Here is a 114850-nt window from a genome sequence, read left to right as displayed (position 1 = left end):
TCGCCCGTCCCTCCAAGCGCTCCGGCGCGTGGATGAGCTCCTTCCAGTCGCAGCACAAGCTGCCCTTGAAGAACGGCACGGTCGGAGAAATCCCGATCATCTACAATGTCTGCAATTTCGCCAAACCGGCCGAAGGCAAACCGGCGCTGCTTTCGCTCGACGATGCGCGCACGCTGTTTCACGAATTCGGCCACGCGCTGCATGGCATGTTGTCGAATGTCACTTACCCTTCCGTTTCCGGAACGGGCGTCTCGCGCGATTTCGTCGAATTGCCATCGCAGCTTTACGAACATTGGCTGACGGTGCCGGAAATTCTGGAAAAATACGCCCTGCATTATGACACAGGCGCGCCGATGCCGAAGGCGCTGCTGGACAAGGTTCTGGCCGCGCAGACCTTCAATGCCGGTTTCAGCACGGTGGAATTCACCTCGTCGGCGATTGTCGACATGGCGTTCCACACGCGGGAAAACGTGAGCGATCCGATGGTCGTGCAGGGTGAGGTGCTCTCCACCCTGAATATGCCGAAGTCTATCGTCATGCGGCATGCGACCCCGCATTTCCAGCACGTTTTCTCCGGCGACGGATATTCGGCCGGCTATTATTCCTACATGTGGTCGGAAGTGCTGGATGCCGATGCCTTTTCGGCCTTCGAGGAAACCGGCAACCCCTTCGATGGCGAGATGGCGCGCAAATTGAAGGACAATATCTATTCCGTCGGCGGTTCCATCGATCCGGAAGAGGCATATCTTGCTTTTCGTGGCAAGATGCCAAGCCCGGACGCCATGCTTTTGAAGCGTGGTCTGGTATAAGGGTCCGGTATAAAAGACTGTCATATTTCTGAGCTAGAACCTGAGTGCAGGGGCCTTATGACAAGGCCCCCCCTTTCGCATTTGCAAAAAAAAGGTTATGAGCGCGCCAAACTAAATTGGCGTTTCTCATCAATATAGCGCCCAACCTCAGAGATTTTGAACAATGGCACTTCGCAACATCGCGATCATCGCGCACGTTGACCATGGAAAAACGACGCTCGTGGACGAGCTTCTGAAGCAGTCCGGCTCGTTCCGCGACAACCAGCGTGTCGCCGAGCGCGTGATGGATAGCAACGATCTCGAAAAGGAACGTGGCATCACCATTCTCGCCAAGGCGACCTCGGTGGAGTGGAAGGGTGTCCGCATCAACATCGTCGACACCCCCGGCCACGCCGACTTCGGCGGCGAAGTCGAGCGTATCCTGTCGATGGTGGACGGTGCGATCGTTCTGGTCGATAGCTCGGAAGGCCCGATGCCGCAGACCAAGTTCGTGGTCAGCAAGGCGCTGAAGGTCGGTCTTCGCCCGATCGTCGCGATCAACAAGATCGACCGTCCGGATGGCCGCCACGAAGAAGTCATCAACGAAGTCTTCGACCTCTTCGCAAACCTCGACGCCACCGATGAGCAGCTCGACTTCCCGATCCTCTACGGTTCCGGTCGTGACGGCTGGATGAACGTCAACCCGGAAGGCCCGAAGGATCAGGGTCTTGCGCCGCTGCTCGATCTGGTTCTCGAACATGTTCCGGAGCCCAAGGTTGAAGAAGGTCCGTTCCGCCTGATCGGCACCATCCTTGAAGCCAACAACTTCCTCGGCCGCATCATCACCGGCCGCATCGCTTCCGGCTCCATCAAGCCGAACCAGGCGGTGAAGGTTCTCGGCCAGGACGGCAAGGTTATTGAAAACGGCCGTATCTCCAAGATCCTCGCATTCCGCGGCATTGAGCGCACGTCGATCGAAGAAGCCCATGCGGGCGACATCGTCGCCATTGCAGGCCTCTCCAAGGGTACTGTTGCCGACACCTTCTGTGACCCCTCCGTCACCGAGGCGATGACCGCGCAGCCGATCGACCCGCCGACCGTTACCATGTCGTTCATAGTCAACGACAGCCCGCTGGCTGGTACCGAAGGCGACAAGGTCACGAGCCGCGTTATCCGTGACCGTCTGTTCAAGGAAGCCGAAGGCAACGTTGCGCTGAAGATCGAAGAAGCCGAAGGCAAGGATTCGTTCTTCGTTTCCGGCCGTGGCGAATTGCAGCTGGCGGTTCTGATCGAAACCATGCGTCGCGAAGGTTTCGAGCTTGCCGTTTCGCGTCCGCGCGTCGTCATGCACAAGGATGAGAACGGCACCCTGCTGGAGCCGATCGAAGAAGTCGTGATCGACGTTGATGAAGAACATTCCGGCGTCGTCGTTCAGAAGATGTCCGAGCGCAAGGCTGAAATGGCCGAGCTTCGTCCTTCCGGCGGCAATCGCGTTCGTCTGAAGTTCTATGCGCCGACCCGTGGCCTCATCGGCTACCAGTCGGAACTTTTGACCGACACCCGCGGCACGGCGATCATGAACCGTCTGTTCCACGACTATCAGCCCTTCAAGGGCCAGATTGCCGGCCGCGTCAACGGCGTTCTGCTGTCGAACGGTTCGGGCGAAGCTGTCGCTTATGCCATGTTCAACCTGGAAGATCGCGGCCCGATGATCATCGAGCCGGGTGAAAAGGTCTATGCCGGTATGATCATCGGTATTCACTCTCGCGATAACGATCTCGAAGTGAACGTGCTGAAGGGCAAGCAGCTGACCAACATCCGCGCTGCCGGCAAGGACGAAGCCGTGAAGCTGACGCCGCCGATCCGCATGACGCTCGATCGCGCGCTCTCCTGGATTCAGGACGATGAGCTGATGGAAGTGACGCCGAAGTCCATCCGTCTGCGCAAGATGTTCCTGGACGCCAACGATCGCAAGCGTTTTGAAAAGGCCAAGCTCGCTGTCTGATTGCGGCTTGTCGTTACGAATTTGAAAGAACCCGGCCTCGAGCCGGGTTTTTTTATGCGTTCGTTTTTATGTGTGCATGAGTCGAAAGGCGCTTTGCCAAAGGTTAAGGATGCGTTAATTTTTATCGGTCGTCCACATGAATAGGCTGTGGGTAAGCTTGCCGGCGTTAACCTTTATGACTGGTAAGTTTGCGTGGCCGGAGCCAGAATCGCGTTATGAAAACGTTATCCATCGATGTTCGCCGTGCTGAACCGCATGATGCGCGCGCCATCTCCGAGGCGCACCGTCTGTCGTGGCAACAGGCCTATGCCGGGCTTATCCCGCATCGGCCGTTGACGCAGATGCTCGAGCGTCGTGGAGAAGTCTGGTGGAAAAAGGCGACCAAAGGCTCCGCAACGATGCTGGTGGTGGAGGTGGCCGGTGTGGTCGCCGGATATGCGACGCTGGGCCTCAGCCGGGCACGCGGGCTGCCGCAGGACGGCGAGATATACGAACTTTATCTCCGGCCGGAATATCAGGGCATCGGGCTTGGCTCGCTGCTGTTTACGGAAGCGCGCAGACTGCTGACCTCGCTTGGCTGCAACGGCATCGTTGTCTGGTGCCTTGAGGACAGCGATGTCGCCAATCGCTTTTTCCGCTCTCACGGTGGTCGCGATATTGCCGAAGGCATGGAAGATTTCGACGGCAAGTCGCTTCGCAAGGTCGGTTTCGTCTGGAACTGACAAACAATGCCGGGTGATTTGGCCTTGGGTTCATTCTCGCGGCCGGCCATGCGCAAATGCGATAGCCTCAAATCCCGCATTCTGCCTTATCCGCCCAAAGCCATGTTGCAATGCGGAGACTTTCCCAGTATCGAAAACCAAATCCAACCCGTCGAATGAGGGAAGCGAATGCGTATCGATGCAATTTCCGTAGGCAAGAATCCGCCGGATGACGTGAATGTCATCGTTGAAGTGCCGGTCGGTGGACACCCGATCAAGTACGAGATGGACAAGGATGCCGGTGCGCTGATCGTCGATCGCTTCCTCTACACGCCGATGACCTATCCGGGTAACTATGGTTTCGTGCCGCACACCCTGTCCGACGATGGCGACCCGATCGACGTTCTCATCTGCAACACCCGTCCGCTGGTTCCGGGCTGCGTCATCAATGTCCGCCCCATCGGTGTGATGATCATGGAAGATGACGGCGGCAAGGACGAGAAGATCCTCGCCGTGCCGGTTCCGAAGCTGACGCGCCGTTACGACAAGGTCCACAACTACACCGACCTGCCGGAAATCACGCTGAAGCAGATCGAGCACTTCTTCGAGCACTACAAGGATCTGGAGCCCGGCAAGTGGGTGAAGATGGGCGGCTGGCAGGATGTCGACGTCGCCAAGAAGCTGATCGTCGAAGCCATCGAGCGCTACAAGGCGCAGGGCTGATCTAAAGCATATCTCCCAAAAGTGTGCAGCGGTTTTGGGACAAAGACATGCTTAAAAATAAAGATCTAAAGCGCGTCGTATGAATCAGATTAGACGCGATGCGCTTTAGTTTTCGAGCTTTTTGAATAGCTCTTCGAAATCCTCCGGGTCGGTGTCGATCCGGAGGATTTTTTTACGCGCCGTTTCGCCCGAAATGAAGCTGATGGAGGATTTCGGCAGGCCGAGTTTTTTCGCCAGCAAAACAATCAGGGCCTTGTTGGCCTTGCCGCCTTCTGGCACGGCGCTGACGCGGGCCTTCAGATGCGCGTTTCCCTCCGCATCCTTTTCCACGCCGTCGATGGCGTCCCGCCCGCCATTCGGTGTGAGGCGGACGGTCAGGCGGACATGGTCGCTATGCTTCTGCCAGCAGCCGCTCAAGCGACCATCGGGTAAAGCGTGTTCCACATGAAGGAGCGGATGAAGAAGATGATCAAGAGCACGATGATCGGCGAAATGTCGATGCCGCCGAGATTAGGTAGAATGCGGCGGATGGGGCGCAGAACCGGTTCCGTGACATTGAACAGAAAGCTGCCGATGGCGTTCACGAACTGGTTGCGGGAATTGATGACGTTGAAGGCGTAAAGCCAGGAAAAAATAGCGCTGGCGATCAGCACCCACGTATAGAGGTTCAAGGCCAGATCGATGGTCTGAAACAGGGCAAGCATCAATATCTCCGTATCTTGGTTGCAAGACATTTAGACATTGAACCTTGAACCGGCAAGTGTTGCACCGGATCGTAATGATCTTTGGTCTGATCGACCGGCGATCATCACAATCTGGTTCATGGCTTTGCAGCGGGATTTCAGACGAAAACCGCTCACACTTTTCGTCATCCCGCTGGTGAGGGCTGGCGATTCCCGTGATATCGCTCTATTGCAAAGCTCTCATATTGTCTCGCGAGCACCCAGCCGATGTCCCTCCCTTCCGCCGAAAACCGTTTCGGTGCATTCCGGCATAGTTCCTATCGCCGCTTTTTCAGTGCCCGGTTTTTTTCGGCCTTCGCCATCCAGATCGTCAGCGTCTCGGTCGGCTGGCAGATGTATGAGGTGACCGGCAACGCCTTTTATCTCGGCCTGATCGGTCTTTTCCAGTTTCTGCCGTCGCTGCTTCTGATCCTCGTCACCGGAACGGTCGCCGACCGGCACAATCGTCGGCGCATCATGGCCATATGCCTGCTGATTGCGGCGCTGTGCGCTGCCGCTCTTCTGGGTCTTACGCTGACGCACAGCTTTTCTCCCTGGCCGGTCTTCGCCATTCTTGTCGTCTTCGGCATAGAGCGCGCCTTCATGGGACCGGCGGTTCAGTCGCTGGCGCCCAATCTCGTGCCGGTAGAGGACTTGCCGAACGCCATCGCCTGGAATTCCTCTTCATGGCAGATGGCGTCCATTCTCGGTCCCGTCGCCGGCGGCCTGCTTTATGGCTTCGGTGCTTCCGTCGCCTATAGCGTGGCGCTCGTGCTCTTCATCGTATCGGCGACGCTTGCGGTGACGATCAGCAAGCCGGAACAACGCGGCCCGGCAAAAGCCATCAGCCTCGAAACCATGCTCGCCGGGTTCAAGTTCATCGCGCAGGAAAAAATCGTCCTCGGTGCGATATCGCTCGATCTTTTCGCGGTGCTGCTGGGCGGCGCTGTTGCGCTGATGCCGATTTTTGCCAAGGAAGTGCTGACGCTTGGGCCGTGGGGCCTCGGGCTTTTGCGCGCAGCACCCGGCATCGGGGCCATCACCGTTGCGGTCATTCTGGCGTTCAAGCCCATTCGTCACCACGCCGGCCTGCTGATGTTTACCGGCGTCGGCCTCTTCGGCATCTCCACTGTGGTCTTCGGGCTTTCGCAAACCGCATGGGTGTCCATCGCCGCGCTGGTGGTCATGGGCGCATCCGACATGGTGTCGGTTTATGTGCGGGAAACACTGATCGCGCTGTGGACGCCGGATGAGGTGCGCGGGCGTGTGAATGCCGTGAACATGGTGTTCGTCGGCGCATCGAACGAGCTGGGCGAATTCCGCGCCGGCACCATGGCGCATGTCGTCGGGGCCGTGCCGGCCGTTGTCATCGGCGGGGCGGGCACGCTTGCTGTGGCGGTTATCTGGGCGCTCGGTTTCTCCAAGCTGCGCAAGATCGATAATCTGGATGCGCCGCACTGATGGCGATGGGTCTTAGATCGTTTTGGCTTTTCTTCGAATCGCAAAAACGATCTAGCCTTTTGTTTTTAAGCATTTTCCGGACGTAAAACCGCTGCGCACTTTTACTGGAAATGCTCTAGCGCTGCGCCTTGCCCTCAAAAACCAGATCAAGGAAATTGCCGAGCCATGCCCTGAGCGGCGTGTCGAACAGCATGCGGCCTTCCAGATGCTGGCTGCCCACCTGCGCATTGGGCATGCCGAAGCGCTGCGCGCCGCGCACCACCCAGCTATGCATCATGGCGCGGGTCAGCTCGGCGTGAAACTGCAGGCCCCAGGCATTTTTCCCATATCTATAGGCCTGATTGGGATAGGTTTCGCCCGAGGCCAGAAGTTCGGCTCCGCGCGGCAGTTCGAACCCTTCCTTGTGGAAATGATAGACCATCTTCGGCCAATGCGGCATCAGAAGCCGCCCGTGTTCGGTGGCATGAAGCGGATACCAGCCGATCTCCACCTTGCCCTCCCTGTCGGGCTCCACCTTGCCTCCGAGATGTTTGGACAGCATCTGCGCGCCGAGACAGATGCCGAGAAAGGGTTTGTTTTCCTTCAACGGCACCTTCAGCCAGTCGATTTCGGCTTTGACGTAGTCATGAGAATCGTTGGCGCTCATCGGCCCGCCGAAAATGATGGCGCCCGCGTGTTTCTCCAGCGTTTGCGGCAGGTCATCGCCGAGCGCAGGGCGCCTTATATCCAGACGATACCCTTTTTCCACCAGCATCTGGCCGACACGGCCGGGCGTGGAACGTTCCTGATGCAGGACGATGAGCAGCGATGGTTGTTTTCTCTGTTGCCTGGAAGGGTCAAACAGCATCGTCTTCGTTTTCGCTTTCTTCAGCGGGCCCGGACCTCGTGGCGGCCTGCTGACGTTGCAGAACCCTGTCGCGCACGGATACACCAAGCAGGTCGGCGACTCGCCAGATCACATGGTCTTCCATTTCGCTTCGTTCGCCGTCAGCGTAAACAATATCCCATAATATGCCAATAAGCTCCACGCGCTGATCTTCATCGAGATGGCGGCGTATATCGGTGGTGAAGCGGTAATAATCGACGGCTTCCTTGCCGGCCTCCTGGCCGGCGGCAAGAAGTGCGTCCAGCTTTCCGGCATCGAGATGGTAATAATCCTGCAGGATTTCGCGCAGGCGGTCGCGCTCGCTTTTCGAGATGGTGCCATCCGCTTCCATGACCTGGAAACAGAGGGCGGCCACCGCCACCCTCAGATCGTCCGGGCTGAAATCATCCCCATGCGGGCCGACGAGGTTCTGAATAAACGACTGTATTTGCTGGAACATCGATATCCTGTTCGTCAGAAGAGTTTGAGCCGGGTCTTGGGTTCGGCTTCCGCGCCGGGTTTCTTGACGCCCGGATCGTCCGGCGCGCCGCCGAAAAACGGCACGGCTTCCGCCTTTTCATCCGTGCCATCGGTTTCCACTGGCGCTTCGATTGTGACCGGCTTTTTCTCCTGCGGGACCGATACGGCCGGCTTGACCTCGATCGGTGCGGCCGGGGCGGGTTTCGGTTCGGCGCGTGTCTCCGGCGCGGCTTCGACAATGATCGTTTTCGCGGCCGGTTCGGCCCGTGCGGGCGCTGCGGCAATCGCGTTTTCGATTGTCAGGTCTTCGACTGGAGCTTCAAGCTGGCCGAAAGGCGCTTTCCATTCGAAAGCATCGAGACGGCCGGTGACCGGCGAGACCGGCAGCCATTTTTCCGAAACGACGCCGTCGGCCACCCAGGCGGGGTCGCGCGGCGCGCGCAGCGCCTGCGCCATCCAGTAGCGCACACGGCCCTGATCGCCGGTTTCGGCCTCCTCGATATCGGCCATCAGCAAGAAGATGCTCTCGCGCGGTTCGATCCGGGCGGCGGCTTCGGCCTTGGCCCGCGCCTTGGCGAATTCCTTGGCGTCGAGCGCTGCCTGCGCCACGGCGAACAGGGATTCGATGTTGTTGGGCTTCAGGCTCTCAAGCCGCTCGGCTCGTTTCAGCCGGTCGATGGCGGTATCGCCGCTGCGTGCCCGGACATAAAGTTCGGCGATCTGCGGGTGCGGATCGTTCTTCCAGACAGGTTCCAGAACCGTGGCTGCCTTGCGCAGATTGTCTTCCCGGAGATAGGATTTCGCCGCGATCAGCGCTGCCGGAACGAGGCTCTTGGCAAGCTTGAGAGCGTGCTTGGCGTCCTCGCGCGCGCCGACCGGATCGCTTTCCAGCTTTTCGCCGGCCTTGGCGGTAAGAAGCACGGCTTTCAGACGTTCCGCCTCACCGCGTTCGATAACGCCGGCCGCCTTCTGCTGGTCGAGCAGGCGGATGGCATCGTCCCACTGTCCGTTGCGGCAGCGGTTTTCCAGCGTCGCCTGCGCGGCCCAGGGCAGATAGGGAGCTTTTTCCGCTGCATCCTCGGCATATTGCTGGGCTGCTTCATAGGCGCCCTGACGGCGGGCCTCGATATAAAGGCCGCGAAGGCCAAGCTCGCGGGTTTCGGGATCGCGGGCCATGGCTTCGAATTTGCGCCGCGCCTCGCCATATTTGCCTTCAATCAGGTCAGCCTGCGCATCGAGCAGATGGATCAGCGGCTCCTGATCGGCGCTGAGCAACCCTTGAGTGCGGGCCGTCATCTTGCGGGCGAGGATCGCATTGCCGGCCCCGGCAGCGATGAGCCCGGTGGAGAGCGCCTGATAACCACGGTCGCGCTTGCGGGCACGAAAATAGCGCCGGGCGGCATTGGGTGAGGTCCAGATGGCATTGACGATCCACCAGACCAGCATGACGGCGGCGACCAGCGCCGTGATGATGGAGGCGGCGACCATCAGGCTCATTTCGATCAGCTGGCCCTGCCAGACGATGGAGAGCACACCCGGCCTGTCTGCCAGCCAGGAGAAACCGAAGCCGAGAGCCAGAACGATAACGGCGAAAGTCAGAATTCTGGTCATGCCCTTACCCCTGCCTGCCGGTGCTGGTGATGGCGCGGTTCAACGTGCCGCCCACCAGATTTTCGACCTCGATGCGTGCATCCAGCGATTTCTTGTAGTCGGCGGATGCCGTCTTGGCGGCATCGGGAAGCGCGTTCCATTCAAGTGCCGCGCCCTGCAGATCGCCGTTGCGCAGTTTGTTTTCCATGCGCGCGATCTTGGCTTCGGGGGTCTCACCCTCGATATTTCCGACAGGGCGCACCTTCACCAGTGAAAAGGCGCTTTCCGTCAGGCGTTCCATAATGCCCTGATTGGGGTCTGGCTGGTTGATGGCGGAAAGCATCGCATTGGCGACGTCTGGGAATTTCTGCATCAGTTCCGAACGTGACGGCACACCGGTTGCGGCGAAGGATTGCAGCGATGCTATGGCCGGATCGTCGGGCGTTACCTTGGATAGCGTGTCGAGTTCCGTCAGGAATGGCCCACCGCGATCGATCGCGGCCTTCAGCGCGGCGGAAGCGATGGCGCGGGCGACTTCGATATCGTCGCGCGGCTCGTTGATCTTGGCTTCCGCATCCGCAAGACGGCGTGTCAGTTCCGCCGTCGCCGATGCCTGCGCGGATCGCTCCGACTGGAGGGTGGATTCCAGCGCGGCGATTTTTTCCGACAGCCCATCCACCTGCGGGGTCTCACCCTTTGCGCCTTCGAGGGTTGCGATGCGCTGTTCCAGCGCTGAGGTGTCGGCGGCTGGCGCGTTGGCAAGCTGCTGCCGCAAGCTGCCCAGATCGGTTTTCAGTGCGGCGATTTCCTCGCTTCCCGCCTTGCCTGCATTGAAGGAGGGCAGGATGCCGGCATATTGCATGCTGCCGGCGGCGGCGAGCGCCACAAGGCCGCCGACGATGCCTGCCGCGATCAGGCCGGAGGTTGCCGCCTGTTTGCGCTCCGCCTGCTGTGGTGTGGAGGGCTTTGCCGGTCCTGAGGAGGAGGTTGCCGTCGTTGGTTTTGCAGCGGTGGCGCCGCTGGATGCGTTGGAGGACGCTGTGGAGCCGAAGGCCGGCTTCGCAGCAGCTGCTGCAGCCGCAGCCGCGCTCGTGTCAGTGGTGCCAGTCGACGGTTTTGTATCGGCTTTGGGCGGAACAGGGGCCGTCGAGACGGGCTCTTTCTGCTTGTCTGCGGGCTGTTTGTCTGCGGGGCTCTCAGCCTTCGGTGCCGTGGCTACGGATTCCGTTTTGCCGACATTGGGTTCGGGCTCGATAGGGGTTTTCTTGGGCTGGTCCCAGATGGGGGCGGGGTTGCCCGTTGCGGCTGCTTCGGGCTTTGTCTCCGAAACACCCGGCTCTGCGGTGGCCGCAGGTGTTTTGTCACCGGGCTTTTCGTCCGTCTTGGCAGCGTCCACGTCGGCGGAAATTGCTTTCACGTCTTTGGCGTCCAGGTCGATGGTGACCGGTTCGGCTTTGGACTTGGAGTGGCGTGGCGGCTTTCCCGATACCATGACAACCTCATTTCTGCCTGCAGTAATCTAAACCTAGTCAGTGACGGCGGCAAAGGAAAGAGGCGAGCTCGAATTAGGTTCCAGAGTTATGGCGTAGAAGTTCAAACATCGCGGCCTCGCTCGGTTCTTCGGCGGCCTTGGCGTTTGCGCGGAAGATTTCCGGAACGAGAGAAAACACGTTGCGGCTGATGCAGATGAATCGTGTCGTTGCCAGCGCCGCCACGTATTTTTCCGTCGATACATGATGAAAAAAGGCCCGGGCCGCTTCCGATGAATAGAGCAGGACCACATCGGCAGCGCTTTCGACAAGTGCCGTCTCTAGCATCGTCTCCGAAATGTCGGAGGGCAGCATCTCGTAACAATCGACCGTTCTGAAGGGAATGCCGGCGGCGGCAAGGCCTTCCTCGAAGACGGCGCCACGGGGCCTGCCGGCGAGATAGAGCAGGGGTTCTTCTTCGGAAAATAGAGTCCGGTGCTCGGCCACCAGCGCGGTCAGACTCACGGCGTCGCCGGAGGCGGTGAAAATCCGTTCGAAGCCGGTTTTTTCCGCCGCTTCCGCCGTTGCTGCGCCGACGGCGAAAAGCGGTTTTGGCAGATAGGGAGCCAGCCCGTCCCGCGATGTTTCCAGCGCCCGCAGCGCCTCGGCGCTGGTCACCGCGATGGCCGCCAGCGGGGCGGATAGCGCCGAGACGGCGCGTTCGCGATGATGGGCGGGATAAAACAGCGGAAGAAGCACCGGCGCATGGCCAAGCGCTTCAAGCTTTACGGCCGTCCTTTCGCCCGAACGCTGCGGCCGGGTGACGACGATCCGCATCGGCTCAGCTCCAGCCTTCGAAGAAATTGCTGCCCGCCTTGGCGCGCACGTCTTCGCCTGCCTGCCGGCCGAGCTTTGCCGCATCGCGGCGGTTGCCGGAGGCTTCGATGCCGTGGCTCGTCTGGCCATCGGGGGTGAGGATCAGGCCGGAAAAATGCAATTCCTCGCCATTGCAGGTGGCGTAGCCGGCAATCGGCGTGCGACAGGAGCCATCGAGTGCTGCCAGAAACGCGCGCTCGCAGGTCACGGCATCATGAGTGGGCCTGTCGTTTATGGGAGCGAGCAGCTCGTCCATGCGCGTATCGCCGATGCGGCTTTCCACGCCGATTGCGCCCTGGGCCGGAGCAGGAGGGAATTCCTTCGGGTCGAGAATTTCCGTCGGCACATTGTCCTTACCAAGTCTCTTCAGGCCGGCAAAGGCGAGAAGCGTCGCATCCGCCTGGCCTTCCTCCAGCTTGCGCAGGCGAGTCTCGACCTGACCGCGAAAAATGATGACGCTCAGATCCGGCCGCAGGCGGCGGATCAGCGCCTGGCGGCGCAGGGATGCGGAACCGACCACGGCGCCTTGCGGCAGCTCCAGCAGCTTCGGTGCGGTACGGCCGATGAAGGCGTCGCGTATGTCTTCGCGCTGCAGGAAAGCGGACAGATAGAGGCCTTCGGGCAGAAGGGTCGGCATGTCCTTGGAGGAATGCACGGCCATATCGAGTTCGCCGGACAGAAGCTGGCTTTCCAGCTCCTCCGTAAAGAGGCCCTTGCCGCCGATTTCCGACAAAGCGCGGTCGGTTATCCGGTCGCCCTTGGTGGACAGCACGACGATTTCGAACATTTCTTCCGGCAGGCCATGCGCCGCCATCAGCCGGTTGCGCGTCTCGTAAGCCTGCGCGAGCGCCAGCGGGCTGCCGCGCGTGCCGATTCGGAAAGGTTTTGTTTGCATCCGCGTCTATCCATTGTTACCGGAGTTGTCTTAGACCAACTCAGCGCATGATCGCAATGAACGAACAGATTTGATGACCCCCTTTCTTCGTATCCTCGGCATAGAGACAAGCTGTGACGAAACCGCCGCATCCATTGTGGTTCGGCATGCGGACGGCCATGGCGAGATCGTCTCCGACGTCGTTTTGTCGCAGCTTGAGGAACACAGCGCCTATGGCGGCGTGGTGCCGGAAATTGCCGCGCGCGCCCATGTCGAGGCGCTGGATACGCTGGTGGAAGAAGCGCTGGAGCAGGCGGGCGTGACCCTTGCCGATGTCGACGCCATCGCCGCCACCTCCGGCCCCGGCCTCATTGGCGGCCTGCTGGTGGGTTTGATGACGGGCAAGGCCATCGCTAAGGCGGCCGGCAAGCCGCTTTACGCCATCAACCATCTGGAAGGCCACGCGCTGACGGCGCGCCTCACCGATGGTCTGTCTTTTCCCTATCTGATGCTGCTCGTCTCCGGCGGCCATACCCAGCTGGTGCTGGTGCGTGGCGTGGGCGATTATGAGCGTTGGGGCACCACCATCGATGACGCTTTGGGGGAGGCCTTCGACAAGACAGCGAAACTTCTGGGCCTGCCCTATCCCGGTGGACCAGCGGTCGAGAAGGCGGCGGCGAAGGGTGATCCGAACCGCTTTCCGCTTCCGCGCCCTATGGTCGGTGAAGCACGGCTCGACTTTTCCTTCTCCGGATTGAAGACGGCGGTGCGGCAGGCGGCTACCGCCATCGCGCCGCTTTCCGAGCAGGATATCGCCGATATCTGCGCCTCGTTCCAGAAAGCGGTGTCGCGCACGCTCAAGGATCGGATCGGCCGTGGCCTTGCCCGTTTCAGCCAGGAATTTCCGCATACAGAAACCGAGCCTGCTCTGGTCGTCGCCGGCGGCGTCGCCGCCAACCAGGAAATCCGCCAGACGCTGCAATCGCTTTGCGATACCCATGGCTTCCGCTTCGTCGCGCCGCCGCACCGGCTCTGTACGGATAATGCCGCGATGATCGCCTGGGCGGGGCTGGAGCGCATGGCGGACGGCCGGGATCCCGATCCGCTCGAAATCCCGCCGCGCTCGCGCTGGCCGCTGGATGGCAGTGCGGAGACATTGATCGGTTTCGGTAAAAGGGGAGCCAAGGCCTGATGCAGCGGGAGAAAATCGTCGTCATCGGCGCCGGCGCCTTCGGAACCGCGCTTGCCGTCGTCATCGCGCTGGAAAACCGGCATGACGTGACCCTGCTCGGCCGCGATCCATCGCTGATGGCCGACCTCAGGAGCGACCGCGTGCACGAGGCGGCCCTGCCGGGCGTCGATCTGCCGGATGCGCTTGAATTTTCCGCCGAGCCCGATGTGCTGGCCGGCGCCGGCATCGTCCTCTTCGCCATGCCCTCGCAGGCTCATGCCGATGCGGCCCGTCATTACGGCCCTTATCTGGCTAATGACTCAATCATTGTCACCTGCGCCAAGGGTATCGACCGCAGTTCCGGCCGGCTGCTGACGGAACTTTTGGAAGCGGAACTGCCGCATCATCCGATTGCGGTTCTGTCCGGTCCGGGCTTTGCGGCCGACATAGCGCGCGGTTTGCCGACGGCCATGGCGATCGCGGCGGAAGATGCGGCGATAGCCGAGCGGCTTGCGACCACGATTTCCGGCAAGACCTTCCGGCTTTATGCCTCGACCGACCGCATCGGCGTGCAGCTGGGCGGGGCGCTGAAGAATGTTCTTGCCATTGCCGCCGGCATCGTCGAAGGCGCGGGCCTTGGCGATTCCGCCCGTGCGGCGTTGATTTCGCGCGGCCTTGCCGAAATGTCGCGTCTCATCGTTGCGATGGGCGGGAAGGCGGACACGGTGCGCGGCCTCTCGGGCCTTGGCGATCTGGTGCTGACCGCCACCAGCCACCAGTCGCGAAACCTGCGTTTCGGTATCGCGCTTGGCCGGGGTGAGGGCAAGGATATGTCCGGCGGGCTGGTGGAGGGCGCTTTCGCGGCAGCCGTCGCTGCCCGGCTCGGGGAAAGTCACGCTGTCGACATGCCGGTTACCGAAGCGGTGGCCGCTATCATTGACGGCAATCTGGATGTGGCGAGCGCCATGCAACAATTGATGACACGGCCCATCACCACCGAATGAGGGCGGGTCTTCGCGCCAAACCGCTGACGCGTTTGGAAGACATGTTTTAACGAGGAGACGAAAATGCTGTTTGCCTTTATCTGCAAGGACAAGCCCGGTCATCTGAATGTGCGTATGGAAACACGCCCGGCGCATCTGGAGCACCTGAACAAGCTGAATGCCGAGGGCACGCTGAAGATCGCCGGCCCGTTTCTGGATGCCGAAGGCAAGCCGAATGGCAGCCTCGTGATCGTTGACGCCGCCGATATCGATGCCGCGAAGGCTCTCGCCGATGCCGATCCCTATGCCAAGGCCGGCCTGTTCGAAAGCGTTGACGTGAAGCCCTATAATTGGGTCTTCAACAATCCGGGAGCATGACCGGATATGGCGAATTACTGGCTTTACAAGTCCGAGCCGTTCAAATGGTCCTGGGAAATGCAGAAGGCCAAGGGCGAGGCGGGCGAAGAATGGACCGGCGTGCGCAATTATCAGGCGCGCAACAACATGCGCGCCATGAAGATCGGCGACAAGGGTTTCTTCTACCACTCCAATGAGGGGCTGGATGTCGTCGGCATCGTCGAAGTCTGCGCATTGTCGCATCCGGACTCGACTGCCGAAGGCGATCTGAAGTGGGATTGCGTCGATATCCGCGCCGTGTGCGACATGCCGCAGCCCGTTTCGCTGAAGGATGTGAAAGCCAATCCGAAGCTGGCGAAGATGTCGCTTGTCACTTCCATGCGGCTTTCCGTGCAGCCGGTGACGGAAGAGGAATATCTTGAGGTCTGCCGCATGGGCGGTCTCGCAAATCCACCGAAGTCACCGGAGTGATGCTTCGGTGAGGACCGATCCCGAACGCTTCATTCTCGACAATACCGCCATCATGCATCCGCCGCATGTGCCGGAGTTGCGTCTTCATCTCGCCACCGAAGCCCATGAGCTGTGGTTGAAGACGGAGGAGGAGCTGGAGGCGATCGGCCTGCCGCCGCCCTTCTGGGCCTTCGCCTGGGCCGGCGGGCAGGGGCTTGCCCGCTACGTTCTCGATCATCCCGACAGCGTCTCCGGCAGGCGCGTGCTGGATTTCGCCAGCGGCTCCGGTCTGGTCGCCATCGCTGCGGCAAAGGCGGGCGCGGGTGCTGTTCTGGCGGCCGATATCGATCCGTGGACAGAGACGGCCATTCGGCTGAATGCGGCTCTCAATGGCGTGGACATTGCTTTCACCGGGCTTGATCTGGTTGGGAAACCGGTCGAAGCGGATGTTCTGCTGGCCGGCGACGTGTTTTACGACCGCGCCTTTGCGGATCTTCTCGTACCGTGGTTTCTGGAACTGACGGAAAAAGGCGTGACCATCCTCGTCGGCGATCCCGGACGCGCTTATTTGCCCAAAGAGCGGCTTCGCCCGGAGGCGACCTATCAGGTGCCGGTGACGCGGGCTCTGGAAGACAGCGAAGTGAAGAAGACCACGGTGTGGCGTTTCATCTGATCAGCGCATCGCGCATTTGCAGTAAACCGCTTCATGCTTTTGCCGAAAATGCTTCAGGGCCGGATAATGCAGACGCCATGTTCATAGGCGCAGGCGTCGCCAGCGGTTTCAGCACGGACATTGATGATTTTCGCCTTTGGCGCAAGTTGCGCGCCCGTCGCAACCGCTGCGCCTTTCCGTGAAAGCCCGCCGCCAATTGCGAAATAATTGCCGTTGCCGCGAACGCGTAGCGCCGATATCGCACCGACGTAAGTACCGCCGGAGAGGGTGGATGGCAGCCCGTCCGTGGAGAAGCTTACCTGCGATTGACGATGTTGATAGTTGTGCTGATAATCACGGCGGCCATAAGAATTCTCTGCCGCCGCTGAAGGCACCACGGTGAAAATGACGCCTGCGACCATCATGGTCAAAGCGGCGATTCGGCGCTGTAACATGAGCCTCATTCTCCGGATTTTCTTGGTTAACCAAAGGTAAATTACACGATTCATGAATTACGTAAAGGTAAATATTTTAGGGGCGTAAATCTTGGAAACGCTCGATTTTTTATTTTGACGCAAAAAAATTCCAAAAAAAATTCGTGAACCAATCGATTAAATTGGAATCGGCCATGAAATGTGCTTGTCGTGATGCTCCCATGTGATTAAACGTCGCGGTTGGTGCAATGCACATTCTTTCGTCATGTGCTGTTGCTTGGGGGCGTCCTGTCTGATGGGCGCACGGGAAAACGCCGCGAGGTTCTGATGGCGAATGCGACTAATAACCGGCCTCTGTCGCCGCATCTTCAAGTTTACAAGCTGATTCCGACGATGGTTGCATCCATCGTGCACCGCATCACGGGCGGCGCGCTTTATTTCGGAACGCTTCTGGTTGCCTGGTGGCTGATCGCTATCGCCTCGGGTCCTGCCTATTACGACTGGGTCAACTGGGCGATGGGTACGATCATCGGCAGGCTCATCCTGATCGGATACACCTGGGCTCTGGTTCATCACATGCTTGGCGGCCTTCGCCATTTCATGTGGGATCTGGGCTACGGCTTCGAAAAGCACTTTACCACCAAGCTGGCGAAGGCCTCGTGGGTGGTGTCGATCTGTCTGACCGCGCTGATCTGGGTCATTGCCCTGATCGTGCGCTGAGGAGATTTTTCATGGATATGCGTACACCTCTCGGAAAGGTTCGCGGCCTCGGCTCCGCCAAAGAAGGCACCGACCATTTCTGGCGTCAGCGCGTGACTGCGGTCGCCAACGTTCCGTTGCTCATCTTCTTTGTCGTCTTCCTCATCAGATATGCCGGCGCGCCCTATCCGGAAGTCGTTGCGGCGCTGTCGAACCCGCTCGTTGCGGTCATCATGGCTCTGGTTTTGGTTTCCGGCCTCATCCACATGAAGCTCGGCATGCAGGTCATCATCGAAGACTACATTCACGCCGAGGTTTCGAAGCTCGTTCTTCTGATGCTCAATATGTTTTTCGCGGTTCTCATTGGCGGTCTTTGCATCTTCGCCATTCTGAAAATCGCATTCGCAGGATAATCCCGCCATGGCATCGATCAGTTCACCTTCCCAGAATGGCAAGGCTTACACCTATGTCGATCACTCCTATGACGTGATCGTGGTGGGCGCCGGCGGCGCGGGTCTGCGCGCAACGCTCGGCATGGCGGAACAGGGTTTCCGCACGGCTTGCATCACCAAGGTTTTCCCGACGCGCTCCCACACGGTTGCGGCGCAGGGCGGCATCGCCGCATCGCTCACCAATATGACGCCCGACTGTTGGCAGTGGCACCTTTACGACACCGTAAAGGGCTCCGACTGGCTGGGCGACGTCGATGCGATGCAATATCTCGCCATGGAAGCGCCGAAGGCGGTCTATGAGCTGGAACACTACGGCGTGCCTTTCTCGCGCAACGAAGAAGGCAAGATCTATCAGCGCCCGTTCGGCGGTCACATGCAGAATTACGGCGAAGGCCCGCCGGTGCAGCGCACCTGCGCCGCCGCTGACCGTACCGGTCACGCCATTCTGCACACGCTTTATGGCCAGTCGCTGCGCAACAATGCGGAATTCTTCATCGAATATTTCGCGCTCGACCTCATCATGTCTCCGGACGGCCGCTGCACCGGCGTCGTTGCCTGGAACCTCGATGACGGCACGATCCATCGCTTTGCCGCCAAGATGGTGGTTCTGGCGACCGGCGGTTACGGCCGCGCCTATTTCTCGGCGACCTCGGCCCATACCTGCACCGGCGACGGCGGCGGCATGATCGCCCGCGCTGGCCTGCCGCTTCAGGACATGGAATTCGTTCAGTTCCACCCGACCGGTATTTATGGCGCAGGCTGCCTGATCACCGAAGGTGCACGCGGCGAAGGCGGTTATCTCGTCAACTCCGAAGGCGAGCGCTTCATGGAGCGTTATGCGCCTTCCGCGAAGGACCTTGCGTCGCGCGACGTTGTCTCGCGCTGCATGACGATGGAAATCCGTGAAGGCCGCGGCGTCGGCAAGAACAAGGACCACATCTTCCTGCATCTCGATCACCTCGATCCGGCGATCCTGCATGAGCGTCTTCCGGGCATTTCCGAGAGCGCGAAGATTTTCGCCGGCGTCGACGTCACCCGCGAGCCGATCCCGGTCCTGCCGACGGTTCACTACAATATGGGCGGCATTCCGACCAACTATTGGGGTGAAGTGCTGAATGCCGATGCCAACAACCCGGAACGTATCGCGCCCGGCCTGATGGCTGTTGGCGAAGCCGGCTGCGCCTCGGTTCACGGCGCCAACCGCCTCGGTTCCAACTCGCTGATCGACCTCGTGGTCTTCGGCCGTGCAGCGGCGATCCGCGCCGCTCAGGTCATCAATCGTGACGAGGCTGTTCCCGCCCTCGATACGGCTGCCTGCGACAAGATCATGGAGCGCTTCAACGGTCTGCGTTACGCCAACGGCTCGACGCCGACGGCGGTGCTGCGCGACAAGATGCAGCGCGCCATGCAGGACGATGCGGCCGTGTTCCGCACGCAGGAATCGCTGGAAAGCGGTTGTCAGCGTCTTTCCGCCATCTGGAAGGAACTGCCTGACGTCAAGGTCACCGATCGTTCGATGGTCTGGAACTCCGATCTGGTCGAGACGCTCGAGCTGCACAACCTCATGGCCAATGCGATCACCACGGTCTATGGCGCGGAAGCGCGCAAGGAAAGCCGCGGTTCGCACGCCCGCGAGGATTTCGTCGACGGCCCGTTCGCCGGTCGCGACGACGTGAACTGGCGCAAGCACACGCTTGCCTGGGTCAGCCCGGAAGGCGACGTCAAGCTCGACTACCGCCCTGTTCACACCGACCTCATCGCCGACGGCATCGATCCGAAAAAGATCGAACCGAAGGCGCGCGTCTACTGATTTGAGGAACTGGATATGGTTGAACTCGCTCTCCCCAAGAATTCCCAGATCAGCGAAGGCAAGGTCTGGCCGAAGCCGGACGGCGCCAAGAATGTGCGCGAATACCGCATCTATCGCTGGAACCCGGATGACGGCCAGAACCCGCGCATCGATACCTATTATATCGATGTCGACGATTGCGGGCCGATGGTTCTGGATGCGCTTCTCTACATCAAGAACAATATCGACCCGACGCTGACGCTGCGCCGCTCCTGCCGCGAAGGCATCTGCGGCTCCTGCGCCATGAACATCGACGGCACCAACACGCTCGCCTGCACCAAGGGCATGGAAGAGATTAACGGCACGGTGAAGGTTTATCCGCTGCCGCACATGCCTGTCGTGAAGGACCTCGTTCCCGATCTGTCGAACTTCTACGCCCAGCATCGCTCCATCGAGCCCTGGCTGAAGACGGTTTCGCCGACGCCCGCCAAGGAGTGGAAGCAGAGCCATGAGGACCGCCTGAAGCTGGACGGTCTTTATGAGTGCATTCTCTGCGCCTGCTGCTCCACTTCCTGTCCCAGCTACTGGTGGAATGGCGACCGTTATCTCGGTCCGGCCGTTCTGCTGCAGGCCTATCGCTGGCTGATCGACAGCCGCGATGAGGCAACCGGCGAGCGTCTCGACAATCTCGAGGACCCGTTCCGCCTTTATCGCTGCCACACCATCATGAACTGCGCGCAGGCCTGCCCGAAGGGCTTGAACCCGGCCAAGGCGATTGCGGAAATCAAGAAGATGATGGTCGAGCGCCGCGTTTAAAGGCGATTCGCTGACGACAGAAAATTTAGCGGGCCGCGGTCTCGACCGTGGCCCTTTTTACAACCCGGCGTGGGAAAATTCGGTAAAAATCGACCGAAATGGTAATTATCCCGGCCATCGCTTGCGCAAGATAAGGCTTTGGTAATAATTCAGCCTTCTTGTTTGATCATGATCTTTCCGGAAGCGAGAGAATCGGGAGCTTGATATGCAATTCAGATATGTGGTGACGGGCCTTGCGGTTGTGATGACTCTCGCCGGTTGCCAACGTACCTCCTACGATTACAACAACAACGCCAGCAACAATCCCGGTTATACGCCGCCTTTGCAGGCGCAGCCGGTGCCCTCCGTCCAGTCCGGCGCGCTGCCGCCGCCCGGTGGCGCCACGGGCAGCCAGTTCCCGTCGGCACCTGCCTCGGCGGCCCCCGGTGGAACCAATGTCGCTTCTGCCGCTCCGCCGGCAGCCGCACTTGACGTTACCAAGGAATCCATGGTCGGCAATTGGCGCGTTTCCAATGGCGGCGCCAATTGCGACATGTTCCTGACGCTCACCAATCTCGGCAGCGGTTCTCGTGGCGGCACGCGTGGTTGCGCGGGCGAGCTGACGGCGATGGGGTCCTGGGAAGTGTCCGGCAAGATGGTTCTCTTCAAGAACCGTTCGGGCGATACGATTGGCCGCGTCTACAAGAGCGCCGATGCGCGCTTTGATGGCACCACCAATAGCGGCCAGCCGCTCAGCCTCAGCCGATGAGTCTTTCCGGTGCAGCCGGAACGCTCTTTTCGCTCTAAGCCTGTTCATTCGTCGCGGGTGCCTTCGTGCGCCCGCGTCCGAGGCGTTTATCCATGAAGCCCTTGCCCGATTACAATCATAGTGTCGTTGAACAGCTCAACGCATTGACGGCAGCTGGCACCTTGCAGGCCGATGCCGCCCAGCTTGGCGTGGCGGCGCATCTGGACCGTATCCTTGCCGATCTGAAGGCGCGCAAGCCCGCCAAGAAGAAGAGTGCGCTCGGCTGGATGTTTGCGCGCAAGTCCGGACCTGCGGCAGCCGTCAAGGGACTATATGTCTATGGCAGCGTCGGCCGCGGCAAGACGATGCTGATGGACATGTTCTACGAGATGGCGCCCGTTTCCTCCAAACGGCGCTGCCATTTTCATGAGTTCATGGCGGATGTGCATAATCGCGTGCATGCGCATCGGCAGAAGCTGAAGAATGGCGAAACCAAACAGGCCGATCCCATTCCGCCTGTCGCGGCCCAGCTTCTGGCGGAAGCGGAGCTCCTTTGCTTTGACGAGTTCACCGTCACGGATATTGCCGATGCGATGATCCTTGCGCGGCTGTTCAGCGAGCTGTTCGCCAATGGTTGTACATTGGTGACGACCTCCAACGTCGTGCCGGACAATCTCTACAAGGACGGTCTCAATCGCGGCCTGTTCCTGCCGTTCGTCGATCTCTTGAAAAAGCATGTGGAGGTGGTGACGCTGGACAGCCCCACCGATTACCGGATGGAGAAGCTGGAAAGCCTGCCCGTCTATGTCACGCCGCTCGACGGTTCGGCGGATCAGGCGATGGACATGGCATGGCGGCATATGATTGCCGGTCACCTCGTTGCACCGACCGAGATACCGATGAAGGGCCGTTCCATTCTGGTGCCGCGCGCCAGCGGCCGGGTTGCCCGTTTTTCCTTTTCCGATCTCTGCGAAAAGCCGCTTGGGGCTTCCGACTTCCTTGCCATCGCCAATCGTTTCGATACGGTCTTCATCGATCACATTCCGTTCTTGAACGCGGACAAGCGCAACGAGACCAAGCGTTTCATCATCCTCATCGATGCGCTTTACGACCACAGCGTCCGGCTTTTTGCCTCCGCTGCCGCCATGCCGGAAGACCTGCTCGGCAAGCGCAAGGGGACCGAAGGTTTCGAGTTCGATCGCACCGCCTCGCGCCTGTTTGAAATGCGCAGTGCGGATTATCTGGCGCTGCACCACGAAAAACGCCAGAAAGTTTGACACTTTCGTGACGTATTTTCTTACGTTTACGTAAGAAAATAATGATCTAAACGATTGAAAATATTCACCAGAAAAGAATCTGTTGCCAATTTTAGCCAATGGGGCTAATCGGAGTGCGACAATTTGGCTGCCGGTTTGGCGCGGTGAAATTGAATTGAAGCTCAAGAGGAAGCATTCGATGGCTCGCAAAAAAATTGCACTTATTGGTTCTGGCATGATCGGCGGCACGCTGGCGCATCTCGCCAGCCTGAAGGAACTGGGCGATATCGTCCTCTTCGATATTGCTGACGGCATCCCGCAGGGCAAGGGTCTGGATATTGCCCAGTCCGGCCCGGTTGAAGGCTTCAATGCAAAGCTCACCGGCGCTTCCGACTACGCCGCCATCGAAGGTGCTGACGTCTGCATCGTCACCGCTGGCGTTGCCCGCAAGCCGGGCATGAGCCGCGACGATCTTCTCGGCATCAACCTCAAGGTCATGGAACAGGTCGGCGCCGGCATCAAGAAATATGCCCCGAACGCTTTCGTCATCTGCATCACCAACCCGCTCGACGCCATGGTCTGGGCGCTGCAGAAGTTCTCCGGCCTGCCGAAGAACAAGGTCGTCGGCATGGCCGGTGTTCTCGACAGCGCCCGTTTCCGCCTGTTCCTCGCCGAAGAATTCAACGTTTCGGTTGAAGACGTCACCGCCTTCGTTCTCGGCGGCCACGGCGACACCATGGTGCCGCTCGCACGCTACTCCACGGTTGCCGGCGTTCCGCTGACCGATCTCGTCAAGATGGGCTGGCTGACGGCCGAGCGCCTCGAGCAGATCATCCAGCGCACCCGTGACGGCGGCGCGGAAATCGTCGGCCTGCTGAAGACCGGTTCGGCCTATTATGCGCCGGCCGCTTCGGCAATCGAAATGGCAGAATCCTATCTCAAGGACAAGAAGCGCGTTCTGCCCGCCGCTGCCCACCTCTCGGGCCAGTATGGCGTTGACGACATGTATGTCGGCGTGCCGACCATCATCGGCGCCGGCGGTATCGAGCGCATCATCGAGATCGAACTCAACAAGGAAGAAGAAGCCGCCTTCCAGAAATCCGTCGGCGCTGTCGCTGGTCTTTGCGAAGCCTGCGTCAACATCGCTCCGTCGCTGAAGTAATAGCCTAGCGGCTCCAAACAGGGATTATTCCATGAATATTCACGAATATCAGGCCAAGGCTCTTCTGAAGGGCTACGGCGCGCCGGTTGCTGAAGGCGTCGCCATTCTCAAGGTCGAAGAAGCCGAAGCTGCCGCCAAGCAGCTTCCCGGCCCGCTCTACGTCGTCAAGAGCCAGATCCACGCTGGCGGCCGCGGCAAGGGCAAGTTCAAGGAACTCGGCCCGGACGCCAAGGGCGGCGTTCGTCTGGCGAAGTCCATCGACGAAGTCGTTTCCCACGCCAAGGACATGCTCGGCAACACGCTGGTAACGGCGCAGACCGGTGAAGCCGGCAAGCAGGTCAACCGTCTCTACATCGAAGACGGCGCGGACATTGCCCGCGAGCTCTACTGCTCGCTGCTGGTTGACCGTTCCGTCGGCCAGGTCGCGTTCGTGGTTTCCACGGAAGGCGGCATGGACATCGAGGCTGTTGCCCACGACACGCCGGAAAAGATCCACACCATCGCCATCAACCCGGAAAAGGGTGTGAGCGACGCTGACGTTGCCGCGATCTCCAAGGCTCTCGAGCTTGACGGCGTTGCTGCCGAAGACGCCAAGGCGCTCTTCCCGATCCTCTACAAGGCCTTTAATGAGAAGGACATGGCTCTCCTCGAGGTCAACCCGCTGATCGTCATGGAAAATGGCCATCTGCGCGTTCTCGACGCCAAGATGTCCTTCGACGGCAACGCGCTGTTCCGCCACGACGACGTCAAGGCGCTGCGCGACGAGACCGAAGAAGACGCCAAGGAAATCGAAGCCTCCAAGTGGGACCTCGCTTACGTTGCTCTCGACGGCAACATCGGCTGCATGGTCAATGGTGCCGGTCTCGCCATGGCGACGATGGACATCATCAAGCTTTACGGCAAAGAGCCGGCTAACTTCTGCGACGTCGGCGGCGGCGCCGGCAAGGAGAAGGTTGCGGCAGCCTTCAAGATCATCACGGCCGACCCGAAGGTCGAGGGCATCCTCGTCAACATCTTCGGCGGTATCATGAAGTGCGACGTCATCGCCGAAGGCGTAATCGCCGCGGTGAAGGAAGTCGGTTTGCAGGTTCCGCTCGTCGTTCGCCTCGAAGGCACCAACGTCGAACTTGGCAAGAAGCTTCTCAACGAATCTGGCCTTGCGATTACGGCTGCTGACGATCTGGACGACGCAGCCAAGAAGATCGTCGCGGCGATCAACGGCTAATTGAGGGACCGGAAATAATGTCTATTCTTGTTAATAAAGACACGAAGATCCTCGTTCAGGGTCTGACCGGCAAGACCGGCACCTTCCACACCGAACAGGCGCTTGCCTATTACGGCACGCAGATGGTTGGCGGTATTCACCCGAAGAAGGGCGGCGAAACCTGGACCGGTTCCAAGGGTGAAAGCCTGCCGATCTTCGCAACTGTTGCCGAAGCCAAGGAAAAGACCGGCGCAGACGCGTCCGTGATCTACGTTCCGCCGGCAGGTGCAGCGGACGCCATCATCGAAGCCATCGATGCGGAAATTCCGTTTATCACCTGCATCACCGAAGGTATCCCGGTCATGGACATGGTTCGCGTCAAGGCTCGCCTCGACCGCTCCAAGTCGCGCCTGCTCGGCCCGAACTGCCCGGGTATCCTGACGCCGGAAGAATGCAAGATCGGCATCATGCCGGGCTCCATCTTCCGCAAGGGTTCGGTCGGTATCGTTTCGCGTTCGGGCACGCTCACCTATGAAGCCGTGTTCCAAACCTCCAACGAAGGCCTCGGCCAGACCACTGCTGTCGGCATCGGCGGCGACCCGGTCAAGGGCACCGAGTTCATCGACGTGCTGGAAATGTTCCTCGCCGACGACGCCACGCAGTCGATCATCATGATCGGCGAAATCGGCGGCTCGGCTGAAGAGGATGCGGCGCAGTTCCTGATCGACGAAGCCAAGAAGGGCCGCAAGAAGCCGATGGCCGGCTTCATCGCGGGCCGTACGGCTCCGAAGGGCCGCACCATGGGCCACGCCGGCGCTGTCGTTTCCGGCGGCAAGGGTGACGCAGAGTCCAAGATTGCGGCAATGGAAGCAGCCGGTATCAAGGTATCGCCCTCTCCGGCGCGCCTCGGCAAGACGCTGGTTGAAGTCCTCAAGGGCTGAGACCACATGACATCGGTAACGGGCGGCGCGGCTTCAATGCCACGCTGCCCGATGCCGCAAGGAACGACAGACAGAACGGCATACCGCCCCGGCGGCAGACAGCAATAATCAAAGCGGCAGGCCGGCGAACGGCCCTAACGGCATCGAGGAGGCGGACGGATAAGTCCGCAAGAACACAATGGCAAGGCAAGAAGCGAACGAGCAGTTTCAGATCACGTCGTTTCTGGACGGCGCGAATGCAGCCTATATCGAGCAGCTCTATGCCCGGTACGAAGAGGACCCCTCTTCCGTGTCGCCGGAGTGGCAGAGCTTCTTCAAGGCGTTGTCCGATAATCCGGAAGACGTGAAGAAGGCGGCCAAGGGCGCCTCCTGGAAGCGTGCCAACTGGCCGATCCCGGCGAATGGCGAACTGGTATCCGCACTCGACGGCAACTGGGCCACGGTCGAAAAGGCCATCGAGAAGAAAGTTCAGGCGAAAGCCGAGGCCAAGAGCGCCGATACCGGCAAGCCGGTCAGCCAGGCGGAAGTTCTGCAGGCGACCCGTGACAGCGTTCGCGCCATCATGATGATCCGCGCCTATCGCATGCGCGGCCACCTGCATGCCAAGCTCGATCCGCTCGGCATCGCGGTCGCGGTTGAGGATTACAACGAGCTGTCGCCGAAGTCCTACGGCTTCGAGGAAAGCGACTACGACCGCAAGATTTTCATCGATAACGTGCTCGGCCTCGAATATGCGACCGTGCGTGAGATGATCGATATTCTGGAGCGCACTTACTGCTCCACCATCGGCGTCGAATTCATGCACATGTCCAGCCCGGAAGAAAAAGGCTGGATTCAGGAGCGCATCGAAGGTCCGGACAAGGGCGTTGCCTTCACGGCTGAAGGCAAGAAGGCCATTCTGTCCAAGCTGGTCGAGGCCGAAGGCTACGAGCAGTTCCTCGACGTGCGCTTCAAGGGCACCAAGCGTTTCGGCCTCGATGGCGGTGAATCGCTGATCCCGGCGCTGGAGCAGATCATCAAGCGCGGCGGCCAGGAAGGTCTGGAAGAAGTCGTTCTCGGCATGGCCCACCGCGGTCGCCTGAACGTTCTGACCAACGTGATGGGCAAGCCGCATCGCGCCGTGTTCCATGAGTTCAAGGGCGGTTCGTTCAAGCCTGACGATGTCGAGGGTTCGGGCGATGTGAAGTACCACCTCGGTGCGTCCTCCGACCGCGAATTCGACGGCAACAAGGTTCACCTGTCGCTGACGGCCAATCCGTCGCACCTTGAAATCGTCAACCCCGTTGTCATGGGCAAGGCCCGCGCCAAGCAGGACCAGCTGGCCAAGGTATGGGACGGCGACATCATTCCGCTGTCGGAACGCGCCAAGGTGCTGCCGCTCCTGCTGCACGGCGATGCCGCTTTTGCGGGTCAGGGCGTGGTTGCGGAAATTCTCGGCCTTTCCGGTCTGCGCGGTCACCGCGTTGCCGGCACCATGCACTTCATCATCAACAACCAGATCGGCTTCACGACGAACCCGGCCTTCTCGCGTTCGTCGCCCTATCCGTCCGACGTTGCCAAGATGATCGAAGCGCCGATCTTCCACGTCAACGGCGACGATCCGGAAGCGGTTACCTATGCGGCCAAGGTTGCGACCGAATACCGTATGAAGTTCCACAAGCCTGTCGTCATCGACATGTTCTGCTACCGCCGCTTCGGCCATAACGAAGGCGATGAGCCGGCGTTTACGCAGCCGAAGATGTACAAGGTTATCCGTGGCCACAAGACAGTCGCGCGCATCTATGCCGACCGCCTGATCGCGGAAGGCCTGATGAACGAAGGCGAATTCGAGAAGATGAAGGCCGACTGGCGCGCTCATCTCGAGCAGGAATTCGAGGCAGGCCAGTCCTACAAGCCGAACAAGGCCGACTGGCTGGACGGTCAGTGGTCGGGTCTGCGCGCCGCCGACAATGCCGATGAGCAGCGTCGCGGCAAGACCGGCGTACCGATGAAGCAGCTCAAGGAAATCGGCAAGAAGCTGTCGACCATTCCGGAAGGCTTCAGCGCCCACCGCACGATCCAGCGCTTCATGGAAAACCGCTCGCAGATGGTCGAGACGGGTGAAGGCATCGACTGGGCAATGGCGGAAGCGCTTGCGTTCGGTTCGCTCGTTGCCGACGGCCACAAGATTCGTCTTTCCGGTCAGGATTGCGAACGCGGCACCTTCTCGCAGCGTCACTCGGTCCTTTACGATCAGGAGACCGAAGAGCGTTATATTCCGCTCGCCAATCTTTCGCCGACGCAGGCCCGTTACGAAGTCATCAACTCGATGCTTTCGGAAGAAGCCGTTCTCGGTTTCGAATACGGCTACTCGCTGGCCCGTCCGAACGCGCTGACCCTTTGGGAAGCCCAGTTCGGCGACTTCGCCAACGGCGCGCAGGTGGTGTTCGACCAGTTCATCTCTTCGGGTGAACGCAAGTGGCTGCGCATGTCCGGTCTCGTCTGCCTTCTGCCGCATGGTTACGAAGGTCAGGGCCCGGAACACTCGTCCGCCCGTCTGGAGCGCTGGCTGCAGATGTGCGCCGAAGACAATATGCAGGTTGCCAACTGCACGACGCCGGCCAACTACTTCCACATCCTGCGCCGCCAGGTGAAGCGCGACTTCCGCAAGCCGCTGATCCTGATGACGCCGAAGTCGCTGCTGCGTCACAAGCGCGCCACCTCTTCGCTGGCCGAGCTTGCAGGCGAGTCCTCCTTCCACCGTCTCCTGTGGGACGATGCGGAGGTCATCAAGGACGGTCCGATCAAGCTGCAGAAGGATTCGAAGATCCGCCGCGTCGTCATGTGCACGGGCAAGGTCTATTACGATCTGCTCGAGGAACGCGAAAAGCGCGGTATCGACGATATCTACCTGCTGCGTATCGAACAGCTTTACCCGTTCCCGGCCAAGGCGCTCATCAACGAGCTGTCGCGCTTCCGCAATGCGGAGATGGTCTGGTGCCAGGAAGAGCCAAAGAACATGGGTGCGTGGTCGTTCATCGATCCTTACCTGGAATGGGTTCTGGCGCATATCGACGCCAAGTACCAGAAGGTCCGTTACACGGGCCGTCCGGCTGCCGCCTCTCCGGCGACCGGCCTGATGTCCAAGCACCTGGCGCAGCTTGCTGCGTTCCTGGAAGACGCGCTGGGAGAGTGAAAACTCTCCCGCATCGCCCCGCAAAAAAGACACCTGAATAACGGAACTAGATCATGGCCACTGAAATCCGCGTACCAACCCTCGGCGAATCCGTCAGCGAAGCGACCGTCGGCACCTGGTTCAAGAAGGTCGGCGATACCGTCAAGGCCGACGAACCGCTCGTTGAACTGGAAACCGACAAGGTTACCGTCGAAGTCCCGGCGCCTGCGTCCGGCGTTCTCACCGAAATCGTTGCGCAGAACGGCGAGACCGTCGGTCTCGACGCGCTTCTCGGCCAGATCGCCGAAGGTGCTGCCGGCGCTGCGACCTCTGCACCCGCTGCCGAACCGGCAAAGCCTGCCGCAGCTGCCGCACCGGCACCTGCCGCCGTTGCCGCACCGGCAACCGGCTCCATGCCGCCCGCACCTGCCGCCGGCAAGCTGCTTGCTGAAAACAACCTGTCCGCCGATCAGGTCGACGGTTCGGGCAAGCGTGGCCAGGTTCTGAAGGGTGACGTTCTCGCCGCTGTCGCCAAGGGCGTTTCGGCACCGGCCGCCGTTCCGGCTCCGGCTGCTGCCCCCCGCCCGGTTTCCGCGGAGCAGGATGCCGTTCGCGAAGAGCGCGTGAAGATGACCCGCCTGCGCCAGACCATTGCCCGCCGCCTGAAGGACGCGCAGAACACCGCCGCCATGCTGACCACCTATAACGAGGTGGACATGAGCGCCGTCATGGACCTGCGCAACCGCTACAAGGACGTGTTCGAGAAGAAGCATGGCGTCAAGCTCGGCTTCATGGGCTTCTTCACCAAGGCCGTGACCCACGCGCTGAAGGAACTGCCCGCCGTCAACGCTGAAATCGACGGCACGGACATCATCTACAAGAACTATTGTCACGTCGGCATGGCTGTCGGCACCGACAAGGGCCTCGTCGTTCCGGTTATCCGCGATGCCGACCAGCTCTCCATCGCCGGTGTCGAAAAGGAACTCGGCCGCCTCGCCAAGGCAGCGCGTGACGGTTCGCTCGGCATGGCCGACATGCAGGGCGGTACCTTCACCATCACCAATGGCGGTGTCTACGGTTCGCTGATGTCTTCGCCGATCCTCAATGCACCGCAGTCGGGCATCCTCGGTATGCACAAGATCCAGGAGCGTCCGGTCGCCATCGGCGGTCAGGTCGTCATCCGTCCGATGATGTATCTTGCGCTCTCCTACGATCACCGTATCGTTGACGGCAAGGAAGCCGTGACCTTCCTCGTCCGCGTCAAGGAAAGCCTGGAAGATCCGGAACGTCTGGTTCTCGATCTCTAAGACTGAAACAGGGGAGAAGAGGGATGGAAAACCTGGCCGGCGGGAATGGACCTTTCGTGTTCCTGCTGGCGCTCAGCGTCATTCTTCTTCTCCTGCATATCTGCCTTCAGGCCATGTCCGCGACGCGGGAACTCGGCCTTGCCTGGAATGCGGGCGCGCGCGATACCCGGCAGGACCTCAAAGGGGTGTTTGCAGGGCGTGCGCAGCGCGCCTCGGATAATTTTCGCGAGACCTATCCGGCTTTCGTCGGTCTCACTCTCGCTCTTGCGATCGCCGGTGACGCTTCCGGCTGGGGGCTGACGGGCGGCTGGATATGGACCATGGCGCGCATCGTCTACATCCCGCTTTATCTGGCAGGCGTGCCCTATGTACGATCGATCGCCTGGGTCGTGTCCCTTGGCGGTCTGGTCCTCATGCTTGTCGCGCTGATCTGAGGTCGAGCCTATGCATCAATATCTCATCGAACTTGCATCCCTTATGGCGATCTTCTCCTTTGCGATCGTCTCGCCCGGCGCCGATCTCGCTATGGTGATGCGCCAGGCCATGGTACATGGTCGCAAGCAGGCCATCATCACTAGCTTCGGGGTGGGGACGTCTCTGATGTTCCACGTCACCTATACGATCCTCGGACTTGGCCTCATCATCTCCCAGTCGATCTATCTCTTCAACATCGTCAAATGGCTGGGCGTCGCCTATCTGATCTATATCGGCGTCAAGGCGCTGCGCGCCGGCAAGACCGAATTGCCCGCCGCTGAAGGTGAAGGCGTTCAGGCGAAAAGCAGCCAGACGGCGCTTAAGGCTTTCACGCTCGGTTTCGCGGCGAACGCGCTCAATCCCAAGCCGGTGTTTTTCTTCCTGTCGATCTTTTCGACGGTCGTTCACGCTCACACGCCGGTCGCCATCAAGTTCGGATACGGCCTCGTCATGGCGAGCTGCCTTATCCTGTGGTTCGTCGGTGTCAGCCTGTTCATGACGACGCCGCGCATGCGGGCCGCATTTCAGCGCGCCAGCCAATGGATCGACCGCACCAGCGGTGTGGTCTTCATCGCTCTCGGTATAAAACTCGCAACGGAAAAAGCGGCCTGAGTTTCAGGTCAAACGCAAGCAGGGCAATGATCCGGCATCTTGCCCGACATCAATCAGGAAAACGAACATGGCATATGATGTAGTTGTAATCGGCACGGGCCCCGGCGGTTATGTTTGCGCGGTCAAGGCGGCACAGCTCGGCCTGAAGGTCGCTGTCATCGAAAAGCGCGCGACCTATGGCGGCACCTGCCTCAATGTCGGCTGCATCCCGTCCAAGGCGCTGCTGCACGCGTCCGAAACCTTCGCGCATGTCGCCCATGGTGTCGATACGCTCGGCATCGAAGTCGCCGCGCCGAAGCTGAACCTCGAAAAGATGATGGGCCATAAGGACGGCGTGGTGAAGGCCAATGTCGACGGCGTCGCCTTCCTGTTCAAGAAGAACAAGATCGATGCGTTCCAGGGCACCGGCAAGGTGGTTTCCGCCGGCAAGGTTTCCGTCACCAACGACAAGGGTGAGAGCCAAGAAATCGAAGCGAAAAACATCGTCATCGCCACGGGTTCGGATGTTGCCGGCATTCCGGGCGTTCAGGTCGATATCGATGAAAGCGTCATCGTGTCCTCCACCGGCGCGATCGCTCTTTCCAAGGTTCCGGAAAAGCTCATCGTTGTCGGCGGCGGCGTCATCGGCCTCGAGCTCGGTTCGGTCTGGTCGCGTCTCGGCGCCAAGGTCACTGTCGTTGAATATCTCGACAATATTCTCGGCGGCATGGATGGTGAAGTTTCCAAGCAGGCCCAGCGCCTGCTCGCCAAACAGGGTCTCGATTTCAAGCTCGGCGCGAAGGTGACGGCCGTTGAAAAGACCGCTGCCGGTGCAAAGGTGGTGTTCGAGCCGGTCAAGGGCGGCGCTGCCGAAACGCTGGAAGCAAACGTCGTGCTGATCTCCACCGGCCGCAAGCCCTATACCGAAGGTCTCGGCCTTGCGGAAGCCGGCGTTGTGCTGGACAGCCGCGGCCGCGTCGAAATCGACGGTCACTACAAGACCAATGTCGATGGCATCTATGCGATCGGCGACGTGGTGAAGGGTCCGATGCTGGCGCACAAGGCGGAAGACGAGGGCGTTGCTCTCGCGGAAATCCTCGCCGGCCAGCGCGGCCACGTAAACTACGACGTCATTCCGGCAGTCGTTTATACGCAGCCTGAAATCGCTTCCGTCGGCAAGACCGAAGAAGAACTGAAGGCCGCAGGCATCGCCTACAAGGTCGGCAAGTTCCCCTTCACCGCCAATGGCCGCGCCCGCGCCATGCAGGTGACGGATGGTTTCGTCAAAATCCTCGCCGACAAGGAAACCGACCGGGTTCTTGGCGGCCACATCGTCGGCTTCGGCGCTGGCGAAATGATCCACGAAATCACCGTGCTGATGGAATTCGGCGGTTCTTCGGAAGATCTGGGCCGCACCTGCCATGCGCACCCGACCATGTCGGAAGCCGTGAAGGAAGCGGCGCTGGCGACCTTCTTCAAGCCGATCCACATGTGATCGGTGTTGGAGCCATCTGCTCCAACATTAAATTTCAGTCATCTGCCAAACCCCGGCTTGCCATGCAGGCCGGGGTTTTCCATACTCGCGCCACAGCCTGTCTAACCTTTTGATAAAAGGCAATAAAATGGCGTTTCCAAGTCAAGTTTCCTTCACCGTTCCGCAGCGCATCATTCATTGGGCGATGGCGCTTCTGATCTTCTTCAACCTGTTGTTTCCAGATGGGATGGAACATGCCTACCGGCTGATGCGGCGGGGCGAAACACTGACGCCGGAACAGGTATCTTCGGCCAATATTCACGCCTATGTCGGCTTCACCATTCTGTTGCTTGCGGTGCTGCGCCTCTGTCTACGCTTCTTCCAGGGCGTGCCGCCGCATCCGGCCGAAGAACCGAGGCCGTTTCAGATTGCGGCGAAGGTGGCGCATTTCACCTTTTATGCCCTGTTCCTCGTCCTGCCCCTGTCCGGTATTGCCGCTTATTATTTCGGCGCTCAGCCGGCCGGGCAGCTGCATTCCGGTCCCTTCAAGGCGCTGATGTGGGTGTTGATCGCCGGCCACGTCGTCGCCGTTCTGGTTCACCAGTTCTACTGGCGCACCAATGTCCTGAAGCGCATGACGCACGGCTAAGCGGCGGTTTGTCGCGTTTCCGGTTCCTCGGAAAAAGAGGAAGGTGACCCTTGCCGCATGGCGCGGCCGGGGTTCGGGAATGCAGGATATCGAAGACATATTGCCGGGCGCAGACTGGCAGGATCGCTATCAGGGAGAGATGGTGACGCCGGAGCCGTCCTCACTCGATGTGAGCAGGCTCCTTCTCGATCATCCTCCGGCGTGGATCCGCAGCCTTATGGCGCTTCGAAACCGCGTGGTGGCGCTTTTCGGTTTAAGAACGGTCGAAATGGCGGCTGGGACGTCGGCAGGCGGTTTTCCCGTCCTGTCCTCCACGCCACAGCGGACTGTGCTCGGCTTCGACGACCGCCATCTCGATTTCCGGATCGTCGTCGATCTCGAAGAGAAGGAAAACCGCCAGCTGGTGTGTGTCACCACCATCGTCAGGCGCAAGAACCTGTTCGGGCGGCTTTATCTTCTTGTCGTCGGACCGTTTCACCGCCGCATCGTGCCGGCGACGATGCGGCCGTTCTGCGCCAATGTCCGGCCCGTCAGCATCGGGAATGAGCCGGTCAATCGACCCGCGTGAGGGTGAAGCCTTCCGCGCGCAGCAATTCGACAAGGCCTTCCTCGCCCGGCAAATGCAGTGCGCCCACGGCCATGAAAACATTGCCCCTGGCAAGCTCGGGGGCCGCCCGTTCCGCCATGACGTGGTTGCGATCGGTGATGATGCGCTGCTCGAAGGCGGCGTAGCCCTGTTCGCTTTCAGCCGCAGCCTTCTTGGGGTCCAGGCTTTTCAGCATGGGCATGGTCATGCCGATATCGCCGGCGACGTAAAGATCGGTCATGGTTGTCATGATGTCATCCATGCGGTCGCCCAGTTCGAGCGTTTCGATCAGCGCCTGAAGATGAAATTCCATCGGCAGCTCGGACATGGCCGTCAGCTGTTCCACCATGGTCTCCAGCCCGACAAGGTGTTTTCCGTCAGCAATGGCATCTTCGGCCAGCTTCTTGTCCAGAAAGGAGAGACCGGTGGCCTTGCGGGCGAATTCACAGGCGGGAAGGGCGACGAAGCTCGAAAGCATCCACGGCTTCATGCGCGATACGGCGTTCAGCGGGATGCCGCGCTCCTTGAGACCCTTTTCCAGACGGGCGACATTTTCCGGCGACAGGATGTCGGTGATCGATTTGCCATCCAGAAACATGGTGAGTTCGGGCTTGCTCAGCAGCGAGGCCGCGACCTTCTTGTCATCGACGATTTCGTCCGATTCCACGATCACCGTCGCGGCTTTTTCGAAGGCGGGGCTGGCGGCGGCAGGCATTTCCAGAACACGCGGATCGGTGACATGCATGGTGCCGAGAAGATAGGAGGTGGGCGTTCCCGCCTTTTCGATGCGCCAGAAATTGCCCTTGCCGTTGGGGATCGCGGCCGCTTCCTGCTCGATCTTTGCGAAGGTCTGCGGATCGGTCTTGCGCATTTCCACGAGAATGTCGCTGCCTGTGCAGGTGATCTGCTGCTGCGCGGCTTCCGCTTGCCCCAGCGAAAGCAAGGTCATGAGCAGGATTGCGACGGCGGTGACATGCAGGGCGGCAAGCAGCCACAGCAGGGCGTCGCCGGTCTTGCCCATCAGGGTGGCGGTGAGGTTTTGCGGTTTTATCAGGCTGTGCATCGGTCCAATCCGGTTGTCGTTCGCTTATAGAACGGCGGCTTGGATGTCTGGTTAATGATTATGGTTAACCATTTCCTGCTTCATGCGCGAGGATGGGCGTTGTCGTAGATTTCCAGCAGTCTCGCAGTGTCGACGCCGGTATAGATCTGTGTGGTGGAGAGGCTCGCATGGCCGAGCAGTTCCTGAATGGTGCGCAGGTCGCCGCCGCCGGCGAGAAGGTGCGTGGCGAAGGAGTGGCGCAGCGCATGCGGTGTGGCGTTTTCCGGCAGGCCGAAAGCGCCGCGCAGTTTCTGCATTTCCCTCTGGATGATGGCGGGCTGCAGCTTGCCGCCGCGTGCGCCGAGGAACATGGGCTCATCCGCCGACAGGGCATAGGGGCAAAGCTTCCTGTAGGTATCGACAGCTTCCGTCACCACCGCCAGCAGGGGCACAATCCGCGTCTTGTTGCCTTTGCCGGTAATGCGCAGGCTGCGGGCGCCGGGCGGGAAATCGGCCGGGGTCAGACCGAGCGCCTCGGAAATGCGAAGGCCACAGCCATAAAGCAGTGAAAGAACCGCGGCATTGCGGGCGGCGATCCATGGTTCGTCGTTCAGTTGCGCTTCACTCGTGGTGATTTTCAGCGCCTGCCGGTCGGTCAGCGGTTTCGGTAGCGATTTCGGCTGTTTTGGCGCGCGCATGGCGGTGGCGCCTGCGGCATTCACCAGGCCTTTTTTCTGCAGGTGATGAAGCAGGGAGCGCAGGCCTGCCAGATGCCTGCCCAGCGAACGTGCGCCGGCGCCTTCCTTGCGCCGGTTTGCCAGAAAGGCGCGAAGATCCACCGGGCGCAGATCGGCAATATCGGCGATGGAGGCCGGTTTGCCGATGTAACCAGTCAGGAATGTCAGAAATTGCCTGGTATCGCGCTCATAAGCCTCGACGGTATTGTCCGAAAGCCGGCGTTCGCCGGCGAGGGCGGCGAGCCAGGACTGGCGCTCGGCAAGAAGATCGGCTTGGGCAAATGTCAGGATTTCAGTCATGGGGCGCTCCATTCCGTGCTTCGAAACTATGCGCTTATGGTCAGCATTTGGTTAAGAGGTGGACTTTGCAAGGCGGGCCCACTACATCCGGGCGGTTTCCTTTTTCCTGTCGCCGGGGCATGGTCGCCACATCATGGCAAAAGATTCGTCCGATCTGTTTGGGGCTCTGTTCGACCCGCCGTCGCCCACGCGCACGGTGCCCGTTCTCGTGCCCATGCCGGCGCCGGGGCCCTACAGCTATTCGGTGCCCGAAGATATGGTGGTGGAGACCGGTTCGGTTGTGCAGGTGCCGCTCGGCCCCCGGCAGGTCTTCGGCGTGGTGTGGGACGATGCCGGAGAAAAGAGCGTCGATCCGAAGAAGCTGCGGCCCATCACCAAAAGTTTCGAGTGCCCGCCGCTGAAGGCGGAAATGCGCCGCTTCGTCGACTGGGTCGCCGCCTATACGCTTTCTCCGCCCGGCCTCGTGGCCCGCATGGCCCTCAGAGCGCCCGCGGCCTTCGATCCCGAGCCGATGATCGAGGGGCTGCGGCTGACCGAAGGCCGACCGGAGCGCCTTACCCCCGCCCGCGAGCGGGTGATGGAACTGGCGGCTGAAGGGCATGGCTGGACGAAGAGCGGGCTTGCCCATGCCGCCGGCGTTTCGACCAGCGTGATCGACGGTCTCGTCAAGCAGGGCGTGTTCGAGACGGTGTTTCTGCCGGCGCCGCCTGTCGTGGCCGAGCCCGATCCTGATTATGTCGAGCCGCGTCTGGAAGGCCCGCAGAAACAGGCCGCTTCGGAGATACTCGAGGATGTGCGCAAGGGCGGGTTTCATGTTTCGCTGATCGACGGCGTCACGGGTTCTGGCAAAACCGAGGTCTATTTCGAGGCGGTGGCCGAGACACTCCGTCAGGGCAGGCAGGTTCTCATCCTGTTGCCCGAAATTGCGCTGACAGCGGCCTTTCTTGAACGTTTTCAGGACCGTTTCGGTGCAAAACCGGCGGAATGGCATTCGGACCTGTCACCGCGCATGCGGGAAAAAGTCTGGCGGCAGGCGGTGACGGGCGAAGTGAAGGTGGTGGCCGGCGCGCGCTCGGCACTTTTCCTGCCCTTCGACAATCTCGGTCTGATCATCGTCGATGAGGAGCACGACCCGGCCTACAAGCAGGAAGACCGCGTCTATTATAATGCCCGCGACATGGCGGTGGTGAGAGCGCGGATCGCGGAATTCCCTGTTGTGCTGGTGTCGGCCACGCCATCGGTGGAAAGTCAGGTCAACGGTAGTTCGGGGCGTTATAACACCATTCACCTGCACACGCGGTTTGGCGATGCAGCGATGCCCGATCTGCACCTTGTCGATATGCGCCGTCATCCGCCGGAACGGGGAGGGTTTCTGTCGCCCGTCCTGCTGCGCGGCATCGGCAAGACCATCGAGAAGGGCGAGCAGGCGCTTCTTTTCCTCAATCGTCGCGGTTATGCGCCGCTGACGCTCTGCCGGGTCTGCGGCCACCGTTTCCAATGCCCGCAATGTTCCAGCTGGCTGGTGGAGCACCGGTTCCGCAATCAATTGCAGTGCCACCAGTGCGGCCACAGCGAGCCGACGCCCGATCATTGCCCGGAATGCGGAACCTTCGATCATCTGGTGGCCTGCGGGCCGGGTGTGGAGCGCATCGCCGAGGAGGTGGAGAAACATTTCCCCGAGGCCCGCACCATCGTGCTCTCCTCCGATCTCATGGGCGTCAAGCGCCTGCGGCTGGAACTGGAGGCGATCGTCAAGGGCGAGGCCGATATCGTTATCGGCACGCAGCTCGTCGCCAAGGGACATAATTTTCCGCTGATGACACTTGTGGGCATCGTCGATGCCGATCTGGGCCTTGCCAATGGCGATCCGCGCGCGGCGGAGCGAACGTTTCAGCTGCTGTCGCAGGTGACGGGACGTGCCGGGCGCACGGGGTTGAAGAGCCATGGCCTGTTGCAGACCTATCAGCCGCAGCATCCCGTCATGCAGGCCATCGTTTCGGGCGATGCATCGGCCTTCTACGAAAGGGAAATCGTGGAACGGGAAAAAGCCGTTCTGCCGCCCTTCGGACGACTTGCCTCGATCATCGTTTCCGCCGATACGCGCGGGGAAGCGGAAACCCATGCCCGGGGTTTAAGGGCCGCAGCCCCGCAGGTTGCCGGCATCATGCTGCTCGGCCCGGCGGAAGCGCCGCTCGCGCTCATCCGTGGCCGCCACCGTTTCCGCCTCCTGGTGCACGGGCGGCGCAATTCCGACATGCAGTCTTTTCTCCGCACGCTTCTGGCCAATGGCCCGAAAGAGCGCGGCAGCGTGCATGTGCAGCTCGATATCGACCCGCAAAGTTTCCTTTGAACTTTGCCGCCGGGGCGTTTTCCCGCTGTCATGACCGTGTCATAACGCAGCAGGCAGTCAAAATGATTTGGGGAACGAGATGGAGTTTTATTTTCCCGCCGAGTTCGGCGAGCAGCTGGCCTTCGGAGCGGCGGTGGTTTCGGCCATGATGGGCCTTTTTTTCATGTTTGCGCCGGGTATTACGCTGCGTGCCTTCGGTCTGCAGCCGGCGGGTGAGCGCAGGGATGGTTATGCGCTCGTGCGTTCGTCCCTTGCCGGGTTTTATCTCGGTCTCGGCGCCGCCGCCCTGCTTCTCGCACAGCCCATGGTCTATCTCGCCTTTGGTGCGGCTTTCGGCCTCAGTGTCTTTGGCGGCATTCTCTCCATACTCTCCGATGGTGGCGCAACCATGCGGAATTTCTTACTTCTGGTTGTACACTTTCTGCTCGCTGCACTGTCGTTGAGCTACGTGTTCGGGCTGGTCTGAAGCGGGCTTTTTGCCTTTTGTGACGCACAGATGCCGCATCCTGGGCGAAATCGGAAAATTTAAACGCATTCCCCCTTGCCCAAACGGCGCTTTCCGCTATTACGCGTGTTGCGAGTCCCGGCGTCCTATGCTAGACGGACCGCGAAATTGGGAAAAGGCAGGGGGGAATTCCGGTCTTTTTCGGGGAAATTGAAACGATTTCAAGAATTTGATGCGGTGGAGCCCCATCGCTGATGGTCTTGGACGATTAGCAGGGAAAAAGTGCCCGTGGCAGACACCTCCCATGGAACATCCGGTGTAGCGGAAAGGTATGCGTCGTCGCTTTTCGAGCTTGCTTTGGAAGCGGGTGCGGTCGAAGCGGTTCAGGCCGATCTGGATAAGTTCGGCGCACTTCTCGACGAAAGCGACGATTTGAAGCGTCTGGTTGCGAGCCCGGTGTTTTCCGCCGAGGATCAGTTCAAGGCAATCACCGCGATTTGCGAAAAGGCCGGCATTGCCGGTCTCGCTCTCAATTTCCTCAAGGTCGTTGCGAATAATCGCCGTCTCTTTGCCGTTCCCGGCATGATCCGCGCCTACCGCACCATTGCCGCCGCCCACCGCGGCGAAATCACCGCCGAGGTCACCTCGGCACATGCGCTCGACGAGGCGCAGGAAACTGAACTGAAGGCGGCGCTGAAGAGCGTTACCGGCAAGGATGTGGCGGTTTCCGTTACCGTCGATCCGTCGATCCTCGGTGGCCTGATCGTCAAGGTCGGCTCTCGCCAGATCGATACGTCTCTTCGCACCAAACTTTCCACCCTTAAGCTTGCACTGAAAGAGGTTGGCTGATGGATATCCGCGCCGCGGAAATTTCCGCAATTCTGAAAGATCAAATCAAAAATTTCGGCAACGAGGCGGAAGTCTCGGAAGTCGGTCAGGTGCTTTCCGTCGGTGACGGTATCGCCCGCGTCTATGGCCTCGACAATGTTCAGGCCGGCGAAATGGTCGAGTTTCCCGGCGGCATTCGCGGCATGGCGCTCAACCTCGAAGCCGACAACGTCGGTGTGGTTATCTTCGGTTCGGACCGTGACATCAAGGAAGGCGACACCGTAAAGCGGACTGGCGCTATCGTTGACGTTCCAGTCGGTCCGGAACTGCTTGGCCGCGTCGTTGACGCGCTCGGCAACCCGATCGACGGCAAGGGCCCGATCAATGCCGCCAAGCGTTCGCGCGTTGACGTCAAGGCTCCCGGCATCATTCCGCGCAAGTCGGTTCATGAGCCCATGTCGACCGGCCTCAAGGCCATCGATGCGCTCATCCCGGTTGGCCGCGGCCAGCGCGAGCTCGTCATCGGCGACCGCCAGACCGGCAAGACCGCCATCATCCTCGACACGATCCTGAACCAGAAGGCCATTCACGACAATGGCCCTGACGGCGACAAGCTTTATTGCGTTTACGTCGCTATCGGTCAGAAGCGTTCGACCGTTGCCCAGTTCGTGAAGGTTCTGGAAGAGCGCGGCGCGCTGCAGTATTCGATCATCGTTGCCGCCACCGCTTCCGACCCGGCTCCGATGCAGTACCTCGCTCCGTTTGCCGGTTGCGCCATGGGTGAGTACTTCCGTGACAACGGCAAGCACGCTCTCATCGGCTACGACGACCTTTCCAAGCAGGCCGTTGCCTATCGTCAGATGTCGCTTCTGCTGCGCCGCCCGCCGGGCCGCGAAGCTTATCCGGGCGACGTTTTCTACCTTCACTCCCGTCTTCTCGAGCGCGCTGCAAAGCTCTCCGACGAAATGGGCGCTGGTTCGCTGACGGCTCTGCCTGTCATCGAAACCCAGGGTAACGACGTTTCGGCCTTTATTCCGACCAACGTGATCTCGATCACCGACGGCCAGATCTTCCTTGAAACCGACCTGTTCTACCAGGGCATTCGTCCGGCCGTTAACGTCGGTCTGTCGGTTTCGCGCGTTGGCTCCGCCGCCCAGATCAAGGCGATGAAGCAGGTTGCCGGCTCGATCAAGGGTGAACTCGCCCAGTATCGCGAAATGGCCGCTTTTGCCCAGTTCGGCTCGGACCTTGATGCTTCCACGCAGCGCCTGCTCAACCGCGGCGCCCGCCTGACCGAGCTTCTGAAGCAGCCGCAGTTCTCTCCGCTCAAGACGGAAGAGCAGGTCGCGGTGATCTTCGCCGGTGTCAACGGTTACCTCGACAAGGTTCCGGTCGCACAGGTCGGCAAGTTCGAGCAGGGTCTGCTTTCCTACCTCCGCTCGGAAGGCAAGGCGATCCTCGACACCATCCGCACGGAAAAGGCTATCAGCGACGATACCAAGGGCAAGCTCAAGGGCGCTCTTGATAGCTTCGCCAAGTCTTTCTCGTAATCAGGGCTCTTTTACTCGGACGGATAACGGATGCCTTCACTAAAGGATCTGAAAAACCGCATTGCCTCCGTAAAGGCGACGCAGAAGATTACCAAGGCGATGAAAATGGTCGCCGCGGCGAAGCTTCGGCGCGCCCAGGAAGCTGCGGAGGCCGCCCGGCCTTATTCTCAGCGCATGAGCGCCGTTCTCGCCAACATCGCCAAGGCGGTCGAGGCGGACGTTGCTCCGGCGCTGATGACCGGCACCGGCAAGGACGACGTGCACCTGCTCGTCGTCTGCACGGCTGAACGTGGCCTTTGCGGCGGTTTCAACTCGCAGATTTCCCGTTTTGCCCGCGATCACGCCCGCAAGCTGATTTCGGAAGGCAAGACGGTCAAGATCATCACGGTTGGCAAGAAGGGTTACGACAGCCTTCGCCGCGAATTTGCAGCCAACATCATCGAACGCATTGAACTGCGCGACGTGAAGAAGGTCGGTTTCGAAAATGCCGACCAGATCGCCAAGAAGGTGATCTCGCTCTTCAACGCGGGTGAGTTCGATGTCTGCACGCTGATCTATTCGGAATTCAAGTCCGTCATCAGCCAGATCCCGACCGGCCTGCAGGTCATTCCGGCCGCAACGCCTGTTGTGGAAGAGGATGCCGCGACGCAGAACGCCGTCTACGAATATGAGCCGGATGCGGCTTCTATTCTGGAAGACCTTATTCCGCGCAACATTTCGGTTCAGGTTTTCCGGGCTCTGCTCGAAAACGTCGCCGGTGAAATGGGCGCCAAGATGAGCGCGATGGACAATGCAACGCGCAATGCCGGTGAGATGATCAACAAGCTGACGCTGTCCTACAACCGTCAGCGTCAGGCTCAGATCACCAAGGAACTCATTGAAATCATTTCGGGCGCGGAAGCGCTCTGAGGTAAGGAAAGAGGGTAAGGATAATGGCTAAGGCAGCTACCCCCAAGAAAACCGCAGCGGTGAACGGCGCGGGCAAGGTTACCCAGGTTATCGGCGCTGTTGTCGACGTGGCGTTCGAAGGCGAACTGCCTCCGATCCTGAACGCGCTCGAAACCGAGAACAATGGCAACCGCCTCGTTCTGGAAGTCGCGCAGCATCTCGGCGAAAACGTCGTTCGCACGATCGCCATGGACTCGACCGAAGGTCTGGTTCGCGGTCAGGGCGTCGTCAACACGGGTGCGCCGATCGAAGTTCCGGTCGGTCCCGAAACGCTCGGCCGCATCATGAACGTCATCGGCGAGCCGGTTGACGAAGCCGGTCCGATCACCACGGCCAAGAAGCGCGCCATCCACCAGGACGCGCCGTCTTACGTCGAGCAGTCGACGGAAGCACAGATCCTCGTCACCGGCATCAAGGTCGTCGACCTTCTGGCTCCTTACGCCAAGGGCGGTAAGATCGGCCTGTTCGGCGGCGCCGGCGTTGGCAAGACGGTTCTCATCATGGAACTCATCAACAACGTCGCCAAGGCGCACGGCGGTTACTCGGTATTCGCCGGTGTTGGTGAGCGTACCCGCGAAGGTAACGACCTCTATCACGAAATGATCGAGTCGAACGTCAACAAGCTCGGCGGCGGCGAAGGTTCCAAGGCAGCACTCGTTTACGGCCAGATGAACGAACCGCCGGGCGCCCGCGCCCGCGTCGCTCTGACCGGTCTGACGATCGCTGAAAACTTCCGTGACGAAGGCCAGGACGTTCTGTTCTTCGTGGACAACATCTTCCGCTTCACGCAGGCTGGTTCGGAAGTGTCGGCTCTGCTCGGCCGTATTCCTTCGGCCGTGGGCTACCAGCCGACGCTCGCAACGGACATGGGCCAGATGCAGGAACGCATCACCACCACGACCAAGGGTTCGATCACCTCGGTTCAGGCCATTTACGTTCCCGCCGACGACTTGACCGACCCGGCTCCTGCCACCTCGTTCGCGCATCTTGACGCAACGACGGTTCTGTCGCGTTCGATCGCTGAAAAGGGTATCTACCCGGCTGTTGACCCGCTCGACTCCACCTCGCGTATGCTTGACCCGATGATCGTCGGCGAAGAGCACTATGAAGTGGCTCGTAAGGTTCAGTCGACCCTGCAGCGCTACAAGGCTCTCCAGGACATCATCGCCATCCTCGGCATGGACGAACTGTCGGAAGAAGACAAGCTGACGGTTGCTCGCGCCCGCAAGATCGAGCGCTTCCTGTCGCAGCCGTTCTTCGTTGCTGAAGTCTTCACCGGTTCGCCGGGCAAGCTGGTCGCTCTCGAAGACACGATCAAGGGCTTCAAGGGCCTGGTCAACGGCGAGTATGACAACCTGCCGGAAGCTGCTTTCTACATGGTCGGTTCGATGGAAGAAGCCATCGAAAAGGCAAAGAAGCTGGCTGCCGAGGCTGCCTGATCATGAATTGGCGGGCGCGTGGCTCCAGCCGCGCGCCCTGCCGACAATGGTGGCGAGACCGGAGCGGCTTTCGCCTGCGTTGTAAAAGACAAGTCCGTGACGCCCGCGTAATTGAAAAGAAGTGAATAGCCATGGCTGACAGTTTCAAATTCGATCTCGTTTCCCCGGAGCGTCTGCTCGTTTCCGAAACGGTTACGGAAGTCGTCATCCCGGCTACGCTGGGTGAGATGACCGTTCTGGCCAATCATGCGCCGACGATGACCACGATCAAGCCGGGCTTGGTAACGGTGAAGTTCGCTTCCGGCGAGACGCATAAATATGTCGTCTTCGGCGGTTTTGCCGATATTCTGCCGACTGGCTGCACGCTTCTCGCCGAATCCGCCGTTTCGGCCGATGACATGTCCCCCGACACGCTGCAGAAGCGTATCGATGCGGCCAAGGCCGAAATCGAAGAGGGCAATCATCATCACGAACATCTGACCAAGCTTGAAAAGCACCTTTACGAACTGACGAACCTGCATGAGGTTCTCGTCGCTGCTTGAAAGCACCGGGCGGGTTCGAAAGAATGACTGCCCACAAAAAACCTAAAGCAGAAAGCGGCCGCTTCGGTCGCTTTTTTGTTTTGGGCTGTTGCCTTCCCATATCAGGGCGAAGCATTGCTGCTTTCGCATAGAAACCCGTCACTTGGCCCGATCTGAGATTCCGAATGGCGTTGGCGGGATGGCATCAGTGATGGACGTACGGAAAATGGGTAGGGCAAGGAGCCCCTTCAATGGGCGCACCCGGGAAACCGATTCCGATTTTCAGGGCTTTCGGTTAGATGTGATACCGGGAAGAAATACTGCTTTGAGATCGTGAGAGAGACGAAGCGGATTTTCGTCATGGAGGAGTGATCGGCGTGTCGGCAAAGGCAAGTTACCGAAGGGTCGCAAGAACCGCTTTGCGCGAAGGGGCGATAGTGGAGGGCGAGAGGGCGGTGCCGGAGGAGGTGCCGGTTGCCTTTTCCTATGGCGGCAGCACCCATGCCGTGATGATGGCCAGCCCCGCTGATCTTGTCGATTTCGCGGTCGGTTTCAGTCTTACGGAAGGCATCATATCCACAAGGGTGGAAATCCGTTCCATCGAAGTGATCGAGGCCGGGCAGGGCTTCGATGTTCAGGTGGATTTGCAGGATGCCAACGCGGATGCGCTGAGGGCAAGACGGCGGCATATGGCAGGCCCCGTCGGCTGCGGTCTTTGTGGCATCGAATCCATAGAACAGGCGGTTCGTGTGGTACCGGAATTGAGCGACGTGGAAATCGCCGTTGTCGGTGATGACATCGTCGCCGCGGTGAAAGCGCTGAATGAAGCGCAAAGCCTCAATCGCGAAACGAGGGCAGTTCACGGCGCGGGTTTCTACAATCCTCAAAAAGGGCTGCTTGCTGTCCGCGAAGATGTCGGCCGCCACAATGCGCTCGACAAGCTCGCAGGTGCGGTCGTCAATGCGGACCTATCGCCCGATAAGGGTATTGTGGTGGTCACCAGCCGACTGTCGGTGGAAATGGTCCAGAAGACGGCCATTCTTGGCAGCCCCATTCTGGCGGCGATCTCCGCGCCCACTGCGCTCGCCATCGAAACGGCCGAAAGTTCGGGTGTCACACTTGTGGCGCTGGTGCGGGGTGAAGATTTTGAAATCTTCACCCGGGCGGATCGTATCATTCTATAAACATTGAGGCCGCCGTTTCCCGGCGGCCCTCGGCTTCAGAGCGGGCCTAGAACTCCGCCCATTCGGCCGCTGCGTTTCCATGAGGTCTTGGCGCGGCGGCATATCGCGGTTGCGGTGTCGGGAGCCGGGTGACGACGGCTGGCTTTTTGTCGACCGGGCGGGTGGGCGATGCCTCGTGGGATATTCTGAACTGCCGCAGCAATTCGTGCAGATTTTCCGCCTCCGTGGCGAGGCCGTGGCTGGCGGCGGTGGTTTCCTCCACCATGGCGGCGTTTTTCTGAGTGGCCTGATCCATGACGTTGACGGCCTGATTGATTTCGCTGAGACCATTCGCCTGTTCGCGCGAGGCTTCGACGATCGCCGAGACATTGGTGTCGATCTCGCTCATCTGCGACTGGATATCCCGGAGCGCGCCGCCGGTTCTGCCCACCAGATCCACACCGTTGGCGACCTGCTCGCGGGAGGTGTTGATGAGGGATTTGATTTCCTTGGCCGCAACGGCGGACCGTTGTGCGAGTTCGCGGACCTCCTGCGCCACGACGGCGAAGCCTTTGCCAGCGTCGCCAGCCCGGGCGGCTTCGACACCCGCATTCAGGGCCAGAAGATTGGTCTGGAAGGCGATGTCGTCAATGACGCCGATGATATTGGTGATTTCACCCGAGGACCGGGAAATCGCGTCCATGGCGGAAATTGCCTGCTGGACGATATCGCCGGAATGTTCGGCATGTTCTCTCGTTCGCAATACCAGCTTTCCGGCCTCGCCGGCGCGCTGGCTGGCATCGGTAACGGTGGTGGTGATTTCCTCCAGTGCGGCTGCGGTCTCTTCCAGTGAGGCGGCCTGCTGTTCGGTGCGCTGCGAAAGCTGATCGGCGGCGATGCGGATTTCGCCGGAGCCAGAGGCGATTGTCGAGGCATTGTGGGCGATGGTCTGCATGGTGGCCTGCAGCTTGGCGACGACTTCGTTGAAATCCGCGCGCAGCTTTTCCATGCTGGGCACGAAGCTGTTGTCGAGGCGCTGCACAAGATCACCCTCGGCGAGCGCCCGCAGGGCATCGGCAAGCACACTGATGGCGCTCATGCGCGGTGTGACATCGGTGGCGAATTTCACCACTTTGACCACCTTGCCCGCCTCGTCCAGCACCGGATTATAGGCTGCCTGGATCCATATTTCCTTGCCGTTCTTTCCGTATCGGACAAATTCATCCGAGATGAATTCCCCTGCCGCCAGTCGCGGCCAGAAATTGCCATAGGCGGGCGAGGCGGCATAGGCTGGGTCGCAGAACATGCGGTGATGCCTGCCCTCGATTTCCTTGAGGTCGTAATTCACCGTGGCGCAGAAATTCGGGTTGGCGGTAATGATGGTGCCGTCCGGGAAAAATTCGATTGTGGCCTGCGAACGGGAGAGCGCCTCCAGCTTGCCCGCATCGTCCACGGCCCTGATTTTCTTGGCGGTGATGTCGGTGGCGATCTTCACGACCTTATAGGGTTTGCCGGAACGGAAGACCGGGTTGTAAGAGGCCTCGATCCAGATAACCGAGCCGTCCTTGCGGATACGGCGATATTCCTTGGCCTGGAACTCGCCACGGGCGAGAGACTCCCAGAATTCCTGATAGGCCCGCGACCCGGCAAGTTCGCTATCGCAGAAGATGCGATGGTGTTTGCCGACGATCTCGGTGAGATCATAACCCAGCGCCGTGCAGAAATTTTTATTCGCGGTGAGGATATTACCCTTGAGATCGAATTCTATGACCGCCTGCGATCTCGATATCGCATCGAGCATATTTCTGTTGTCTGCGCTTTTCCCTAACCCCAGCATTATACGTCCCCCAAAAACGGCCCACGGCGCGGCGAGCCGCACAGGATATGCGGTCCACGCCGTATCATGTTGAACAACGAACAGGTTTGCCGCCGAAGGCAGCAATGCAGGCACTTCCGTCTCTCCGCCTCGGTCAGGTATCGGGCCAGCCTGATATTCGTGCCGGCGCGATACTGTTCCACGGCCTTTAATATTAGATATCCATAATATTAAAATGTTCTTATTTAATAAGACGAGGTAAAGAGGAAAAACAAAACCGCCGGGCAAGGTGCGCCGGCGGTCTGGATTGATCGATAGTCTTCGTGTGGCGTGGCCAGCCGAAAAGGCCTGATTAGGCCGCGAGATCTTCCGCTTCGGTTCCCTTGAACATTTTCGCAAGGTTCAGGAAGCAGATCATGCCGTGTTCGTTGGCGATAATGCCTTCCGAATAGGACTTGTCGAAGGAGGCCGAGATTTCCGGAACCGGCTGAACCTGATTTGCCGGGATCGTTAGAATGTCGGAAACGCGGTCGACGAGCATGCCGATGACCATGTTGTGCACTTCCGCTACCACAATCGCGCTTCTCTCATTGGCGACAGTGCTCTTCATGCCGAGCTTGTGAGCCAGATCGATGATCGGAATAACAGAGCCGCGCAGGTTCATGACGCCGATGACGTCTTTCGGCGCGTGGGGAATGGGCGTCGAAGGCGCCCAGCCGTGAATTTCGCGGATGGTCGTCGTCTTCACGCAGAATTCCTGATCATGCAGGCGGAACGCGATGATTTCGAGCGTCTCACCGCCAAAATTGGTAGAGTTAATCATTGCCATCAGAATTCTTCCCAATGCTCGCTGTGGAGGCCGGCGCAAGTGCACCGACACTTGCATATGCGGATTTGGCGTTCTGCCTGGTGCCTGAACAGCCGGAAACAATATTTCCGTCTTCAATGAATGATTTGTATCATCAGATGGTTTCGCAAACCTAAATGCGAAGCGGCGCTGGAATGTTTTCGCTTTTCTTCGAAACGCGAAAATACTCTCTTTGATTTTACGCATTGTCCGGACGTAAAAACCGCCACGCACTTTTACTGGAAATGCTAATATTCTTTCTCGTAAAATATGCCGGCTGCGCCTTCGCCATCGCCGCCTGCCTCCCCGCGTAGCTTCACACCCCGTCCGACATCGAGGTTGATGATGGCTTTTGCGCCGGATTCGCCGCTTTGCTGCAGCTCGAGATAGGTTCTTTCGTTCAGATATTTACCGGCGGAAACGCGAGCCTGCCCTTCGGAATCGGTCGAAATATCGAGGTCGTCGACGCCGAGATTGCTTCTGAGCTTGTCGAACAGCGAGGTGGAACGCCCGCCGGCCAACTGGGCGGCGGCATCGGCCAGCCTTGCGATTTGCAGAGCCGAGAGTTTCGACATGGACTGGCCGAAGATCAGCTGCGCCATAACTTCATCCTGCGGCAGGGCGGGTGCCGAGGAGAAGGCAAAGGTCGGATCGTTGGCGTTGCCGGAAACGGCCACGGTGATAGTCGTCGAACCGACCGTCGAGTCGGCCTTCATATCGAGGACCGGAACGAGGCCGCCGCCGAAACTGATATTGCCGGTGGTGAAATCGAGGCGGCGAGTGAGGATTTCGAGCCGGCCACGGCGCATTTCGAAGCCGCCGGAAATGACGGGAACGGCTGCCGTGCCACGGATCGTCAGATTGCCCGTGAGTTCCGCATCGATGCCGCGTCCGCGCACGAAGATGCCGCTCGGTGCGTTCACCTGCAAATCGAGATTGATGGTGGACGAGCTGCCGCTGCCGCCCTGATCAGCCCCGAGCGCCTTGGCCTGCGCGCGCACCTTCGGCGGGGCGTTCTTGTGCTTGACATCGATTTCCGTCAGCGAGGCCGGAAGCTTTTCCGGAATGGTGATGGCGCTTCTGTCCAGCGTCAGGTTGCCGCCCAGCACGGGGGAATTCAGCAGCGGGCCCTTCAACGTCAGCGTACCGCTTACCACCGTCGTCACCAGTGTGCCGTCATTATAACCGGCGCGATTGAGCGTGATCGATATATCGGCGGGGAAACCAGAACCACCGGCTATGCCGACGCTGCCGGTTCCCGAGATCGTTCCGCCGCCCGCCAGCTTGCCCGTCAGTCGCGAAATGACGGAACGGTCACGGTCGAAGGTGATGGTGGCGCCCAGATCGTTGATGGTCAGGTTTCGGCGCACGTCGGTCAGGCGCGTACCATCGGTGGTGATGCTGCCGGTCACGACAGGCGCGGAAGCGCTGCCGGAAATCTTCACATCGATGGCGGCGGTGCCGTCCACATCGAGGCCCTGCGCCGCGGTTTGCGCCGCGACGGCGGAGAAGGGCAGCCTGCCGGAAAACGCCATGGAAAGCGGACGATTGCCGAGCGAGCCGCCGCCGGAAAGCGACATGCCGCCCTGGCCGGATACATTAGTGTCGATCTGCAAGGTGCCGCCGGCAAAGCGGCCGTTCGCCTTGATGCCGAGCGCGGCGAGGCCCGCCGCACGTGTCTGCGCGACCTCGGCATTGGTCCAGTTCAGATTGTAGTCGACCGCGGGGTTCGATGCCGCACCCTTGGCGCTCACCGTGCCGGAGATGCTGCCTGCCGCATCCAGCCCGGCGGCGAAGGCATTTGCGAGACTAGCGGGCAGCGAACGGATATCGGCATTGATATCGAGCGTCGACCCGGCGCTGCCGTTGACCTCAACGCGTCCTTCACCCGTGATGATGGTCAGATCGGAGATGCGGGCCGTGCCGTTCTGGATGGCGATGGTGCTCGGTTTTTCAAGGCGAACCGCAATGCCCTTGGGGGCGGCGGAAAAGGCGTCGACGCGCACCGTCATCGGCGATCCGCCGGTCTCAGCACTGCCTTTTACCACCAGCGGCGCATTGTCGTAACGGCCATTGACGTCGAACTGGGTCGTCGTGCCGGAATGGCCGATGGTGGCATTCAGGCCTGATATCGCGGCGGCGCCGGCATTGACGCTATCGGCGCTGACCTTGCCGTTGATGGCGAGAGCCTGAAGATCATCGATGGAAATATCGGCGGCGAGTTTGGAGATCGTTGTTGTGCCCTGGCGGATGCTGCCGCCATTGGCCTTGATCGTCGCGGCGATCCGGCCATTGGCGTTGCTCAGGGCGATGTCGCCGGCAATATCGCCATCCGCCTGCTGCGCGGCGAGGGCGGCGAGCAGGGCAAGGTCGGGGAAATTGAAGGAGAGATTGCCCGATGGCAGGAATTGCTGCGAGAATTGCAGCTGCCCGTTCAAGATATTCCGGCCTACGGCCACGTGCAGCTCGGGGATGGCCGTGCCGTTTTCGGTCTGCACTACATCGGCATTGGCGTCGATCTTCTGCCGGTCAAGGCTGCCGCTTGCGGTGAGCTTTGCCTGAGGCGCGGCGGGATCGGCCTTGCCCGTTGCATTGACCTTCAGCGATTCGAGTGTTCGTCCGGCAAGGATTGCGCTTTCGGAACTCAGGGTGATGTTGAAATCCGGTGCTGTTAGCGCGCCGCTGGCCTCGATTGCAAAATCGGCGACGCCCTTCGCCTGTGGCGTCAGTTTTTCAAGAGCGGGAAATTTACCCGTCAGGCTGGCGCTCAGTGCATCGTTTTCGAGGCTGACATTGCCGGTTGCTTCGATGGTTCCCGACTTGACGACGAGGTTTTCAAGGCTGGTGCGTCCGCCGATGGTCACGTCGATATCGCCCTGGAGGGCGATGGTGGTGTCGAACTTTTCCGCGAGGGCCGGTGGAAGGGTGGCGGGCAGCGTGAAGAGCTGCACGCTGGAGGTCAGGCGATTGCCGCTGAGATCGAAACTGCCGTTCAAGGTCCCACCGACACTGGCGCTTTCGAGCGTCGCGCCGTCGAAGCCGATGGCGGAAGAGGTGAGGCTGAGCGGCGCCTTGACGGTGAGGGGCGCCCGCACCAGCCGGTCGATATCGGGACTGACGAAGGAGGATTGCGCTACGGACAGGACCGTCGCGATGGTGCCGCTGCGGTTGGCGATGTTGAGATCGGCGCTCTCGGCCGTCAGCTTGACGTCATCGAGCCTGCCTTGCGGCAGGGAAAGGCTGCGCAACGATACCGTCGTGTTGAGATGCGCGGCGTCTGCACCACCCTTGAGGGAAAGATCGAGGCCGTTGATGAGGGCCTGAACCTCGCCATTCTCCAGTGGCCAGCGAAAATCCACGGGGCCGGCGGTGCCGATGAGATTGGCGGCGAGATCGTTCTGACCGTTCGGATCGACCGTGCCTGACGCCGTCAACAGCAGGGTGCCGGTCTCCAGCGTGCTGCTGCCGATTTCGATGCGGCCCTGCGGCGAAAGGGTTGCATTTGCGTCGAGCTTTGTCTCGCCAGCAAAAAGCTGTCGGAAGGCCGGAGGCAGAAGCAGATCGGGCTGACCACCGCCTGCAATTTCGATACGGCGGGTGCCATCATCTGCAAGAAGGTGGCGGCCGGTAACGTTGACGACAGGGTTGCCGGCGACATTGCCGCGCAGCGTGCCCGTCCAGTTGGAAAGCGGGCCTTCGCCGTTGAGGTCTATCGCCACCGCAGGTGTTCCCGGAAGCGAAAGCAGCGTGGCGAGAAGACCGCCTTCGGGCTCCTTCATCTCCGCTTTCAGCTTCAGGACATTCTCATTCGGAAGGAAGGCGATGTCGGCATTAACCTCCGCATCCGGCGCATTGAGCCGATGGGCGGTGAGCGATAGCCGCATATCGTCCTGGGCAGCCGTCAGGTTGCCTTCCGCGTTCAGGTCGAAGGGACGGCCGAGAAGCGATTGGCCAAGGCTGATATCGGGAAAGCTGAACTTGTCGACGGCGATTTCGATCGGCAGCGAGGAATTGCCGGAGCTCTTGGTCGATGTCTGCTCCGGGGCAAGCGGTTTGCGCTCGACATCGATCGATCCGGCCGAGACCCGGTCGGCATGGAAGGTGCCGGCAAGCAGCGAGAGCGGCGACCAGTCGACGGCGATCTGGTTCACGCGGGCATAGGGTCCCTGCCGGTCTGAAAGGGTGACATTGTCGAGCCGCAGGCGGCCGGTCAAAAGGCCGCTCGGGGGAGAAATCTCGATTACCTGATCGGGCGTGGAAACGAGCGATGAAATCTGCTTTGCGGCAATTCTTGCGCCCATCGGGGTAAAACCGACGAACAGAACCGCAAGCAACACCAGCACCACGCCGTACAAAGCAGCGTAGCCCAGCCATTTCAGCAATCGAATCAACGTTTTCATAAAGGGTAATCTACACTCTGTTGCAAGGGTGTTCGACTGCGGCGTTTAAAAAGACTGACCGATGCCAGCATAAATGCCGAAACTGTTGCCGCCATCGTATTTGTCGAGCGGCATGGCGACATCGAGACGCAGAGGCCCGAAGGGCGTCGCGTAACGCAGGCCGATACCGGCGCCAGCCCGGATATCGGAAAAATCGGGTGTCACGTCTTCCGAAACCACACCCGCATCGATGAAGGGGACGATGCCGATCGTATCGGTGACCTTGATGCGGGCCTCAACGGAGCCGACGACATAGGAGCGGCCGCCCGTCGCATCGCCGGCGGCATTATAGGGCGATATTTCCTGATAGCTGTAGCCGCGTACCGATCCGCCGCCGCCGGCATAAAATCGCCTGGTGGTGGGTATGTCCTGCAGATCGCTGCCACCGACCAGCACGCCGCCGGAAAGCTTTCCGGCCATGATCAGCCGGTCCTCGGCGCCAAGCCCCTTGTAGCCCGAAATGGAGCCTTCGAAGGAGGAAAAGAAGGTGCCGTTCAGTGCTTCATAGCTCGGCTTGGCGGCCACAGAGGCGCGAAAGCCTTCGGTCGGGTTGAGCTTGTCGTCGCGTGTATCACGAACGAATTCCAGCGGGATGGAGGTGGTGAGATATTCGTTCTTGCCGAACGCGTCTTCCGTATCGGCCCATTGCACCTCGAGGCCGGCTGCGGCTGTATCGGTATCGTTCAGCTCGTAAGCGAAACCGGCCGTGCCCGTCACGGTCTTGGCGTCGTATGTATCTGGGTGTTCGGTCTTGGCAATCAGGCTGGTCTTGAAGGTGGTGCGCGGATTGAACATGCCGGGCTTGGTGAAAGTGATACCTGCCGAATAATCCATGCCTTCGACGCTCGAAGCTTCGGCGATGCGCGAAACCGAACCTTCGATACGCAGCGATTCGGCCTGTCCGAACAGGTTTCTGTGGCCCCAATAACCCTGGAGGCCGATGCCTTCCGTGGTGGAATATTGCGCGCCAACGCCGAAATAGCGGTGCTTGCCTTCCGAAACCTCGATGGTAAGCGGAATGGTGCCGTCGCGCGAAAGCGTTCCCGCTTCCTTGATGGTCAGGCTGGAAAAGACGCCGAGCTGCCGCAGCCGGTCGGCGGCCTTGCGCAGTTTTTCCGGCGAATAGGGCTCGCCGCCATTGAGGCGCGAATAACGGCGAATGAAATCGCCGTCTACCGTTTTTTCACCCGTGACGGTCACCGTGCCGAGGGGCGCCACGGGACCGCCTTCGGCCGCCATGGTAATGTCCACCGTGTTTGTCGCGTGGTTGGCGACCGCCTCGCGTTTTGTCAGCTTCGCAAGCGGACGGCCTTCGGCCTTCAGATCATCGATCAGCTTGTTGCCGGCGCGGATGATGGCGAGAGAACCGGCGTCGCCGCCGGTCGTCAGGCCATATTCCTCAAGGTTGCGGCCGGTGACATCGCCTTCAAGCCTGACATTTCCAAGTTTGAAGACCGGGCCGGGCGTAACCGTGATGACCACGGGCACCGGAGCGGAATGATCGAACACCGGATTGGGCGGCAGGCTATCCACATCCTTGCCGGCGACGGTGACCTTGACGATGCCGCCATAACGGGCGTTTTCATAAAGCGCCGCGATCAGCCTGTCCCGGTCGTCTCTTGCCTTTATCAGAAGGCCAAGATCGCCGGAGGCCGGCTTGTCCTTGTCGGCAAGAAGAAGCGAACTGTTTTCCAGGCTGTCTTTCAGGGATTTATCGGCGTCCGTGGCATCGAGCGTGACGGCGTATTTAACGGGGTTGATAACCTCGACCTCCGGTTCTTCCGAACCCCAGAGGCGCATGCCGAACAGTTTGAAGGCAAAGGCGTCACGGGTAAACGCCGGATACAGGGCGAACGTCACAGCAACCGCAAGCGCGGTGCCAGCTTTCCGATACGCAATACCTGTCTTCGGGTTAGTTCGTGTTCTTCGCATAAGCTGCTTTATGGTTGAGCCTTTATTGTCGCCCTAACCCGTTTCCTGTCCGTTAACATTGCAATTTAATCATAAATAAACGGCTTTGAGGACCCTTCGGCTGGTGTTTTGCCGCCCAAAACGCAAAAAGCCCCGGGTGACCGGGGCTTCTGTGCAACGGTATTTCGCGAAGCGATTAGCGGCAACGCGCCGTGTAACGCTGACCGTACTGGTCGCGATAATAGCAATAGCCCGGCTCGGAAGCATTGCCGATGAGGGCACCGCCGACGCCGCCGATTGCCGCACCCACTGCCGCGCCACGAACGTTGCCCGTGATAGCTCCACCAATAACAGCACCGGAAACGGCGCCGATGGAAGCTCCCTTTTCAGTCTGCGTGCAGCTTGCAAGCGACAGGCCGACGAGCGCAAATATGATTGCCTTTTTCATGAAACTCTCTCCAACGTTACAATGAGCTCTTCGGCTCGGTAGGCGTCCCATATTTATCTGCGGCGACTGCTACCTCCGACCGCCACAGATAACTAACAATTCGATGTCGTTTAGGGAAGCCTCCTCTTCAGGCATTCCGCCGAGCGTAAATCGATTGCGTCCCAAACAACGGCGCGGCGCAAAAAAGGTTCCAAAATTCCGGGTTTTTTGATGTGAATCAATTTTGTACTTTTCATTGGGTTCTATAAACGGTTTATTGGAATGGTTCAAAACAACGGCGAATTGACGCAGACGCGGTTAAAGTGGCCCAAAAGGGTTGACGGTCCCCATGTCGGGGGAGAAAACGATCTGGTCAATTCTGGAGCATGGCATGGACTTCGAGGCATTTTTCACGACGGAACTGCAAAGCCTGCATTCTGAGGGACGCTATCGCGTTTTTGCGGATATCGAGCGCCAGCAGGGCAATTTCCCCCGTGCGACACGGTATAACGCCAATGGCGAGCGCAAGGATGTGACCGTCTGGTGCTCCAACGACTACCTCGGCATGGGTCAGAACCCGAAAGTCATCGAAGCCATGAAGGCCGCCATCGATCACTGTGGCGCGGGTGCGGGAGGCACCCGGAATATTTCTGGCACCAACCACTATCACGTCCTGCTCGAGCGCGAACTTGCCGATCTCCACGGCAAGGAATCGGCGCTGATTTTCACCTCGGGTTATGTCTCCAACTGGGCCACCCTCGGCACGCTCGGTCAGAAAATTCCGGGCTTGATCATTTTCTCGGATGCGCTCAACCATGCATCGATGATCGAAGGCATCCGTTACGGCCGCTGCGAGCGGGTGATCTGGAAGCACAACGATCTCGAAGACCTCGAAGCCAAGCTCAAGGCGGCGGATCCGAATGCGCCGAAGCTGATCGCGTTCGAATCCGTCTATTCGATGGATGGCGATATCGCGCCGATCAAGGAAATCTGCGATCTGGCCGACCGTTATGGCGCCATGACCTATCTCGACGAAGTTCATGCCGTTGGCATGTACGGACCGCGCGGCGGCGGCATTGCCGAGCGCGAAGGCCTGATGGATCGCCTGACGATCATCGAGGGAACGCTCGGCAAGGCCTTCGGCGTCATGGGCGGCTATATTACCGGCTCTACGGCGGTTTGCGACTTCATCCGCTCCTTCGCTTCCGGTTTCATCTTCACGACGGCCCTGCCGCCGTCGCTCGCCGCCGGCGCGATTGCGTCGATCCAGCATCTGAAGGCAAGTCCCTTCGAGCGCGCGCGTCATCAGGACCGGGTGCGCAAGCTGCGCGGCCTTCTCGATGCGCGCGGTATTCCGCACATGGATAACCCAAGCCACATCGTGCCTGTCATGGTGGGCGATGCCGCCAAGTGCAAATGGATTTCGGATATCCTGCTCGACAATCACGGTGTCTATGTGCAGCCGATCAACTATCCGACCGTGCCGCGCAAGACCGAGCGCCTGCGTATTACGCCGACGCCGCTGCACAGCGATGCCGATATCGAGCATCTGGTCGGCGCGCTGCACCAGCTCTGGTCGCATTGTGCGCTGGCGCGCGCGGTGGCGTGAGACCGCAGTTTAGATAAGAGAAGACCGGGCCGCGTTTACGCGGCCTTTTCTTTGGTGGCGATCAATTCGCGGGCGTGACGACGGGCCTCCTCATCCGCTGCGAACACATCTTCAATCGTGGCGGCGGATCGGCCGTCATTCAAACGGTCCATGACTGTTTCGACGATCTCGGCCATATCGAGAAAACCGATATTGCCCGCAACGAAAGCGTGAAAGGCGGTCTCTTCGGCGGCGTTCAGGGCGGCGCCCTGCAGACCGCCGCGCTCCAGCGCGGTGCGGGCCAGACGGATCGCCGGGAAACGGGCTTCATCCGGCGCTTCGAAATCGAGCCGCGCCAGCTTTGCGAAATCCAGCCGCTCGACACTCAGATTGCCGCGTTGCGGATAGGTGAGGGCATAAGAAATAGCGGTGCGCATGTCGGGAGAGCCGAGCTGGGCGATATAGGAGCCGTCGGTGTAACCCACCATCGAATGGATGATTGACTGCGGGTGGACGATCACCTCCACCTGATCGGGCCTGAGATCGAAGAGATATTTCGCCTCGATCATTTCCAGCCCCTTGTTGAACATGGAGGCGCTGCCGATGGAGACCTTCAGCCCCATCGACCAGTTGGGATGGGCGCGGGCGATATCCGCCGTGACATTGGCCATCTCCTCGCGCGACCAGGTGCGGAATGGGCCGCCGGATGCGGTCAGCACGATGCGTTCCACGGCCTGCTTATGTTCGCCCGTCAGGCATTGGAAGATTGCGCTGTGCTCGCTGTCGACCGGGATCAGCCTGCCGCCGCCCTGTTTGACCGTGCGCAGAAAAACATCGCCAGCCGAAACCAGGCATTCCTTGTTGGCGAGCGCTATGTCTGCGCCACGTCGCGCGGCTGTAAGAGTAGGTGCAAGGCCGGGGGTTCCGGCAATCGCCGCCATCACCCAGCCGGCATCCGTCGAAGCGGCTTCTTCGAGGCCGGATTTGCCTGCCGCAACCGCGATGCCGGTGCCGGCAAGGGCCGATTTCAGCGCTTCGTATTTGTCGTCCTCGGCGGTAACCGCCAGCCGCGCGCCGAATTCCCGCGCCTGTTCCGCCAGAAGCGCGATGTTGCCCGCGCCGGTCAAAGCCGTGATCTCGAACGCGTCGCGGCCACCCAGCTGGCGGACGACATCCAGCGTATTGGTGCCGATCGAACCGGTCGAACCCAATATTGTCAGCTTGCGTGGCATTTCACTGGCATTCGTCATTTTCAGTCCGTCGGTCGTTTCCGGTTCGCACCCCTTGGTGCACGTCGTTTTCCCGAAACCGCCATGCATTTTCGGGCAACATTCCTTAGCCTCTACCCGCGAAAACCAGCCATAACAAGGACAAAGCCTAGGCTATTGTTTTTGCGGAAGGCAAAGCCATATGCAAGAAAAACAATGAGAGGATATCGATGCGACGTTTTCTGGTTTCCAGCGGGTGGATTTTTGCGGCAAGCCTTGTGCTGGTCCTTGTCTTCATTCCTTTTGATCCGCGGCTTTCCGAAAGCGCGCAGGCGCTGCCAGGGGGCGTGGTTTCCTTCAATCGCGCCATTACCGATTTCGGAACCTTCCGCTGGATGCTCTATTCCACCGGCCTTCTGGCGATATTGGCCTATGTCGCCGCACGGGTTTTAAAGGCGCAGACCTATAATGGTCGGCTGAGGACGGCATGGCGGCTTCTTACCTATTTCTTCCTGACGATCGGAACGGCGAGCATTCTCGTCCATACGCTGAAATTCCTGATAGGACGGGCACGGCCGGAGCTTCTGCTGGAAATGGGCGCCTACAGCCTCACCCCATTTACCGGCGACAATCTCTATGAAAGTTTCCCCTCAGGCCATTCGACCGCCGCCGGGGCGTTTTTCGGCGCTTTCGCCATGTTGATGCCGCGTTTCCGCTGGGCGTTTCTCCTGCTTGCCCTTGTCATCGGTGTTTCGCGTGTCATCGTCGGCGCACATTATCCAAGCGATGTCGCCGCCGGGCTTTTGCTCGGCATGTGGACGGCCATGGCCTTCGCCTTTATCTTTGCCCGGTCCGAAATGCTGTTCCGGTTCGATGCGCAGGGCTGGCCGCAGCCGAAGAATGTAAACCTCCCGGCGGCGGATACACGGTAAGGACCTCAAGCGGGATGTAGGGGGAAGGTGATGGAAGAAGCGACAATCGCTCCGGAAAATGACGGCAGGGCCGTTCAGCACATCCGCACGTCCGTCGCCGTGGCCGGTGGCGGGCCGGCAGGCATGATGCTTGGCCTGTTGCTCGCGCGCAGCGGTATCGATGTCGTCGTCGTTGAGAAACACGGGGATTTTCTCCGCGATTTTCGCGGCGACACCATCCACCCTTCAACGCTTGAATTGATGGAGCAACTCGGTTTCATCGATGAGTTCCTGAGCCTGCCGCATACGCGTGCGCCAAGGCTGAATGCGGTTATCGGCGGCGAGCGTATCACGATAGCGGATTTTTCCCGCCTGCCGGTCCGCCACCGCTTCATCGCCTTTATGCCGCAATGGGATTTTCTCAATTTCATCGTCGGCAAGGCGGGGCAATATGAAAATTTCCGATTGCTGATGAATGCGCCGGTGACCGGACTGATCGAGCGCGGCGGGCATGTCGGGGGTTTCACTGTCAGCACACCGGAAGGCATCATCGAGATCGAAGCCGATCTGGTGGTGGGGGCGGATGGGCGCAACTCCACCGTCCGCGAGGCGGCGGGGCTGGAAGTGCAGCGCTTCGGCATTCCGACCGAAGTGCTGTGGATGCGCCTTTCGAGACAGCCCGACGATCCGACGGAAACCATGGGGCATGCCGGCTCGCGGCAGGGTTTCGTCATGATCAACCGGGGCGATTACTGGCAATGCGGTTATGTGGTGCGAAAGGGATTTTTCGCCGACATAAAGCTGCAGGGAATTGAAGCCTTCAGGGACAGGGTTGCGGAAATCTGCCCTTTCCCACGCGAAAGGCTCGATGAGCTCAAGAGTTGGGACGATGTGCATCTCCTCACCGTCCGTATCGACCGGCTGAAGCGCTGGTGGAAACCCGGCCTGATCTGCATCGGTGATGCGGCCCACGCCATGTCCCCCGTCGGCGGCGTTGGCATTAATCTGGCCATTCAGGATGCGGTTGCGGCGGCCAATATATTGGTGCCGGTGCTCGTGTCCGGCCGGGCCATTGCCGATGACGATCTCGCCGCGATTGAAAAGCGGCGATCCTTCCCGACCAAGGCCACGCAATTTCTGCAGCGGATGATGCGTATCGGCGGCAAGAAGGGCCGGGCCGATGCGGAAAAACCGAAAGGACCGCCAGCCTTTGTGCTGGCCATCATGCGGTTTCCGCTTCTTTCCCATTTGACCGGCAGGCTGGTGGGGCTGGGTTTCCGCCGGGAAAAGATCGAGACGATGTGATGCCGCTCAGGCAGTGCCGGCGGCTTCTTTCTCATATTTCAGCCCGATAACGGCGGATCCGATCAACCCTGGCTCGATGCGGCAGATGGCGGGCACGACCAGGGGGCGGTCGAAGCGCCTCAGAATGCGGCTCCTTACCACCTCGTCCAAAGCGGCGAGAAGCGCCTTCGAATTCGAAAGTCCGCCACCGACCGGCACGATGGTTGCGCCGGTAACGTTGATCACCATTGCCAGAGGCGAGGCGAGAATATCGATAAGGACATCGATGGTTCTTGCGGCCTTCGGATCGCCTGCCTGCCAGGCTGCAATAATATCCTCGCTGGTCATCGCCTGCTGGTGAAGATGCGAATGCAGTTTTTCCATGCCGCGGGCGCTGCCTATTGCATCGACACAGCCGGTAAGCCCGCAACCGCATTCGAAACGCGGCAGCGAAACCGGCGGATTTCCGGCCAATGTCGCGGCCACCGGCCCATGTCCCCATTCGCCGGCGAAACCGCCGTCGCTGTTGATGAGCTTGCCGTCGATCACCAGCCCGCCGCCGACACCCGTACCGAGGATGACGCCGAAGACCACGCGATGACCCCGTCCGGAACCGATTTCCGATTCGGCGATCACGAAGCAATCCGCGTCGTTCGATACGATGACGGGAAGGTTCAGCGCCTTTTCCAGCTCGTCCTTCAAGACCCTGCCATGGATGCTCTGAATATTGGCGACAGTGGCCTTGCCGGTGTCGGGATCGATGACGCCGGCAATCGACAGCGACACGCAGGCGGGTGTGCCGCCGCTATTGTCGATGACGGATTTCAGGCCGGCGGCGAAGTCTTCGAAACTGGTCTTGGGCGTCGGGATGCGCGGCACGGGCCGAATATCGTCGGGAGCGTAGGCAATCGCGCCCTTGATGGTCGTTCCGCCTATATCGAAACAAACGATCATGATTCAGGCTCCGGAACGGGTGGCATCGTGGATTTTTTCTGCGCCGATCCATGTCGAATGCATCTGAAGGTCGGGTGTCAGCATGACGAAATCCGCATCGAAGCCGGGCAGGAGCTTACCTTTTCCGGAAGCGCCGACCGCCTCGGCGGGATAGGCGGACGCCATTCTCAAGGCCTCTTCCAGCGGTGTGTCCAGCTTTTCATGCATGAAGCGGATGCAGGAGAGCATATCGATATCCGCTCCCGCCAGCGTGCCGTCGGCCAGCGTCAGCCTGCCGCCGTTGCGATAGACGCGCCTGCCGTTCAGTTCGAAACCGTCATCATTCGTGCCGATGGTGGACATGGCGTCGGTGACAAGGAAAATGCGGCCGGGATTATTCTTGGCGCGAAGTGCAATGCCGATCGCTGCAGGATCGACATGGAAACCGTCGGCGATCAGCCCGCAATCCAGCTTGCCGTTCGAAAGTGCCGCCCCCACCAGTCCCGGTTCGCGGTGGCCGAGCGGGCTCATGGCGTTGAAGAGATGTGTCACCATGGATGCGCCGGCCTCTGCATAGGCCGTCGCGACGCCAAGGCCCACATCGGTATGGCCAAGGCTGACGACGATGCCGGCTTTGTGCAGCGCTGTGACCTGCGCCTCGGTTACGTTTTCCGGGGCGATGGTTGTCAGCACGAAGGGAAGCTTCGCCTTGCAGCCCGTCAGAACCGCAAGATCGGCTGTTTCCATCTTTCGGATCAGCGCCGGATCATGGGTGCCCTTGCGTGCGACGGAAAGATGCGGCCCTTCGAAATGCAGGCCGAGAAAGCCGGGCACCCCTGCTTCGTACGCGGCGATGCCTGCTTCGGCGGCTTTGGCGGTGATATCCGGCCGGTCGGTGATGAGTGTGACCATCAGCGCCGTGGTGCCGAATTGCGCATGGGCCGAACAGATGCGGGCAATGCCTTCCACATCCGGCTCGTTGTTGAACATCACGCCGCCGCCGCCATTGACCTGAAGGTCGATGAAGCCCGGCGCAATGAACAGTCCTTCCGCATTGATGATTTCGGCGTCTGCGGGCACGGACATGCGGTCGACGATGTTGGCAACACGCCCATCACCGGTCACGAGCGCTTTGCCATCGTGCCACGCGGCGCCATCGAAAATGCGGGCGCCGACAAATGCCTTGCTGCTGCTCATTGGGTTTCCGTCACCTTCTTCAATGCCACGGGCGCATCCGGGTTGAAGCCGCGGGCGCGCGACAATTGCTCGATGAAGCCGTAAAACGGCGCGATCAGCAACAGGGCGTCGGTCAGCGGGTGATTGGTTTCCACAAACGGCAGGGGCTTGGCCGGGCTGCCTTTTGCGGAGGTGACGAAAACACTTGCGCCCTTGCCGGCGAGACCGGCTGCGATATCCGTCACGGAGGTTTCGGCGCGGTCACGCGCGGCAAAAGCGATGACGGGAAATTTCGGTGCGACCAGCGAAACGGGGCCGTGCATCACTTCCGCCGATGAATAGGCCTCCGCGTGGAGTTCGCAGGTTTCCTTGCATTTCAGCGCGGCTTCCGCGGCAATGGCCAGCGCCGGACCGCGGCCCAGCATATAGAGCGATTCCTCACCCTTGACCGCTTCGCCGATCTGGCTCCAGTCGAGAGCGATGGCCCTGGCGAAATTCTGCGGCAGGGCGCTGACGGCTTTGGCGAGCAGGCTGTCTTCCGTCCATTCGGCAAGGATTGCGAGGCCGGCGACGATGGAGTTGACGAAAGATTTGGTGGCGGCCACCGCTTTTTCAGGGCCTGCCTGGATATTGATGGCGTGATTGGCCGCATCGCCGAGCGGGGAGGGCAGGGTATTGACCAGCGAGAAGGTGAGCGCGCCGCCCTTGCGGGCGCTTTCCGCCAGAGCGACGATGTCAGGGCTTTTGCCGGATTGCGAGACGGCGAAGGCCGCGGCCCGGTCCAGCCGCAGTTTCGTCTGGTAGATCGAGGCGAGCGAGGGGCCGAGCGAAGCGACCGGAAGCCCGGTCTGCAATTCGATCGCATATTTCAGGAAATGCGCGGCGTGGTCGGAGGAGCCGCGTGCAATGGTGACGATAACGGCCGGGTCACGGGCCTTCAGATGAGCGCCGGCTTCGTGGAAGTCGGCATTGGCATTGTCCAGCAGGCGGGCGACTGCATCGGGAATCTCATCGATTTCCTGGCGCATCAGGGTTGTCATCGTTTCGTGTCCTTGATCAAGAGATTGTCACTCAGGCCCCATCGTCAGTTCGGCGACGAGGTCATAGGCGTCGCTGCGGTACAGCGCGCGGGATATTTCCATGAGGCGCCCGCTTTCCAGATAAGCCATTCGCTGAACGGAAAGCGCTGCCGAGCCCGGCGGAACCCCAAGCAGCAATGTTTCCTCATCGGTGAGGTTACGGGCGGAGATGCGCTGAATGGCGCGCACCGGGCGAATGCCGTTTTTCTCAAGCTCCAGATAAAGCGAATTTTCCACCAGTTGCGGGTCAGGCAGGATATCGCCCGGCAGGCTGGTAACTTCGAGTGCGATAGGCTGGTCATTGGCAAGACGCAGACGCGTGAGCCGCGCCACCATGGCGGATTGGGAAAGGCCGAGCGCCATCATCTCGTCGCCGGTCGGGTGGAACAGGCCTCTGTCCAGCCAGCGGGTGCTCGCCGTTATCCCGCGTCGGCGCATGTCCTCGGTAAACGAGGTGAGTTTGGTCAGGGGCTGCTGCATGCGGGTGATGGGCTTGACGACGAAAGTACCCGAACCGTGCCGGCGAATGAGAAGGCCGTCGCGGACGAGATCGTCCACCGCCTTGCGCACCGTGACGCGGCTGACGCAGGCGCTTTCGGCGATATCCCGCTCCGGCGGCAAGGCGTCGCCGTGCTTCAGGCGGCCGCCATTGATGGCGTCTTCAATCGTCTGGCGCAGTTTCAGGTAAAGCGGGCCGCCGCCTGATTGCAGGTCGTCCAGATTAAGCGCTGCCCCGTTCATCCATAACCTCTGTCACGATCCATGTGGTCGGCGATATGGCCGGCTCTGGCTATATCATATGCCACGCAATCGGCAATACCAAAATAGAACCATTGCTAGATTTGTACGATTAATCGGTGGTTTTTTCGATATTTTGCCGAATAATAAGGCTGAATGCTTGATATTTTCGCATTAACCAAAAAAATTTTCTCGATAACGGAATTGCTCTGGACGATTGGCATTTTTTTGGTATTTTTTTTGCGTCGGTGGTCGGCGGCGATCCGTTTCGCATCCGTCGCGCAGGGAAAATCGGTTTCCGACTCGCGGCAGCGTTTGCGAAATCGAATTTAGCTTGACCGTTGTGAAAATTAATTTCATCGTGGCAGGAAATTATCGCAGATAACTGGATGACCAGCACAGAAATGGTCGCTTCTGCGAAAATGAATTACGAATGAACAGGGAACAAAGTTCATGAAGGTGGGAATTATCGGACTCGGATTCCGTCTCGGTTATCTGGGCTACGTTTTTCATGAGATCGACAAGGATTTCGAGATCGTCGGTTATGTCGATCCCGCGCCGGCGGGCCTGCCGGGCCTGCAGGAAAAGGGCATTTCGGCCGGCAAGGCTTACGATAGTCCCGAGGCGCTGATCGCAAACGAAAAATTCGATCTCTTGATGATCGGCTCACCGAACCACATGCATCTGGAGCATATCCGTATCGGGCTTGAGGCCGGCTGCACCATCTTCTCGGAAAAACCCATCGTCGTCAGCATCGATGAAAGCCTCGAGCTTGCCCGGCTGCTCAACAAGCACGGTCACGAGCGGCTGCTCGTTGGTCTGGTTTTGCGTTATTCCCCGCTCTACCGCGATCTGCGCGCCGCGCAGGCGGAAGGCAAGCTGGGCGATGTCGTTTCCATCGAGGCCTCGGAGCATATCCCGCCCTATCACGGCGCATTCTTCATGCGCGACTGGCGGCGTTACGAGAATTATTCCGGCTCTTTCATGCTGGAAAAATGCTGCCACGACCTCGATCTCTATAATGGCGTGGTCGGTGCGCGGCCGCGTTTCGTCTCGAGCTTCGGCGGGCGCAAGAGCTTCACGCCGGCAAACGCGCCGCAGCATGACGGCATCAACGACATGGAGGTGTACCATCGCAAGCCGAGCGGCTGGATGGGTTCCGACAAGGTCTTCGACAGTGACGGCGACATCATCGATTACCAGACGGCGATCGTCGAATATGAGAACGGCGCATCGCTTGCCTTCCATACCAATCTCAACGTTCCCGACGATTTCCGCCGTTTCTGCGTCATCGGCGCCAAGGGCATGGCCGAGGGCGATTTCGTGCGCGGCTTCCTGAACGTGCACAATGCCCGGACCAATGAAAAGACCGTGGCCAAGACCTATTCGGCGGCGACCGCGCTCTCGCAGCATTACGGGGCGGACGAGCAGATGGCCGAGGACGTCATCGCCCATATCGTCAAGGGTGCGGCCCTTCCGGTTTCCGCGCTCGATGCGATCGAGGCCGGTATTCTGGCGCTTGCCATGGACGAAGCGCGCCATGGCCGTAAAGTGATCGATCTCAAGCCGGTGTGGGAGGAATACGATCTGGCGCTGCACGGGCAGCCGAAATCCCCCGCTGTGAAATCGGCTTGAGGGGGCGGCGCGATGGATGCGAAACGCAGCGCGGTCGTCTTTGCCTGGCTTCTTCTTCTGCCGGCGCTTTTATACATCACGGTTATCGTTGCTTATCCGCTCGTCGATACCTTCATCCTGTCCTTTACCGATGCGTCGCTTAGAAAAACGACGAATTGGGTCGGCTTCATCAACTACGAGAAGATTTTCAACGCGACTTTTGCCGATGTCATCACGCGGACCTTTATCTGGACGTTCTTTTCCGTCTCGATAAAGATGATCATCGGCACATTCGGTGCAGTTCTGCTGAATTCGGCCGTGCCCGGCCGGGCGCTGTTCCGTATCCTGACCATGCCGCCATGGATCGTGCCGATGGCTATCGGCATCTTCATGTGGGGCTGGATGTATAACGGCCAGTTCGGCATGATTTCCGGGGTGCTCCAGAACCTCGGCCTGGTGGATGGTCCGGTTGCGTTCCTCGCCTATGGCAGGACGGCCTTCTGGGCAACGATCGTCACCGACGTCTGGATCGGCGTGCCGATGGTGACGCTCTATCTGCTGGCGGCCATCCAGGCCATTCCGCAGGATCTCTACGAGGCCGCGTGGACAGATGGGGCAAGCCGCTTCTACCGCTTCCGCCGTATCACGCTGCCGCTGATGCTGCCGGCCATGATTACCATGTCGATGATCTCGCTGATTTCGACCTTCAATTCCTTCGATATCATCTGGATCCTGACACAGGGCGGTCCGACCGGCCAGACGACGACCATGATCATCGACACGTACAAGACGGCGATCGGCTCCTACAAATACGGTGAAGGTGCGGCCCGCGCCGTGCTGATCTGCATCTTCCTGTCGATCTTCACCTATTTCTACTTCCGCATCACCAGCCGCATCTCGCAGGAGGCCAGCCGATGAGCGACAAGAATGCGATGATCAACCGCTACAGGTGGTATGAAATCGTCGGGATCTATTGCGGCATCGCCGTGTTCCTGACCTTCGTGCTGGCGCCCTTCGTGGAAGGATTTCTGGTTTCGCTGAAACCGCTCAGCCTGCTTTTCTCCTCGCCCTACAAGTTCTGGCCGGAAAACGGTTCCTTCGAGGCCTACAGGACCATGTGGGTCAGCGTTCCGGGCTTTGCCCGCTACGTTTTCAACTCCTTCTTCATCTCCACCATTTCGACCATCATCGTCCTCATACTGGTGGTGCCGGCCTCCTATGCTTTCGCCCGTTTCGAGTTTCGTGGGCGTGGGCAGTTGCTTGGTGCGTTTCTGGCGATCAACATGTTTTCGGGCGCGGTGCTTCTGATCCCGCTTTACCGGCTGATGCGCAACATGGGTGTGCTGAACACCTATCTGGCGATGATCATTCCCGGCGCGGCCTTCCTGATCCCCACCGCCATCTGGCTGTTGCGCACCTATATGCTGCGTATCCCGCGGGAACTGGAAGAGGCGGCCTATGTGGACGGTGCGAGCTACTTCTACACCTTCCGCCGGGTGATCCTGCCGCTGGCGATGCCGGGCATCGCCGTCGTCTCCATCACCACTTTCATCGGCGCCTATGCCCAGCAGTTCATCTTCGCGCTCACCTTCAATTCCAAGACCGAATATATGCCGCTGCCCATCGGCCTCTTCGCCTATTTCGGTCGCCAGGAAGTCATCTGGAATGAGTTGATGGCGGCCAGCTTCGTCGGCATTGCGCCGGCCATGGTCGTGATCTTCTTCATGCAACGATATCTCGTCAGCGGCCTTACCGCCGGCGCGGTGAAATAATCAACAACCGGAACGACCACCAAAACGGGAGACTACCTATGGCACTGAAACATTACGGATTGGCGCTCTGCGCTTTCGCATTTGCCGGTTCCACTGCCCTTACGACGGTGACGGCGCACGCTGCCGACAAGGAGATCAGCTGGATCTATTGCGGCGACAAGATGGACCCCATCCATGAGAAATACATCAAGGAATGGGAAGGCAAGAACGAGGGCTGGAAGGTCGTGCCCGAGGTCGTCGGCTGGGCCCAGTGCCAGGACAAGGCGACCACGCTCGCCGCTGCCGGCACCCCGGTCGCCATGGCCTATGTCGGTTCGCGCACGCTGAAGCAGTTCGCGCAGAACGATCTCATCGTTCCGGTGCCGATGACCGAAGACGAAAAGAAGAGCTATTACCCCAACATCGTCGACACCGTGACCTTCGAGGACACGCAGTGGGGCGTGCCGGTCGCCTTCTCGACCAAGGCGCTCTACTGGAACAAGGACCTGTTCAAGCAGGCGGGTCTCGATCCGGAAACGCCGCCGAAGACCTGGGCCGAAGAGATCGCTTTCGCCAAGCAGATCAAGGAAAAGACGGGCATCGCCGGTTACGGTCTGCCCGCCAAGACCTTCGACAACACCATGCACCAGTTCATGCACTGGGTTTACACCAACAACGGCAAGGTGATCGACGGCGACAAGATCACCGTCGACAGCCCGCAGGTTGTTGCAGCGCTGAAGGCTTACAAGGACATCACGCCCTATTCCGTCGAAGGCCCGACGGCCTATGAGCAGAACGAAATCCGCGCCATTTTCCTCGATGGCAAGGTCGGCATGATCCAGGCCGGTTCGGGCGCCGCCACGCGCCTGCAGGAAACCAAGATCAACTGGGGTATCGCGACCCTGCCGCTCGGCCCTGAAGCAAAGGGTCCCGGCACGCTGCTTATCACCGACAGCCTTGCGATCTTCAAGGGAACCGGGGTGGAAGAAAAGGCGACCGAATTCGCCAAATTCATCACCTCGCCCGGTCCGCAGGGCGAATACGAGTTGCAGGGCGGCGCGGGCCTCACCCCGCTGCGTCCGTCGCCGAAGGTCGATGAATTCATCGCCAAAGATCCCTTCTGGAAGCCGCTGATCGACGGTATCGCCTATGGCGGTCCCGAGCCGCTCTTCACGGACTACAAGGGTTTCCAGGACACGATGATCGAGATGGTGCAGTCTGTCGTCACTGGCAAGGCAACCCCGGAAGATGCCGCGAAGAAAGCGGCTTCGGCGCTCGAGCAGTATAAATAATCTTTCATAAGCACGGATGCGGGCGCTGGCCGTCCGCATCCGGCAAGTTTCGCCGTGGGAATGCCTTGCGTCTTCCGGGATGCTCTTTCCCCTGTTTTCAACGGTTCCGATCCGGTGTGGTTTTGCGCCTGTTTCGGAACATCTCTGAACGTGGCCAGATGTCGGCCGCTGACGGGAGAGGCAAGTCTTGGGTCAGCTTTATCTCAACAACGTCCGCAAGAACTATGGACATTTCGAAGTCATCAAGGGCGTTCAGCTCGACATCAGGGATGGCGAGTTCGTCGTTTTTGTCGGTCCCTCGGGATGCGGCAAATCCACATTGCTGCGCATGATCGCCGGCCTTGAGGATATTTCCGCTGGCGACGTCGTCATTAACGGCGTGAAGGTCAATGACTTGCCGCCGGTCAAACGCGGCATCGCCATGGTTTTCCAGTCCTATGCGCTCTACCCGCACATGACGGTTTTTGAAAACATCGCTTTTCCGCTGCGCGTCGAGAAGATGGAGGAGGACAAGATCAAGCAGAAGGTCGAGGGTGTCGCCAAGATTCTCCAGCTCGATCAGCGTCTGCAGCAGCGCCCCGGCATGTTGTCTGGCGGTCAGCGCCAGCGCGTGGCGATCGGCCGCGCCATCGTTCGCGAGCCGAAGATATTCCTGTTCGACGAGCCGCTCTCAAACCTCGATGCAGCACTTCGCGCCGATATGCGCATCGAACTCACCAATCTTCACCGGACGCTGAAGGCGACGATGATCTATGTCACCCACGATCAGGTGGAAGCCATGACCATGGCCGACCGCATCGTGGTGCTGAATGCAGGCGAAATCGCTCAGGTCGGTGCGCCGCTCGAGCTTTATCACAAGCCGGCTAACCTGTTCGTGGCAGGATTCATCGGCAACCCGAAAATGAATTTCCTGAAGGTCACCTGCAAATCCGTCAGCGCCGAGGGTGTGACGGTGGAATATGAGGGCCAGACGATCACCGTGCCCGTGGAGCCCCGCGCCGGTCTTGAAGGCGCGCAGCTGACGCTCGGCATCCGCCCGGAACATACCGGCCTCGAAACGGCCGACCTCAATGTCACGGTCGCACCTAGCGTGATCGAGCGGCTTGGGGTCAATACCATCGCCTATGGCGTCGCCCCGACGGGTGAGAATTATTGCGCGCTGCTTTCCGGCTCCGCTCCTGTGGTTGTGGATGAGCCCATCGTCACCGGTATCAAGGCATCGGATTGCCATCTGTTTGACGAAAGCGGCATTGCGCTGGAGCGGCGCGTTGATCTTTCAGTCCTCAAGCTGATCCAATAAGGCGCAGGAGCCGGGCCATGTTATCTGTTTTTCCATGCCCGGCTGTTCCTGATGCGATCCGTCTTTGGCAGCATTTTTCCGCCCCTTCCAGACGAAAAAACAACGCCGGGCTTTCGGCCCGGCGTGCGAAGCTTTTCCAGATGTCTTCTGGATCACGGCATGGGGTTGGGCATGTAGCCGGTGAAACCGCTGATCTTCCAGCGTCCCTGATGCAGCCGGCAATAATAGAGCGTCTGCCATTTCATGACGTCGACGCTGCCATCGGCCTTGCGAAGCCCACCGTCGAACTTCTTGCGCACCAGCGCGGTCTCACCTTCCACTTCGATTTCTTCCAGCGTGGTGGTCGCAAAGATCGCATCGCGCGGGTTCTCTGCGAATTGCTGGGTTTGAAAATCCTGCGCCTGCCGCAGCCACTCGTCGCGATAGGCGCTGAGCGAAGGGAAGGACAGGCGCCAATTGTCCGGGTTCGCATCCCGGTTGGCGTTGATGCCGAGAAAGCCGTCCTCAACGAAATCCTCCGCGACCTTCGACCAGTCGGCGGCCAGAAAAGCGTCGATGTCCCGCGTTACCAGCATCTCCCAGATGGAATGGCGGGCGATGTCTGTTTCGGGAAAGGGGTTTTTGAAGGGATCACGCATGGTTTGGGTCCATTATTGAAATTATTTTCAAGATTTGGAGATTTCTCTGGTGTTGATTGTTGGCATATGCTCATCTCTCAATCAACAGAGAAAATAATTTTCAAATCAAAGGTGTGCGTGGTGTCGTCAACAAGACGAAACATCCTCGATTCATGGATCTATGCGGTTGACGGGCGCGCTTTCTTAGGGTGCATCGGAAACGGGGCCAAGCCTTAAGTTTTGGCGGAACGGAGACCGGTGAACATGGATATTTTCGCAAGAATACAGGAAGACAGGGGACAATTCTCGCAGTCGGAGCGGCGGATTGCCGATATTCTGGTTTCGGACTTCGAATTCGCCGTCAATGCCTCGATCATCGAGCTGGCGGCCCGCGCCGAAGTGTCGCCGCCGACCGTGACGCGGTTCTGCCGTCGGCTGGGGTGCCAGAGCTTTTCGGATTTCAAGGTCAGCCTCGCCAAGACGGCCTATGTGGGTATTCGATACCTCACCTCCGAACCCTCCAGCACGGGTCCCTCGGATGTGGCGGAAGAGGTGCTCGCCAAGGCGCAGGAAGCGCTTTTCCTGTTGCACAGAACGCTCGATCCCGCCCTTGCCGATGAAGCGGCGATCAGGATCGCCAATAGCGGCATGATCTATGCCTTCGGCGCGGGCGGCAATTCCTCGATGATCGCTTCGGAAATCCAGAACCGACTGTTCCGCCTGGGCCTGCGCGTTTCGACCAGCGCCGATCACAGCATGCAGCTGATGATGACCGCCGCTGCGCGGAAGGAAGATGTCATCATCGGTTCGTCCTTTTCCGGCCGCAACATGGAACTGGTGAAATGTTTCAGGCTGGCGCGGGAAATGGGGGTCACCACCATCGCGCTCACCCAGAGCGACACGCCTGTTGCCGCGGCCGCCGACATGGTGGTGGCCGTCAATGTGCCCGAGGGAAACAATATCTTCCGCCCCACCTCATCGCGCTACGCCTATCTGGCCGCCGTCGATGTTCTGGCGACGCTTGCTGCCTATCATCAACGGCAACGATCGATGGTGACGTTGCGTCACATCAAGCAGCAGCTCGTGGAACATCGTGACCCGGATGACAAGCAATTGCTCGGTGACTGAGGCGGGCTGACGAAAAATACAGGCTGCTTTGCCTGAGACCCGCTTTGCGGTGGGTCGGAAAGCTTCAAGGGAGTTGTAGGAGATGAAGGACAGGAAAGACCAGCTCGCCGTCGTTACCGGCGCGGCAGGTGATATTGGCCGGGCAATTGCCACGGCGCTCGCTGAAAACCATGCAAAGGTCGTGTTGGTCGATATCGACCCCGGCGCCCTTTCGAGCGCGCTATCCCTGCTTTCCGGTCCCCGCTTCGTCGCGAAAACCTGCGATGTCACCGATCCGCAGGACCTTGCAAGGCTGGCCGCTGAGGTCGCGGAGCTGGGCGATGTTGTAACCCTCGTCAACAATGCGGGTGCGGCAAGAGCGGTCAGCCTGCATGACACGACCGCCGATATATGGCGCAAAGACAATGCCCTCAATCTGGAAGCGCCGTTTCTCTGCTTCAGGGCTTTCGAAGAGGCGTTGAAGCGGACCCAAGGGTCGGTGGTCAATATCACATCCGTCAACGGCATGGCGGTGTTCGGCCATCCGGCCTATAGCGCGGCGAAGGCCGGGTTGATCCATCTGACCAAGTTGATCGCCGTGGAATATGGCAAATTCGGCATCCGTTCCAACGCCGTTGCGCCGGGCACCGTGCGCACCCAGGCATGGGAGGCGCGGGCCGCCGCCAATCCTCAGGTCTTTGAGGAAGCCAAGCACTGGTATCCGCTGCAGCGCATCGTGCGGCCCGAAGATGTGGCCAACGCCGTCGCCTTTTTGGCCGGCCCACAGGCGGAGGCGATCAGCGGCGTATGCCTGCCGGTCGATTGCGGACTGACGGCGGGGCAGGCGCCGCTGGCCCGGACCTTCTCGCAATCCGAACATTACTGACCGAAGCCCTCCTGAGGGCTCAATGCGCAATAAAGGGGAGCATCATGGCGCTCGCACATTATCGTCTCGAAAATTCCTGGCATCCGCTCAAAGATTCCGCCTCGGGCGGTTTTACCTTCACTCTGGTCAATCTTTCCCGCGAGCCGCTGAAGGATTTTCGCATCGTCTACACGTCGTTGACGCGGACGGTAGACAAACCCGCTTGCGACAATGCCGTTTATCTGCGCCGCAACGCCAATTTCCATGAGTTTGCACCGCCGGCGGGCTTCGTGCTCGAGCCGGGGAAATCCTGGCGTTTCACCGTCGATGGCCTGCTGCGACCGGCCCGGCATCGCACGGATGGCGCGAAATCCGCCTATGTCAGCCTTGCCGACGGAACGCATCGCGCCGTCGATGTCGGTGACCTGATGCTGGACGGGCGTCACAGCGAGCCGGCACCGGTGCTGCTTCCCGAAGGCAAGCTCGATCTGCCCTTTTCCATCCAGCCCTGGCCCGCTGAAATCGATGCCGAACCGGGCGAGGGTTTTCCCGTCGCGCTCTTCCCGGCGGAAGATGCGAGCGCAGAAGAAGTGCTTGCGGTGGAAACCGTGCTTTCGCTGTTCCGCCGGCTCTTTGCCGTCGGGCACGTGCCCTTCAGCCTTGCGCCGGTTCATGAGGGAAAACCGCTTCGTTTCAAGCGGCATAGCGGGCTGGAAGCGGAAGGTTATCGCCTCACTTTTTCAAAAGAAGCGGTGGTTGTGGAATATTCGGCCTCTGCCGGTCTGCAATATGGCCTGACGGTTCTGGCGCAGCTGCTGCATGGCGCACGCATCGATCCCCAATTCCGCTTCCCGGCCTCCGGCACCATCAGCGATGCGCCGCGTTATAGCTGGCGCGGCTGCCATCTCGATGTCTCGCGGCAATTCTATCCGACAGGCGATGTCCTGCGGCTCATCGATATTCTCGCATGGCTGCGCATGAACCGCTTCCATTGGCACCTGACGGATGACGAGGCATGGCGGCTCGAAATCAAGGCCTATCCGCTGCTGACCACCGTTGGCGCCACGCGCGGTCCGGATGCGCCGCTTCTGCCGCAGCTCGGTAACGGGGCTGAGCCGGTGTCGGGCTATTACACGCAGGATGAGGTGCGTATGGTCGTCGCGCATGCGGCGACATTGAACGTCGAAATCGTGCCGGAAGTCGATATTCCCGGCCACAGCACGGCGGCTCTCGTGGCCTATCCGGAGCTGACGGATGGGCAGGAGGCGCCGGACAGCTACCGCTCTGTGCAGGGATACCCGAACAACGCGCTCAACCCGGCCATCGAGCCGACCTATGAATTCCTCGGCAAGATATTCGACGAGATGGTGGAGCTGTTCCCGTCGCGGCTGATCCATATTGGCGGCGATGAGGTTGCGGATGGGTCGTGGCTGGCCTCTCCGCTTGCCAAGGCGCTGATGGAAAAGGAAGGGCTCGACGGCACCTTCGGCATCCAGTCCTATTTCATGAAGCGCATTCAGGGGATGCTGCATGAGCGCGGCCGCCAGCTTGCCGGCTGGGACGAGGTTTCCCACGGCGGCGGTGTCGATCCGGCCGGAACGTTGCTGATGGCGTGGCAGAAGCCGGAAGTCGGGCTTGAGCTTGCAAAGCAGGGCTATGACGTGGTGATGACACCGGGTCAGGCCTATTATCTCGACATGGTGCAGGATGAAGCATGGCAGGAGCCGGGCGCAAGCTGGGCCGGCACCGTTCCGCCTTCGCATACTTATGCCTATGAGGCCGTCGGTGAATTTCCCGAGGAGTTGAAGGAGCGGATGAAGGGCGTTCAGGCCTGCATCTGGTCCGAACATTTCCTCAATCGCGCCTATTTCAACCATCTGGTTTTCCCCCGTCTGCCGGCGATTGCCGAGGCGGCGTGGACGCCAAAGGCGCAAAAGGACTGGCTGCGTTTTGCGGCCATCGTCCCCTTGAGCCCGGTTTATTGAGGAAGGCGACATGCGTATTGCCGTGGGTGGAATTCATACCGAATGCAGCACCTATTCCCCGGTGCTGATGGGCGAGCAGGATTTTCGCGTCTTTCGCGGCGCGGAACTGCTGGAGGCCGAGTATTTCAATTTCCTCGGTGAAGGCGGGGCGGAGGTGTTGCCGCTTCTGCATGCGCGGGCGGTGCCGGGCGGCCCGGTGTCGCGCGCGGCCTATGAGGCGTTCAAGGCGGAGTTTCTCGAACGCCTTAAGGCCTGCCTGCCGCTGGACGGGCTTTATCTCGCCATGCATGGCGCGATGAATGTCGAAGGTATGGACGATGCGGAAGGTGACTGGATTTCAAGCGCCCGCGCCGTCGTCGGGCCGAATGTCGTGGTCGCTGCGAGCTATGACTTGCACGGCAATGTCAGCCAGACGATCATCGATCAGCTTGACATATTTGCCGGCTATCGAACTGCGCCGCATATCGATGTGCGCGAGACGATGGTGCGGGCGTGGACGATGCTGCTGAAGGCCCTGAAGACGGGCGAAAAGCCCGGCGTCGCCTGGGCGAAAATCCCCGTTCTGCTGCCGGGTGAGAAGACCTCCACGGAAGACGAACCCACCAAAAGCCTTTATGCCGTTCTGCCGGATCACGATACGCGGCCCGGCATTTGGGATGCGAATTTCATGATCGGCTACGTCTGGGCGGACGAACCCCGGGCGACGGCCTGCGCCGTCGTGACGGGAACGGACAAAGCGGCCGCACAGGCGGTCGCGACCGAGATCGCGCAATCCTACTGGAATGCCCGGCAGGATTTTCGTTTCGGCCCCGTGACCGAGCCGCTTGAGGCCATTCTGGATATCGCCGAAAACACGGCAACGCGGCCGATCATCTTGGCCGACTCCGGCGATAACCCGACCGGCGGCGGGGTTGGCGATCGCGCCGATGTTCTGGTCGCACTGATTGCGCGCAACTGGCAGGGTGCGCTGCTGGGCGGCATCACTGACAGACCGGCGGTCGAAGCCTGTTTTGCGGCCGGCGAAGGTGCCGCGCTTTCCCTGAAGATCGGCGGCAGTCTCGATCCGCAGAGCCCGTCCGTGACCGTCGAGGCCCGTGTTGTGAAACTGGATGATCCAGGTGCTGCTGACCAGCGGCAGGCAGTGGTCGCCATCGGCGGCATCACGGTCATTCTGGCGGCGCGGCGCAGGCCTTATCACATGATTTCCGATTTCACCCGTCTCGGCTTTAATCCAAAGGAGGTGCGGCTGCTGGTCGTCAAGTCCGGTTATCTTTCACCGGAGCTTGCGCCTATCGCCAATCCCAACCTCATGGCGCTGACGGACGGGGTCATCAATCAGGATATCGAAAATCTTCCCAATCGCCGCCGGGACGGCGATTTTTACCCATGGAAGCCGCATTTCGATTATACCCCTCAGCCCATCCTTTCGGCCCGCTGGCGATGACAGCGGTTCGGTAGCTTTTATCCAGCGATCCGGCGGTGCCGGATCATCTCAGGCGAATATCCATGCCGTCGGCTCTTTCCATCGTCATCAACAATCCGTCGATCCGCATCGGGGCGCTCGCCATCCTGTTCTTCGGGTTTTCGAATGCGGCGACCGCCCCCTATCAGGCGGTCATCGGCATTCGCGAAATCGGGCTGAGCAACAGCGTCTATTCGCTGTTGATGCTGTTTGCCGCCGTCATCAATGTCAGCGCCAGCGTGTTGATGGGCATTGTCGCAGACAGGCTGGGTGAATATCGCAAGCCAATGCTCTATATCGCGCTCTTCGGCGTCAGCGGTTATCTGCTGGTCTATCTGGCCGGCAACGCTACCGCGTTTGTCGCTGCAAAGCTGGTGCTTCTGCCGATTTTCGGAGCGATGAATTCGTTGATCTTCGCCCATGTGCGCGCCGATGCGCGCAACCTTTCGATGGGTGAGATGATCGCGGTTAATTCGATCATGCGGGCAACCATCTCGCTTTCCTGGGTGCTGGTGCCGGGCATTGTCGGTGTTTTTCTGGTGAATTCCGGCAATATGCTGATGGCGTTCCTGTTTTCGGGCATCTGCGCGCTTGTCTGCTTTCTGCTCGTCGCCTTCTGTCTGCCACGCGCCGCCACGCCGGCATCGGCAAATACCGAAGCGCGGTTTGGCCTGCGCGCCTCGCTTGCGGAAATCGGATCGCGGCGGGTGCTGCTGCGGATCATCGCCATCGCGCTCATCTGCTCAATGCTGCATCTCAACGATTCCGTGCGCTCGCTCATCATAACCGGACAGGCCAAGGGCACGGTGGCGGATATCGGTATTGTTGCGGGTATCGTCGCTGCGCTGGAAATCGTCTTCATTCTCCTGTGGGGCTGGATCGAGAAGAAGGTTCCACAGACACTGACACTTGCGGCGGGAGCGGGGCTTTACGCCATCTATCTCATTCTGCAGGGGCTTGCTTCAGCGCCGTGGCATATCTACGCCCAAACGGTCATCAGTGCGCTGGGCGCCGCCGCGATCATCAGCATTCCAATTACCTATCTGCAGGAACTGATCGCGGACCGGCCGGGACTCGGAAGCTCGCTGATCGCCGTCAACATCTTCCTCGGCGCTGGTCTGGGCGCGTTGATTTTTGCCGTTGGAACCCTGGTCTCCAGCTATTCGGGGACTTCCATATTGGGGGCGATTGTGGGGCTTGGCGGCGTTTATATGCTTTACGCGCTTGATGGAAAGGGCCGCCGCAGGTAACGGCCACCCAAATGAAAGAGGTTACGATGATTCTCGAAATTTGCGTGGACGATGTCGCCGGTCTGGAAGCGGCAGTCAGCGGCGAGGCCGATCGGATCGAGCTCTGCGCGGCGCTTTCGGGCGGCGGTGTGACGCCATCGGCGGGTTTCATGCACCGCGCGGCGTCCTGTGGGTTGCCGGTGAGCGTCATGATCAGGCCGCGCGCCGGTGATTTCGTCTTCACACGCGACGAAGCGGATGTGATGAAACGCGACATTGATGCGGCAAGGGCGGCCGGTCTTTCCGGCGTGGTGCTCGGCGCATCGCGTGGCGATGGTTCGCTCGATATTGGCTTGCTTGAAGAACTGCGCAGTCATGCCGACGGGCTGGATGTGACGCTGCATCGCGCTTTCGATGTCGTGCCTGACATGGAAGAGGCGCTGGAAGCTGCCATCGCATTGGGGTTCCCAAGAATTCTCACCTCAGGCGGGGCGCGTTCGGCGCTTGAAGGGATTGAGGCTCTGGCCCACCTGTCCGAGATGGCGGCAGGCCGGATCGTCATCATGCCCGGTGCCGGCGTGCGTCCGCAGAGCGTTCAGACCTTGCTGGATCGCTTTCCGATCACGGAAATCCATGCATCCTGTTCCGCCGTCCCATCTTATGATCCGGACAGCAGGGTGGCGAAGCTCGGTTTCACCGGCGCAGGGCGCAAGGTTACCGATGAGGCGGCGGTTCGCGAGTTGAAGACGATCCTCATTGCTCATCGTAAAGGCGGCGCAGCGCTCTAGCCGTTCCGGCCGCGCCATCGAGATCGAGCGTGATCGTGCCAGGCACCGGCAAGGACAATGCCGCCTTGATGGCATCGGCCATCGCTTGCGCCGAAATATCCTTCTCCTCCAGCACATGCGCCAGCCCCAGCCGCGCCAGCCGTTCGGCGCGGGCGCTCTGTTCGGTTTCGCCTCCGGCTGCGAAGGGGATCAGAAGCGAGCGGCATTTTGCCTGAAGAATATCGCAAACGGTGTTGTAACCGGCCTGTGAAATCGAAAGCCGCGCGCCGGCGAGCAAACTTGCGAAATCCTTGCGGAAACGGAAGACGGACACATTGCCCGCCGCCCGCGCCGAGATCGCATCGAAATCCGCCTGCGGCATGTTGGGACCGGTCACGAGGCACCAGCTCTTGATGCTATCCAAGAGGGGGGCAGCCTCGAGCGCAGCCCGGATAAGTGCGGCACCGACGGCGCCGCCGCCTGCGGAAACCACGATATCGAATTTTTCCGCCGGTTCCGGCGGCGGAAGGGGGGCGACGAGGCCGGTATAGACGATACGCTGGCTGATCTCGCCTGCGAGGGGAAAGGTGTCTTCCAGCCGGGCGAAATCCGGATCGCCATGGACGAGCACCGCATCGAAGTGTTTCTTCACCAGCGATACGGTCTCTTCGTCCCGGCCCGGTTTGGTCTTTTCCTGCAAGATATCGCGCAGCGACGCCATGACGAGTGGGCGCGGTTCGCTGTCTTCTATCTCATCGAGAAGCGGCAACAATTCGAAACGCACCTGCCTGCGACCGAAGGGGAATGCCTCGATGATAACGATATCGGGTTTTGCGCCGTGATAGGCCCCGATCAGCATGTCGGTTCTCAGCCTCTTGAAGTCGTCATCCACCGGTTTGCCGGAACTGTCGACCAGGCCGGCAAAGCTGCCGTCGCTGACGGCGATGGGCGGCAATTCGACATGGCGGATGCCCTCGCCCGGAAAGCCCGGAACCGGCGTGCCGCCCGTGACCAGCACGACATCGAAACCGTTCGCCTGAAGGGCGTTGGCAATGCGGCTGGCGCGGGCGATATGGCCGATGCCGAGAAGGTGCTGGACGTAGAAGAAGACGCAGGGGCGTTTTTCCGTATCGGTCATGGCGTTTTTTCCCACTCGGTCTCGAACAGGGCCTTCAGCTCGACAATGCTGGTGCGATGGTCGAAGGCGGTGCGCACACGGTTTTCGGCGGCACTGCCAAGACGCTGGCGCAATTGCGGATCGGTGATGGCCGTGCGCAGGGCCTCTGCGAAGGCGGCCGGATTTTCCGGTTCCGTCAGCAGGCCGTTTTCACCGCTGACGAAGAACTCCGGAATGCCGGAAATATTGGTGGAGATGCAGGTCAGCGCCTGGCTCGCGGCCTCGACCAGCACATTTGGCAGGCCGTCGCGGTCGCCATCGCTGGTGATGCGGCAGGCAAGGGCGAAGAGGTCCGCTTCCCGGTAGTTCTCCAGCACCTGCTTCTGGTCCATGGCGCCGGTCCAGACGATCCTGTCGGCGACGCCGAGTTCGTCAGCGAGTTTCTTCAGGGAGGCCAGTTCATCGCCGCCGCCGATATGGGTGAAACGCCAATGGATATCTTGCGGCAGCGAGGCGAGCGCACGCAGGAGAATATCGATGCCCTTTTTCTTGACCGCCCGGCCGACGCTCAAAATCCTGACCGGATCATCGGCATCTGAACCGTCTCTTGCCGGTCGTGGCGTTTCGAAATGCGGGAAACGGGTGAGATCGAGGCCATGATAACTCAGATGCACATTCTGCCTGGTCCCGGAAAGGGTCTGCAGATGCTGGAAGCCGCCGGCAGTGCAGGTCACGGCCCAGCGGGCGCTTTGCAGCTTGGCGGCAAGGTCGCGGTCGTTCGAGGTCCAGATGTCCTTGGCGTGGGCCGAAATCGTCCAGGGCGTGCCGGTAATGAGGTGGGTATAGGCGGCGACCGAGGCGGGCGTGTGGATGAAATGGACATGCAGCCATTCGGCATCCGCCGGCCATTCATGCGCGAGCACCACAGCCTGCCCGAAACGGCGGAAGCGATTGCGGCTGAGATCATGCGGCAGGTCGTTGAAAAAGCGGCGAAGCGCCTTGGTGAAGCCCGGCTTTTTTCGGCACGCCCACAATGCCTTTAGAACGCGCAGCGGCTCCTCGTGCAGATATTCCGGCAGATATGTGACGGGTGCGCAGATTTCATCGTGAACGGGATGGCGCTTCTTGTCCGTGGGCCGGCGCATCGACATGAGTTCGAGTTTAAGCCCGGCCTTTTCCAGCCCCAGAAGCTCCTGGGCGATAAAAGTCTCGGACAGGCGCGGATAGCCCTTGAGGAGCACCACGATTTTTTTTGTATCGGTCACGTTGCGCGTGTCTCTTTTGAAGCGGTGTTTGTCGGGGAACCGGTCACGCGGTCAGCGTGATCGGCGCCTTGTCGCCCTCGGGCGGCAGCCATTCGGCTATCCGGCGCGATATGTTTTCCAGACCGTCCAGCTTCAACCCGCGCGCATTGACGGAAGGCGGTGCGCGGTTCGGCAGCGCTTTCAGAGCTGCCGCCATTTTTGCCGGGTTTTCGGCATCTTCCGGCAGAAGCATGTCGAAAAGGCCAAGCTCCGAGGCGCGGCTGGCGCGGATAAGCTGCTCTTCGCGCGGCACCGTGCGCGGCACGACGAGGGCGGGCTTGTCGAAGGACAATATCTCGCAGACGGTATTATAGCCGCCCATCGACACGACGGCCTGTGCGCCGGCGACGAGGTCTTCCATGCGGTTGTCGAATTCGATGATTTCGATATGCGGAATATCGGCAACACTGCTCATGAAGCGCTGGCGTTGATCCGCTGGCATATAGGGGCCGAGCACCACCAGCGCCTTGTGCGTCAGTTCGCTGTCATAGCGATAGGCGTTGATGACGTCGTCGATCAATTCGCTGCCATCGCCGCCGCCGCCGGTGGTGACGAGAAGGTAATCGCCTTCCGGCCGATGCGATACGGTTTCGGCCTGCGTCTTGGATCTTTGCAGGAAACCGACGAAATCCATCTTGTCGCGAACGGTGTGCGGAACGTCGAGCCCCGTCAGCGGATCGTGGAAATCGGGTGGGCCATAAATCCAGACGTGGTCATAGAACTGGCCGATCTTGGTCATGACATTGTTGCGCTTCCACTCCGCTTCGAGCAGCTGCGGTGCATCCATGACGTCGCGAAGGCCGATGACGAGCTTGGTGCCCTGTCCCTTGAGATAGGCGAGCGTTTCCTCCACCTCGCCGCGCAGGCCCATGGGCTCCTTGTCGACGATGAAGATATCCGGCTGGAAGCTTTCGGCGGTGTGGTAGATGATGGAGCGGCGCATCTTCAGCGTTTCCTGAAGATCGATATGCCTGTCCATGGACGTATATTCGCCGTTGCGCAGCTTGATGACGCTCGGGATTTTCACGAAATCGACGCGGGCGCGGTAATCGAAAGCGCCGGCAATCGTCGCGCCCGAAATGATGAGGACGTTGAGGCCGCGATAATCCTCTACCAGAGCATGCGCGATGGTGCGACACCGCCGCAGATGCCCGAGCCCGAAGGAATCGTGGCTGTACATGAGTATACGCGCGTCGTTCAAACGGGAGGTCATGGGCCACACCTCTTTTTGCCTTTCACAAAAAAGGCGATGGCGGAAGGGCAGTTTATCAAAGGGTGTTCCATTTTATCTGAAGGGATCCGCAGCATCACGTAGTCCGTCGCCGAAGAAATTAAAGGCCAGAATGACGAGAACGACCGGGATCGTCGGGATGAGAAGCCATGGATATAGCGCAATGACGCTGACGCTGCGCGCCTCCGTGAGCAGAATTCCCCAACTTGTGATCGGCGGCCTGAGACCGAGGCCGAGGAAGCTCAGTGCGGTTTCGCCGAGAATCATGCCGGGGATCGTCAGGGTGGCCGAGGCGATCAAGTGCGACATGAAGCCGGGAATAAGGTGTCTGCCGATGATGCGCGGCGTGCCGGCACCCATTAATTGTGCAGACAAAACATAGTCTTCTTCGCGAAGCGCCAGAAGTTTCGAGCGCACGGCGCGTGCAAGGCCCGTCCAGTCCAGCATGCCGAGAATGATGGTGATGCCGAGATAGACGAGGATGGGGCTCCAGGTCACCGGCATGATCGCCGCAAGCGCCAGCCAGAGCGGAATGCTCGGGATGGATTGCAGGACCTCGATGATACGCTGGACAATCAGATCGAATGTGCCGCCGCGATAACCCGCCAGACCGCCGATCACAATGCCGAGAACGAAGCTCATGGCGACGCCGAGAAGGCCGATGGTCAGCGAAATGCGCGCGCCATAGATGATGCGGGACAGCACGTCGCGGCCGAGACGATCCGTGCCGAGCAGGAACAATTCACCACCCTCCGCCGGGCAGACGAGATGGGTTCTGCCCTCGAACATGCCCCAGAAGCGATAGGTATCGCCCTTGCAGAAGAAACGCAGCGGCTGGATATCCGTCGGCACATCCCGGTAGACCCGTCTCAGATTGTCCATGTCGAGCGTCATTTCCCGGCCATAAACGAAGGGGCCGACAAATTTTCCGTCATTGAACAGGTGAATGGCCTGCGGCGGGGCGTAGATATGCTCGATATTGCGGGTATGGAGATTATAGGGTGCGAGGAATTCGGAGATCAGGATCGAAAGATAAAGCACCACCAGAAAGGCGCCGGACCACACCGCGATCTTGTGCTGACGGAACTGCCACCACATGAGGCGGAGCTGCGAGGCCTTGCTGAAGGCCGCCATTCCTGACGTGTTGGGTTCGATCAGCGACGGGTCGAAGGGCGCGGTCGAGACGTAATGGGGCAGCGCTTCGCCGGGTTTCGGAATGGATGAAGTCATTTGACGTTACCACCTCCGAAGCGGATTCGCGGATCGAGTATGGCAAGGGCGATATCCGACACCAGAACGCCGATCACCGTCAGGAATGCGAGGAACATCAGGAACGAACCGGCGAGATACATGTCCTGGCTCTGCAACGCCCGGATGAGCATGGGACCGGTGGTTTCGAGCGACAGCACGACGGCGGTGATTTCCGCGCCTGATATGATGGCCGGCAGGATCGAGCCGATGTCCGAGATGAAGAAATTCAGCGCCATGCGCAGCGGATATTTGGTGAGCACCTTGAAGGGGTGCAGCCCCTTGGCGCGGGCGGTGACCACATATTGTTTCTGCAATTCATCGAGCAGATTGGCGCGCAGACGACGAATCATGCCGGCGGTGCCCGCCGTTCCGATGATGAGGACGGGGATCCAGATGTGTTCGAGGATCGACTTGAACTTCGCCCAGCTCATCGCCTGGTTCAGATATTCCCGATCCATCAGATGGCCGATGGAGATGCCGAACCAGATATTGGCGAAATACATCAGGATCAGCGCCAGCATGAAGTTGGGAATGGCGATGCCGAGCAGGCCGAGAAAGGTGAGCCCGTAATCGCCCCAGCTGTATTTATGCGTGGCGGAGTAGATGCCGATCGGGAAGGCGATAAGCCAGGTGACGATGATGGTGACGAAGGAGACCAGAACCGTCAGCCACAGGCGGTCTCCCACCACATCGCTGACCGGCAGCTGATATTCGAAGGAATAACCGAAATCGCCGACCAGCATGCCGGTCGCCCAGCGGAAATAGCGGATCGGGGCTGGCTGGTCGAAACCGTAGCGGACACGCAGCTCCTCGATTTCGGCAAGGTTCGCCGTCTCGCCCATGGCGCGCAGCTCGGCGACATAGCTTTCGAAATAATCGCCCGGCGGCAATTCGATGATGGTGAAGACCAGCATCGAGATCAGGATCAGTGTCGGGATCATGACGAGGATGCGCTTTAGAATATACCGCAGCATATCAGGCGTCTCCGTCATACCAGAAGCTATCCGGCATATAGACGCCGAGATAGGATGTGGGCTCGTAACCGAAAAGCGCCTTGTCCGGCACATTTCGCATGCGTTTGACATGAACGACGGGTTGCAGCGCGCCGTTGACGATGCCGATGGAAAACACCTGCTGCGTATAGATCCCCAGCATTTCCAGCCAGATGGCTTCGCGCTCCTGTTCGGTGACGCTTCTGCGCCATTTTTTCAGCAGATCGAGCAGATGCGCCGCCTCCGGCAGATCGGGCTCCTTGCCCTCGCGGCCGCCGGAAAGATAATGGACACCCCAGACCGGCCATTGCAGCTGGTCGTCACCGGTGGGTGCTAGGCCGGAAGGCAGCATGTCCGGCGTCGGCACACCGTTATCCATGCCCATCCATACCGACATCAGCACCTCGCCGCCCATGGCGCGCTTGCGGAAGACATCGCGCTGGGTGGGGCGGACGGAGACGGCAATGCCGATATGCCGCCAGTGATCTGTCACCAGTTCCATCACGTCGGTTTCAAGCGTGCTTTCGCCCGTCGTTTCGACGATGATATAGGCCGGGCGGCCATCCGGCAGGAGCCGAAGGCCGGCATTGTCGCGCTTGTCGAGACCGGCTTCATCAAGCAGCCTGTTGGCCGCCGCCCGGTCGAAGGCGCTCCAGGCGTCCGTAAATTCCTGCCGGTAAAGCGGGCTTTCCGGCAGAACGGTATCGGCGCTTTCCTTTGCCAGCCCGTAAAAGCAGACCATGTTGATTTCGTGCCGGTTTATCGCGAGCGACAGCGCCCGGCGCACGCGTACATCTTGAAAAGCGCTGCGCCAGATCGGATCGGCACAATTGAGGTTGGGCAGCAGCGCGATGCGCGAACCCTGAGAGCGCTTGTAGAGGTTCACCTTCAGGGGAAAACGCTTTTCGGCATCCTTCAGAAAGGTGTAATCGGCGAAATCGAGGCCGAAATATTGCAGATCGCTATCGCCGGACGCCGTCTTGGCCGAGATGATATCGGACGAAGTGACGTTGAGCAGGAAACGATCGAGATAGGGCAGTTGCAGGCCGTTTTCGTCGACCCGGTGATAATAGGGGTTACGCTCGAAGACAAATTGTTCGGCCGGTGGCGCGGTGGTGTTGCGCCAGGCATCCAGCGTCGGCAGATCGGGATTTTCGGGCCGCACCTGCCGCGACATCTTGATATGCAGCCCGCTCCAGTCATCCGTCTTGTTTTTCTTGATCAGCTTGGCGAGCTTTTCCGCCGTCTGATATTTGACGTGGAACTGTTTCATGTAGGCGGCGGGCAGGAACAGCCGGGCCGGTGAGGCCGCTGCGAGCTTCGCCAGAAAATCCGGGTTCGGACCGTCCCAGGTGTAGCGCACCGTCAGCCGGTCGATGACTTCGATAAGCGGCGGCTTGCTGTTGACCAGAAGTTCGATCGGCGGGCCGCCCTTGTGGATTTCCCTGTTGAGGGCGACGTCCTCCCAGAAATAGCGGAAATCCTCGGAGGTGAAGTCGCTGCCGTCGGACCATTTGTGGCCGTCGCGCAGCTTGAAGGTGAAGATGCGTTCTTCCTGAACGTCGTAGCTTTCGAGAATATCCGGATGAAGCTCGAATTTCTCGTCATAGCCGACAAGGCGGGCATAGCTGCTGATCGGCATCAGGCGAATGTCGCGCTGGCCGCCAATGAGCATACGCACCGAGCCGCCATGTTTTCCCGGCTCGCGGCCAAGCGCTTTCATGTCGATGACGCGCGGGTTTTTCGGCAGGCGTTCGGCCACGTCGGGCAATTCGCCCTTTTCCCGTTTTTCCTTGAAATAGGCGGGGTCGGTATAGCCGGCCCGCGCATAGGCCGGCAGGAAGACGGAGGCCAAGAGGGCAAGGGTGGTGCGACGCGTGATCAAGGGCGAAGCTCCCGGATATCGGCATTGCCGTTTGCAAGCACGAAATGGCCCTCGCCGAGATCGGCGGAGATCATGTCGCCATCACCCTCGTCGCGGAACTGTTTGCCCCAGTCGAATTTACCCGTCGCGCTGATCTTGCCGATGGTGCGGAAATCGAGCGGACGGTCGAGATCGGGGAAAGGCACTGCCGCCAGCAGGGATTTCGTATAGGGATGAACCGGAGAGCGCATCAGGATTTCCCGTGGCGCCAGCTCCACGATGCGGCCCTCGCACATCACCGCCACGCGGTCGGCCATATAGTCCACTACCGCCAGATTATGCGAAATGAAGAGATAGGTCAGTCCGAGATCCTGCTGCAAATCCTTCAGCAGATTGAGGATTTGCGCCTGCACGGAGACATCGAGGGCGGAAACGGGTTCATCGCAGATGAGAAGTTCGGGACCGAGCGCCAATGCCCTGGCGATGCCGATACGCTGCCTCTGTCCGCCCGAGAAACTGTGCGGGTAACGGTTGAGCGCGCTTTCTCCGAGCCCAATGGCCCTGACGAGATTGCGCACTTTCTCCGCGCGGTATTTCGCATCGCCCCGTCCGTGGATTTCCAGCGGCTCGCTCAGGATGTTGCCCACGGTCATGCGTGGAGACAGAGATGATATCGGATCCTGGAAGACCATCTGTATCTTCGACCGCAGCTCTTTCAGGTCTCCGTCCCTGGCATTGAGGACATCGATGTCGCCTTCAGGTCGGTGAAAGGTCACCGAGCCTTCGTCCGGGCGAACGGCGCGCATGAGGATTTTGCTGACGGTGGTTTTGCCGCTGCCGCTTTCGCCCACCAGCCCGAGGCATTCTCCGCGGCGAATTTCAAAACTGACGCTGTTGACCGCTTTGGTGGCATTGGCGTCGCCCTTGCGGAACCAGCTGGACTTCCGGGTCGTGAACGTCTTGCTGATATTGTCCACGGTCAGAAGCGGGCCGGGGGTCTTGTTCACTGCGGCGTTTTTTTTGCCGACGAGGCTTTCGTGGTCAATGTTGATTTCGCGAAGCGCCTTCAGCCTTTCGCCGGGTTTCATGTCGAAATGCGGCACGGCGGCCATCAGGCCCTTGAGGTAGGGGTGGCTCGGCGACTTGAAAATGTCGTCGACCGTACCGGCCTCCATGATCTCGCCCTGATAGATCACGGCGACCTCGTCGGCGATGTTTGCCACCACGCCGAGATCGTGGGTGATGAGCAGCATGCTCATGTTCAGGCGGCTCTGGAGATCGCGCAGCAGCTTGAGGATTTGCGCCTGTATGGTCACATCCAGCGCCGTCGTCGGCTCGTCGGCGATCAGAAGTGCGGGACGACAGATCAGCGCCATGGCGATCATGGCGCGCTGGCGCATGCCGCCCGACAGCTCGAAGGGATACATGTTCACGACCTTCTTGGGTTTGGAAAACCCCACAAGGTCGAGCGTTTCATGCATTTTTTCCGCACGTTCGGCCGGCGACAGGATGCTGTGAATCCTGAGCGCCTCATCGATCTGGTTGCCGATGGTGTGCAGCGGCGAGAAAGACGTCATCGGCTCCTGAAAGATCAGGCCGATGCGATTTCCGCGTATCGAACGGATTTCCCGGCCGTCCTTCGGCAATTGCAGCAGATCGACGGGGCCGGCTGCGGCATTTTCCGGATCGGTGAACAGCACACGGCCATTCACGCGCGCCGTCTTGGGATGGATGCCCATGATGGTCTGGCCGATGACGGATTTTCCGGAGCCGGATTCGCCGACGAGAGCCGTGACTTTTCCCGGAAGAATGCGAAGGCTCGCACCCCTGACGGCATCGATGGTGCCGCCCATGAGAGAAAACGAGACCCGCAGATTTTCAATACGGAGCAAATCTGCGCCTGCGCTCATGCCAAAGGGTTCCTTGCCGTCTCTTTATCGTTGCCTTGTGACAATTTGCTCAGGAGGGCTTAAATCCACGTTATCGCAGGGTTTGTTGTCTGTCTATGCCTCTGAAACATCGAATTGTTTAGCGAATTCAAAGCCGGCTTCCGAAACACGACGGCTTGCCTGACGCCTTTTGTTTGGCGATATGTTAACGAGCGTTTCTGGATGAGGATCCATGTCCGACAAGAAATATTACGATGCCCAGCTGGACAAGGCCCGGCAGTTGCAAAATGGCGGTCAGTATGCGGAAGCCAATGCGCTTCTCTTATCGCTGGTTGCAGCAAAGGACGGCCACCTGATGGGTGAGCGAACGGTGCTCGGTCTGCCGCGCCGACTGCATGCGGCACGGCTGCGCCTCGCCAAGGCCGAGGGCGATACGGTCGCCAAGATCGGTTATCAATATACGCTTGTTCCACCCCCGCAGGTGCTGGAGAAATATGCGCGGTTTTCCACGGAAGAACGTCGCACGATCAGCCTCAAAAGCCGTGAAGATGTGCCAAGGCTCATTCACCAGATATGGATCGGGGAAAAAGCCCCGCCGGTATCGGTTGAGGCATGGGCCGCCCACGCTTCGAACCATGGTTACTACTATCGGCTCTGGCGGGAGGCCGATCTTGAGCGGGAAGGCGTGTTTTCGAACGGCGTCTTCAAAGCCATGCTGGACAAGGGCGATTATCCGGGCGCGGTGGATGTGGCCCGTTATATCCTGCTGGAGCGGTTTGGCGGCATCTATCTCGATTGCGACTGGTATCCGGCGCGGGACGATGTGAGTTTCGATACATTCCTGCCTCTGGCGGGGCTGACGGTGTTTGACGAAAAAACGCCGCGGGACACGGGGCAGGGCAGCATGCTGCTTGCCAATTCCTTCATCGCTGCGCCTGCCGGACATCCGGTTTTCAGCAGGATGCTGGAAGCCTTTCCCGGTATTATCGAAGACATGCCGCGCGCGCCTGCCTGGTGGTCGACCGGCCCCTTGATTTTCACCATCATCGCCCGGGCGGGAAGTATCAGCCTCGCGCCAGCGGGGTTCGTTGCTGCGTCCCTTCCCGACCGCGCCCCCTTTGAGACGGTGGAAGCGGTCAGGCGGAAACTTTCGACTGAGGCGAGCGGGTTGCTGATCGCCTGGAAATCATGGTGAGATTTCGTCGACGAGGTCTTTTGAAGAACGCCAGCGGGCGGCGGGATGTTCGGCGGTCACCTCGAAAAGCCGTCTCAGGAAGCGCCAGACATTGTCGTCATGGACGAGATGGTGGGTGAGGATGCCGGTCGTGCCGCCGTTTTCGGCGGTCGTCAGGATGCGGGCGGCGGTCTCCGAAAAGAGCACGTCGTCGTTGCGGCCACCGCGGCTGCCGTGCCAGTCGATCACATCGACATGGGTGTTCAGGCAGGGCGGCAGGGTGCTTTTCTCCGGGCCGAAAACGGATAGGGCGCGATATCCGAGGCCCGCCAGTACCTTCACGATACCGGCATCTATGCGGTTCCACGGCGGCACGAGCATCGGCACCAAACGCCCGCCATGCAGGTCGTGGAGTTTATCCAGTCCGGATTGCAATTCATCGAGAACGACAGCGGGATCGCGATGCGATCCGAGTTCCTGTTTCTTTTCCTTCTCGCCGGCATAATTCGTATGGGACCAGCCATGCACGGCGACCTGGGCAATGTCCGACACATCCAGATGCTGTGCGAGCTTATCGGTCGTCATCTCGGGGATGACCGCGAGCGTGACCGGAGCGGAAAAGCCGCCGCAAAGATCGAGCAACGTGTCGAGCGCGGGCGTCGGCTCCACCGCATCGTCGTCGCGGAGCCAGAGATCGGCGGATATGCCGCGCCGCCCGCATTCGTCCAGTGCCGCAACGAGTTTTTCCAGACTCATGATCTTCGCGCCTTTGCTTGCAGCAGGATATGGTTCAGTTCTTTTGCGGCATTTTCCAGAGACCGTTCATTCCTCACGAATTGCCGGGCCGCCCGTGCCAGTTCTTTGCGCTGTCTGTCGTCGCCGAGCAGGGTTTTAATCGCGTCGGCATAGGCGGCTCTATCATTTTCTGGTGTCAGTAATCCTGTGGCGCCGGATTTTACCACCTCGGGGACGCCGGCCACTTCTTCGGCCACAACGGGCAGGCCGGCAGCCTGCGCTTCGAGATAGGCGAGACCATAGGCCTCGCCATGGCCCGGCCAGACATAGAGAGAGGCTTTTGAAAGAAGCATTGCGATATCGGCCGTGGTTTTTTCCCCGTGCCAGACGAGACGGTGGTTGGGAAACGCGCTGAACATGGCTTGCACGGCCGTGCGTTCCGGTCCGTCGCCGACGATATCCAGCGTCCAGTCGAGATCCTGCGGCAACAGGGCGAGCGCTTCAGAAAGGGCGCGATAGCTGTCGAGCTTGTCACCCGCCCGCATCATGGCGACGGTGATGAGCCTTGCGGGTGTCGGCTGGGGCGTGTTCTTGAGAAAGGCCTCGGCATCGATGAAGGGCGGCAGCATGGCCCAGCGAAGAATGGGCGAGGCCTGCGCGAGGCCTTCACGATCCCGCGCGGTGAAGCAGATATTGATGGCGGCGGCGTTCAATGCGGCCAGCAACCCATCCTGAACCGCCTGCCATCCCATCCCATTTCGTTTCGGCGAATAAGACGCTTCAGCGCTGACATAGGGGATATCGAAATGTTTGCTCAGTTCCGGTCCGAGCAAGTCCGGCGCCTTGTAATAAGGATGGTAACAAAACCAGAGATCCGGTACGCCATCCCGTCGCCAACGTCGTGCGACGATCTCGATTTCGCGCTCGGCCTCATCGGCGAGCAAGGCCCTTGCCGGGTCATCCGGCTGTTTCAGGAAGCTGCGCAGTTCCGAAGCGACGGAAACATCGTGACCGCCCATCGTGATCGCCGTCATTAGCAAACGGGCCATCAGCCGGTCGCCGGAGGGAACGGGATGGTTGGGAGATTTGAGCGGCGCATAAAAGGCGATCTTCATGGCGATGGTTGTGCGTTGGCGGTGGCTTGGGCGTCAACCGGAATTTGAAAGGGCCGAGCCTTGACAGGTCCGTCATTCTTGCCCAACTGAAAGGCATCTTTTGCACATGCGCGGAGCGTGACACGCTTTGACTTCCCCAGACATTTCCCGGAACCTGCTTTCCAGCATTGAAAACAAAAGCGCCAAAGCGGGGGTGATCGGCCTCGGCTATGTCGGTCTGCCGCTTGCCATGACGATCGCCAGGGGCGGTTTCAAGGTTGTCGGTTTCGATATCGATCCCGGTAAAATTACCGCGATCGAGGCCGGGCGCAGCTATATCGAGGCCGTTTCCGATGAGGTGCTGGCGAGTGTGAGACAGGATGACGGCTTTGTCGCCACCTCGGATTTTTCCAGGCTGGCCGAATGCGATGTCATTGCCATCTGCGTGCCGACACCCCTGACGAAATATCGCGAGCCGGACCTTTCTTATGTCGAAAAGACCTGTCGCGATATTGCCGCCCATCTGCGTAAGGGGCAGCTCGTGGTTCTGGAATCGACCACCTATCCCGGCACGACTGACGGGGTGGTGAAGACCATTCTGGAAAGCACGGGGCTCGTCTCCGGCGTCGATTTCTTCATCGGTTTTTCACCTGAACGGGAAGATCCCGGCAATCGCGATTTCGAGACCTCGACGATTCCGAAGGTTGTCGCTGGCGATGGCGAGGCGGCCGGAAAGCTGATGGCGGCATTTTACGGTTCGGTGGTCAAAAAGATCGTCCCCGTCTCGACAAATGCCACGGCCGAGGCGGTCAAAATCACCGAAAACGTCTTCCGCGCCGTCAATATCGCGCTGGTCAACGAACTTAAGGTCGTCTACGAGGCGATGGGTATCGACATCTGGGAAGTGATCGATGCGGCGAAGACCAAGCCGTTCGGTTTCATGCCGTTTTATCCCGGCCCGGGCCTTGGCGGCCATTGCATACCGATCGATCCTTTCTACCTCACCTGGAAGTCGCGCGAATATGAATTGCCGACGCGGTTCATCGAACTGGCCGGTGAGATCAATACCGGCATGCCGCGTCACGTCATCGGGCGGGTCGCGGAGGCGCTCGATATTCATTCCGGCAAGGCGCTCAGCCGCTCGAAGGTGCTGGTCGTCGGCCTCGCCTATAAAAAGAATGTGCCGGATATTCGCGAAAGTCCCTCGCTGAAGCTCATCGAGCTTATTCAGGAGCGTGGTGGCGAAGCGGCCTATTTCGATCCCCACGTGGCCGAAATCCCGAAAACCCGGGAATATAGCCATTTGATGGGCATGAAATCCGTGCCGTGGGACAGGCAGGCGATCGGCGCCTTCGACGCCGTTCTCGTTGCGACCGATCATGACAATGTGGATTATGCCGCTCTAAGCGAATGGGCGCCGCTTATCATCGACACGCGCAATGTTTTCGCGCGTCGGGATATAGCCGCAAAACACATCATCAAGGCCTGATAACATGAGCAGACTCGATAGTTTCATTCGCCGGCTGACCGCGCAGCGGGATATCCTCAATCATGTCGCAGCCGATCTCGATCTGCCGGATGAAGGCGCGCTTATGGAAATCGGCCTTGGCAACGGGCGCACCTTCAATCACCTGCGGGAACTGTTCCCCAACCGCCGCATCATCGCTTTCGACAGGGCCATGGGTGCGCATGCCTCCTCCGTTCCGGCGCAGGAGGATCTGGTGATCGGTGAAATATCGCAAACCGCTCCGGCTTTCATCGGCTCGGAAGCAGCATTCGTGCATGCCGATATCGGCACGGGCTATCCGGAAAAGGATGCGGTCACCCTTACTTGGTTGCCCGATCTTGCGGCGGGCATGCTGGCGAAAGGCGGTCTCGCGGTCAGCGGTCTGCCTCTGGATCATCCCATGTTGAAGCCGCTGCCGGTGCCGGCAAGCGTGCCGACGGACCGTTATTTTCTCTATCGCAAGATTTGAGATCGGATGCCCCGATGGGTGTGTTGGCGCTATTTCATAAATAGCGCTCGCTCTCTTCTTTCGAGAGCAGGAAGACCTTCATTTGCGAGTTGCGGCCGCGAATGGCGATTTCTTCGCTTCTGAGATCGGCAATCTCCTGTCCCGCCTGAATGATGGCCGGTTCGGAAACAACGATGGCTGCGCCGAATTCCTTGGCCTTGGATTCGAGCCTGCTTGCCACGTTGACGGTATCGCCGATGGCCGTCAGGGTTTTGGCCGCGCCATATCCCATGACGCCGACGATGCTCGGACCGGAATGAATGCCGACGACGACTTCCAGGCGGACGGCGAATTGTTTCTCCAGCCCCTCGTTCAGAATTGCGATATCCCGCAATATGGTCGCGGCCGCCTTCATGGCGTTGCGGCAGGCATGTTCCGCGTCCTCGCCAAGTCCGAAAAGCGCCATGGCGCCATCGCCGATGAATTTGTCGAGATGGCCTCCCGCCTGCTCGACGGCCTGGCCGACGATGGTGAAATAGCGGTTCAGAAGGAAGACGACATCATAGGGCAGCTTCGCTTCGGAAAGCGTGGTGAAGTTGCGCAGATCGCAAAAGAGGATGGCGATTTCCTCTTCCCGGCCGGGGCGGGCCGGTTGCGCATCGGCCGGCAGGTCGCTCTGCTGGGGCGGCGAAACGAGAAGCGCGATATCAATATCGCTGGTGGGGCGTAGCTGACAGCCGAGCCGGATATCCGAATCGGCATGGATGCGCCTCAATGTGGTTTGCTCGATGTCTCCCGGTGGCGGCAGCGGGCCTTTGCTGTTCAGAACCTTGACCCGACAGGTTGAGCAGCGCCCCTTGCCGCCGCAGACGGAGTAATGCGGAATTCCCGCAAGGCGGCTGGCTTCCAGAATGCTGAGACCGGCAGGTACATGTGCCTGCGCGCCATGTTCATAGCGGATTTCGATCGCCGTCAATCGTTGCCGAAAGCTGCGTACGCCACGCATGACGAAAACCAGCATTACCGCGCCGACGAACAACGTCTCCGCTGTACCGGTGATGAAACGGATCTGTGTTTCCATTTCCCGCTGCAGTGGCAGCTCGTCCTTTTGAATCGTATTGTCGGCAAGTCCGGGTGGAAGCGCGTATTTTTCATCGATTTCCGCCAGCCAGCGGCCGGCATCGCTGAAGCCCAGCAGCGCCAGCAGCGGCAGCATAACGGCCACCGTCATGAACAACCCGGCTATCCGCGGATACCAGTCCCGGTAACGCAGCCAGAAATAGAGGCCAATGCATCCGTGGACCCAGATCACGATCAAGGCGAGGCTTTGCCAGGCGCCCTGTATCGGGTTGTTGATCCACAGCCTGCGGATGACCGAATAATAGCCGACATCGATGCCATAAAGCATATGCGACACACGGATATTGACGGCGTGGCCGATGATCAGGAACGGGATCGACAGACCGAAGATGACCTGAAGCGCTTCGCGGAGCGGCATGCGCAGCGTTCTGCGCAGATAAAGCGAGCGCAGAACAAGACAGACATGCACCAGCACCGAACCGTAAAAAAGCAGGCTGCTGACGGGGTTGAGCCAGATCAGACTGAACCATTTTCGCGCCCGTTCGGCGGTATCGATGGAGATGAGTGCGAGGGAGTGATTGAAAAGATGGGAAAATACGAAAGCAAATATGATGAGGCCGGATAAAATCCGGGCGCGTCTCAAATTGGTCTCCGAAAAGAAACGGATCATGCAAATCCCATCATGTGGTCATTCAGCGCAGAATCATCATGTAGTATGTGGTGGCACCCTTATTGCAGGCCGTCTCGTGGCAATATCGTGGAGCAATCCATCGGAAACGGTCAATTGTGCGTGTTCGAACGACCGCATGGCAAGGGATGTCGAATTCAGGGTTTCGAAAAAGCGGTCGGACAGGCCGACTTCGGAGGAGCCAGATTGCGTCAGAGCTCGATGATCTGGCCGTCCATGGCCGCGAAGGCGCCACTGAACTGGGCTTTCGCCTGTTTTTCGATATTGTCCAGTTCTTCGTCGCTGCGGCTTGGGGCGTGGTGGATGAAGCCGACATTTTTTGCGCCAGCGCGTTTGGCGAGGCGGATCGCCTGTTGCCAGGACGAGTGGCCATAGCCGCGATAAAGGCTCATTTCCTCATCGGTGAACATGGCGTCATAGAGGAAAAGGTCGACGTCCCTGATCAGGTCGAGCACGGTTTCGTCCATATCGCCCGGCTCATGTTCGGTGTCGGTGATGATGGCGAGGGACTTTCCTTCCCAGTCTAGCCGATATCCGATGGCGTTGCCGGGATGGTTGAGCATTCCGGTTCTGATCGAAAGGCCGGGATGCACATCGAGTGCATCGCCCGGCATGAAGTCCCGCGTGTCGATTTTTGCGCAGCAGATTTCCAGCGGCACGGGGAACCACGGCGGGCTCATGAAGTCCTTGAGCATTTCCCGGGTGGTCATGGTGCCGGCGAGGTGGCCCGACCAGATGGCGACATCGTTGGAGCTGTTATAAAAGGGCTTGAAATAGGGGAAGCCGACAATGTGGTCGTAATGACAATGCGAGAAGAACAGGTTGACGTCGGTAATGCCTTCCGCCCGCAGCGCAAGGCCAGCGGGATGCAAGCCCGAACCCGCATCGAACAAAAGAACGTGATCGCCGCATCTCACCTCGATGCAGATGGTATTTCCGCCGTATTTTCGGAAGTTTTCACCTGAAACAGGAAGCGTTCCCCGCGCACCCCAGATCTTTACCCGAAAATTTCTATTACTTTCCCGACTTGCTGCGTCGGAATCGAACGCCATGACACACCCCAATAGCAACGGAATCTTGCACGCTTTCCTCCCATGAAGCCCGTTGTCTCTATAGATTCTTATATCCGCTCGTTTCTGGCGGACGCCTTTACCCCTTATTCAGTCAGCATTTCATTTATATTGCAATAGTACGACATTTATTTTTCCAATATCGCCATTCAAGGTAGCAAGGAATTGTCGTTTATGTCCGGGCGCCTGCCCGCGCTTTGCTCAGTTCCGCCGTCGTCTGGGTGAGGCGTTCGGCCAGAACGCGCATGACCTTGATCGTGATGTCGGGGAAATCGGACATGAGCTTGAAGAACTGTTCCTTGCCGATGCGCAGGGCTTCCACATTGGTGGAGGCGCGAACGGTCGCGGTTCTGACGCTATCGCAGAGGATAGCGATTTCGCCGACAATGGCATTGCCGGTCATTTCGGCCACTTTCAGCGTGCCCGAAGGGGAATCAACCAGAACATCGACTTTTCCGGTCAAGACGACATAGGCCGCATCGCCGACATCTCCCTGATGAAACAGCACGTCACCAGCATGATAGGACACCCGGTCGGATGCGAATGCCAGTAGTTTGAGCTTTGACGGTTCCATTTCCGAAAAAAACGGCACCCTTTTCAGCATCTGAATTTCGTCTTTAAACAGCATTGACTTACCCTGTTCTTGTTCCACCTCGGTCACCTTCTTGGATTTATGTTGCGACCATGTCCTTGAATGTACCGTTTTCCTCGGCGAGAGTCTCGTAACTTCCGTCGGCGGTGATCAGGCCCTGATGAACAACGATCACACGCTCGAACATGCGGGAGAGCGTCGCATTCGACAGGACCCATATGATCGACGGGTTATTGTTGTTCTGTTTCAGGAGTGTGATGACCCGCTCGACAATTTCCTCCTGTTGTCGGGGATCGAGGCCGGGAAGAGGGCGGTTGAAGACGTAATAATCGGACTTGCGGATCAGCGCCCGTGCCAGATTGAGCTTCTGGCGCTGGAGCGGGCCAAGCCGCTTGCCGCCGGCGCCGAGGTTGAAGTCCAGGCCCACCGCCAGCACGCGTTCATAGACACCCTGCTTGCGCATGACATCGGCGACGATGCGGGTGATGCGCCGCGAGGCGTCGGTGTAGCGATGGCTGACCTTGCCGAACAGGATATTGTCCAGCAGGCTGGTGGCGCTCATATATTTGGTCGGATCGTAGATTTCGATCACGTTTTTCAGGCTGTCGGGCAGGTTCTCATGGAACATGTGCCGGACTTCGACGATCCGGTTCATGATTTCCGGCGATAGCAGGCCGAAACGCTGGCGAGGCTCGATGTAGAAGAAGCTGAGCCGCAGCATTGCGCGCTTTTCGCTTTCATTGGCCTCGTCGAAACTCCGGCTCTGAAGGCGTTGCAGCATTTGCTGATACACCGGAATGTCGTCGGGCGTCATGAAGGTGAGCTGCTGGAAGAAGGGGTGGTCTCCCGGCAGGTCGGCGAAGATTTCCACGATGTTTTCGGCAATCGTGTAACCCATCTCGAACAGGGTTTTCACGAGGCCCGTTTCGCGCATCAGGGAGCGGAAATAGTCGCTTTCGATGACGGTTCGGATCGTCTGGGAGGAATCCCGCATGGTGCCGAACAGCAGGTTTTCGCCAACCGTCGCCTCGCTGTTATAGCTCTCCAGTTCAAATGGTGCGATGAGGCCGCTCAGATTTTCCTTTTCGAGCTCCGCACGCAGCACATGCCGCAGTTCAACGATGCGGGCGGCGAGATGCAGGTCGGTCAAAGGGTCGATCGAGGACCGCAGCGCAAACTCCAGAATATCCTGCGACAGTTCTACGCTGTCGAGGACGGCCAGAATGGCCCGGATGAGATTTTCCGGCCTGCCGTCGCCGGCCGGGCTCGAAGCGTAGTCGATCCATTCGCTGTTGATATCGATCAGCGGATTGCCCGCCATCTTGGCTTCGCGGATTTCCCACTTGCGATGTTCCAGCGCTGCCCCCTCATAGTCCCTGTCCGCAAGCGGGGCGTGTTTGAGGCCGTAAAGCAGGTTGTCCTTCAGGCTGGCGTGGAAGAAATAGCTGTCCGAGGACACGTAGGAAATGCGCCGCCCGGTCAGCGATTCCGGCAGTTCCAATATGTCGACGTCGTTGATGCTGATCTTGCCCGAGGTTGGCCAGAGCGTGCGGCCGATCGCATCCGCCAGCGCCTCGGCGCCCGAGCCGCCGACGATGGCGATCACCTCGCCCGGCTCGACCTTCAGCGATGCCTGTTCCAGAAGCCGGCTGCCGCTATCGTCCTCCAGTGTCAGATTGGCGACGACGATCGGGGCGCTGATCGCCGCGACTGCGCCGGGAGACAGTTTCTGAACCTTTTCGTCGATCATGTTCGGGGCATCGAACTGCTCGAAGACCTGCTCGTATTTCACCTGCACGTCCTGACGTGCCTGATCCCAGTCGATCAGTTCCTTCAGCGGTCCGGGCAGTTCCTTATAGGCATTGATGACGGCGACCAGCTGCCCGACATCGAGACTGCCCTTCAGTGTGAGATAACCGCCGAGCGCATAAAAGAAGAAGGGAGTGAGCTGTGCGAGGAAGTTATTGATGAACTTGACCAGAAACTTCCACTGGTAGAGATCGTAGCGGATCTTGAAGATGTCGCCGAGCCGGTGCGAGGCATCCGCACGCTCGTAATTCGACGTGTCATAGGCATGGATGGTGCCGATACCGTCAACCATTTCGCCGATTCGTCCGGCAAGCTGGCGGGCGCTCAGCTGCCGCTGGCGGCCGAGTTCGATGAGGCGGCGGCGCATTTTGGGAATGATGCCCACCTGAATGGCGGCCATGAAAGCCGCGATCAGGCCCAGCCAGAAATTCTGAACGAGAATGAAGAAGAGCGCGGAGAGCGCTTGGCCGCCGAGAAGGGCCGGCTGCACGAAGGCGTCGCCGGTAAAGCCGCCGAGCGGCTCCACCTCGTCCTTCACCATGCTGGAGATTTCCGCACCTTTGACCCGCTTGAAATGGGAGGGTGGGAACCGCAGGATCTTGTCGATGAGCTCGAAGCGGATGCGCCGCAGAAGCCGCTCGCCAAGGCGGCCCTTGTAGGTATTGATGTAATATTTAAAGAGCCCGTTGATGATGACAAGCGCAAGGAACGTCAGGCTGAGCGCCATCAGCATCGACATGCGGTTGAGCTCAAGCCCGGGGAATAATGTCACGGTGCCCCAGTAGGGAATATCGACCGTGAGATGCATGAAAAGCTGCGTCGCATTCGCCCCTTCGAAACCATCCCCCTGAATTGGGCCGTTGACGATCTGCTTGGGCAGATCGAAGGCGAGGAAATAGGGGATCATCGACAGGGCCACGATCAGCAGAATGAAAAGCTGCTGCCGCCTCGTGTGCGACCAGATATAACGCGTAAGGCTTTGTTCCATATAAAACTTCTATGACCTGTCGGGCGTGGCCCGGCGTGTTGGTTTGCGCGGTGTCTAGACGATCCGGTGGCCGGGTGGCGCAACCTCCTCCTGCAAATAGGTATGGGACTCGCTATTTATCAGTATATTCAAGCGGTTTCGAGCAAAATAGCGGCCCCGCCGGGACTTGCCTGTCATCCCGGTGTTCGTTTTTGCAACGTGCTGGCGGCAATGGATATAAATGCGACTATATTTTTAGACTTCTCTAATGTTGTTGTTTTTATTGTAGATCAGGCGGTAAGACGCTTCGATACAATGATCCCGTAATGGTTGAGCCAGACACTGGCGCAATGATGGCAAGGTCGATGGCGATAGATATTTCAGAGCGTACAGGCAGCGATCCGTTTCTTGATGCATTGTCGCTTTCCGGCATTGCCTCGCATGGGGCGGTTGCGCATCCGGTCTCTTTTGATGGGCTCACCGGGATTTTCCATCCGGCGCGCAAGGACGTCAGACAGCGCCATGCCGTTCTTTTCGTCAGCCCATGGGGCATGGAGGAACTGTGCAGCCGCAAGTTTCAACGGGTACTGGCCGAGCGGCTGGCGGCTTGCGGTGTCGCCAGCCTGCGATTCGATTATCTGGGCGCGGGTGACGCCTTCGACCCTGATGATGCGGGCCGTGCAGCGGACTGGATTTCCGACGCGCGCGCGGCGCTCAACTGTCTGAAGCGTCTTTCCGGCTGCGCCGAAGTGGTCGTTGTCGCTCAGGGTCTTGGCTGCCTGATTGCTGCACAGGCGTTTGCCGATGTGGCTGAAGTGGGTTCCATGGCGCTTCTGGCGCCTGTCGTTTCCGGCCGCGCCTATCTGCGTGAGCTGGCGATGTGGTCCTCCATGATCGACGATGGCCTCGGTCTTCGGCCCGCGCAACGGATGACGGAGGCGGGATCGATTGCCGGCATGGCCATGCCTGCCGGTGTTGCCGATGCGATCAGGAAGGCCAATCTTTCAAATCTGACCGCTGCTCCGGCGCGCAGCATTCTGGCGCTTTCCCGGCCGGGCCGCGTAACCGATGCCGATTTCGCCAAGCATCTCATCGTGATCGGCGGTGCGGTGGAGGAGGCGGAGTTTTCAGGTTACGACGATCTCGTCTCCAGCCCTACGCTTTCGAAAATATCCGACGATGTGGTCAACCGGCTGGTCGATTGGGTGCTCTCCCAGACCCATGCCGAGAGTCCGGCGATCCCCCCGGAGGATTTCACAGTCAATGCCCCGCAGCGTGGGCGCGGTTTTGTCGAGCAGCCGGTGCAATTTGGAGAAGGCGGGCGGCTTTTCGGTATTTTTTGCGGGCCTGACGACCGGGAAGTGGTTTCTTCGGTTCTTCTGCTCGGCGCCGCCTATGACCGGCATGCGGGCTGGGGCAGGCTTTCCGTACAGATGGCCCGTACATTGGCGCGCGAGGGGGTGGCATCGCTTCGCTTCGACGCGGCCAATATTGCCGACAGTCCTCCGGTCAAAAACGTGCCCGAGCAGGTTCTTTACGATGCCGCGCAGAATGACGACGTGGCTGCCGCACTCGATTTTCTCGGCAAGCGCGGCAAGGGGCCTTTCATTGCAGCGGGCCGGTGCAGCGGCGCTTATCTCGCCTTCAACGGCGCAATCGCCGATGAGCGGATCGGTGCCGTGGTCGCGGTCAATCCGGTTGTCTTCCATTGGCGCAAAGGCCGCTCGGTGGATGAGGCCCTGCATAAACGCCCGCGTTCCTTCGGGGAATACAGCCAGCGCTTTCGACAGGGCGCGACATTCAAGCGTCTCATCAGCGGCGATGTCGATGTGGCAAGTGCGGGGCTGAATATCGTCAAAGCGACGATCAAGAGGCTTTCGACAAAAACGGCGAGGCTGTTCCGCAGGGGCAGCGAGGAAGGGCGTGCCGTCTATGGTGCGTTCGACAAATTGAAAGCGAATGATACCGCCGTTCATCTGCTCTACAGCGACAACGACGATGGTCTGGAGCACTTCCAATATTACTTCGACGCCAATGGCAAAGGACTGGCCGCCTATAAGAACGTGTCGCTGACCATTATTCCCGATGCCGATCACAATCTTTCAACGCCGGAAGCCAGACAGATCTATATCGACGCGGTGAAGCGGCTGGCTCTCGAGCATTTGCGGTAAAAATGCCTGGCTGTCGTGCTTTAGAAGGAAAATCGCCGGCTGGAACCCAGTGACACGACCTCTCCGGAAGGAGGGGCTTCCGTCGCCGGTGTCTCCGGCAGGAGGCTGATTTTTCTGGTTTCGCCGGGGCCGAGATGGAACCAGTTTTCCGAGGCGTAATAACCCTGCACCTCGACATGGACGGACTGCGCCAGCCGGTCCGTGCCGATTTCAAGAGACCAGTTGCCGCTCGTTTCACCGATCGCGACCTGAAGGTTCGCGGCGTGCAGCGCCTTTTTCCGGCCGAGAGGGAAATGAAATGCGTCGGCGATGACGTGTCCTGTCGCAACGTCGCGAAGCCGGGCGACGGTTACGTCATGGGACGGAGGGCCGAAACGATAGGCATAGGTCGTATCGAAAAAGGCGCCGAACAAATCTGTTGCGGCAATGGTCTGGTTCTGTCGCGGCGAAAGCGTGAGCGGTCGTTTGGCGTGGACGACGGGTTGCACACCTTCGCGCAGGCAGGTCAGTTCCAGCATGGCTTCGAGGCCGCCGCCGGTCTCGTTGGCGAGATGTATATCCAGCCCGTTCGTGCCCTCATCGGAAAAAGTAACCTGGATGGGGCGGAATGCCCTTTTCAACGCGTGCCAGACGGATTTGGGCCGGCCAGTGGCATCGATAATACCCCAGCCTGCGCCGGGAACGAGATCCTGCAGGGTCCAGACCAGAGCGCCCTGACAGGAGGAGCCGCTGCGCCGCCATTCGGCGAAAGTCGCCTCCATGACCTCGGCCGTGGCGGCCCGGGACATGTCGAGATAAAGGCCGCCGTCTTCGCGACGCAGAACATCTGGTTCGACGTCGTAGAGCAGCTTCAGATAATGGTCGCGAACATCCTCGAAGTCCCAGGATGCCCCGCGATCCCGCGGTGCGCGTGCCTTCCATCGCGGATCGTGCACGGCCACGCCGGGTAGATATCTGTCCAGCGTTTCCTGTTCGGGAATATTGGCGAAGGCGAGGCACTCGGCGGCGAAGCGCAGATCGGCGCGGCGCGCATCTTCCAGCGGGCAGCAATAGGCGCCCACGCCGTAATAATGGCCGACCCCGACGTTGGGAAAGAAGGGCAATGCACCGCCAGAGGGGGAATTGGCTACATAGGCTGTGTCCGGGCGTTTCTCGGCAAGGAGTTCCGGCAGAACCTCCTCGGTAAGCGTTCCCTTCCATATCTGTTCCGGCAGACCGAGCATCGCGCCCTGCTGGTACATTTCACTGCCGCCGCAGAAGACGGTGAGCGATGGAGAAAGCGCGGTGGCTTCGAGGAACTGCGAGATTTCCGTGACGATATGCTGGCGCAGGCTCTCGTCCTTTGCCGGGTAATCGAAATTGGCGAGCATGGCGTCCTGCCAGACCATGATGCCGAGTTCGTCGCAAAGTGTGAAAAATTCCGGCGTCTCATAAGCCATGGTGCCGCCGATGCGGATCATGTTCATGCCGGCTTCCGCGGCTTTTCTAAGCCATGGCTCATAATCCGGCCCTGTTCCCGGCAGGCGCACAATATCGGCCGTCGTCCAGACCGCGCCGCGGCAGAAGACCGGCTGACCGTTCACCTTGACGCCGAAACCATTACCGTCTTCGCCATGATCGATCTCGACCCGCCGGAAGCCGGTACGCCCCAGCCTATGTTGTTCGCCGTCCAGTTCCAAAAGCGTGTCGTGCAGCGCAGGCCTGCCATGGGTGTGCGGCCACCATGGTTCGACTTCGGGTATGTGGAGTTCGCCGGAAAACTTGCCGTTCTCATCCCTGGAAAGATCGGCGCTATAACCCGCGCAGCCAAACCGTGCCGATTTTATGGGCCGTTTGGTTTCCAGCGAGATGGCGAGCGTTCCCGTTCCTACCTCGTCCAGCGAAGATCGGAGCGTGCAAAGCACCGCTTCCTGTCTAATCAGACTGATGGGTCGCCATGGGCCGGCGGCGTGGATTTCCGGGCACCAGCCGGGCATGTAACCGAGTGCGGTGGTGCGGATCAGCCGCAACCCCTGCGTATTCATCATCTGCGGCCGCCAGCGGGCGCGGGGACCGGTTTTTTCAAGCCTCGGCGCAAGCGCCCGGAAGCAGATGCAAAGCTCGTCCGCGCCCGTGAGTTCAACAGGCACTTCCAGCCTTTCGAACATGCTTTGGCTCGCGGCGATCAGCTCGCCGTTGAAGAAGATTTCGGCAATGGTGGAGAGACCATCGAAGCGCAGGGTGGCGCGTTCGCGCGTATCGGAAATCATCGTCAGCCGATACCAGGCGTCCCTGTCATTAAGAGGCGCGGGGGCAAGGCGGTCGAATTTTCCAGCCGCTTCCAGAGCCTGCGCCACGGTGCCGGGAACGGAGACGTGAAGGCTTTCGAGCGACGCGGGAATATCGGACGGCGTCTCGCAGGTATCGGCGGGTGTCAGCGTCAGCGTCCAGCCTTCGCTCAGCAATTCCTCGCTTTCGCCGGGAAGATAAGTCCTCACGCGGCCTCGCTGGCATCAGTGAGTTTAGTCGCAAGCGCTTCCATCATGCCATCCCACGCATCCGCTGCTGGATCGAGCACGGTGGCCAGTGCATCAAATTTGCGGCGGGTGACGGCGCGGGCGAGCTGGAACTGCACGGTCTTGGCAACCTCGGAAATCTTGAGCGCGTGGTCTCTTGCTTCAGAAAAACCGTCCGCGTCCAGCCATTCGAAGTGGCTTGCCGCCAGTTCGAAATTGGCGCCGAGTTGGCGCAGCGTGTTGAAGGCATATTTGTGGAAAAAACCGAAGGGTCGGTCGGCGACCTTTTCCACCTGCGCCGGAAAAACGCCGGCAAAAGCGCGGACCGGGTTGGCGGAGGGCCGTCTGGAAAAATGAAACTTCAGGAGCCGTTCGGCCGTCTTGCGAATATGTGCGGGCGAGGGGCTGCTATCTGCAAATTTTGCAAATTCGGTATAGGGCAGGAAAGGCGGGTCGGTCTCGGCCAGATGATGCTGGAACAGGCCGTCAAAATCTTCGCCTGCAAGGTGGAAGAAGCCGGCATTGTGGAAATAGTCGAGTTCGCGCTTCGCGAGGTTGAGCCGGTTGATGGCGATGGTGGTCTTGCCGTGTTCCTTCCGGTAGCCCACCCCATGGGTATCCGGCATATAGAAGCTGTCCATCTCGATCAGGCAGATGCGACCGCGTGCGAGCTGCGCCTCGATGTGGTTTTCCACGCTGTCGAAGATCGCAAGTTCGGTGGCGCGAACGCCATAAAGCGCCTCGAGGTCTTCCAGCGGCACCTTGAAGAAGGTGAACTGGTCGCCTTCGAAATCCTGCGTGAGCGTGAAACCGAACATTGCTTCCGGCGGCAGACCTTTCGAGGCCAGCACCTCGATCCACAAATCGATGTAGCAATTGGTCTCCGGCCACATTCTCTCGGAGGAATGGAGCGGATGCTGCACATAGTTTTTGGGATCGAGACCGGGGAAAATCTGCCGCATGAATGATCAGCCCCAGAGTGTTTCCACGACCTTCGCAGGCCATTTCTTCACGTCGAGACCATGATGCGCAAACAGCGCCAGCGCGATGCGCTCAAGGCCGAAACCGACGCAGGCGGTGTGGGCGACATCGCCATTGTCGAGATTGAGGCCCCATTTCTGGCCGAAGGCATCCTGATGATAATTGAAGCTCATGCAGGCCGTCGGGCTGGTCGTGGATGTGACCGGAATCAAGAGTTCGAATTTCAGGTTCTGGTCGCGCTGGTTGTTGGCCAGCATCTTTCCGGCGCGGCCGAAGAAGGGATCGTTGGCGACATCGATGGTGACATCGAGCCCGACCGCTTTCATCATCTCCACGCCGCGATCCATCCAGGTCTGGCGGAATTCGGTGACGTCGGACTCGGTGCCCATGCAAACATATTCACGCATGCGGAAAAGCTGCTGGCGGGCCGGGTCCTTGGAAGGTTCATGACGGAAGCAATAGGACTGGATGTCATAAAGACCGCCGCCGGCAGGTAGCGCGCCGCGCTTGGCAATCGTCGGATAAAGCGGGTAGCAGGCCGCCGGCGTCAGCACGATGTCTGTCGCTTTCTGGTCTTTGGTCCAGTCGCCGCCCTCATCCATGGTTTTCAGCAGGCTGACATGGTCGAGCTCACAGCCGCAGAAGGAATGGACCGTGCCGGCGAGCTGCGGGAAGCTCTTCATATAACCGCTCTTTTCGAAATAGGCGCGGTTGATGCCGGGCGGAAAGCGGATCGCTTCGGCGCCGTCAGCGCCGCCCGTGCGGTCGATCAGCCGCTCGAAGGCGGCAATGACATCCTCGAACTGGCCGCTGCGTCCATAAAGACCGTCCACACCGGTTTCAATCAGCAGGCCTTCTTCGAACAGTCGATCGAGAAACGAGGTTTGCATGTCCATGGTCTTATCCCAAGAGGCTGGTGTCCTGCTTGTGAACCAGCAGGAGATTGGCGGAATTGCCGAGAATGCGGTCGTTGGAAATCATCAGGCGGGCGGAATGCGCGTCGCGCAGGTGTCGGCCGAGGCTGTAGGGCGTGCCGTTCTTGTAGCCCATGATGCCGCAGACCAGCATGGCATGGTCGATGATCTCGAGAATGGTTTCCGAAGAGCAGATTTTCACATTGTTCATGGCGACGGCAAAGGCCATGGACATCAGTTTTTCGGGGTCGCTCTTGGTGTCCTCGTAAGCCTTGATGCCGGCGATGATGTTGGATTTCACGACCTGCAGCTTGGTGGAGACTTCCGCAAGGCGTATCGCGCCGGGAGGAGCGGTGCCGGGCGACTTGCGCGCCGCGGCTCTGACGAATGACTGGGCGCGCAGCACGGCATCCGAGGCGATGCCGTACCAGACGGCGCTCCACAGGAGATGCGAGCTTGCAAGCATGGATTGTGCAGCGATTTCCGCAAAAGGCTTCGGGAATATCTGCGCCGCCGGCGCTTCGCCACGAAACAGGAAGCCGTCCGAACAGGTGCCGCGCATGCCGAGCGTATCCCACACATGGGTCTTTTCGAGCGTGTACTGGTTTTTCAGAAAGACCGTCATCACCTGATCGGCGGGCGCGGCATCCTTGTGGGCGCGCGAGGTGATAAGGATCGCATCGGCATTGCTGCCATAGGAAATGACGGTGGCGTCCTTTTCCAGCCGGCAGAAATCGCCTTCGACTTCGATTGCACAGATGGAGTTGCGCAGATTGCCGCCAATGCCGCCTTCGGTGGTGGCGGAGCCGAGCAGAAGCTGTTCGCTGGCGATGCGGCTCATGAAGCCGGCATGCCATGCGCTCGTCTCGCCGTGTTCCACCAGGCTGGATGCCTTGATATGGTGCATGGCGAAAATCATCGCGGTTGCCGAACAGGCCTGACCGAGCCGGGCGCAGATATCGGCGATTTCCTGTAAGGAAGCGCTTTCGCCGCCCAGCGAAGAGGGGACCTGGATGCCGAGCAGGCGTTCCTGTCGCAAGGCGTCGACGGCTTCCTGTGGGAATCGGCCGGTGACATCCACCTCATCCGCGTGTTTGGCGGCAATTGCCGCGACACGGCCCGCGCGCGCGGACAGCGTTTCATCCTGCGGCGCTACGGTGACGTTCATCAGGCTGCCTCTTTACCATCCAGAATGAGCTTAACGGTGTCTTCAATGGCCCTGATGCTCGCAAATGACTTGCGATTCAGCAGATTGTCGGGGAATTCGATATCGAATGCTTCTTCGATGCCGAGCATCAATTGCACGGATGCAAAGGAAGAAAGGCCTGCCGCATAAAGATCGGCTTCATCTGCAATCGTATCGACTGGGGTTGGAAGCTGGCCGAATTTGGCCAGTATTTCACGAATAGTCGCGTTCATTCCGACGTATCTCCCATGAATTTCACATCAGGATGGTTTGTGCTTATCGTTACGTTGCAAACGATAATATTCGCCTAAACCGTTAGGTTAATTACAACTAACGGCAGCATGCGCCATTCCCGCACCTTTGCCAAGCATGGATCGTCGGCCTTGACAAATGCCGGTCGGTGTTTTTTGCTGTGGCCATTCACCAGGGGTGTCCCGTCAAGGGGCTGAGATTCTGCTTTCATGCGCAGTGACCCGTTGAACCTGATCCAGTTCATACTGGCGTAGGGACGGTGCAAAGACCGAAGGTCGGGCGGGCGCATGACGTCGCGTTTCGGCAATTCGGTATTTTCCATCATTCCGGCTCGAACTGGGTCTCCACTGTCAAACTTTGGAGCCTCAAGATGAATATCGCTGCCAAGAATATCCCGCTTGTCGTCACCACCGGGCCGCATGCCGCCTCTACCAAAATCCACAAAGCCGGTATTTTACATCCCCATATCCGCGTGCCGATGCGCGAGATCGCCGTTCATCCGACGGCGGGCGAACCGCCGGTGACGGTTTACGATTCCTCCGGTCCCTATACCGATCCTTCGCATACCGTTCTGATTGAAAAGGGTCTGCCGCGTCCGCGTCATGACTGGATCGTGGCGCGCGGCGATGTCGAGGCTTATGACGGCCGGCACGTCAAGCCGGAGGATAACGGCTTTGCCACCGGCGAACGCCTGACGCCTGAATTTTCGGTACGCCACCAGCCGCTCAGAGCCACGGCCGGTAAAGCCGTGACCCAGCTTGCCTATGCGCGGGCCGGTATCACCACGCCGGAAATGGAATTCATCGCCATCCGTGAAAATCTCGGGCGCGAGGCGGCCAGGGAAAAGCTGGCGCGTGACGGCGAAAGTTTCGGGGCGCATATCCCGGACTATGTCACGGCGGAATTCGTGCGTCAGGAAGTGGCGGCCGGCCGCGCCATCATCCCTGCCAATATCAATCATTCGGAACTTGAGCCGATGATCATCGGCCGCAATTTTCTCGTCAAGATCAATGCCAATATCGGCAATTCCGCCGTCACCTCCTCCATGGCGGAAGAGGTGGAGAAGATGGTCTGGGCGATCCGCTGGGGCGCGGATACCGTCATGGACCTGTCTACCGGTCGCAACATCCACAATATCCGCGAATGGATCATCCGCAATTCGCCGGTGCCGATCGGCACGGTGCCGCTTTATCAGGCGCTTGAGAAAGTCAACGGCATTGCCGAAGACCTGAACTGGGAAGTGTTTCGCGATACGCTGATCGAACAGGCGGAGCAGGGTGTGGATTACTTCACCATCCATGCCGGCGTGCGGCTGCATTACATCCCGCTTACCGTCAACCGCGTCACCGGCATCGTCTCGCGCGGCGGGTCGATCATGGCCAAGTGGTGTCTGCATCACCACAGGGAAAGCTTCCTCTATGAGCATTTCGACGAGATTTGCGACATTTGCCGCGCTTACGACGTCTCCTTCTCGCTGGGCGATGGCTTGCGTCCCGGCTCAATTGCTGACGCCAATGACGCCGCACAATTCGCGGAGCTGGAGACGCTCGGTGAGTTGACGCAGATCGCCTGGGCGAAGGATTGCCAGGTGATGATCGAAGGCCCTGGCCATGTGCCGATGCACAAGATCAAGGAGAATATGGACAAGCAGTTGAAGACCTGCGGTGAGGCGCCCTTCTATACGCTCGGGCCGCTCACCACCGATATTGCGCCGGGTTACGACCACATCACCTCCGGCATCGGTGCGGCGATGATCGGCTGGTTCGGCACTGCGATGCTCTGCTACGTCACGCCGAAGGAACATCTCGGCCTGCCGGATCGCAACGACGTCAAGGTCGGCGTCATCACCTACAAGATCGCTGCCCACGCCGCCGATCTCGCCAAGGGTCATCCGGCGGCACAGGTGCGGGACGATGCGCTGTCGCGCGCGCGGTTCGAGTTCCGCTGGGAGGATCAGTTCAACCTGTCGCTGGACCCGGATACGGCGCGCTCCTTCCATGATGAGACCTTGCCGAAGGAAGCGCACAAGGTCGCGCATTTCTGCTCCATGTGCGGGCCGAAATTCTGCTCGATGCGGATTTCTCACGATATCCGCGCCGAGGCGCAGAAGGAGGGGCTGGAGGCCATGGCCGCACGCTTCAAGGAAGGTGGCGAGCTTTATATGCCGCTCGCGACGCCTGCGGATGCCGAATAGCATGCGCGTGCTTGTCAAGGGAACGGGGGTCGCCGGTTTGACGGCGGCCTTCGAACTGGCGCGAAACGGCGTTACCGTCGCGGTTTGCGAGCGCAATGCCGAACCCTCGCGCGGCGCATCCTGGTATGCGGGCGGCATGCTGGCGCCCTGGTGCGAGCGTGAAAGCGCTGAAGCGGCGGTTCTGACGCTCGGTCAGGCGGCGCTCGACTGGTGGGATGAAGCGACACCCGGCCTTGTCGTGCGGCACGGTACGCTGGTTGTTGCGCCGGCCCGCGATAAGGCGGAGCTTTCGCGTTTCGCATCGCGGACCGCTGGCTATCGCTGGGTGGATGAGGGCGAAATCGCCGCGCTGGAGCCAGATCTTGCCGGGCGGTTTCGATCCGGGCTTTATTTTCCGGGTGAGGGGCATCTCGATCCGCGTCTTGCACTGAAATCGCTGCATGAACGGCTTTGCACCATGGGTGTGCAGTTCCATATGGGTATCCCGCTGGATGAAGAGCCGTTCGACCGGGTGGTGGATTGCACTGGTGCTGCGGCAATCGGCGGGATTTCCGATCTTCGCGGTGTGCGGGGAGAGATGCTCTATCTCGCCACGCGGGAGGTTTCCCTGTCTCGTCCCGTCCGGCTGCTGCATCCGCGTATTCCGCTTTACATCGTGCCACGCGAGCCCGGCCGTTTCATGGTGGGCGCGACGATGATCGAGACGGAAGATGCGGGCGCCATTTCCGCCCGCTCGATGATGGAGTTCCTGAATGCCGCCTATGCCGTGCATCCGGCTTTTGCGGAAGCGGAAATCATCGAGACAGGCACCGGCGTGCGCCCCGCCTATCCCGACAATCTGCCGAAGGTCACGCAGGATGGCCGGACAGTTTTCATCAACGGCGCGCACCGGCACGGCTTTCTGCTGTCGCCGGCGATGGCGCGGCAGGCGGCTGAAATCGTCTGCCAAACTCTCTCTCAAAAGGAACGGGATCATGAAACTTCTGGTGAATGGCGACGAGCTTGATCTCGCCGCCGAGACGCTGGCCGGCCTGCTCGCCAGCCTCGAATACGAGGGTGAGTGGCTGGCGACGGCGGTAAACGGCGATCTGGTGCATTCGGAAGAGCGCGCCGATTATAAGCTGAAGGCTTTCGACCGTATCGAAATCCTCTCGCCGATGCAGGGAGGCTGAAACCATGCTGACGCTTTATGGTCGCGAGGTCTCGTCCCGTCTCCTGCTCGGCACGGCGCGCTATCCGTCCCCTGCCGTGCTTGCCGATGCCGTGCGGGCGAGCAACACGGATATTCTGACGATTTCACTGCGCCGGGAAACGGCGGCTGGCAAGAAGGGCGGTCAGTTTTTCGAACTTATCCGCGAGCTGGATCGCCAGATTCTGCCTAACACCGCCGGTTGCCACACGGTCAAGGAAGCAGTGCTGACGGCAAAGATGGCCCGCGATGTGTTCCGCACTAACTGGATCAAGCTGGAGGTTATCGGTCATCACGACACGCTGCAGCCCGATGTCTTCGCACTTGTCGAGGCGGCAAAAATCCTCTGCGACGATGGTTTCGAGGTCTTTCCCTATACGACGGACGATCTGGTCGTCGCCGAGAAGCTGCTGGAGGCAGGCTGCAAGGTGCTGATGCCCTGGTGCGCGCCAATCGGCAGCGCCATGGGACCGCTCAATCTGACGGCGCTGAAATCCATGCGGGCTCGTTTCCCGGATGTGCCGCTGATTGTCGATGCCGGTATCGGCCGCCCTTCGCATGCGGTCACGGTGATGGAGCTCGGTTACGATGCCGTTCTGCTCAACACGGCGGTGGCGGGCGCGGGAGACCCGGTCGGCATGGCGGAGGCTTTCGCCCGCGCCATAGACGCGGGCCATCAGGCATATCTTTCCGGGCCGCTGGAGCCGAGGGACATGGCCGTTCCCTCGACGCCCGTGATCGGAACGGCGGTTTTTTCCTGATCGCGGCTTGTCGTCGACATCAGGCACGTCACGTTTTGCGTTGACAGTGCCTGATGGTGGCGGGATACCGGGAGAAAAGGGAAACGGCATGGCGGCACTCACCAATCTTCTGACGGATATCGGCGGCGTTTCGGTCGGCAATGTCACCGATCTTTCCCTCGGCTCCGGCGTCACCGCCATTGTTTTCGAAAAGCCCGCCATTGCTTCCGGTTCTGTTTTGGGTGGTGCGCCGGGCGGGCGCGATACCGGCCTACTCGACCCGACGATGACGGTGGAAACGGTGGATGCCTTCGTGCTGTCGGGCGGTTCTGCCTTCGGACTGGATGCGGCGGGCGGCGTTCAGGCCGGGCTGCGCGAAATCGGACGCGGCCTGCAGGTGGGTTCCACCCGCGTTCCCATCGTGCCGCAGGCGATCCTGATGGACCTGCTGAATGGCGGCGACAAGGATTGGGGACTGCATTCGCCCTATCGCGAGATGGGATATGCGGCCTTCAAGGCGGCGCGTGCGACGCCCTTTGAGCTCGGAACGGCCGGGGCCGGAACGGGTGCGACGACAGCCACCTTCAAGGGCGGGCTCGGTTCGGTAAGTGCTGTCAGTTCCGGCGGTTATAAGGTGGCGGCCATCGTTGCCGTCAATGCGCTCGGCTCGGCAACCGTTGGAACGAGCCGCCATTTCTGGTCCGCGCCGTTTGAAGTGCAGGGTGAATACGGCGATTGCGGTTTTCCCGATCGTTTCGAGCCGGATCATACCGCGCTGCGCCTCAAGGGGGTCAATCTCACAGCAACGACCATCGGTGCGGTGGTGACGGATGCCGCGCTGACCAAGGCGCAGGCGCATCGCCTTTCCATCATGGCGCATGACGGGCTGGCGCGCGCCGTTCTGCCCGCCCATCTGCCAAGCGACGGCGACACCATGTTCGCGGCCTCGACCGGTGAAAAGCCGCTTGAGGGCGGCGTTCATTTCGCCGAGCTCTGCCATCTGGCGACCATCGTGATGGCGCGCGCGGTTGCACGTGGCGTCTATGAGGCGACGGCCTTGCCGGTGGATGGAGCGCAAAAGGCCTATCGCGATCTTCATGGACGGAGCCTTTGAACGATGAGTGAGGCCCTCCCGCCACTGAAGCCTGTTCTTCGTATCGACTTTCCGCCCGAAGAACGTCTCGGCCATGGCAAGATCGAATTGATGGAGCTGATTGCCGAGACCGGCTCCATCTCTGCCGCAGGGCGGGCGATGGACATGTCGTATCGCCGCGCATGGCTGCTGGTGGATGCGCTGAACCATATGTTCAGGCAACCGGTCATTGAATCGCAGCGTGGCGGCAAACAGGGCGGCGGTGCGGCGCTGACCGCTTTCGGCACTGAGGTGTTGGAGCGTTATCGTGGCATGGAAAAGCGGATGAACGAGGCCTTGCGCGCGGATATCGACTGGCTGGAGGCCAACCGCAATCCCGACGCGGCTCTCAATAGGGATCGAGAGCCGCCGACTTTATGATCGCGTGCACCGGTTTTCCGGGCTCCAGCTGCAGCCTCTCGCGTGACAGATCGGTGATGCGCGACTGGATGATGTCGCCGCCGCAATCTACATGAACCGTGACCATGCCGTCTTCGCTGGCAGAAACAGTCGCGACATGGCCCGCGAGAATGTTGAGCGCGCTTAAGCCTTCGGGTTTTGCGGTTGCCAGCATCACATCGCGCGCCGGTATGAGCACCCGCGCCGGGCTGCCGGCCGCTCCCCTTTTTGCCGGAACATGCAGCAGCATGGTCTTGAGCCTTACGGCGGCAAGGCCATGCCGCTCATCAAAGCTTTCAATGTGCCCGGAAAGAATGCTGCCGGCCTCGCGTCGTTCGAGATGCGTGCTGAAATCCGGTCTGGAAAGCACGTCGGCCGCTTTTCCCTGCGCCTCCACCTTGCCGTCCTTCATCACCACGATGCGGTCGGCGAGGCGGGCGACCTCCTGAATAGAATGGCTGACATAGACGATCGGGATTTTCGTCTCGTCGCGCAGTCGTTCGAGATAGGGAATGATTTCGGCTTTTCGCTCCTCGTCGAGCGAGGCGAGCGGCTCGTCCATCAGCAGCAGCCTGGGTGATGAGAGGAGCGCGCGGCCAATCGCGACACGCTGTTTTTCGCCGCCGGAAAGCTTGTCCGGCCGGCGCTGCAGGAGATGGCCGATGCCGAGCATGTCGACGATGCGGTCTTCATTCGCGCTCCCGGTTTTGTCCACGGCGAACCAGCGGCCGTAATGCAGGTTCTGCGCCACGCTGAGATGCGGAAAGAGCCGCGCTTCCTGAAAAACATAACCGAAGCGGCGTTTATGGGCCGGCAGGAACAGCCGTGTTCCGCTATCGGCCAGCACTTCGCCATCGAGCAAAACCTGTCCCTCATCCGGCCGCAGCAGGCCTGCTATGATGCGGATCATCGAGGTTTTGCCGGAGCCGGAGCGCCCGAACAGCGCGGTGACGCCGCCTTCGGAGGTGAATGACGCATCGAGTTCGAAAGAGCCGAGGCGATGGCGGGTGGCTACCGAAAGCGTCATTCCATGCTTACCCGTTTGCCGACGATGCGGGCCAGAAACTCCGAGACGAGCAAAGCGAGCATGGAAATCACGACGGAGACAATGGTTAGCCGCAACGCACCGGCATCGCCGCCCGGAACCTGGGTGAAGGTATAGATGGCGGCGGACAAAGTCTGGGTCTCGCCGGGAATGTTGGACACGAAGGTGATGGTCGCGCCGAACTCGCCCATGGCCTTGGCGAAAGCCAGAATCATGCCGGCGATGATGCCGGGCAGGGTCAAGGGCAGGGTGACGGTGAGGAACACCCAGAACGGGCTTGCCCCCAATGTTCCCGCCGCCTCTTCCAGCTTTCGGTCCACCGCTTCTATGGAGAGGCGGATGGAACGCACCATCAGCGGAAAGGCCATGACGGCGCAGGCGAGCGCCGCTCCGGTCCAGCGAAACGAAAAGACGATGCCGAACCAGCTATCGAGAAATTGCCCGATCGCGCCCCTGCGGCCGAATAGGACGAGCAGCAGAAAGCCGGTGACGACGGGCGGCAGGATGAGCGGCAGGTGGACGATGCCGTTGAGGAGAGACTTGCCCCAGAAGCGACCGCGCGCCAGCGCCACGGCGACCAGAATGCCGAAAGGCAGGCTGGCAAGCATGGCGATGGACGACACCCACAGGCTGAGCCTGATCGCCGTCCATTCTTCAGGGCTGAGTGTCCACCAATGCAATGCCATATCCTGCAATCGTCATCTCTCGCGGCCCATCGGTTGGGGCCACGAAAGGCAGTTTATTTCAAAACGGTAAAGCCTTGCTTTTCGAAGAAGGGCGTTGCCTTGGCCGATTTCAGGAAATCCAGATAAGCTTTTGCTGCCGGGGACTTGGCTTCCGAAAGAATGGCGACCGGGTAGATGATCGGCGGATGGCTGTCTTCCGGGAAGGTGCCGACGATCTTCACGCCGGGATCGGCGGCGGCGTCGGTCTGGTAGACGATGCCATAGGGTGCTTCGCCGCGCGAGACGAGCAGCAGGGCGGCACGTACGCTTTCCGCGCCGGCGACCTTCTGTTCGACCGAGGACCAGACCCCGAGTTTTTCCAGAGCGGCCTTGCCGTATTTGCCCGCCGGCACGGAATCGACCGCACCCATGGCCAGACGGCCATCGCCCACCAGAGCGGCAAGATCGAAGCCCTGCTTGATCTCGACCGGCTTTGCCTTGTCGGCCGGAGCGACGAGAACGATGCGGTTGCCGAGAAGATTGGAGCGGCTGTCAGCGTTGATCAGCTTCTTTTCGGCGACATAGTCCATCCATGCGAGATCGGCGGAAATGAAGATATCCGCCGGTGCGCCCTGCTCGATCTGCTTGGCCAGCGCCGAGCTTGCTGCATAAGAAACGGTTGCTTCGTTACCGCTTTCCTTTGCCCATTCGATGTTGAGAGCATCGAGCGCGTTTTTCATGCTTGCTGCGGCAAACACCGTGACTTTTTCGGCTGCATGGGCCGGAACGGCCGCAAAGGAGGCCACCATCCAGAAGGATGTGGCTGCGGCAATGGTTTTGAAGAAGCTGCGACGCAAAAGTCTCATGGTCTGTTACCCCCGGTTCGAGATATTCTGGTGAATATATCGATAGGCCTATAGGGCAATCATTATATTTTCAAGGATATATCGATGGAATGGGGAAAAGAGGCTGCCGGGGTGTCTATGTAGAGGGGTGGTTAAGCTCGAAAAGCTCTCCTCGTCATGCTCGGGCTTGTGTGGAGGATTTGTGGTTTACTGGATGCATCAGCCGGGCATCGCAAACCCGGCTGATGCAGGCAGGCGGCCGTTTTTTCGGGCTGGTTT

The 114850-nt window shown here is 59.9% G+C and carries 102 protein-coding genes and 1 riboswitch (1 of these 103 cut by a window edge); of the genes, 59 read left to right on the top strand and 43 right to left on the bottom strand.

What is annotated here, in order from left to right; genetic code table 11:
* The 4 genes from ACQZ5N_RS07965 to ppa form a co-directional block, all read left to right on the top strand.
* A protein-coding gene (locus tag ACQZ5N_RS07965; RefSeq protein ID WP_448732610.1) for a M3 family metallopeptidase crosses the window boundary here: on the top strand, positions 1-809 show its final stretch. The gene continues 1252 nt to the left of window position 1, outside the view; only the last 809 of its 2061 coding nucleotides appear in the window; the start codon falls outside the window, past its left edge; it ends in the stop codon at positions 807-809.
* A 163-nt stretch (positions 810-972) separates the two neighbouring features.
* On the top strand, positions 973-2793 hold the full coding sequence (gene typA, locus ACQZ5N_RS07960; RefSeq protein ID WP_003523483.1) for a translational GTPase TypA: 1821 nt from the start codon (positions 973-975) through the stop codon (positions 2791-2793).
* A gap of 215 nt (positions 2794-3008) precedes the next feature.
* A complete protein-coding gene (locus ACQZ5N_RS07955) occupies positions 3009-3515 on the top strand; it encodes a GNAT family N-acetyltransferase (protein ID WP_003523484.1) in 507 nt (168 codons plus the stop codon).
* A 168-nt stretch (positions 3516-3683) separates the two neighbouring features.
* The gene (ppa, locus tag ACQZ5N_RS07950) at positions 3684-4217 is read left to right on the top strand and encodes an inorganic diphosphatase (RefSeq protein ID WP_003523485.1); all 534 of its coding nucleotides are present in this window, start codon (positions 3684-3686) and stop codon (positions 4215-4217) included.
* 105 nt (positions 4218-4322) lie between these two features.
* Here ppa and ACQZ5N_RS07945 read toward each other — a convergent pair whose 3' ends face one another.
* Positions 4323-4634, bottom strand: a complete 312-nt coding sequence (locus ACQZ5N_RS07945) for a DUF167 domain-containing protein (RefSeq protein ID WP_448732609.1) — start codon at positions 4632-4634, stop codon at positions 4323-4325.
* Positions 4631-4921, bottom strand: coding sequence for a YggT family protein (locus ACQZ5N_RS07940; protein WP_003523487.1), 291 nt, complete (start codon positions 4919-4921; stop codon positions 4631-4633). Before ACQZ5N_RS07940 ends, ACQZ5N_RS07945 begins: the two co-directional genes overlap by 4 nt.
* 246 nt (positions 4922-5167) lie before the next feature.
* Between ACQZ5N_RS07940 and ACQZ5N_RS07935 the strand changes: the two genes are divergently transcribed.
* A complete protein-coding gene (locus tag ACQZ5N_RS07935; RefSeq protein WP_448732608.1) occupies positions 5168-6400 on the top strand; it encodes an MFS transporter in 1233 nt (410 codons plus the stop codon).
* Positions 6401-6515: 115 nt separating this feature from the next.
* On the opposite strand, the gene ACQZ5N_RS07930 is transcribed toward ACQZ5N_RS07935, so the two are convergent.
* The 6 genes from ACQZ5N_RS07930 to hemC form a co-directional block, all read right to left on the bottom strand.
* Complete coding sequence (locus ACQZ5N_RS07930; protein ID WP_080856838.1) at positions 6516-7247, bottom strand: glutamine amidotransferase; 732 nt, start codon at positions 7245-7247, stop codon at positions 6516-6518.
* Positions 7237-7725, bottom strand: coding sequence for a tellurite resistance TerB family protein (locus ACQZ5N_RS07925; protein ID WP_448732607.1), 489 nt, complete (start codon positions 7723-7725; stop codon positions 7237-7239). The genes ACQZ5N_RS07930 and ACQZ5N_RS07925 overlap by 11 nt, the downstream gene beginning before the upstream one ends.
* A 14-nt stretch (positions 7726-7739) precedes the next feature.
* Complete coding sequence (locus ACQZ5N_RS07920) at positions 7740-9356, bottom strand: heme biosynthesis HemY N-terminal domain-containing protein (protein WP_448732606.1); 1617 nt, start codon at positions 9354-9356, stop codon at positions 7740-7742.
* A gap of 4 nt (positions 9357-9360) precedes the next feature.
* Positions 9361-10827 carry a mitofilin family membrane protein gene (locus tag ACQZ5N_RS07915; RefSeq protein WP_448732605.1) on the bottom strand — a complete coding sequence of 489 codons (1467 nt, stop codon included), beginning with the start codon at positions 10825-10827 and terminating at the stop codon, positions 9361-9363.
* A 73-nt stretch (positions 10828-10900) separates the two neighbouring features.
* Positions 10901-11641 carry a uroporphyrinogen-III synthase gene (locus ACQZ5N_RS07910; RefSeq protein WP_448732604.1) on the bottom strand — a complete coding sequence of 247 codons (741 nt, stop codon included), beginning with the start codon at positions 11639-11641 and terminating at the stop codon, positions 10901-10903.
* Positions 11642-11645: 4 nt separating this feature from the next.
* Positions 11646-12575, bottom strand: coding sequence for a hydroxymethylbilane synthase (hemC, locus tag ACQZ5N_RS07905; RefSeq protein ID WP_448732603.1), 930 nt, complete (start codon positions 12573-12575; stop codon positions 11646-11648).
* Positions 12576-12648: 73 nt separating this feature from the next.
* Here hemC and tsaD point away from each other — a divergent pair, with 73 nt between their 5' ends.
* The 5 genes from tsaD (at position 12649) to ACQZ5N_RS07880 (ending at position 16188) form a co-directional block, all read left to right on the top strand.
* Complete coding sequence (gene tsaD, locus ACQZ5N_RS07900) at positions 12649-13746, top strand: tRNA (adenosine(37)-N6)-threonylcarbamoyltransferase complex transferase subunit TsaD (protein WP_425646735.1); 1098 nt, start codon at positions 12649-12651, stop codon at positions 13744-13746.
* Positions 13746-14729, top strand: coding sequence for an NAD(P)H-dependent glycerol-3-phosphate dehydrogenase (locus ACQZ5N_RS07895; protein ID WP_059759900.1), 984 nt, complete (start codon positions 13746-13748; stop codon positions 14727-14729). Before tsaD ends, ACQZ5N_RS07895 begins: the two co-directional genes overlap by 1 nt.
* A 63-nt stretch (positions 14730-14792) precedes the next feature.
* Positions 14793-15086 carry a YciI-like protein gene (locus ACQZ5N_RS07890; protein ID WP_003523501.1) on the top strand — a complete coding sequence of 98 codons (294 nt, stop codon included), beginning with the start codon at positions 14793-14795 and terminating at the stop codon, positions 15084-15086.
* Between the two features lie 6 nt (positions 15087-15092).
* Positions 15093-15536, top strand: coding sequence for an EVE domain-containing protein (locus ACQZ5N_RS07885; protein WP_448732602.1), 444 nt, complete (start codon positions 15093-15095; stop codon positions 15534-15536).
* 7 nt (positions 15537-15543) lie between these two features.
* Positions 15544-16188, top strand: coding sequence for a class I SAM-dependent methyltransferase (locus tag ACQZ5N_RS07880; RefSeq protein WP_448732601.1), 645 nt, complete (start codon positions 15544-15546; stop codon positions 16186-16188).
* Positions 16189-16241: 53 nt separating this feature from the next.
* Here ACQZ5N_RS07880 and ACQZ5N_RS07875 read toward each other — a convergent pair whose 3' ends face one another.
* Complete coding sequence (locus tag ACQZ5N_RS07875; protein ID WP_174057457.1) at positions 16242-16622, bottom strand: hypothetical protein; 381 nt, start codon at positions 16620-16622, stop codon at positions 16242-16244.
* 306 nt (positions 16623-16928) lie between these two features.
* On the opposite strand from ACQZ5N_RS07875, the gene sdhC reads away from it, so the two are divergent.
* The 16 genes from sdhC to ACQZ5N_RS07795 all read left to right on the top strand — a co-directional run bounded on the left by sdhC (position 16929) and on the right by ACQZ5N_RS07795 (position 33864).
* On the top strand, positions 16929-17321 hold the full coding sequence (sdhC, locus tag ACQZ5N_RS07870; RefSeq protein WP_003523506.1) for a succinate dehydrogenase, cytochrome b556 subunit: 393 nt from the start codon (positions 16929-16931) through the stop codon (positions 17319-17321).
* Positions 17322-17332: 11 nt separating this feature from the next.
* Positions 17333-17713, top strand: coding sequence for a succinate dehydrogenase, hydrophobic membrane anchor protein (sdhD, locus tag ACQZ5N_RS07865; protein ID WP_020811956.1), 381 nt, complete (start codon positions 17333-17335; stop codon positions 17711-17713).
* 7 nt (positions 17714-17720) lie between these two features.
* The gene (gene sdhA / locus ACQZ5N_RS07860) at positions 17721-19562 is read left to right on the top strand and encodes a succinate dehydrogenase flavoprotein subunit (RefSeq protein WP_003523508.1); all 1842 of its coding nucleotides are present in this window, start codon (positions 17721-17723) and stop codon (positions 19560-19562) included.
* A gap of 15 nt (positions 19563-19577) precedes the next feature.
* Positions 19578-20357 (top strand): succinate dehydrogenase iron-sulfur subunit, encoded by a 780-nt coding sequence (locus ACQZ5N_RS07855; protein ID WP_003523509.1) that lies wholly within the window; start codon positions 19578-19580, stop codon positions 20355-20357.
* Between the two features lie 205 nt (positions 20358-20562).
* Positions 20563-21105 (top strand): protease inhibitor Inh/omp19 family protein, encoded by a 543-nt coding sequence (locus ACQZ5N_RS07850; protein ID WP_003523510.1) that lies wholly within the window; start codon positions 20563-20565, stop codon positions 21103-21105.
* 92 nt (positions 21106-21197) lie between these two features.
* Positions 21198-22361: a cell division protein ZapE gene (gene zapE / locus ACQZ5N_RS07845; protein ID WP_035263522.1), complete on the top strand. Its 1164-nt coding sequence runs from the start codon at positions 21198-21200 to the stop codon at positions 22359-22361.
* Positions 22362-22539: 178 nt separating this feature from the next.
* Positions 22540-23502 (top strand): malate dehydrogenase, encoded by a 963-nt coding sequence (gene mdh, locus ACQZ5N_RS07840; RefSeq protein WP_003523512.1) that lies wholly within the window; start codon positions 22540-22542, stop codon positions 23500-23502.
* A gap of 31 nt (positions 23503-23533) precedes the next feature.
* Entirely contained in the window at positions 23534-24727 is a 1194-nt protein-coding gene (gene sucC / locus ACQZ5N_RS07835; protein ID WP_080853030.1) for an ADP-forming succinate--CoA ligase subunit beta, read from the top strand.
* Between the two features lie 17 nt (positions 24728-24744).
* Complete coding sequence (gene sucD / locus ACQZ5N_RS07830) at positions 24745-25647, top strand: succinate--CoA ligase subunit alpha (RefSeq protein ID WP_003492390.1); 903 nt, start codon at positions 24745-24747, stop codon at positions 25645-25647.
* 178 nt (positions 25648-25825) lie between these two features.
* Positions 25826-28822, top strand: coding sequence for a 2-oxoglutarate dehydrogenase E1 component (locus tag ACQZ5N_RS07825; RefSeq protein ID WP_035263524.1), 2997 nt, complete (start codon positions 25826-25828; stop codon positions 28820-28822).
* A 53-nt stretch (positions 28823-28875) separates the two neighbouring features.
* Positions 28876-30108 (top strand): 2-oxoglutarate dehydrogenase complex dihydrolipoyllysine-residue succinyltransferase, encoded by a 1233-nt coding sequence (gene odhB / locus ACQZ5N_RS07820; RefSeq protein WP_448732600.1) that lies wholly within the window; start codon positions 28876-28878, stop codon positions 30106-30108.
* A 23-nt stretch (positions 30109-30131) separates the two neighbouring features.
* A complete protein-coding gene (locus tag ACQZ5N_RS07815) occupies positions 30132-30542 on the top strand; it encodes an MAPEG family protein (RefSeq protein WP_003523517.1) in 411 nt (136 codons plus the stop codon).
* A gap of 10 nt (positions 30543-30552) precedes the next feature.
* On the top strand, positions 30553-31194 hold the full coding sequence (locus tag ACQZ5N_RS07810; RefSeq protein ID WP_425646738.1) for a LysE family translocator: 642 nt from the start codon (positions 30553-30555) through the stop codon (positions 31192-31194).
* 67 nt (positions 31195-31261) lie between these two features.
* Positions 31262-32668, top strand: coding sequence for a dihydrolipoyl dehydrogenase (lpdA, locus tag ACQZ5N_RS07805; RefSeq protein WP_035263528.1), 1407 nt, complete (start codon positions 31262-31264; stop codon positions 32666-32668).
* A gap of 127 nt (positions 32669-32795) precedes the next feature.
* Positions 32796-33296 carry a cytochrome b gene (locus tag ACQZ5N_RS07800; RefSeq protein ID WP_078052379.1) on the top strand — a complete coding sequence of 167 codons (501 nt, stop codon included), beginning with the start codon at positions 32796-32798 and terminating at the stop codon, positions 33294-33296.
* A 79-nt stretch (positions 33297-33375) separates the two neighbouring features.
* Positions 33376-33864 carry a DUF2867 domain-containing protein gene (locus tag ACQZ5N_RS07795; RefSeq protein ID WP_448732599.1) on the top strand — a complete coding sequence of 163 codons (489 nt, stop codon included), beginning with the start codon at positions 33376-33378 and terminating at the stop codon, positions 33862-33864.
* Here ACQZ5N_RS07795 and ACQZ5N_RS07790 read toward each other — a convergent pair.
* Both ACQZ5N_RS07790 and ACQZ5N_RS07785 read right to left on the bottom strand, forming a co-directional pair.
* Positions 33848-34945, bottom strand: a complete 1098-nt coding sequence (locus ACQZ5N_RS07790) for a TraB/GumN family protein (RefSeq protein WP_448732598.1) — start codon at positions 34943-34945, stop codon at positions 33848-33850. The two genes, ACQZ5N_RS07795 and ACQZ5N_RS07790, sit on opposite strands and share 17 nt — an antisense overlap.
* A gap of 80 nt (positions 34946-35025) precedes the next feature.
* On the bottom strand, positions 35026-35961 hold the full coding sequence (locus ACQZ5N_RS07785) for a tyrosine recombinase XerC (RefSeq protein WP_448732597.1): 936 nt from the start codon (positions 35959-35961) through the stop codon (positions 35026-35028).
* Between the two features lie 133 nt (positions 35962-36094).
* On the opposite strand from ACQZ5N_RS07785, the gene ACQZ5N_RS07780 reads away from it, so the two are divergent.
* From ACQZ5N_RS07780 to fdhD, 8 genes are all read left to right on the top strand, one after another.
* Positions 36095-38311: a primosomal protein N' gene (locus tag ACQZ5N_RS07780; protein WP_448732596.1), complete on the top strand. Its 2217-nt coding sequence runs from the start codon at positions 36095-36097 to the stop codon at positions 38309-38311.
* A gap of 79 nt (positions 38312-38390) precedes the next feature.
* On the top strand, positions 38391-38777 hold the full coding sequence (locus ACQZ5N_RS07775) for an AGROH133_08824 family phage infection protein (protein WP_448732595.1): 387 nt from the start codon (positions 38391-38393) through the stop codon (positions 38775-38777).
* A gap of 261 nt (positions 38778-39038) precedes the next feature.
* A complete protein-coding gene (locus ACQZ5N_RS07770) occupies positions 39039-39605 on the top strand; it encodes a F0F1 ATP synthase subunit delta (protein ID WP_170988551.1) in 567 nt (188 codons plus the stop codon).
* Positions 39605-41134, top strand: a complete 1530-nt coding sequence (gene atpA, locus ACQZ5N_RS07765; RefSeq protein ID WP_004443771.1) for a F0F1 ATP synthase subunit alpha — start codon at positions 39605-39607, stop codon at positions 41132-41134. Before ACQZ5N_RS07770 ends, atpA begins: the two co-directional genes overlap by 1 nt.
* A 30-nt stretch (positions 41135-41164) precedes the next feature.
* A complete protein-coding gene (locus ACQZ5N_RS07760; RefSeq protein WP_448732594.1) occupies positions 41165-42043 on the top strand; it encodes a F0F1 ATP synthase subunit gamma in 879 nt (292 codons plus the stop codon).
* Positions 42044-42066: 23 nt separating this feature from the next.
* Positions 42067-43521: a F0F1 ATP synthase subunit beta gene (gene atpD / locus ACQZ5N_RS07755; RefSeq protein WP_003523533.1), complete on the top strand. Its 1455-nt coding sequence runs from the start codon at positions 42067-42069 to the stop codon at positions 43519-43521.
* Between the two features lie 131 nt (positions 43522-43652).
* A complete protein-coding gene (locus ACQZ5N_RS07750) occupies positions 43653-44063 on the top strand; it encodes a F0F1 ATP synthase subunit epsilon (RefSeq protein WP_003492358.1) in 411 nt (136 codons plus the stop codon).
* A 347-nt stretch (positions 44064-44410) separates the two neighbouring features.
* On the top strand, positions 44411-45226 hold the full coding sequence (fdhD, locus tag ACQZ5N_RS07745; protein ID WP_448732593.1) for a formate dehydrogenase accessory sulfurtransferase FdhD: 816 nt from the start codon (positions 44411-44413) through the stop codon (positions 45224-45226).
* Between the two features lie 46 nt (positions 45227-45272).
* Here the strand turns inward: fdhD and ACQZ5N_RS07740 are convergent, their stop codons facing one another.
* The 5 genes from ACQZ5N_RS07740 to ACQZ5N_RS07720 all read right to left on the bottom strand — a co-directional run bounded on the left by ACQZ5N_RS07740 (position 45273) and on the right by ACQZ5N_RS07720 (position 54666).
* Positions 45273-47006, bottom strand: a complete 1734-nt coding sequence (locus ACQZ5N_RS07740; RefSeq protein WP_448732592.1) for a methyl-accepting chemotaxis protein — start codon at positions 47004-47006, stop codon at positions 45273-45275.
* Between the two features lie 367 nt (positions 47007-47373).
* Positions 47374-47850 (bottom strand): chemotaxis protein CheW, encoded by a 477-nt coding sequence (locus ACQZ5N_RS07735; protein ID WP_448732591.1) that lies wholly within the window; start codon positions 47848-47850, stop codon positions 47374-47376.
* A gap of 266 nt (positions 47851-48116) precedes the next feature.
* A complete protein-coding gene (locus ACQZ5N_RS07730; RefSeq protein ID WP_448732590.1) occupies positions 48117-52268 on the bottom strand; it encodes a translocation/assembly module TamB domain-containing protein in 4152 nt (1383 codons plus the stop codon).
* A gap of 45 nt (positions 52269-52313) precedes the next feature.
* Complete coding sequence (locus tag ACQZ5N_RS07725; protein WP_448732589.1) at positions 52314-54239, bottom strand: autotransporter assembly complex protein TamA; 1926 nt, start codon at positions 54237-54239, stop codon at positions 52314-52316.
* 175 nt (positions 54240-54414) lie between these two features.
* Positions 54415-54666, bottom strand: coding sequence for a YMGG-like glycine zipper-containing protein (locus ACQZ5N_RS07720; protein ID WP_003504940.1), 252 nt, complete (start codon positions 54664-54666; stop codon positions 54415-54417).
* 370 nt (positions 54667-55036) lie between these two features.
* On the opposite strand from ACQZ5N_RS07720, the gene hemA reads away from it, so the two are divergent.
* Positions 55037-56254, top strand: a complete 1218-nt coding sequence (gene hemA, locus ACQZ5N_RS07715) for a 5-aminolevulinate synthase (protein ID WP_003521261.1) — start codon at positions 55037-55039, stop codon at positions 56252-56254.
* Positions 56255-56289: 35 nt separating this feature from the next.
* Here the strand turns inward: hemA and dxr are convergent, their stop codons facing one another.
* A complete protein-coding gene (gene dxr / locus ACQZ5N_RS07710) occupies positions 56290-57483 on the bottom strand; it encodes a 1-deoxy-D-xylulose-5-phosphate reductoisomerase (RefSeq protein ID WP_448732588.1) in 1194 nt (397 codons plus the stop codon).
* Positions 57484-57671: 188 nt separating this feature from the next.
* Here dxr and ACQZ5N_RS07705 point away from each other — a divergent pair, with 188 nt between their 5' ends.
* Together ACQZ5N_RS07705 and ACQZ5N_RS07700 are read left to right on the top strand one after the other, a co-directional pair.
* Positions 57672-58373 carry a phosphatase PAP2 family protein gene (locus ACQZ5N_RS07705; protein WP_003521263.1) on the top strand — a complete coding sequence of 234 codons (702 nt, stop codon included), beginning with the start codon at positions 57672-57674 and terminating at the stop codon, positions 58371-58373.
* 30 nt (positions 58374-58403) lie between these two features.
* Positions 58404-59657: an FAD-dependent oxidoreductase gene (locus tag ACQZ5N_RS07700; protein WP_448732587.1), complete on the top strand. Its 1254-nt coding sequence runs from the start codon at positions 58404-58406 to the stop codon at positions 59655-59657.
* Positions 59658-59663: 6 nt separating this feature from the next.
* Here the strand turns inward: ACQZ5N_RS07700 and ACQZ5N_RS07695 are convergent, their stop codons facing one another.
* The 4 genes from ACQZ5N_RS07695 to ACQZ5N_RS07680 are packed head-to-tail and all read right to left on the bottom strand — an operon-like array spanning position 59664 to position 63565.
* The gene (locus tag ACQZ5N_RS07695) at positions 59664-60590 is read right to left on the bottom strand and encodes an ROK family protein (protein ID WP_080856815.1); all 927 of its coding nucleotides are present in this window, start codon (positions 60588-60590) and stop codon (positions 59664-59666) included.
* A 3-nt stretch (positions 60591-60593) separates the two neighbouring features.
* Entirely contained in the window at positions 60594-61766 is a 1173-nt protein-coding gene (gene nagA / locus ACQZ5N_RS07690; protein ID WP_448732586.1) for an N-acetylglucosamine-6-phosphate deacetylase, read from the bottom strand.
* Positions 61763-62785, bottom strand: coding sequence for an SIS domain-containing protein (locus ACQZ5N_RS07685; protein WP_059759933.1), 1023 nt, complete (start codon positions 62783-62785; stop codon positions 61763-61765). Before ACQZ5N_RS07685 ends, nagA begins: the two co-directional genes overlap by 4 nt.
* 27 nt (positions 62786-62812) lie before the next feature.
* Entirely contained in the window at positions 62813-63565 is a 753-nt protein-coding gene (locus ACQZ5N_RS07680) for a GntR family transcriptional regulator (protein WP_448732585.1), read from the bottom strand.
* Positions 63566-64015: 450 nt separating this feature from the next.
* On the opposite strand from ACQZ5N_RS07680, the gene ACQZ5N_RS07675 reads away from it, so the two are divergent.
* From ACQZ5N_RS07675 to ACQZ5N_RS07655, 5 genes are all read left to right on the top strand, one after another.
* The gene (locus ACQZ5N_RS07675) at positions 64016-65197 is read left to right on the top strand and encodes a Gfo/Idh/MocA family protein (RefSeq protein WP_448732584.1); all 1182 of its coding nucleotides are present in this window, start codon (positions 64016-64018) and stop codon (positions 65195-65197) included.
* Positions 65198-65209: 12 nt separating this feature from the next.
* Positions 65210-66094 carry a carbohydrate ABC transporter permease gene (locus ACQZ5N_RS07670; RefSeq protein ID WP_003521273.1) on the top strand — a complete coding sequence of 295 codons (885 nt, stop codon included), beginning with the start codon at positions 65210-65212 and terminating at the stop codon, positions 66092-66094.
* Positions 66091-66948: a carbohydrate ABC transporter permease gene (locus tag ACQZ5N_RS07665; protein WP_020809501.1), complete on the top strand. Its 858-nt coding sequence runs from the start codon at positions 66091-66093 to the stop codon at positions 66946-66948. Before ACQZ5N_RS07670 ends, ACQZ5N_RS07665 begins: the two co-directional genes overlap by 4 nt.
* 38 nt (positions 66949-66986) lie before the next feature.
* On the top strand, positions 66987-68219 hold the full coding sequence (locus ACQZ5N_RS07660; RefSeq protein ID WP_003521275.1) for an ABC transporter substrate-binding protein: 1233 nt from the start codon (positions 66987-66989) through the stop codon (positions 68217-68219).
* A 187-nt stretch (positions 68220-68406) separates the two neighbouring features.
* Entirely contained in the window at positions 68407-69519 is a 1113-nt protein-coding gene (locus tag ACQZ5N_RS07655; RefSeq protein ID WP_065656976.1) for an ABC transporter ATP-binding protein, read from the top strand.
* Between the two features lie 152 nt (positions 69520-69671).
* On the opposite strand, the gene ACQZ5N_RS07650 is transcribed toward ACQZ5N_RS07655, so the two are convergent.
* Positions 69672-70157, bottom strand: coding sequence for a hypothetical protein (locus ACQZ5N_RS07650; protein ID WP_448732583.1), 486 nt, complete (start codon positions 70155-70157; stop codon positions 69672-69674).
* Positions 70158-70400: 243 nt separating this feature from the next.
* Between ACQZ5N_RS07650 and ACQZ5N_RS07645 the strand changes: the two genes are divergently transcribed.
* From ACQZ5N_RS07645 to ACQZ5N_RS07620, 6 genes are all read left to right on the top strand, one after another.
* Positions 70401-71264, top strand: coding sequence for a MurR/RpiR family transcriptional regulator (locus ACQZ5N_RS07645; RefSeq protein WP_003504906.1), 864 nt, complete (start codon positions 70401-70403; stop codon positions 71262-71264).
* Positions 71265-71346: 82 nt separating this feature from the next.
* Complete coding sequence (locus tag ACQZ5N_RS07640; protein WP_448732582.1) at positions 71347-72129, top strand: SDR family oxidoreductase; 783 nt, start codon at positions 71347-71349, stop codon at positions 72127-72129.
* 44 nt (positions 72130-72173) lie between these two features.
* A complete protein-coding gene (locus tag ACQZ5N_RS07635; protein WP_448732581.1) occupies positions 72174-74093 on the top strand; it encodes a beta-N-acetylhexosaminidase in 1920 nt (639 codons plus the stop codon).
* A 10-nt stretch (positions 74094-74103) separates the two neighbouring features.
* Positions 74104-75537 carry a M81 family metallopeptidase gene (locus ACQZ5N_RS07630; RefSeq protein ID WP_448732580.1) on the top strand — a complete coding sequence of 478 codons (1434 nt, stop codon included), beginning with the start codon at positions 74104-74106 and terminating at the stop codon, positions 75535-75537.
* A gap of 62 nt (positions 75538-75599) precedes the next feature.
* A complete protein-coding gene (locus ACQZ5N_RS07625) occupies positions 75600-76805 on the top strand; it encodes an MFS transporter (RefSeq protein ID WP_448732579.1) in 1206 nt (401 codons plus the stop codon).
* Positions 76806-76831: 26 nt separating this feature from the next.
* The gene (locus ACQZ5N_RS07620; protein ID WP_448732578.1) at positions 76832-77572 is read left to right on the top strand and encodes a copper homeostasis protein CutC; all 741 of its coding nucleotides are present in this window, start codon (positions 76832-76834) and stop codon (positions 77570-77572) included.
* On the opposite strand, the gene ACQZ5N_RS07615 is transcribed toward ACQZ5N_RS07620, so the two are convergent.
* From ACQZ5N_RS07615 to ACQZ5N_RS07585, 7 genes are all read right to left on the bottom strand, one after another.
* A complete protein-coding gene (locus tag ACQZ5N_RS07615) occupies positions 77538-78689 on the bottom strand; it encodes a glycosyltransferase family protein (RefSeq protein WP_448732577.1) in 1152 nt (383 codons plus the stop codon). The two genes, ACQZ5N_RS07620 and ACQZ5N_RS07615, sit on opposite strands and share 35 nt — an antisense overlap.
* Entirely contained in the window at positions 78686-79933 is a 1248-nt protein-coding gene (locus ACQZ5N_RS07610) for a glycosyltransferase family 4 protein (RefSeq protein WP_448732576.1), read from the bottom strand. The genes ACQZ5N_RS07615 and ACQZ5N_RS07610 overlap by 4 nt, the downstream gene beginning before the upstream one ends.
* 43 nt (positions 79934-79976) lie before the next feature.
* A complete protein-coding gene (locus tag ACQZ5N_RS07605) occupies positions 79977-81185 on the bottom strand; it encodes a glycosyltransferase family protein (RefSeq protein WP_448732575.1) in 1209 nt (402 codons plus the stop codon).
* Between the two features lie 72 nt (positions 81186-81257).
* Positions 81258-82433, bottom strand: a complete 1176-nt coding sequence (locus tag ACQZ5N_RS07600) for an ABC transporter permease (protein ID WP_065656984.1) — start codon at positions 82431-82433, stop codon at positions 81258-81260.
* Positions 82430-83428: an ABC transporter permease gene (locus tag ACQZ5N_RS07595; protein ID WP_003521288.1), complete on the bottom strand. Its 999-nt coding sequence runs from the start codon at positions 83426-83428 to the stop codon at positions 82430-82432. Before ACQZ5N_RS07595 ends, ACQZ5N_RS07600 begins: the two co-directional genes overlap by 4 nt.
* A gap of 1 nt (position 83429) precedes the next feature.
* A complete protein-coding gene (locus ACQZ5N_RS07590; protein WP_448732574.1) occupies positions 83430-85331 on the bottom strand; it encodes an ABC transporter substrate-binding protein in 1902 nt (633 codons plus the stop codon).
* Positions 85328-87220, bottom strand: a complete 1893-nt coding sequence (locus tag ACQZ5N_RS07585) for an ABC transporter ATP-binding protein (RefSeq protein ID WP_078052409.1) — start codon at positions 87218-87220, stop codon at positions 85328-85330. The genes ACQZ5N_RS07590 and ACQZ5N_RS07585 overlap by 4 nt, the downstream gene beginning before the upstream one ends.
* 211 nt (positions 87221-87431) lie before the next feature.
* Here ACQZ5N_RS07585 and ACQZ5N_RS07580 point away from each other — a divergent pair, with 211 nt between their 5' ends.
* The gene (locus ACQZ5N_RS07580) at positions 87432-88394 is read left to right on the top strand and encodes a glycosyltransferase family 32 protein (protein WP_448732573.1); all 963 of its coding nucleotides are present in this window, start codon (positions 87432-87434) and stop codon (positions 88392-88394) included.
* On the opposite strand, the gene ACQZ5N_RS07575 is transcribed toward ACQZ5N_RS07580, so the two are convergent.
* Both ACQZ5N_RS07575 and ACQZ5N_RS07570 read right to left on the bottom strand, forming a co-directional pair.
* Positions 88386-89129, bottom strand: coding sequence for a polysaccharide deacetylase family protein (locus tag ACQZ5N_RS07575; protein ID WP_448732572.1), 744 nt, complete (start codon positions 89127-89129; stop codon positions 88386-88388). The two genes, ACQZ5N_RS07580 and ACQZ5N_RS07575, sit on opposite strands and share 9 nt — an antisense overlap.
* Positions 89126-90223, bottom strand: a complete 1098-nt coding sequence (locus ACQZ5N_RS07570) for a glycosyltransferase family 4 protein (protein WP_448732571.1) — start codon at positions 90221-90223, stop codon at positions 89126-89128. The genes ACQZ5N_RS07575 and ACQZ5N_RS07570 overlap by 4 nt, the downstream gene beginning before the upstream one ends.
* 127 nt (positions 90224-90350) lie before the next feature.
* On the opposite strand from ACQZ5N_RS07570, the gene ACQZ5N_RS07565 reads away from it, so the two are divergent.
* Together ACQZ5N_RS07565 and ACQZ5N_RS07560 are read left to right on the top strand one after the other, a co-directional pair.
* Positions 90351-91691, top strand: a complete 1341-nt coding sequence (locus ACQZ5N_RS07565; RefSeq protein WP_175422035.1) for a nucleotide sugar dehydrogenase — start codon at positions 90351-90353, stop codon at positions 91689-91691.
* Between the two features lie 4 nt (positions 91692-91695).
* On the top strand, positions 91696-92178 hold the full coding sequence (locus tag ACQZ5N_RS07560) for a class I SAM-dependent methyltransferase (RefSeq protein ID WP_020808511.1): 483 nt from the start codon (positions 91696-91698) through the stop codon (positions 92176-92178).
* Positions 92179-92212: 34 nt separating this feature from the next.
* Here ACQZ5N_RS07560 and ACQZ5N_RS07555 read toward each other — a convergent pair whose 3' ends face one another.
* The 4 genes from ACQZ5N_RS07555 to ACQZ5N_RS07540 form a co-directional block, all read right to left on the bottom strand.
* A complete protein-coding gene (locus ACQZ5N_RS07555; protein WP_448732570.1) occupies positions 92213-93907 on the bottom strand; it encodes an adenylate/guanylate cyclase domain-containing protein in 1695 nt (564 codons plus the stop codon).
* 209 nt (positions 93908-94116) lie between these two features.
* Positions 94117-94977 carry an MBL fold metallo-hydrolase gene (locus ACQZ5N_RS07550; protein WP_448732569.1) on the bottom strand — a complete coding sequence of 287 codons (861 nt, stop codon included), beginning with the start codon at positions 94975-94977 and terminating at the stop codon, positions 94117-94119.
* 190 nt (positions 94978-95167) lie between these two features.
* Positions 95168-95623, bottom strand: a complete 456-nt coding sequence (locus tag ACQZ5N_RS07545) for a cyclic nucleotide-binding domain-containing protein (protein ID WP_003521299.1) — start codon at positions 95621-95623, stop codon at positions 95168-95170.
* Positions 95624-95666: 43 nt separating this feature from the next.
* Positions 95667-98384, bottom strand: a complete 2718-nt coding sequence (locus ACQZ5N_RS07540) for an ABC transporter ATP-binding protein (protein WP_269831337.1) — start codon at positions 98382-98384, stop codon at positions 95667-95669.
* A gap of 102 nt (positions 98385-98486) precedes the next feature.
* On the opposite strand from ACQZ5N_RS07540, the gene ACQZ5N_RS07535 reads away from it, so the two are divergent.
* Together ACQZ5N_RS07535 and ACQZ5N_RS07530 are read left to right on the top strand one after the other, a co-directional pair.
* The gene (locus tag ACQZ5N_RS07535; protein ID WP_448732568.1) at positions 98487-98690 is read left to right on the top strand and encodes a hypothetical protein; all 204 of its coding nucleotides are present in this window, start codon (positions 98487-98489) and stop codon (positions 98688-98690) included.
* Between the two features lie 38 nt (positions 98691-98728).
* Positions 98729-100534 carry a serine aminopeptidase domain-containing protein gene (locus tag ACQZ5N_RS07530; RefSeq protein ID WP_448732567.1) on the top strand — a complete coding sequence of 602 codons (1806 nt, stop codon included), beginning with the start codon at positions 98729-98731 and terminating at the stop codon, positions 100532-100534.
* 20 nt (positions 100535-100554) lie between these two features.
* Here the strand turns inward: ACQZ5N_RS07530 and ACQZ5N_RS07525 are convergent, their stop codons facing one another.
* The 5 genes from ACQZ5N_RS07525 to ACQZ5N_RS07505 are packed head-to-tail and all read right to left on the bottom strand — an operon-like array spanning position 100555 to position 106343.
* Positions 100555-103011, bottom strand: coding sequence for a beta-mannosidase (locus ACQZ5N_RS07525; RefSeq protein ID WP_448732566.1), 2457 nt, complete (start codon positions 103009-103011; stop codon positions 100555-100557).
* Complete coding sequence (locus ACQZ5N_RS07520; RefSeq protein WP_448732565.1) at positions 103008-103991, bottom strand: DUF1839 family protein; 984 nt, start codon at positions 103989-103991, stop codon at positions 103008-103010. The genes ACQZ5N_RS07525 and ACQZ5N_RS07520 overlap by 4 nt, the downstream gene beginning before the upstream one ends.
* Before the next feature lie 6 nt (positions 103992-103997).
* Positions 103998-104906 carry an amino acid--[acyl-carrier-protein] ligase gene (locus ACQZ5N_RS07515; RefSeq protein ID WP_003504856.1) on the bottom strand — a complete coding sequence of 303 codons (909 nt, stop codon included), beginning with the start codon at positions 104904-104906 and terminating at the stop codon, positions 103998-104000.
* Positions 104907-104910: 4 nt separating this feature from the next.
* Positions 104911-106092, bottom strand: a complete 1182-nt coding sequence (locus tag ACQZ5N_RS07510; protein ID WP_059759982.1) for an acyl-CoA dehydrogenase family protein — start codon at positions 106090-106092, stop codon at positions 104911-104913.
* Positions 106092-106343, bottom strand: coding sequence for an acyl carrier protein (locus tag ACQZ5N_RS07505; protein WP_003521307.1), 252 nt, complete (start codon positions 106341-106343; stop codon positions 106092-106094). Before ACQZ5N_RS07505 ends, ACQZ5N_RS07510 begins: the two co-directional genes overlap by 1 nt.
* Before the next feature lie 182 nt (positions 106344-106525).
* Positions 106526-106637: riboswitch (TPP riboswitch) on the top strand.
* A gap of 95 nt (positions 106638-106732) precedes the next feature.
* Here ACQZ5N_RS07505 and thiC point away from each other — a divergent pair.
* The 6 genes from thiC to ACQZ5N_RS07475 all read left to right on the top strand — a co-directional run bounded on the left by thiC (position 106733) and on the right by ACQZ5N_RS07475 (position 111998).
* Entirely contained in the window at positions 106733-108556 is a 1824-nt protein-coding gene (gene thiC, locus ACQZ5N_RS07500; protein ID WP_448732564.1) for a phosphomethylpyrimidine synthase ThiC, read from the top strand.
* 1 nt (position 108557) lies between these two features.
* Positions 108558-109562 carry a glycine oxidase ThiO gene (gene thiO / locus ACQZ5N_RS07495; protein ID WP_448732563.1) on the top strand — a complete coding sequence of 335 codons (1005 nt, stop codon included), beginning with the start codon at positions 108558-108560 and terminating at the stop codon, positions 109560-109562.
* A complete protein-coding gene (thiS, locus tag ACQZ5N_RS07490; RefSeq protein ID WP_003521310.1) occupies positions 109531-109728 on the top strand; it encodes a sulfur carrier protein ThiS in 198 nt (65 codons plus the stop codon). The genes thiO and thiS overlap by 32 nt, the downstream gene beginning before the upstream one ends.
* A gap of 4 nt (positions 109729-109732) precedes the next feature.
* Positions 109733-110506 (top strand): thiazole synthase, encoded by a 774-nt coding sequence (locus tag ACQZ5N_RS07485; protein ID WP_448732562.1) that lies wholly within the window; start codon positions 109733-109735, stop codon positions 110504-110506.
* 88 nt (positions 110507-110594) lie between these two features.
* Positions 110595-111599, top strand: a complete 1005-nt coding sequence (locus ACQZ5N_RS07480) for a P1 family peptidase (RefSeq protein WP_448732561.1) — start codon at positions 110595-110597, stop codon at positions 111597-111599.
* 3 nt (positions 111600-111602) lie between these two features.
* A complete protein-coding gene (locus ACQZ5N_RS07475; RefSeq protein WP_059759993.1) occupies positions 111603-111998 on the top strand; it encodes a winged helix-turn-helix domain-containing protein in 396 nt (131 codons plus the stop codon).
* Here ACQZ5N_RS07475 and modC read toward each other — a convergent pair.
* From modC to modA, 3 genes are read right to left on the bottom strand one after another with little or no spacing between them, the layout of a single operon-like run.
* Positions 111967-113043, bottom strand: coding sequence for a molybdenum ABC transporter ATP-binding protein (modC, locus tag ACQZ5N_RS07470; RefSeq protein WP_448732560.1), 1077 nt, complete (start codon positions 113041-113043; stop codon positions 111967-111969). The two genes, ACQZ5N_RS07475 and modC, sit on opposite strands and share 32 nt — an antisense overlap.
* Positions 113040-113747, bottom strand: a complete 708-nt coding sequence (gene modB / locus ACQZ5N_RS07465) for a molybdate ABC transporter permease subunit (RefSeq protein ID WP_020813461.1) — start codon at positions 113745-113747, stop codon at positions 113040-113042. The genes modC and modB overlap by 4 nt, the downstream gene beginning before the upstream one ends.
* Before the next feature lie 53 nt (positions 113748-113800).
* Positions 113801-114592: a molybdate ABC transporter substrate-binding protein gene (gene modA, locus ACQZ5N_RS07460; protein WP_448732559.1), complete on the bottom strand. Its 792-nt coding sequence runs from the start codon at positions 114590-114592 to the stop codon at positions 113801-113803.
* Between the last annotated feature and the right edge of the window lie 258 nt (positions 114593-114850).

This window comes from Agrobacterium sp. 22-221-1, assembly GCF_053522445.1.
This window is presented reverse-complemented; position numbering and strand designations above follow the sequence as displayed.

Bases quoted from the DNA above. Each gene is read 5' to 3' on its own strand.
- typA (WP_003523483.1), top strand. From the start codon at position 973: ATGGCACTTCGCAACATCGCGATCATCGCGCACGTTGACCATGGAAAA.
- ACQZ5N_RS07955 (WP_003523484.1), top strand. From the start codon at position 3,009: ATGAAAACGTTATCCATCGATGTTCGCCGTGCTGAACCGCATGATGCG.
- ppa (WP_003523485.1), top strand. From the start codon at position 3,684: ATGCGTATCGATGCAATTTCCGTAGGCAAGAATCCGCCGGATGACGTG.
- ACQZ5N_RS07940 (WP_003523487.1), bottom strand. From the start codon at position 4,921: ATGCTTGCCCTGTTTCAGACCATCGATCTGGCCTTGAACCTCTATACG.
- ACQZ5N_RS07935 (WP_448732608.1), top strand. From the start codon at position 5,168: ATGTCCCTCCCTTCCGCCGAAAACCGTTTCGGTGCATTCCGGCATAGT.
- ACQZ5N_RS07930 (WP_080856838.1), bottom strand. From the start codon at position 7,247: ATGCTGTTTGACCCTTCCAGGCAACAGAGAAAACAACCATCGCTGCTC.
- ACQZ5N_RS07925 (WP_448732607.1), bottom strand. From the start codon at position 7,725: ATGTTCCAGCAAATACAGTCGTTTATTCAGAACCTCGTCGGCCCGCAT.
- ACQZ5N_RS07920 (WP_448732606.1), bottom strand. From the start codon at position 9,356: ATGACCAGAATTCTGACTTTCGCCGTTATCGTTCTGGCTCTCGGCTTC.
- ACQZ5N_RS07915 (WP_448732605.1), bottom strand. From the start codon at position 10,827: ATGGTATCGGGAAAGCCGCCACGCCACTCCAAGTCCAAAGCCGAACCG.
- ACQZ5N_RS07910 (WP_448732604.1), bottom strand. From the start codon at position 11,641: ATGCGGATCGTCGTCACCCGGCCGCAGCGTTCGGGCGAAAGGACGGCC.
- hemC (WP_448732603.1), bottom strand. From the start codon at position 12,575: ATGCAAACAAAACCTTTCCGAATCGGCACGCGCGGCAGCCCGCTGGCG.
- tsaD (WP_425646735.1), top strand. From the start codon at position 12,649: ATGACCCCCTTTCTTCGTATCCTCGGCATAGAGACAAGCTGTGACGAA.
- ACQZ5N_RS07895 (WP_059759900.1), top strand. From the start codon at position 13,746: ATGCAGCGGGAGAAAATCGTCGTCATCGGCGCCGGCGCCTTCGGAACC.
- ACQZ5N_RS07890 (WP_003523501.1), top strand. From the start codon at position 14,793: ATGCTGTTTGCCTTTATCTGCAAGGACAAGCCCGGTCATCTGAATGTG.
- ACQZ5N_RS07885 (WP_448732602.1), top strand. From the start codon at position 15,093: ATGGCGAATTACTGGCTTTACAAGTCCGAGCCGTTCAAATGGTCCTGG.
- ACQZ5N_RS07875 (WP_174057457.1), bottom strand. From the start codon at position 16,622: ATGTTACAGCGCCGAATCGCCGCTTTGACCATGATGGTCGCAGGCGTC.
- sdhC (WP_003523506.1), top strand. From the start codon at position 16,929: ATGGCGAATGCGACTAATAACCGGCCTCTGTCGCCGCATCTTCAAGTT.
- sdhD (WP_020811956.1), top strand. From the start codon at position 17,333: ATGGATATGCGTACACCTCTCGGAAAGGTTCGCGGCCTCGGCTCCGCC.
- sdhA (WP_003523508.1), top strand. From the start codon at position 17,721: ATGGCATCGATCAGTTCACCTTCCCAGAATGGCAAGGCTTACACCTAT.
- ACQZ5N_RS07855 (WP_003523509.1), top strand. From the start codon at position 19,578: ATGGTTGAACTCGCTCTCCCCAAGAATTCCCAGATCAGCGAAGGCAAG.
- ACQZ5N_RS07850 (WP_003523510.1), top strand. From the start codon at position 20,563: ATGCAATTCAGATATGTGGTGACGGGCCTTGCGGTTGTGATGACTCTC.
- zapE (WP_035263522.1), top strand. From the start codon at position 21,198: ATGAAGCCCTTGCCCGATTACAATCATAGTGTCGTTGAACAGCTCAAC.
- mdh (WP_003523512.1), top strand. From the start codon at position 22,540: ATGGCTCGCAAAAAAATTGCACTTATTGGTTCTGGCATGATCGGCGGC.
- sucC (WP_080853030.1), top strand. From the start codon at position 23,534: ATGAATATTCACGAATATCAGGCCAAGGCTCTTCTGAAGGGCTACGGC.
- sucD (WP_003492390.1), top strand. From the start codon at position 24,745: ATGTCTATTCTTGTTAATAAAGACACGAAGATCCTCGTTCAGGGTCTG.
- ACQZ5N_RS07825 (WP_035263524.1), top strand. From the start codon at position 25,826: ATGGCAAGGCAAGAAGCGAACGAGCAGTTTCAGATCACGTCGTTTCTG.
- odhB (WP_448732600.1), top strand. From the start codon at position 28,876: ATGGCCACTGAAATCCGCGTACCAACCCTCGGCGAATCCGTCAGCGAA.
- ACQZ5N_RS07815 (WP_003523517.1), top strand. From the start codon at position 30,132: ATGGAAAACCTGGCCGGCGGGAATGGACCTTTCGTGTTCCTGCTGGCG.
- ACQZ5N_RS07810 (WP_425646738.1), top strand. From the start codon at position 30,553: ATGCATCAATATCTCATCGAACTTGCATCCCTTATGGCGATCTTCTCC.
- lpdA (WP_035263528.1), top strand. From the start codon at position 31,262: ATGGCATATGATGTAGTTGTAATCGGCACGGGCCCCGGCGGTTATGTT.
- ACQZ5N_RS07800 (WP_078052379.1), top strand. From the start codon at position 32,796: ATGGCGTTTCCAAGTCAAGTTTCCTTCACCGTTCCGCAGCGCATCATT.
- ACQZ5N_RS07795 (WP_448732599.1), top strand. From the start codon at position 33,376: ATGCAGGATATCGAAGACATATTGCCGGGCGCAGACTGGCAGGATCGC.
- ACQZ5N_RS07790 (WP_448732598.1), bottom strand. From the start codon at position 34,945: ATGCACAGCCTGATAAAACCGCAAAACCTCACCGCCACCCTGATGGGC.
- ACQZ5N_RS07785 (WP_448732597.1), bottom strand. From the start codon at position 35,961: ATGACTGAAATCCTGACATTTGCCCAAGCCGATCTTCTTGCCGAGCGC.
- ACQZ5N_RS07780 (WP_448732596.1), top strand. From the start codon at position 36,095: ATGGCAAAAGATTCGTCCGATCTGTTTGGGGCTCTGTTCGACCCGCCG.
- ACQZ5N_RS07775 (WP_448732595.1), top strand. From the start codon at position 38,391: ATGGAGTTTTATTTTCCCGCCGAGTTCGGCGAGCAGCTGGCCTTCGGA.
- atpA (WP_004443771.1), top strand. From the start codon at position 39,605: ATGGATATCCGCGCCGCGGAAATTTCCGCAATTCTGAAAGATCAAATC.
- ACQZ5N_RS07760 (WP_448732594.1), top strand. From the start codon at position 41,165: ATGCCTTCACTAAAGGATCTGAAAAACCGCATTGCCTCCGTAAAGGCG.
- atpD (WP_003523533.1), top strand. From the start codon at position 42,067: ATGGCTAAGGCAGCTACCCCCAAGAAAACCGCAGCGGTGAACGGCGCG.
- ACQZ5N_RS07750 (WP_003492358.1), top strand. From the start codon at position 43,653: ATGGCTGACAGTTTCAAATTCGATCTCGTTTCCCCGGAGCGTCTGCTC.
- ACQZ5N_RS07740 (WP_448732592.1), bottom strand. From the start codon at position 47,006: ATGCTCGATGCGATATCGAGATCGCAGGCGGTCATAGAATTCGATCTC.
- ACQZ5N_RS07735 (WP_448732591.1), bottom strand. From the start codon at position 47,850: ATGGCAATGATTAACTCTACCAATTTTGGCGGTGAGACGCTCGAAATC.
- ACQZ5N_RS07730 (WP_448732590.1), bottom strand. From the start codon at position 52,268: ATGAAAACGTTGATTCGATTGCTGAAATGGCTGGGCTACGCTGCTTTG.
- ACQZ5N_RS07725 (WP_448732589.1), bottom strand. From the start codon at position 54,239: ATGCGAAGAACACGAACTAACCCGAAGACAGGTATTGCGTATCGGAAA.
- ACQZ5N_RS07720 (WP_003504940.1), bottom strand. From the start codon at position 54,666: ATGAAAAAGGCAATCATATTTGCGCTCGTCGGCCTGTCGCTTGCAAGC.
- hemA (WP_003521261.1), top strand. From the start codon at position 55,037: ATGGACTTCGAGGCATTTTTCACGACGGAACTGCAAAGCCTGCATTCT.
- dxr (WP_448732588.1), bottom strand. From the start codon at position 57,483: ATGACGAATGCCAGTGAAATGCCACGCAAGCTGACAATATTGGGTTCG.
- ACQZ5N_RS07705 (WP_003521263.1), top strand. From the start codon at position 57,672: ATGCGACGTTTTCTGGTTTCCAGCGGGTGGATTTTTGCGGCAAGCCTT.
- ACQZ5N_RS07700 (WP_448732587.1), top strand. From the start codon at position 58,404: ATGGAAGAAGCGACAATCGCTCCGGAAAATGACGGCAGGGCCGTTCAG.
- ACQZ5N_RS07695 (WP_080856815.1), bottom strand. From the start codon at position 60,590: ATGATCGTTTGTTTCGATATAGGCGGAACGACCATCAAGGGCGCGATT.
- nagA (WP_448732586.1), bottom strand. From the start codon at position 61,766: ATGAGCAGCAGCAAGGCATTTGTCGGCGCCCGCATTTTCGATGGCGCC.
- ACQZ5N_RS07685 (WP_059759933.1), bottom strand. From the start codon at position 62,785: ATGACAACCCTGATGCGCCAGGAAATCGATGAGATTCCCGATGCAGTC.
- ACQZ5N_RS07680 (WP_448732585.1), bottom strand. From the start codon at position 63,565: ATGAACGGGGCAGCGCTTAATCTGGACGACCTGCAATCAGGCGGCGGC.
- ACQZ5N_RS07675 (WP_448732584.1), top strand. From the start codon at position 64,016: ATGAAGGTGGGAATTATCGGACTCGGATTCCGTCTCGGTTATCTGGGC.
- ACQZ5N_RS07670 (WP_003521273.1), top strand. From the start codon at position 65,210: ATGGATGCGAAACGCAGCGCGGTCGTCTTTGCCTGGCTTCTTCTTCTG.
- ACQZ5N_RS07665 (WP_020809501.1), top strand. From the start codon at position 66,091: ATGAGCGACAAGAATGCGATGATCAACCGCTACAGGTGGTATGAAATC.
- ACQZ5N_RS07660 (WP_003521275.1), top strand. From the start codon at position 66,987: ATGGCACTGAAACATTACGGATTGGCGCTCTGCGCTTTCGCATTTGCC.
- ACQZ5N_RS07650 (WP_448732583.1), bottom strand. From the start codon at position 70,157: ATGCGTGATCCCTTCAAAAACCCCTTTCCCGAAACAGACATCGCCCGC.
- ACQZ5N_RS07645 (WP_003504906.1), top strand. From the start codon at position 70,401: ATGGATATTTTCGCAAGAATACAGGAAGACAGGGGACAATTCTCGCAG.
- ACQZ5N_RS07640 (WP_448732582.1), top strand. From the start codon at position 71,347: ATGAAGGACAGGAAAGACCAGCTCGCCGTCGTTACCGGCGCGGCAGGT.
- ACQZ5N_RS07635 (WP_448732581.1), top strand. From the start codon at position 72,174: ATGGCGCTCGCACATTATCGTCTCGAAAATTCCTGGCATCCGCTCAAA.
- ACQZ5N_RS07630 (WP_448732580.1), top strand. From the start codon at position 74,104: ATGCGTATTGCCGTGGGTGGAATTCATACCGAATGCAGCACCTATTCC.
- ACQZ5N_RS07625 (WP_448732579.1), top strand. From the start codon at position 75,600: ATGCCGTCGGCTCTTTCCATCGTCATCAACAATCCGTCGATCCGCATC.
- ACQZ5N_RS07620 (WP_448732578.1), top strand. From the start codon at position 76,832: ATGATTCTCGAAATTTGCGTGGACGATGTCGCCGGTCTGGAAGCGGCA.
- ACQZ5N_RS07615 (WP_448732577.1), bottom strand. From the start codon at position 78,689: ATGACCGATACGGAAAAACGCCCCTGCGTCTTCTTCTACGTCCAGCAC.
- ACQZ5N_RS07605 (WP_448732575.1), bottom strand. From the start codon at position 81,185: ATGACCTCCCGTTTGAACGACGCGCGTATACTCATGTACAGCCACGAT.
- ACQZ5N_RS07600 (WP_065656984.1), bottom strand. From the start codon at position 82,433: ATGACTTCATCCATTCCGAAACCCGGCGAAGCGCTGCCCCATTACGTC.
- ACQZ5N_RS07595 (WP_003521288.1), bottom strand. From the start codon at position 83,428: ATGCTGCGGTATATTCTAAAGCGCATCCTCGTCATGATCCCGACACTG.
- ACQZ5N_RS07585 (WP_078052409.1), bottom strand. From the start codon at position 87,220: ATGAGCGCAGGCGCAGATTTGCTCCGTATTGAAAATCTGCGGGTCTCG.
- ACQZ5N_RS07580 (WP_448732573.1), top strand. From the start codon at position 87,432: ATGTCCGACAAGAAATATTACGATGCCCAGCTGGACAAGGCCCGGCAG.
- ACQZ5N_RS07575 (WP_448732572.1), bottom strand. From the start codon at position 89,129: ATGAGTCTGGAAAAACTCGTTGCGGCACTGGACGAATGCGGGCGGCGC.
- ACQZ5N_RS07570 (WP_448732571.1), bottom strand. From the start codon at position 90,223: ATGAAGATCGCCTTTTATGCGCCGCTCAAATCTCCCAACCATCCCGTT.
- ACQZ5N_RS07560 (WP_020808511.1), top strand. From the start codon at position 91,696: ATGAGCAGACTCGATAGTTTCATTCGCCGGCTGACCGCGCAGCGGGAT.
- ACQZ5N_RS07555 (WP_448732570.1), bottom strand. From the start codon at position 93,907: ATGATCCGTTTCTTTTCGGAGACCAATTTGAGACGCGCCCGGATTTTA.
- ACQZ5N_RS07550 (WP_448732569.1), bottom strand. From the start codon at position 94,977: ATGGCGTTCGATTCCGACGCAGCAAGTCGGGAAAGTAATAGAAATTTT.
- ACQZ5N_RS07545 (WP_003521299.1), bottom strand. From the start codon at position 95,623: ATGCTGTTTAAAGACGAAATTCAGATGCTGAAAAGGGTGCCGTTTTTT.
- ACQZ5N_RS07540 (WP_269831337.1), bottom strand. From the start codon at position 98,384: ATGGAACAAAGCCTTACGCGTTATATCTGGTCGCACACGAGGCGGCAG.
- ACQZ5N_RS07535 (WP_448732568.1), top strand. From the start codon at position 98,487: ATGGGACTCGCTATTTATCAGTATATTCAAGCGGTTTCGAGCAAAATA.
- ACQZ5N_RS07530 (WP_448732567.1), top strand. From the start codon at position 98,729: ATGGCGATAGATATTTCAGAGCGTACAGGCAGCGATCCGTTTCTTGAT.
- ACQZ5N_RS07520 (WP_448732565.1), bottom strand. From the start codon at position 103,991: ATGCGGCAGATTTTCCCCGGTCTCGATCCCAAAAACTATGTGCAGCAT.
- ACQZ5N_RS07515 (WP_003504856.1), bottom strand. From the start codon at position 104,906: ATGGACATGCAAACCTCGTTTCTCGATCGACTGTTCGAAGAAGGCCTG.
- ACQZ5N_RS07510 (WP_059759982.1), bottom strand. From the start codon at position 106,092: ATGAACGTCACCGTAGCGCCGCAGGATGAAACGCTGTCCGCGCGCGCG.
- ACQZ5N_RS07505 (WP_003521307.1), bottom strand. From the start codon at position 106,343: ATGAACGCGACTATTCGTGAAATACTGGCCAAATTCGGCCAGCTTCCA.
- thiC (WP_448732564.1), top strand. From the start codon at position 106,733: ATGAATATCGCTGCCAAGAATATCCCGCTTGTCGTCACCACCGGGCCG.
- thiO (WP_448732563.1), top strand. From the start codon at position 108,558: ATGCGCGTGCTTGTCAAGGGAACGGGGGTCGCCGGTTTGACGGCGGCC.
- thiS (WP_003521310.1), top strand. From the start codon at position 109,531: ATGAAACTTCTGGTGAATGGCGACGAGCTTGATCTCGCCGCCGAGACG.
- ACQZ5N_RS07485 (WP_448732562.1), top strand. From the start codon at position 109,733: ATGCTGACGCTTTATGGTCGCGAGGTCTCGTCCCGTCTCCTGCTCGGC.
- ACQZ5N_RS07480 (WP_448732561.1), top strand. From the start codon at position 110,595: ATGGCGGCACTCACCAATCTTCTGACGGATATCGGCGGCGTTTCGGTC.
- ACQZ5N_RS07475 (WP_059759993.1), top strand. From the start codon at position 111,603: ATGAGTGAGGCCCTCCCGCCACTGAAGCCTGTTCTTCGTATCGACTTT.
- modC (WP_448732560.1), bottom strand. From the start codon at position 113,043: ATGACGCTTTCGGTAGCCACCCGCCATCGCCTCGGCTCTTTCGAACTC.
- modB (WP_020813461.1), bottom strand. From the start codon at position 113,747: ATGGCATTGCATTGGTGGACACTCAGCCCTGAAGAATGGACGGCGATC.
- modA (WP_448732559.1), bottom strand. From the start codon at position 114,592: ATGAGACTTTTGCGTCGCAGCTTCTTCAAAACCATTGCCGCAGCCACA.